General features: G+C 69.3%; 108 protein-coding genes (1 of these 108 cut by a window edge). 54 read left to right on the forward strand and 54 right to left on the reverse strand.

The annotated features are described in order from the left end of the window. A protein-coding gene (locus ACOCMH_RS10870; RefSeq protein ID WP_427306981.1) for a DMT family transporter crosses the window boundary here: on the forward strand, positions 1-214 show its 3' end. The gene continues 656 nt to the left of window position 1, outside the view; 214 of the gene's 870 nt are visible here — the last part of the coding sequence; the start codon falls outside the window, past its left edge; it ends in the stop codon at positions 212-214. Positions 215-404: 190 nt separating this feature from the next. Here ACOCMH_RS10870 and ACOCMH_RS10875 read toward each other — a convergent pair whose 3' ends face one another. Further along, complete coding sequence (locus ACOCMH_RS10875; RefSeq protein WP_042881786.1) at positions 405-548, reverse strand: entericidin A/B family lipoprotein; 144 nt, start codon at positions 546-548, stop codon at positions 405-407. A gap of 313 nt (positions 549-861) precedes the next feature. Between ACOCMH_RS10875 and ACOCMH_RS10880 the strand changes: the two genes are divergently transcribed. From ACOCMH_RS10880 to ACOCMH_RS10895, 4 genes are all read left to right on the forward strand, one after another. Next, positions 862-1,134, forward strand: a complete 273-nt coding sequence (locus ACOCMH_RS10880) for a DUF2188 domain-containing protein (RefSeq protein ID WP_427306982.1) — start codon at positions 862-864, stop codon at positions 1,132-1,134. Between the two features lie 219 nt (positions 1,135-1,353). After that, positions 1,354-1,551 (forward strand): hypothetical protein, encoded by a 198-nt coding sequence (locus ACOCMH_RS10885; RefSeq protein WP_427306983.1) that lies wholly within the window; start codon positions 1,354-1,356, stop codon positions 1,549-1,551. 155 nt (positions 1,552-1,706) lie between these two features. Further along, entirely contained in the window at positions 1,707-2,045 is a 339-nt protein-coding gene (locus tag ACOCMH_RS10890) for a hypothetical protein (RefSeq protein ID WP_427306984.1), read from the forward strand. A 172-nt stretch (positions 2,046-2,217) separates the two neighbouring features. After that, positions 2,218-4,521, forward strand: a complete 2,304-nt coding sequence (locus tag ACOCMH_RS10895) for a VTT domain-containing protein (protein WP_427306985.1) — start codon at positions 2,218-2,220, stop codon at positions 4,519-4,521. Here the strand turns inward: ACOCMH_RS10895 and ACOCMH_RS10900 are convergent. The 3 genes from ACOCMH_RS10900 to ACOCMH_RS10910 form a co-directional block, all read right to left on the reverse strand. Continuing rightward, on the reverse strand, positions 4,503-4,985 hold the full coding sequence (locus ACOCMH_RS10900) for a DUF1579 domain-containing protein (RefSeq protein WP_427306986.1): 483 nt from the start codon (positions 4,983-4,985) through the stop codon (positions 4,503-4,505). The genes ACOCMH_RS10895 and ACOCMH_RS10900 overlap by 19 nt on opposite strands. Positions 4,986-5,139: 154 nt before the next feature. Continuing rightward, on the reverse strand, positions 5,140-5,496 hold the full coding sequence (locus ACOCMH_RS10905; RefSeq protein WP_427306987.1) for a DUF2880 domain-containing protein: 357 nt from the start codon (positions 5,494-5,496) through the stop codon (positions 5,140-5,142). A gap of 113 nt (positions 5,497-5,609) precedes the next feature. Further along, entirely contained in the window at positions 5,610-6,347 is a 738-nt protein-coding gene (locus tag ACOCMH_RS10910; protein WP_427306988.1) for a GntR family transcriptional regulator, read from the reverse strand. Positions 6,348-6,504: 157 nt separating this feature from the next. Between ACOCMH_RS10910 and ACOCMH_RS10915 the strand changes: the two genes are divergently transcribed. The 6 genes from ACOCMH_RS10915 to ACOCMH_RS10940 all read left to right on the forward strand — a co-directional run bounded on the left by ACOCMH_RS10915 (position 6,505) and on the right by ACOCMH_RS10940 (position 14,017). Continuing rightward, complete coding sequence (locus tag ACOCMH_RS10915; RefSeq protein WP_427306989.1) at positions 6,505-8,694, forward strand: acetate--CoA ligase family protein; 2,190 nt, start codon at positions 6,505-6,507, stop codon at positions 8,692-8,694. Next, positions 8,691-10,004 carry a DUF1254 domain-containing protein gene (locus tag ACOCMH_RS10920; RefSeq protein WP_427306990.1) on the forward strand — a complete coding sequence of 438 codons (1,314 nt, stop codon included), beginning with the start codon at positions 8,691-8,693 and terminating at the stop codon, positions 10,002-10,004. Before ACOCMH_RS10915 ends, ACOCMH_RS10920 begins: the two co-directional genes overlap by 4 nt. Before the next feature lie 12 nt (positions 10,005-10,016). Continuing rightward, complete coding sequence (locus ACOCMH_RS10925) at positions 10,017-11,333, forward strand: DUF1254 domain-containing protein (RefSeq protein WP_427306991.1); 1,317 nt, start codon at positions 10,017-10,019, stop codon at positions 11,331-11,333. After that, positions 11,330-12,310 carry a Bug family tripartite tricarboxylate transporter substrate binding protein gene (locus ACOCMH_RS10930; RefSeq protein WP_427306992.1) on the forward strand — a complete coding sequence of 327 codons (981 nt, stop codon included), beginning with the start codon at positions 11,330-11,332 and terminating at the stop codon, positions 12,308-12,310. The genes ACOCMH_RS10925 and ACOCMH_RS10930 overlap by 4 nt, the downstream gene beginning before the upstream one ends. Before the next feature lie 67 nt (positions 12,311-12,377). Continuing rightward, positions 12,378-13,400, forward strand: a complete 1,023-nt coding sequence (locus ACOCMH_RS10935) for a Bug family tripartite tricarboxylate transporter substrate binding protein (protein ID WP_427306993.1) — start codon at positions 12,378-12,380, stop codon at positions 13,398-13,400. Between the two features lie 125 nt (positions 13,401-13,525). Beyond that, complete coding sequence (locus tag ACOCMH_RS10940; RefSeq protein WP_427306994.1) at positions 13,526-14,017, forward strand: flavodoxin family protein; 492 nt, start codon at positions 13,526-13,528, stop codon at positions 14,015-14,017. Between the two features lie 38 nt (positions 14,018-14,055). Here ACOCMH_RS10940 and ACOCMH_RS10945 read toward each other — a convergent pair whose 3' ends face one another. The 11 genes from ACOCMH_RS10945 to ACOCMH_RS10995 all read right to left on the reverse strand — a co-directional run bounded on the left by ACOCMH_RS10945 (position 14,056) and on the right by ACOCMH_RS10995 (position 24,514). Then, the gene (locus ACOCMH_RS10945) at positions 14,056-14,391 is read right to left on the reverse strand and encodes a cupin domain-containing protein (RefSeq protein WP_427306995.1); all 336 of its coding nucleotides are present in this window, start codon (positions 14,389-14,391) and stop codon (positions 14,056-14,058) included. Beyond that, a complete protein-coding gene (locus ACOCMH_RS10950) occupies positions 14,388-15,365 on the reverse strand; it encodes a quinone oxidoreductase family protein (RefSeq protein WP_427306996.1) in 978 nt (325 codons plus the stop codon). The genes ACOCMH_RS10945 and ACOCMH_RS10950 overlap by 4 nt, the downstream gene beginning before the upstream one ends. A 68-nt stretch (positions 15,366-15,433) precedes the next feature. Continuing rightward, positions 15,434-16,318 (reverse strand): 3-keto-5-aminohexanoate cleavage protein, encoded by an 885-nt coding sequence (locus tag ACOCMH_RS10955; protein ID WP_427306997.1) that lies wholly within the window; start codon positions 16,316-16,318, stop codon positions 15,434-15,436. Between the two features lie 61 nt (positions 16,319-16,379). Then, positions 16,380-17,159 (reverse strand): SDR family NAD(P)-dependent oxidoreductase, encoded by a 780-nt coding sequence (locus tag ACOCMH_RS10960; protein WP_427306998.1) that lies wholly within the window; start codon positions 17,157-17,159, stop codon positions 16,380-16,382. A 42-nt stretch (positions 17,160-17,201) separates the two neighbouring features. Beyond that, positions 17,202-18,143: a dioxygenase gene (locus tag ACOCMH_RS10965; protein ID WP_427306999.1), complete on the reverse strand. Its 942-nt coding sequence runs from the start codon at positions 18,141-18,143 to the stop codon at positions 17,202-17,204. Positions 18,144-18,217: 74 nt separating this feature from the next. Beyond that, positions 18,218-19,300 (reverse strand): porin, encoded by a 1,083-nt coding sequence (locus ACOCMH_RS10970; RefSeq protein ID WP_427307000.1) that lies wholly within the window; start codon positions 19,298-19,300, stop codon positions 18,218-18,220. Between the two features lie 504 nt (positions 19,301-19,804). Next, on the reverse strand, positions 19,805-20,293 hold the full coding sequence (locus tag ACOCMH_RS10975; protein WP_427307001.1) for a RidA family protein: 489 nt from the start codon (positions 20,291-20,293) through the stop codon (positions 19,805-19,807). A gap of 61 nt (positions 20,294-20,354) precedes the next feature. Then, positions 20,355-21,704 (reverse strand): amidohydrolase family protein, encoded by a 1,350-nt coding sequence (locus ACOCMH_RS10980; protein WP_427307002.1) that lies wholly within the window; start codon positions 21,702-21,704, stop codon positions 20,355-20,357. 38 nt (positions 21,705-21,742) lie between these two features. After that, on the reverse strand, positions 21,743-22,744 hold the full coding sequence (locus tag ACOCMH_RS10985) for a Bug family tripartite tricarboxylate transporter substrate binding protein (RefSeq protein ID WP_427307003.1): 1,002 nt from the start codon (positions 22,742-22,744) through the stop codon (positions 21,743-21,745). Next, positions 22,741-23,829 carry an amidohydrolase family protein gene (locus ACOCMH_RS10990; protein WP_427307004.1) on the reverse strand — a complete coding sequence of 363 codons (1,089 nt, stop codon included), beginning with the start codon at positions 23,827-23,829 and terminating at the stop codon, positions 22,741-22,743. The genes ACOCMH_RS10985 and ACOCMH_RS10990 overlap by 4 nt, the downstream gene beginning before the upstream one ends. A 55-nt stretch (positions 23,830-23,884) precedes the next feature. Then, positions 23,885-24,514, reverse strand: a complete 630-nt coding sequence (locus ACOCMH_RS10995; RefSeq protein WP_427307005.1) for a nuclear transport factor 2 family protein — start codon at positions 24,512-24,514, stop codon at positions 23,885-23,887. Between the two features lie 275 nt (positions 24,515-24,789). Between ACOCMH_RS10995 and ACOCMH_RS11000 the strand changes: the two genes are divergently transcribed. After that, positions 24,790-25,692: a LysR family transcriptional regulator gene (locus ACOCMH_RS11000; RefSeq protein WP_427307006.1), complete on the forward strand. Its 903-nt coding sequence runs from the start codon at positions 24,790-24,792 to the stop codon at positions 25,690-25,692. Positions 25,693-25,741: 49 nt separating this feature from the next. On the opposite strand, the gene ACOCMH_RS11005 is transcribed toward ACOCMH_RS11000, so the two are convergent. From ACOCMH_RS11005 to ACOCMH_RS11025, 5 genes are all read right to left on the reverse strand, one after another. After that, a complete protein-coding gene (locus ACOCMH_RS11005; protein WP_427307007.1) occupies positions 25,742-26,701 on the reverse strand; it encodes a Csu type fimbrial protein in 960 nt (319 codons plus the stop codon). Continuing rightward, complete coding sequence (locus ACOCMH_RS11010) at positions 26,698-29,094, reverse strand: fimbria/pilus outer membrane usher protein (RefSeq protein ID WP_427307008.1); 2,397 nt, start codon at positions 29,092-29,094, stop codon at positions 26,698-26,700. Before ACOCMH_RS11010 ends, ACOCMH_RS11005 begins: the two co-directional genes overlap by 4 nt. Before the next feature lie 14 nt (positions 29,095-29,108). Next, entirely contained in the window at positions 29,109-29,897 is a 789-nt protein-coding gene (locus tag ACOCMH_RS11015; RefSeq protein ID WP_427307009.1) for a fimbrial biogenesis chaperone, read from the reverse strand. 13 nt (positions 29,898-29,910) lie between these two features. Then, positions 29,911-30,357, reverse strand: coding sequence for a Csu type fimbrial protein (locus ACOCMH_RS11020; RefSeq protein WP_427308434.1), 447 nt, complete (start codon positions 30,355-30,357; stop codon positions 29,911-29,913). Between the two features lie 151 nt (positions 30,358-30,508). Continuing rightward, a complete protein-coding gene (locus ACOCMH_RS11025) occupies positions 30,509-30,760 on the reverse strand; it encodes a hypothetical protein (protein ID WP_427307010.1) in 252 nt (83 codons plus the stop codon). 155 nt (positions 30,761-30,915) lie between these two features. On the opposite strand from ACOCMH_RS11025, the gene ACOCMH_RS11030 reads away from it, so the two are divergent. Continuing rightward, positions 30,916-31,188 (forward strand): hypothetical protein, encoded by a 273-nt coding sequence (locus ACOCMH_RS11030; protein WP_116358270.1) that lies wholly within the window; start codon positions 30,916-30,918, stop codon positions 31,186-31,188. A 59-nt stretch (positions 31,189-31,247) separates the two neighbouring features. Continuing rightward, complete coding sequence (locus tag ACOCMH_RS11035; RefSeq protein WP_427307011.1) at positions 31,248-32,072, forward strand: SDR family NAD(P)-dependent oxidoreductase; 825 nt, start codon at positions 31,248-31,250, stop codon at positions 32,070-32,072. Positions 32,073-32,079: 7 nt separating this feature from the next. Here the strand turns inward: ACOCMH_RS11035 and ACOCMH_RS11040 are convergent, their stop codons facing one another. Beyond that, positions 32,080-32,895, reverse strand: a complete 816-nt coding sequence (locus ACOCMH_RS11040) for a BON domain-containing protein (RefSeq protein ID WP_427307012.1) — start codon at positions 32,893-32,895, stop codon at positions 32,080-32,082. Positions 32,896-33,079: 184 nt separating this feature from the next. Next, positions 33,080-33,283, reverse strand: a complete 204-nt coding sequence (locus tag ACOCMH_RS11045) for a hypothetical protein (protein ID WP_174077803.1) — start codon at positions 33,281-33,283, stop codon at positions 33,080-33,082. 402 nt (positions 33,284-33,685) lie between these two features. Between ACOCMH_RS11045 and flhC the strand changes: the two genes are divergently transcribed. The 3 genes from flhC to ACOCMH_RS11060 all read left to right on the forward strand — a co-directional run bounded on the left by flhC (position 33,686) and on the right by ACOCMH_RS11060 (position 36,117). Beyond that, entirely contained in the window at positions 33,686-34,303 is a 618-nt protein-coding gene (gene flhC / locus ACOCMH_RS11050; RefSeq protein WP_427307013.1) for a flagellar transcriptional regulator FlhC, read from the forward strand. 113 nt (positions 34,304-34,416) lie between these two features. Then, positions 34,417-34,803 carry a hypothetical protein gene (locus ACOCMH_RS11055; RefSeq protein ID WP_427307014.1) on the forward strand — a complete coding sequence of 129 codons (387 nt, stop codon included), beginning with the start codon at positions 34,417-34,419 and terminating at the stop codon, positions 34,801-34,803. 435 nt (positions 34,804-35,238) lie between these two features. After that, the gene (locus ACOCMH_RS11060; RefSeq protein WP_427307015.1) at positions 35,239-36,117 is read left to right on the forward strand and encodes a lipid A biosynthesis lauroyl acyltransferase; all 879 of its coding nucleotides are present in this window, start codon (positions 35,239-35,241) and stop codon (positions 36,115-36,117) included. A 6-nt stretch (positions 36,118-36,123) separates the two neighbouring features. On the opposite strand, the gene ACOCMH_RS11065 is transcribed toward ACOCMH_RS11060, so the two are convergent. Then, a complete protein-coding gene (locus ACOCMH_RS11065) occupies positions 36,124-36,960 on the reverse strand; it encodes an IclR family transcriptional regulator (protein ID WP_427307016.1) in 837 nt (278 codons plus the stop codon). 108 nt (positions 36,961-37,068) lie between these two features. On the opposite strand from ACOCMH_RS11065, the gene ACOCMH_RS11070 reads away from it, so the two are divergent. The 4 genes from ACOCMH_RS11070 (at position 37,069) to ACOCMH_RS11085 (ending at position 41,295) form a co-directional block, all read left to right on the forward strand. After that, the gene (locus tag ACOCMH_RS11070; RefSeq protein ID WP_427307017.1) at positions 37,069-37,839 is read left to right on the forward strand and encodes an enoyl-CoA hydratase/isomerase family protein; all 771 of its coding nucleotides are present in this window, start codon (positions 37,069-37,071) and stop codon (positions 37,837-37,839) included. Positions 37,840-37,852: 13 nt separating this feature from the next. Then, complete coding sequence (locus tag ACOCMH_RS11075; RefSeq protein ID WP_427307018.1) at positions 37,853-39,043, forward strand: CaiB/BaiF CoA transferase family protein; 1,191 nt, start codon at positions 37,853-37,855, stop codon at positions 39,041-39,043. Positions 39,044-39,063: 20 nt separating this feature from the next. Continuing rightward, positions 39,064-40,230: an acyl-CoA dehydrogenase family protein gene (locus tag ACOCMH_RS11080; protein ID WP_427307019.1), complete on the forward strand. Its 1,167-nt coding sequence runs from the start codon at positions 39,064-39,066 to the stop codon at positions 40,228-40,230. A gap of 66 nt (positions 40,231-40,296) precedes the next feature. Continuing rightward, on the forward strand, positions 40,297-41,295 hold the full coding sequence (locus ACOCMH_RS11085) for a Bug family tripartite tricarboxylate transporter substrate binding protein (protein WP_427307020.1): 999 nt from the start codon (positions 40,297-40,299) through the stop codon (positions 41,293-41,295). A gap of 4 nt (positions 41,296-41,299) precedes the next feature. Here ACOCMH_RS11085 and ACOCMH_RS11090 read toward each other — a convergent pair whose 3' ends face one another. Beyond that, positions 41,300-42,199 carry a LysR family transcriptional regulator gene (locus tag ACOCMH_RS11090; protein ID WP_427307021.1) on the reverse strand — a complete coding sequence of 300 codons (900 nt, stop codon included), beginning with the start codon at positions 42,197-42,199 and terminating at the stop codon, positions 41,300-41,302. Between the two features lie 134 nt (positions 42,200-42,333). Between ACOCMH_RS11090 and ACOCMH_RS11095 the strand changes: the two genes are divergently transcribed. The 4 genes from ACOCMH_RS11095 (at position 42,334) to ACOCMH_RS11110 (ending at position 47,344) form a co-directional block, all read left to right on the forward strand. Further along, positions 42,334-43,887 (forward strand): acyl-CoA synthetase, encoded by a 1,554-nt coding sequence (locus tag ACOCMH_RS11095; protein WP_427307022.1) that lies wholly within the window; start codon positions 42,334-42,336, stop codon positions 43,885-43,887. A 27-nt stretch (positions 43,888-43,914) separates the two neighbouring features. After that, positions 43,915-45,096: an acyl-CoA dehydrogenase family protein gene (locus ACOCMH_RS11100; protein WP_427307023.1), complete on the forward strand. Its 1,182-nt coding sequence runs from the start codon at positions 43,915-43,917 to the stop codon at positions 45,094-45,096. A 75-nt stretch (positions 45,097-45,171) separates the two neighbouring features. After that, positions 45,172-46,164, forward strand: a complete 993-nt coding sequence (locus ACOCMH_RS11105) for a tripartite tricarboxylate transporter substrate binding protein (protein WP_427307024.1) — start codon at positions 45,172-45,174, stop codon at positions 46,162-46,164. Positions 46,165-46,243: 79 nt separating this feature from the next. Beyond that, positions 46,244-47,344 carry a CaiB/BaiF CoA transferase family protein gene (locus ACOCMH_RS11110; RefSeq protein ID WP_427307025.1) on the forward strand — a complete coding sequence of 367 codons (1,101 nt, stop codon included), beginning with the start codon at positions 46,244-46,246 and terminating at the stop codon, positions 47,342-47,344. A gap of 51 nt (positions 47,345-47,395) precedes the next feature. On the opposite strand, the gene ACOCMH_RS11115 is transcribed toward ACOCMH_RS11110, so the two are convergent. Next, the gene (locus ACOCMH_RS11115; RefSeq protein WP_427307026.1) at positions 47,396-48,919 is read right to left on the reverse strand and encodes an amidase; all 1,524 of its coding nucleotides are present in this window, start codon (positions 48,917-48,919) and stop codon (positions 47,396-47,398) included. Positions 48,920-48,997: 78 nt separating this feature from the next. Continuing rightward, positions 48,998-49,993: a Bug family tripartite tricarboxylate transporter substrate binding protein gene (locus ACOCMH_RS11120; RefSeq protein ID WP_427307027.1), complete on the reverse strand. Its 996-nt coding sequence runs from the start codon at positions 49,991-49,993 to the stop codon at positions 48,998-49,000. A gap of 171 nt (positions 49,994-50,164) precedes the next feature. On the opposite strand from ACOCMH_RS11120, the gene ACOCMH_RS11125 reads away from it, so the two are divergent. The 5 genes from ACOCMH_RS11125 (at position 50,165) to ACOCMH_RS11145 (ending at position 55,223) form a co-directional block, all read left to right on the forward strand. Continuing rightward, positions 50,165-51,088 (forward strand): LysR substrate-binding domain-containing protein, encoded by a 924-nt coding sequence (locus tag ACOCMH_RS11125; RefSeq protein ID WP_427308435.1) that lies wholly within the window; start codon positions 50,165-50,167, stop codon positions 51,086-51,088. A 141-nt stretch (positions 51,089-51,229) separates the two neighbouring features. Continuing rightward, positions 51,230-52,471 (forward strand): NAD(P)/FAD-dependent oxidoreductase, encoded by a 1,242-nt coding sequence (locus tag ACOCMH_RS11130; RefSeq protein WP_427307028.1) that lies wholly within the window; start codon positions 51,230-51,232, stop codon positions 52,469-52,471. A 312-nt stretch (positions 52,472-52,783) separates the two neighbouring features. Next, positions 52,784-53,248 carry a tripartite tricarboxylate transporter TctB family protein gene (locus tag ACOCMH_RS11135; RefSeq protein WP_427307029.1) on the forward strand — a complete coding sequence of 155 codons (465 nt, stop codon included), beginning with the start codon at positions 52,784-52,786 and terminating at the stop codon, positions 53,246-53,248. A 12-nt stretch (positions 53,249-53,260) separates the two neighbouring features. After that, positions 53,261-54,763, forward strand: a complete 1,503-nt coding sequence (locus tag ACOCMH_RS11140; protein WP_171513090.1) for a tripartite tricarboxylate transporter permease — start codon at positions 53,261-53,263, stop codon at positions 54,761-54,763. Between the two features lie 124 nt (positions 54,764-54,887). Beyond that, positions 54,888-55,223 (forward strand): helix-turn-helix transcriptional regulator, encoded by a 336-nt coding sequence (locus tag ACOCMH_RS11145; protein ID WP_427307030.1) that lies wholly within the window; start codon positions 54,888-54,890, stop codon positions 55,221-55,223. A gap of 115 nt (positions 55,224-55,338) precedes the next feature. Here ACOCMH_RS11145 and ACOCMH_RS11150 read toward each other — a convergent pair whose 3' ends face one another. Next, positions 55,339-56,046 carry a DUF899 family protein gene (locus tag ACOCMH_RS11150; RefSeq protein ID WP_427307031.1) on the reverse strand — a complete coding sequence of 236 codons (708 nt, stop codon included), beginning with the start codon at positions 56,044-56,046 and terminating at the stop codon, positions 55,339-55,341. Positions 56,047-56,841: 795 nt separating this feature from the next. Between ACOCMH_RS11150 and ACOCMH_RS11155 the strand changes: the two genes are divergently transcribed. Both ACOCMH_RS11155 and ACOCMH_RS11160 read left to right on the forward strand, forming a co-directional pair. Then, positions 56,842-57,327 carry a DUF883 family protein gene (locus tag ACOCMH_RS11155; protein WP_427307032.1) on the forward strand — a complete coding sequence of 162 codons (486 nt, stop codon included), beginning with the start codon at positions 56,842-56,844 and terminating at the stop codon, positions 57,325-57,327. Between the two features lie 184 nt (positions 57,328-57,511). After that, positions 57,512-58,201, forward strand: coding sequence for a phosphatase PAP2 family protein (locus tag ACOCMH_RS11160; protein ID WP_427307033.1), 690 nt, complete (start codon positions 57,512-57,514; stop codon positions 58,199-58,201). Here ACOCMH_RS11160 and ACOCMH_RS11165 read toward each other — a convergent pair. Beyond that, complete coding sequence (locus ACOCMH_RS11165) at positions 58,194-59,165, reverse strand: GlxA family transcriptional regulator (RefSeq protein WP_427307034.1); 972 nt, start codon at positions 59,163-59,165, stop codon at positions 58,194-58,196. The two genes, ACOCMH_RS11160 and ACOCMH_RS11165, sit on opposite strands and share 8 nt — an antisense overlap. A 207-nt stretch (positions 59,166-59,372) precedes the next feature. Here ACOCMH_RS11165 and ACOCMH_RS11170 point away from each other — a divergent pair, with 207 nt between their 5' ends. Next, positions 59,373-59,981, forward strand: coding sequence for a cysteine hydrolase family protein (locus tag ACOCMH_RS11170; RefSeq protein WP_427307035.1), 609 nt, complete (start codon positions 59,373-59,375; stop codon positions 59,979-59,981). A gap of 37 nt (positions 59,982-60,018) precedes the next feature. On the opposite strand, the gene ACOCMH_RS11175 is transcribed toward ACOCMH_RS11170, so the two are convergent. Beyond that, positions 60,019-61,398: a serine hydrolase domain-containing protein gene (locus ACOCMH_RS11175; protein ID WP_427307036.1), complete on the reverse strand. Its 1,380-nt coding sequence runs from the start codon at positions 61,396-61,398 to the stop codon at positions 60,019-60,021. A gap of 226 nt (positions 61,399-61,624) precedes the next feature. Here ACOCMH_RS11175 and ACOCMH_RS11180 point away from each other — a divergent pair, with 226 nt between their 5' ends. Then, entirely contained in the window at positions 61,625-62,539 is a 915-nt protein-coding gene (locus ACOCMH_RS11180; protein ID WP_427307037.1) for a YihY/virulence factor BrkB family protein, read from the forward strand. 32 nt (positions 62,540-62,571) lie between these two features. Here the strand turns inward: ACOCMH_RS11180 and ACOCMH_RS11185 are convergent, their stop codons facing one another. From ACOCMH_RS11185 to ACOCMH_RS11200, 4 genes are read right to left on the reverse strand one after another with little or no spacing between them, the layout of a single operon-like run. Then, positions 62,572-63,525, reverse strand: coding sequence for a CobW family GTP-binding protein (locus ACOCMH_RS11185; protein ID WP_427307038.1), 954 nt, complete (start codon positions 63,523-63,525; stop codon positions 62,572-62,574). Then, complete coding sequence (locus tag ACOCMH_RS11190) at positions 63,522-65,186, reverse strand: amidohydrolase (protein ID WP_427307039.1); 1,665 nt, start codon at positions 65,184-65,186, stop codon at positions 63,522-63,524. The genes ACOCMH_RS11185 and ACOCMH_RS11190 overlap by 4 nt, the downstream gene beginning before the upstream one ends. 11 nt (positions 65,187-65,197) lie before the next feature. After that, positions 65,198-66,580, reverse strand: coding sequence for a sodium:solute symporter family protein (locus ACOCMH_RS11195; protein ID WP_427307040.1), 1,383 nt, complete (start codon positions 66,578-66,580; stop codon positions 65,198-65,200). A gap of 14 nt (positions 66,581-66,594) precedes the next feature. Next, positions 66,595-66,801: a DUF3311 domain-containing protein gene (locus tag ACOCMH_RS11200; RefSeq protein ID WP_171513082.1), complete on the reverse strand. Its 207-nt coding sequence runs from the start codon at positions 66,799-66,801 to the stop codon at positions 66,595-66,597. Positions 66,802-66,946: 145 nt separating this feature from the next. On the opposite strand from ACOCMH_RS11200, the gene ACOCMH_RS11205 reads away from it, so the two are divergent. Together ACOCMH_RS11205 and ACOCMH_RS11210 are read left to right on the forward strand one after the other, a co-directional pair. Further along, positions 66,947-67,882, forward strand: a complete 936-nt coding sequence (locus ACOCMH_RS11205; RefSeq protein ID WP_427307041.1) for a LysR family transcriptional regulator — start codon at positions 66,947-66,949, stop codon at positions 67,880-67,882. A 73-nt stretch (positions 67,883-67,955) separates the two neighbouring features. Continuing rightward, the gene (locus tag ACOCMH_RS11210) at positions 67,956-68,993 is read left to right on the forward strand and encodes a substrate-binding domain-containing protein (protein WP_427308437.1); all 1,038 of its coding nucleotides are present in this window, start codon (positions 67,956-67,958) and stop codon (positions 68,991-68,993) included. Here ACOCMH_RS11210 and ACOCMH_RS11215 read toward each other — a convergent pair. Genes ACOCMH_RS11215 through ACOCMH_RS11225 form a run of 3 tightly spaced genes read right to left on the reverse strand, consistent with a single transcriptional unit; the run spans position 68,990 to position 72,517 of the window. Beyond that, positions 68,990-69,697, reverse strand: coding sequence for a sulfite exporter TauE/SafE family protein (locus ACOCMH_RS11215; RefSeq protein ID WP_427308439.1), 708 nt, complete (start codon positions 69,695-69,697; stop codon positions 68,990-68,992). The two genes, ACOCMH_RS11210 and ACOCMH_RS11215, sit on opposite strands and share 4 nt — an antisense overlap. Before the next feature lie 2 nt (positions 69,698-69,699). Beyond that, positions 69,700-71,148, reverse strand: coding sequence for an amidohydrolase family protein (locus tag ACOCMH_RS11220; RefSeq protein WP_427307042.1), 1,449 nt, complete (start codon positions 71,146-71,148; stop codon positions 69,700-69,702). Between the two features lie 19 nt (positions 71,149-71,167). Beyond that, positions 71,168-72,517 (reverse strand): uracil-xanthine permease family protein, encoded by a 1,350-nt coding sequence (locus tag ACOCMH_RS11225; protein ID WP_427307043.1) that lies wholly within the window; start codon positions 72,515-72,517, stop codon positions 71,168-71,170. 316 nt (positions 72,518-72,833) lie between these two features. Here ACOCMH_RS11225 and ACOCMH_RS11230 point away from each other — a divergent pair, with 316 nt between their 5' ends. From ACOCMH_RS11230 to ACOCMH_RS11255, 6 genes are all read left to right on the forward strand, one after another. Beyond that, on the forward strand, positions 72,834-74,105 hold the full coding sequence (locus ACOCMH_RS11230; protein ID WP_427307044.1) for a molybdopterin-dependent oxidoreductase: 1,272 nt from the start codon (positions 72,834-72,836) through the stop codon (positions 74,103-74,105). Between the two features lie 10 nt (positions 74,106-74,115). After that, positions 74,116-74,772, forward strand: coding sequence for a c-type cytochrome (locus tag ACOCMH_RS11235; protein ID WP_427307045.1), 657 nt, complete (start codon positions 74,116-74,118; stop codon positions 74,770-74,772). Positions 74,773-74,867: 95 nt separating this feature from the next. Next, the gene (locus tag ACOCMH_RS11240) at positions 74,868-75,254 is read left to right on the forward strand and encodes an ArsR/SmtB family transcription factor (RefSeq protein ID WP_427307046.1); all 387 of its coding nucleotides are present in this window, start codon (positions 74,868-74,870) and stop codon (positions 75,252-75,254) included. Continuing rightward, positions 75,244-75,729: an SRPBCC family protein gene (locus ACOCMH_RS11245; protein WP_427307047.1), complete on the forward strand. Its 486-nt coding sequence runs from the start codon at positions 75,244-75,246 to the stop codon at positions 75,727-75,729. Before ACOCMH_RS11240 ends, ACOCMH_RS11245 begins: the two co-directional genes overlap by 11 nt. A gap of 335 nt (positions 75,730-76,064) precedes the next feature. Then, complete coding sequence (locus ACOCMH_RS11250) at positions 76,065-77,234, forward strand: MFS transporter (RefSeq protein ID WP_427307048.1); 1,170 nt, start codon at positions 76,065-76,067, stop codon at positions 77,232-77,234. A 175-nt stretch (positions 77,235-77,409) separates the two neighbouring features. Continuing rightward, positions 77,410-79,422, forward strand: a complete 2,013-nt coding sequence (locus ACOCMH_RS11255; protein ID WP_427307049.1) for an alkaline phosphatase D family protein — start codon at positions 77,410-77,412, stop codon at positions 79,420-79,422. Positions 79,423-79,453: 31 nt separating this feature from the next. On the opposite strand, the gene ACOCMH_RS11260 is transcribed toward ACOCMH_RS11255, so the two are convergent. Next, positions 79,454-80,383, reverse strand: a complete 930-nt coding sequence (locus ACOCMH_RS11260) for a 2-hydroxyacid dehydrogenase (RefSeq protein ID WP_427307050.1) — start codon at positions 80,381-80,383, stop codon at positions 79,454-79,456. 2 nt (positions 80,384-80,385) lie between these two features. Continuing rightward, positions 80,386-81,156 carry a class II aldolase/adducin family protein gene (locus ACOCMH_RS11265; protein WP_427307051.1) on the reverse strand — a complete coding sequence of 257 codons (771 nt, stop codon included), beginning with the start codon at positions 81,154-81,156 and terminating at the stop codon, positions 80,386-80,388. Positions 81,157-81,301: 145 nt separating this feature from the next. On the opposite strand from ACOCMH_RS11265, the gene ACOCMH_RS11270 reads away from it, so the two are divergent. Continuing rightward, positions 81,302-81,982, forward strand: coding sequence for a Crp/Fnr family transcriptional regulator (locus ACOCMH_RS11270; protein WP_427307052.1), 681 nt, complete (start codon positions 81,302-81,304; stop codon positions 81,980-81,982). Between the two features lie 140 nt (positions 81,983-82,122). After that, positions 82,123-82,521 carry a hypothetical protein gene (locus ACOCMH_RS11275; protein ID WP_427307053.1) on the forward strand — a complete coding sequence of 133 codons (399 nt, stop codon included), beginning with the start codon at positions 82,123-82,125 and terminating at the stop codon, positions 82,519-82,521. 193 nt (positions 82,522-82,714) lie between these two features. Here the strand turns inward: ACOCMH_RS11275 and ACOCMH_RS11280 are convergent, their stop codons facing one another. Together ACOCMH_RS11280 and psrA are read right to left on the reverse strand one after the other, a co-directional pair. Next, positions 82,715-84,019: an MFS transporter gene (locus ACOCMH_RS11280; protein ID WP_427307054.1), complete on the reverse strand. Its 1,305-nt coding sequence runs from the start codon at positions 84,017-84,019 to the stop codon at positions 82,715-82,717. Between the two features lie 76 nt (positions 84,020-84,095). Beyond that, positions 84,096-85,187: an iron-containing alcohol dehydrogenase PsrA gene (psrA, locus tag ACOCMH_RS11285; protein WP_427307055.1), complete on the reverse strand. Its 1,092-nt coding sequence runs from the start codon at positions 85,185-85,187 to the stop codon at positions 84,096-84,098. 246 nt (positions 85,188-85,433) lie between these two features. Here psrA and ACOCMH_RS11290 point away from each other — a divergent pair, with 246 nt between their 5' ends. Then, positions 85,434-86,306, forward strand: coding sequence for a LysR substrate-binding domain-containing protein (locus ACOCMH_RS11290; protein WP_427307056.1), 873 nt, complete (start codon positions 85,434-85,436; stop codon positions 86,304-86,306). Here the strand turns inward: ACOCMH_RS11290 and ACOCMH_RS11295 are convergent. From ACOCMH_RS11295 to pedF, 3 genes are all read right to left on the reverse strand, one after another. Further along, positions 86,225-87,220, reverse strand: coding sequence for a YihY/virulence factor BrkB family protein (locus ACOCMH_RS11295; RefSeq protein ID WP_427307057.1), 996 nt, complete (start codon positions 87,218-87,220; stop codon positions 86,225-86,227). The genes ACOCMH_RS11290 and ACOCMH_RS11295 overlap by 82 nt on opposite strands. 225 nt (positions 87,221-87,445) lie before the next feature. Then, positions 87,446-88,351, reverse strand: coding sequence for a substrate-binding periplasmic protein (locus ACOCMH_RS11300; protein ID WP_427307058.1), 906 nt, complete (start codon positions 88,349-88,351; stop codon positions 87,446-87,448). Positions 88,352-88,427: 76 nt separating this feature from the next. Next, positions 88,428-88,907 carry a cytochrome c-550 PedF gene (gene pedF, locus ACOCMH_RS11305; RefSeq protein ID WP_427307059.1) on the reverse strand — a complete coding sequence of 160 codons (480 nt, stop codon included), beginning with the start codon at positions 88,905-88,907 and terminating at the stop codon, positions 88,428-88,430. Positions 88,908-89,180: 273 nt separating this feature from the next. Here pedF and ACOCMH_RS11310 point away from each other — a divergent pair, with 273 nt between their 5' ends. After that, the gene (locus ACOCMH_RS11310; protein ID WP_427307060.1) at positions 89,181-91,187 is read left to right on the forward strand and encodes a sigma-54-dependent Fis family transcriptional regulator; all 2,007 of its coding nucleotides are present in this window, start codon (positions 89,181-89,183) and stop codon (positions 91,185-91,187) included. 25 nt (positions 91,188-91,212) lie between these two features. On the opposite strand, the gene ACOCMH_RS11315 is transcribed toward ACOCMH_RS11310, so the two are convergent. Then, positions 91,213-92,175, reverse strand: coding sequence for an MBL fold metallo-hydrolase (locus ACOCMH_RS11315; protein WP_427307061.1), 963 nt, complete (start codon positions 92,173-92,175; stop codon positions 91,213-91,215). Next, positions 92,175-93,113, reverse strand: coding sequence for an alpha/beta fold hydrolase (locus tag ACOCMH_RS11320; RefSeq protein ID WP_427307062.1), 939 nt, complete (start codon positions 93,111-93,113; stop codon positions 92,175-92,177). Before ACOCMH_RS11320 ends, ACOCMH_RS11315 begins: the two co-directional genes overlap by 1 nt. A gap of 84 nt (positions 93,114-93,197) precedes the next feature. Here ACOCMH_RS11320 and pqqA point away from each other — a divergent pair, with 84 nt between their 5' ends. From pqqA to pqqE, 5 genes are all read left to right on the forward strand, one after another. Beyond that, a complete protein-coding gene (pqqA, locus tag ACOCMH_RS11325; protein WP_012355514.1) occupies positions 93,198-93,272 on the forward strand; it encodes a pyrroloquinoline quinone precursor peptide PqqA in 75 nt (24 codons plus the stop codon). Positions 93,273-93,351: 79 nt separating this feature from the next. Then, positions 93,352-94,269 carry a pyrroloquinoline quinone biosynthesis protein PqqB gene (pqqB, locus tag ACOCMH_RS11330; RefSeq protein ID WP_427307063.1) on the forward strand — a complete coding sequence of 306 codons (918 nt, stop codon included), beginning with the start codon at positions 93,352-93,354 and terminating at the stop codon, positions 94,267-94,269. Beyond that, complete coding sequence (pqqC, locus tag ACOCMH_RS11335; protein WP_427307064.1) at positions 94,266-94,958, forward strand: pyrroloquinoline-quinone synthase PqqC; 693 nt, start codon at positions 94,266-94,268, stop codon at positions 94,956-94,958. Before pqqB ends, pqqC begins: the two co-directional genes overlap by 4 nt. Then, positions 94,955-95,227 (forward strand): pyrroloquinoline quinone biosynthesis peptide chaperone PqqD, encoded by a 273-nt coding sequence (gene pqqD, locus ACOCMH_RS11340; RefSeq protein ID WP_171513049.1) that lies wholly within the window; start codon positions 94,955-94,957, stop codon positions 95,225-95,227. Before pqqC ends, pqqD begins: the two co-directional genes overlap by 4 nt. Further along, positions 95,199-96,359: a pyrroloquinoline quinone biosynthesis protein PqqE gene (gene pqqE / locus ACOCMH_RS11345; protein WP_427307065.1), complete on the forward strand. Its 1,161-nt coding sequence runs from the start codon at positions 95,199-95,201 to the stop codon at positions 96,357-96,359. The genes pqqD and pqqE overlap by 29 nt, the downstream gene beginning before the upstream one ends. A 116-nt stretch (positions 96,360-96,475) precedes the next feature. On the opposite strand, the gene ACOCMH_RS11350 is transcribed toward pqqE, so the two are convergent. The 9 genes from ACOCMH_RS11350 to ACOCMH_RS11390 all read right to left on the reverse strand — a co-directional run bounded on the left by ACOCMH_RS11350 (position 96,476) and on the right by ACOCMH_RS11390 (position 105,410). After that, a complete protein-coding gene (locus tag ACOCMH_RS11350) occupies positions 96,476-96,799 on the reverse strand; it encodes a c-type cytochrome (RefSeq protein ID WP_427307066.1) in 324 nt (107 codons plus the stop codon). A 97-nt stretch (positions 96,800-96,896) separates the two neighbouring features. Further along, complete coding sequence (locus tag ACOCMH_RS11355; protein ID WP_427307067.1) at positions 96,897-98,648, reverse strand: PQQ-dependent methanol/ethanol family dehydrogenase; 1,752 nt, start codon at positions 98,646-98,648, stop codon at positions 96,897-96,899. A gap of 195 nt (positions 98,649-98,843) precedes the next feature. Further along, positions 98,844-99,815, reverse strand: a complete 972-nt coding sequence (locus ACOCMH_RS11360) for a quinoprotein relay system zinc metallohydrolase 1 (RefSeq protein ID WP_427307068.1) — start codon at positions 99,813-99,815, stop codon at positions 98,844-98,846. Further along, on the reverse strand, positions 99,812-100,603 hold the full coding sequence (locus ACOCMH_RS11365; RefSeq protein WP_427307069.1) for a quinoprotein dehydrogenase-associated SoxYZ-like carrier: 792 nt from the start codon (positions 100,601-100,603) through the stop codon (positions 99,812-99,814). The genes ACOCMH_RS11360 and ACOCMH_RS11365 overlap by 4 nt, the downstream gene beginning before the upstream one ends. Then, positions 100,600-101,448 (reverse strand): ABC transporter permease, encoded by an 849-nt coding sequence (locus ACOCMH_RS11370; protein WP_427307070.1) that lies wholly within the window; start codon positions 101,446-101,448, stop codon positions 100,600-100,602. The genes ACOCMH_RS11365 and ACOCMH_RS11370 overlap by 4 nt, the downstream gene beginning before the upstream one ends. A 9-nt stretch (positions 101,449-101,457) precedes the next feature. Continuing rightward, positions 101,458-102,636, reverse strand: a complete 1,179-nt coding sequence (locus tag ACOCMH_RS11375; RefSeq protein ID WP_427307071.1) for a branched-chain amino acid ABC transporter substrate-binding protein — start codon at positions 102,634-102,636, stop codon at positions 101,458-101,460. After that, a complete protein-coding gene (locus ACOCMH_RS11380; RefSeq protein ID WP_427307072.1) occupies positions 102,629-103,648 on the reverse strand; it encodes a PQQ-dependent catabolism-associated beta-propeller protein in 1,020 nt (339 codons plus the stop codon). The genes ACOCMH_RS11375 and ACOCMH_RS11380 overlap by 8 nt, the downstream gene beginning before the upstream one ends. After that, the gene (locus ACOCMH_RS11385) at positions 103,645-104,430 is read right to left on the reverse strand and encodes an ABC transporter ATP-binding protein (RefSeq protein ID WP_427307073.1); all 786 of its coding nucleotides are present in this window, start codon (positions 104,428-104,430) and stop codon (positions 103,645-103,647) included. Before ACOCMH_RS11385 ends, ACOCMH_RS11380 begins: the two co-directional genes overlap by 4 nt. After that, positions 104,427-105,410 carry a tripartite tricarboxylate transporter substrate binding protein gene (locus ACOCMH_RS11390; protein WP_427307074.1) on the reverse strand — a complete coding sequence of 328 codons (984 nt, stop codon included), beginning with the start codon at positions 105,408-105,410 and terminating at the stop codon, positions 104,427-104,429. The genes ACOCMH_RS11385 and ACOCMH_RS11390 overlap by 4 nt, the downstream gene beginning before the upstream one ends. Positions 105,411-105,780: 370 nt before the next feature. Between ACOCMH_RS11390 and ACOCMH_RS11395 the strand changes: the two genes are divergently transcribed. The 3 genes from ACOCMH_RS11395 (at position 105,781) to ACOCMH_RS11405 (ending at position 109,161) form a co-directional block, all read left to right on the forward strand. Next, positions 105,781-108,234: a TonB-dependent receptor gene (locus tag ACOCMH_RS11395; protein WP_427307075.1), complete on the forward strand. Its 2,454-nt coding sequence runs from the start codon at positions 105,781-105,783 to the stop codon at positions 108,232-108,234. 109 nt (positions 108,235-108,343) lie between these two features. Further along, the gene (locus tag ACOCMH_RS11400; protein WP_062802722.1) at positions 108,344-108,538 is read left to right on the forward strand and encodes a hypothetical protein; all 195 of its coding nucleotides are present in this window, start codon (positions 108,344-108,346) and stop codon (positions 108,536-108,538) included. Positions 108,539-108,633: 95 nt separating this feature from the next. Then, positions 108,634-109,161 (forward strand): hypothetical protein, encoded by a 528-nt coding sequence (locus ACOCMH_RS11405; RefSeq protein WP_427307076.1) that lies wholly within the window; start codon positions 108,634-108,636, stop codon positions 109,159-109,161. The last annotated feature ends 55 nt before the right edge of the window (positions 109,162-109,216 follow it).

Here is a 109,216-nt window from a genome sequence, read left to right on the forward strand (position 1 = left end):
CTCGGGACTCGGCTATGTGATCTGGTACACCGCGGTGCCGCGCCTGCGCGCGCCGACCGCGGCCACCGTGCAACTGAGCGTGCCGGTCATCGCCGCGGTGGGCGGCATCGCGTTGCTGGGTGAAGCCCTGAGCTTGCGGCTGGCGCTGAGCGCGGCAGCGGTGCTGGGCGGCATCGCGCTGGTGATCTTCGGCAAGCAGGCCGAGCCCGCCTAGCTGCGCCGCGCGGCGGTCCGCACCGTGGCCGACTGCGCGCGGCAACGGCGGTGTCGGGCACAGCGCGCATTCGGAGTGCCGCGGGCCAGCTGGCGCCGCAACTGCACCGAAGCGGCGCACGCATGAACAAAAACGGCCCGCGCGTGGGGCGCGGGCCGTCCCGACTGGCCACCGTGTGGCCGCCAGCGGCTTACATCTTCTGCTTGGTGTTTTCCGCCGCGCCCTGCACCTTCTCGCCGCCGCGCTCGATGTCCTTGCCTGCGCCTGCCATGGTGTTGCAACCCGTGACCAGCAGCATGCCAGCGAGGGCAAACAGTGCGTATAGCTTTCTCATGATGATCTCCTTGCTTCGTGTGGATGCGGCATGCGCCGCCTGGATGGAAGAGCTCGGAATGGCTTGACCGGGCAGCCTGTTGCCCAACCGGCAATTGGATCGTAGCAATCCGCGGCAGGACGAAAAGTCGGCATTCGTCCTACCGCGATGTCAGCAGAACGCGCGACATGGCGGGACGGCGCGCCGCACGAGGACGGTGCGGCGTGCCGGGTGCGGGCTGGTCCCGAATATGCTTGTAGGACAGCGCCCGATAGCCCGCCGGCGCGGGATCACTTAAAACCTAGAGTCACTGCCAGCCATCACGGAGAACACCATGACGTCACGCAGCATCCACGTGCTTCCCGCCACGACCGGCGACACCGAATACGCCAGCGCGGGGGAATGGGCGCTAACGATCGAGGGCCTGGAGAGCGGCCCCGACGGCGCGGCACTGCACTTCCCGACGCAGGAAGCCGCCATCGCCGCCGGCTGGATGCGTGCCCGCGAAGACGGCGTCTCGCTGTGCATCCATGGTCGTGACGGACTGGTGCGTGAACGCAGGATCTACTGCCGCGAAACCCGCGGCGATACCCGCCTCGGACGCTAGCGCTACCCCGGCTGGCCGGCCCATCGAGGTGCCGGCTGCCTTGCCATCCTTGCCATCCTTGCCTTGCGTGCCCGCTGACACGATGGCCGCAACGACTCATTGCGCCTGATGCATTGCGTCGCATCAAAGTTTCTGCGCATCTTCTGCTGAAAACCACGGGTTCACCGCCAATACTGGAGTTAGGCCGCCGGCCGACGACCAGGACAACCGAGACCCGTGATGCGCTTTCTTCTCCGATACCGTCCGCTGGACATCTATCCCGACCCGCTCGACGCCAGGGTGGCGGAGCTGCATGATCTTGCCGAAGACATCGAGGTTCGACACGCCCGCAAGTGGCGCCAGCATGGCTCCATGCTGACCCGACATGACGGCGCGCCCGCTGCGTTTCCCACCGGCGACCCAAAAACGCGGCACTGATGCGCCGTGGCGAAGGCAATGCCTGCCATGGGACGAATGTGAACAAGTGTCATATCGGGTTGGCAAGACCATGACCCCTGCTAAAGAATGGTTATCCGCAGGCAAGGAACCCGATCGGCGGGTTCGCTGCCGCGCCATTTTTCTGACGCAGCGACATGAATCGAACCACCCGGGAATGCGTGACGGCGTTGATGTCCAGCCTGCGTGCCAATGGGCCCATGCCCCGGCACCGGCTTGCCGCAGCCAGCCGCCTGAGCGCCGCGGAACTGACCCGCGCGCTCAAATCCGCCCGTCAGATGGGCGTCGTGGCCTATGAAGGCGAGCCGGAGTTGCCGCCCGAGGCCGATACGCTCCTCATGCTGACCGGCCGGCCCTTGCCGCCTCCACGGCGCGTCACGCCTGCGCCGCGCGAAAACACCCCGCACTTTGAGCCACTGCTCGATGTCTGGGGCATCGCCCGCCCCGCCGGCCTGCGGCGCGGACACGCGTCCTGACCTGCCTCTCGCTCTCCCGGCACCCCGGCTCGCCCGCGTGCCGATCTTACAAAGGCAGGTAAGCCGCACACGCACAAGCCAGGCCCGGCAACCGCACCGGCCGGCTCTTGCGCAGGGTACGGAACTTGCGCGACGCTTCGGGCTATGGCTTTCGCTTCCCTGAGCGCGCGCAATGAGGCAATACGATTCGCCCGGCACCGCGGCGCCCCCCGCGCCCGCGACGTCGCCACCACCGCATGATCCAACCTCGCCGCCCGGCTTCGAGCTCAAGCCCGGGCGCAACTGCTGGCGCGTCGAACCGTGCCGGCGCTTTGCCATGCTGGTCGACGCCGACGCCTATTTCCGTGCGCTGCGCGAGGCCTTGCCGCTGGCCGAGCACACCATCTTCATCCTCGGCTGGGACATCGACAGCCGCATGGAACTGGTCCCCGCCGGCGCGCAGGACGGGCTGCCGGCCGGGCTGCGCGACTTTCTGTGCGCGCTGGCCGACCGTCGCCCTAACCTGCGCATCTACATCCTGAGCTGGGACTACGCCATGGTGATGGCGATGGAGCGCGAGTGGCTGCCTTCGACCCGCGCGCACTGGCAGGCGCACCGGCACCTGTCGTTCCTGCTGGACGGCAATCACCCACCGGGCGCATCGCATCACCAGAAGGTGGTGGTGCTCGACAATAAGGTGGCCTTTGTCGGGGGGCTGGACCTGACGCTGCGCCGCTGGGACGACAACCAGCACGCGCCCGGCGCGCCGCTGCGCATGGCCGAGGGCCGGCCCTACGCCCCCTTCCATGATGTGCAGTGCGCGCTCGATGGCAACGCGGCGGCGGCACTGGGCGAGCTGTGCGCGCAGCGCTGGCTGCGCGCCAGCGGCAGCCAGCCGCGGCCGGTGGCGGCAACCGCGTCCGATCCGTGGCCGCCCAGTTTGGCGCCCGAGCTGACCGACGTGCGGGTGGGTATCGCCCGCACCATGCCCATGTGCGAGGACGAGCCCGGTGTCAGCGAGATCCGCCTGCTGCTGCGCGACGCCATCGCCTCAGCCCGGCACAGCATCTACATGGAGAACCAGTACTTCAGCTCAGGCGAGATCGCCAAGGCGCTGGCCGCCCGGCTGGGACACAAGGACGGCCCGGATATCGTGCTGGTGTCGCGCCGCAACGAAAGCGGCTGGCTCGAGGCACACAGCATGGGTGTGCTGCGCGCACGCCTTTACCGGCAACTGCGCGCGGCCGACAAGTTCGATCGCTTCCGCCTGTACTGCCCGACGATTCCCAACCTGCTGCCCGACTGCGTCAACGTCCACAGCAAGGTGACGGTGATCGACGACGACTTCCTCACCATCGGCTCCTCCAACCTCAGCAACCGTTCGCTGGGGCTCGACACCGAGTGCAATATCGTGGTGGTCTCCGGCGGCGAGCCGCGCATCCAGGCGGCCATAGCCGCCATGCGCGCGCGGCTGCTGGGCGAACACCTGGAGGTGGCGCCCGCGGCGTTCCAGGCCGAAGTGGCCGCCACGCGCAGCGTGCTCGGCGCCATCCGGCGCCTGCAACGCAGCGACGGGCGCTCGCTGGAGGACTATGTGCCGCCGCTGCCCGACTATGTCGATGCCGCGTTACCAGCCGCCAACCTGCTGGACCCGATCGAGCCGATCGACAGCGACCAGGTGCTGGCCGAGTTCGTCAGCCACGAGGCGCGCCCGCGCGTGCTGGGCCGCGTGGGAGTGATGGTGATGCTGGCACTGCTGGTGGCGGGGCTTTTCTTCGCGTGGCGCTATACGCCGCTGCGCGAGTGGGCGGATTTCCGTGCCCTGCTGGGCGCCATCGAGCGGGTGGACGAGATGCCGCTGGCCCCGCTGGCCATGATGGGGGTCTATCTGGCCGGGGCGGTGACGCTGCTGCCCGTGACGCTGCTGATCCTGGTCACGGTGGTGGTGTTCGGCCCGCTCTACGGCGCCGTGCTGGCCCTGTGCGGCACGGCGCTGAGCACCGGCACGGGCTACCTGGCCGGCCGGCTGCTGGGGCGCAATGCCGTGCGCCGCTTTGGCGGCAGGCGGCTGAACCGCGTCAGCCACCAGCTGCGCAAGCACGGCATCATCGCCATGGTGGTGCTGCGGCTGGTGCCGATCGCACCCTTCTCGCTGGTCAACCTGCTGGTGGGCGCCTCGCGCATCAGCCTGCGCGATTGCCTGATCGGCACGGCGCTGGGGATGTTGCCAGGCATCGTGGTCAGTGCCTTGCTGGTGGACAGGGTCGCCGCGGCGGCGAACGACCCCGGGCTGCTCACCTTCGCACTGCTGGCACTGGTGCTGCTGGTGCCCGCATCGCTGCTGCTGTTGCTGCGGCGCCGGCGCCGGCGCAATGCGGCGCGGCGGCGCCGCGGCCGCCACGACGATCTGCCCGGCCCGAACTCACGCTCGTCGCGCCCCTCGCGCCTGTCGCGGCTGGCCGGGAACGCCAGTGAAGCTCAGGACTGGCGGCGGTAACTGGCCTTCACGATCTGCGTCCACTCGCCGTTTTCTCCCTGCATGTAGGAAGTCAGTTCGCGGTGGTCGTTGTCGCGGAACGTGATCACGTCGCGGTACTGCACCATGCGGCCATTGCCCGAGCAATCCGGCCCTTCGGCACGCAGCGTCAGCTGCTGGCCGCCTTCGTCGAGGTCACCCTCGTAGACCCACAGGTGGGTCATCATCGAGCCGATAAAGGTGCCGACAAAGTGCTTGCGCGCCGGATCGTAGCCCAGCGTCATGACCGTCGTGGCGGGACCGCAGCCGGGCATGTCGCCTTGTGACACACACTGTACCCAGACCTCGCCGATACCGCTGACCCGTTCCGGCATTTGCCAGGTCTGCACCGGCTGGTCCGGCCCCATCGCGGCCTCGCCCTGCGCCATCCAGTTGCCGACCAGGCGTTGCAGCCAGCGATGTTCCTTTTGTGCTTCGATTTGCATTTTTCGGTCTCCAGTAAGGGGTACGGCCTGGATTCGGCGCAAGTACCGCGATGGCCACGAGCATTTGTGGATGCTGTACACATAGACTAGCAAATGAAATGGACAGCGTCCACATTAAATTGCAGCGATGCGCGCGGACGGGACCGGCGGACGATTATTGCGGCAGCCGCAGCTTGGGCACGGTGAAGCGGTTGCCCTGCGCGCGGCGTACGTCGCACTGGACCTTGGCTTCGCGCACGGCGCCGTCCTGCGCCCTGTATTCGACATCGGCCACCACGCTGTAGTTGTCCTTGTCGATCTGGCGCGAGGTGGCGCCTACCCACTTGAAGCTGCCGGGATTGGGCAGGGCTGCCTTGACCGCATGCTTGCACGCGGCCTCGGGCGCGCCCTCCTTGCCGGGCGGCCGGGACGCTTCCTGCCGGGCCGCGGCCAGTGCGGCCGGCGCGCCCGCCGCGGACAACGCCACCGCCAGCGCGGTGGACAGCAAACGTGGAGAAAGCGGCGAAAGCATCCTGGACTCCTGCGACTGGGACGGCGCCGGACGGACCACGCTGGCGCCGACGCCGATGCAGTTCAGGCTGCGGCGCGCGTGCAGAAGTTCCCTTGCCGCCACAGCCAGCGGCCCTAACGCCGCACGCAGGCCTTGTAGGTGAACTTGTCGCCTCGGAACAGGAATTCCGAAAACGCCAGGGGGCGGTCGTCGATGTCGTGAGGCGTGAAGCGGATCCGCAGCAGCGGCTGGCCCGGCTCGACCTTCAGCCGGCGCGCGGCTTCGGCAGTGGCGGGAATCGCCGCGCTTTCCGTGTGCAGGTACTTGAGGCGATAGCCCAGGCGCGCCTCGACGATCATCAGCGCATCGTGGTTTTCCAGGTCGTGCTCGAGGATCGCGCGCATCAGCGGCTCGGGCGCCATGGTCACGCCCACTGCCACCGGCGTGCCGGCCACGGACTTGAGCGTGGTCACGCTCAGCAGCCTGGTGCCGGGCGGCACCCGCAGCGCATCGGCGGCGATGGCCGGCGCGGTAACCAGCCGCGTCGACAGCAGCTTGCCGTGCGCTTCGTGGCCGCGGGCGCGCATGTAGTCATAGAAGCCGGTCAGCGGCCCCAGGTCGGCCTGCCCCGCGGGGCGGCTGACAAAGCTGCCCTTGCCGTGGACTGTTTCTATGAGCCCCTCCGCCAGCAGCGATGCCAGCGACTGGCGCACGGTGATGCGGCTGACGCCGAACTCCGCCATCAGCTCGGCCTCGGACGGCAGCTTGATGCCCGGTGTCCATTGGTTGTTGACGATGCGCTGGCGCAGCGCGCCTTCGATCTGCTTGAAGCGGGGCAGTGAGCTGGTTGTCACGAGATTCGGCGGATTCATGGGATGGCCCATGCGGGCATCTACTTATCATAACAACGTTGACTCATCATAACATGTCATGACAACATGAGCCGGCACAACACGACAAGAGGCGCGGCGCCAGCCCGCAAGGGGCACTACGTGACGGCGCACGCAAACGGAAATACGGAGACCACCGATGCCAGACCTGAGCGCACTGCTGCAACCGCGCACCATCGCCGTGATCGGCGCTTCGACCCAGCCCGACAAGGTGGGCGGCATGCCGGTGCGGCTGCTGAGCGAACTGGGCTACGCCGGACGCATCGTCCCGGTCCATGCCACGGCCAGCGAAGTGCAGGGGCTGGCCGCGGTGCCCACGCTGGACGCGCTCGACACGCCGGCCGACCTCGCCATCGTGGCGCTGCCGGTCCGTGCCAGCCTCGACGCCATGCGCCAGCTGGCGCGCAACGGCACGCGCGCCGCGGTGTTCTTCACCTCGGGCTTTGCCGAGACCGGCGGCGACGGCATCGCGCTGCAGGCGGAACTGGCGGCGCTGGCGCAGGCCCATGGCATCACGCTGGTGGGACCCAACTGCCTCGGCGCGATGAACCTGCGCGAGCGCGTGTTCGCCACCTTCTCGCCGATCCCGCTGAGCGGGCTGCCGCCGCTCGGCGATGTCGGCTTGGTCAGCCAGAGCGGCGCCTTTGGTGCCTATGCCTTCGCGCTGGCGCGCGAGGCCGCGCTGGGCCTGAGCCACTGGGTCACCACCGGCAATGAAGCCGGCCTGCACGTGGCGGACGTGATCGAATGGATGGCCAGTGACGATGCCACGCGCGTGATCCTCGCCTACCTGGAAGGCTGCCGCGACGGCAACCGCCTGCGCCATGCGCTGGCGGCCGCGCGGGCAGCGGGCAAGCCGGTGGTGGTGACCAAGGTGGGGACCACCGCAGCCGGCGCGCGTTCCGCGCAATCGCATACCGCCAGCCTGGCCGGCGAAGACGCGGTTTACCAGGCGGTGTTCGACGAGTACGGCGTGTTCCGCGCCGATACGCTCGATGACTTCTTCCGGCTTGGCTACGTGCTGTCGCGCGGGCGCAGGCCGACGCAGTGGCAGCCTTCGGCGAAGGAACCGACCCATGCGGTCACGCCGGTCGCGCTGGTGACGGTGTCCGGCGGCGTCGGCATCATGATGGCCGACCAGGCCGAGGCGCTGGACCTGCCGCTGCCGCCGATGCCGCAAACGGCGGCGGCGGCGCTGCGCAGCGCGATCCCGTTCGCCAGCACCGCCAATCCCATCGACGTCACCGGCCATGTGGTGGCGCAGCCGGAGGTATTGCTGGACGCCATCGCCGCCGCGGCACAAAGCCCGGATTACGGCAGCGTGGTGGCCTTCCTTGCCGGCGGCGTTGGCGCGCCGCGGATCTGGCCCGGGCTGCAGGAAACCGTCGAGACCCTCTGTCGCAGCGGCAGCGCGGCGCCACTGCTGTTCAGCGGCCTGGTCGATGACGACAAGCGCCGCTGGCTGGAAGCGCGCGGCGCGCTGGTATTCCGCGAACCGGCACAGGCGGTGCAGGCCGTGGCCGTGCTGGCCCGCGCCGCGGCGCAGGCAGCCGCCGCCCGGGCGCCAGCCCCCGCATCGGCCCCTGCCGCGCCCACCCCGCCCGTTCCGGATCTGCCGCCCGGCACCACCGCCCTGTCCGAGTCTGAAGCCATGCAATGGCTCGCCGCGTGCGGCATCCCCACCGCGCCGCACGGGCTGGCGCGCGATGCCGACGAGGCCGCGCGCATCGCCGAGTCCATCGGCTACCCCGTTGCGATCAAGCTGTGCTCGCCCGACATCCTGCACAAGAGCGATGTCGGCGGCGTGGTGCTGAACGTGGTTGACGCGCAGGCGGCCCGCGCAGCCTTCGCGCAGGTGCAGGCCGCCGCGGCCAACCACGGCACCCCCGCGCGCTTTGATGGCGCGCTGGTCGCCGGCATGGTGCGCGGCTGGGGCGAGCTGATGGTAGGCGTGCGGCGCGACCCGGTGTTCGGCCTGGTGGCGCTGGCCGGCATCGGCGGCACCGCGGTGGAGATCTTCCGCCAGACCGCGTTCGGCCTGGCGCCGCTGAGCCACGCCCGCGCGCGCACCATGCTGCGCGCGAGCCGTGCCGAGGCACTGCTGTCCGGCCACCGCGGCCATCCCGCGATCGATGCCGATGCGGTCGCCGAGGTGCTGGTACGCGTCTCGCAAGCCGCAGCCGCGTTGGGCCCACGGCTCGATACGCTCGAGATCAATCCGTTGATCGTCACGGCCGGAGGCGTGGTTGCCGCCGATGCCGTGGTGACCTTGCATGCGGCGGAGCCGGACCGCCACGCAAACGAACCGACCGAGGAGACCACCCGATGAACCAACCCGTTGCGCCCTTCCTTGCCGGCGCCCCCATCGACACCCCGCAGGAAGCCCTGACCGCCGCGGCGGCACTGCCGCTGGTGCTGGCCACCTACCCGCTGTTCGAAAGCCTGCGCACCTGCCGGCTGCAGACCTCGGTGGCGCAGGCCACCGGCTACGGGCGCGCGCCGGTCAACACGCTGTCGGCCAGCACGCAGCCGTGGACGCACCGCGACCGCGACATCGTCACGCCGGCCAATGACCTGCTCTACTTCTGCGCCTGGGTCAACCTCGCCGACGGTCCCGTCACGCTGCATGTGCCCGCGCTGCCCGATACGCGCCGCTACTACGTGGTCGAATTGCTGGACGCCTGGACCAACAACTTCGAGAACCTGGGCCCGCGCAACGTGCCTGCCGCGGGCGCAGACATCGTGCTGGCCGGCCCCGGCCAGCATGCCGACGGCGCGCACGTGGTGCATTGCCCCACCTCGCTGGTCTGGCTGCTGGGCCGCGTGCTGGTGACCGGCCCAGACGACCTGGCGGCCGCCAGCGCCTTCGAGAATGGCTTCCGCCTGTCCGGCGGCACCGCGCGGCAACCCGCCTGCGTGCGCGACTGGCAAGAAAGCGGCGAGCCCGCGCTCGACTTCTTCGCCAACGTCTTCAACGCGCTGCGCGAATATCCGGCCGAGCCTTCCGCGGCCGGCCTGCTGTCGCTGCTGCGCAAGTGCGGCATCCGCGCGGGCGAGCCGGTCGACGTGGGCGCGCTGCGGCCCGCGGTGCAACAGGGCCTGGTGCGCGCGTGGCGCGAAGGCATGGCGCTGATCGAAGCCAACACCCGCAGCCATGCGCGCAGGAGCTGGACCTACAGCCTGCTGCTGGGTCGCTATGGCGACGACTGGATGCAGCGCGCCGTGACCGCGATGAAGGGCCTGGGCGCGCTGCGCGCCGACGAAGCGGTGTACGCCGCCGCCGACTACGATGCCGATGGCGAGCTGCTGCATGGCCGCCACACCTACACGCTACACTTCCCCGCCGGACACCTGCCGCCGGCGCAGGCGTTCTGGTCGGTATCGCTCTACGGCGCCGACCGCTTCTTCACCGACAACGCGATCGGCCGCTATGCGCTGGGCGACCGCAGCCCGGGGCTGCAATACGACAGCGATGGCGGCCTTACGCTGACCATCTCGCACCAGCGCCCCGCCCAGGCACCGGAGAACTGGCTGCCGGCACCGGATGCCCCGTTCTACCTGATCCTGCGCCTGTACCACCCTACCGACGGCTTCATGGCCGGGGAATACGTGATCCCGCCGCTGCGGCGCATCGCCTGAAGGAGCCAGCCCATGGGCATCCACGACACTTCCCTCGACGCGCTAGCGCGCGACGCGGTGCGCTACACGCTGCCGCTGTACGAAATGGCGCGCATGCGTGCCGCCACCTGTCCGCGGCGCGACAGCGCCGGCACCTTTGCCGGGGACGGGCCGGACTCGACGCTGCGCTGGATCAACACCGTCACGCACGTGCGCGCGCTGCTCGGCCCGCAGCACCGGCAGGTCGTCACGCCGAACAACGACACGCTCTACACCAACGCCTGGCTCGACCTGTCGCGCGGCCCGCTGCTGCTGGACGTGCCGGACTGCCACGGCCGCTACTACGTGCTCGGGCTGCTGGACGCCTATACCAATCCGTTCGGCTACATCGGCACCCGCACCACCGGCGCGCAAGGCGGCACCTGGCTGCTGCACGGGCCCGCCTGGCGCGGCGAGGTGCCGGCCGGCGCCACGCCGCTGCCCTGCCCCACCGATGCGGTCTGGATCATCGGCCGCATCCTGGCCGACGGCGAAGCCGACCTGGCGGGCGCGCATGCCTTGCAGGACGGCATCCACCTGCGCAGGCCCGACGGCAACCCTGCCGCGACAGTCATCGACGCCGGCATGCACGCCGGCGAGCGACCGGCCGATCCCGACCGCTACGCCGCCATCGTCAACCGCATGCTGACCGAGAACCCGCCGCCGGCAGCCGAAGTCGGCCTGGTGCGCAGCTTCGCCGAGGTCGGCATCGGCAGCGCGGCGCCGCTGACTCCGGCGCAACGCACGGAGCTGGCGGCGGCACTGGTGCAGGTCGATGCCGAACTGGCCGCGCCCAGGGCTTCCGCGCTGGGCGGCGGCTGGTCCCTGCCGGTGGACATCCGCATTTCGTTCGGCGCGCACTACGCGCTGCGCGCCGAAGTGGCGCGCAACTACATCGGCGCACTCGGCGTCGAGGAAGCCATGTACCTGATGGCCGATTGCGATGCCGACGGCTTGCCGCTGAACGGTACGCATCAGTACGAGCTGGTGTTCCCGGCGCAAGGATTGCCGCAGGTGGGCGCGTTCTGGTCGCTGACCATGTACCGCAAATCGGACTGCATGCTGGCGGAGAACCCGCTGCAACGCTATTCGCTGGGGGACCGCTCGCCGGGCCTGCGCGCCGCGCCGGATGGCAGCCTGCACATCGTGATAGGCGCGCGCGGCCCGGCGGACCCCGCTTGCGCCGGCAACTGGCTGCCCGCCCCGCCCGAACCGTTCTACGTGGCGTTGCGCCTGTACGTCCCCGGCACCGCGCACCTGGAGCGCACCTTCCGCTACCCCGCCATTCGCCGCATCAAGGAACCCTCATGAACCGAACCGTTGTCTTCGCCCGGGCCGTGCTGACGGCCAGCGTCGCCCTGCTGTGCCTGAGCGGCCAGGTGCAGGCGCAGGCGTATCCGGCGCGGCCGGTGAAGCTGGTGTCGCCCTATGGCGCCGGCGGCTCGAACGACATTTCGGCGCGCATCCTCGCCGACGCGCTGGGCAGCAAGCTGGGCCAGCAAGTGGTGGTCGAAAACAAGCCCGGCGCCGGCACGCGGCTGGCCACGGAGCATGTGGCGCACGCCGCGCCGGACGGCTATACGCTGCTGTGGGCGGCCGCGCCCTTCGCCATCAATACCGCCGCGGGCATTGCGCAGCGCTACGACGTGCACAAGGACTTCGTCGCAGTGGGACCGCGCGTGCTGGGGCCCATCTTCCTGATCGTCAATGCCAGCTCGCCGGCGCGCACGGTGGCGGATTTCGTACGCATGGCCAGGGAAAAGCCGGACGGCGTAACGGTGGCTTCGCCCGGCGCGGGCTCGGGTCCGCACCTGACCGCCGAGCTGTTCGGGCAGGTCGGCAAGTTCAAGCTGCTGAGCGTCCACTACCGCGGCGACGCCACCGCCTATACCGAACTGCTGGCAGGCCGCGCCGATGCCACGCTGACCGCCATCACCTCGGCGTTGCCCTTCATCAAGGCCGGCAAGCTGCGCGTGCTGGCGGTGGCCTCCGAACAGCGCACGCCGGTCTATCCCGATGCGCCCACCTTCGCCGAACAGGGCTATCCGGGCATGGTCGGCTACGGCTGGTTCGGACTGGTCGCGCCGGCCGGAACGCCGCCTGCCGTCACCGAGCGGCTGAACCGCGAAGCGTCGGCCGTGCTGGCCGATGCGCAAACCCGCAACAAGCTGCTTGGCCTTGGCCTGGAGCCGCATCCCGAGCGCGGCACCGCGTTCTCGGCCTTCATCGACCAGGAGATCGGCAAGTGGGGCAAGCTGATCCAGGTACGCGGCATCAAGCTGGATTAGCGGACGCGTGCAAGACTTCCCCGCAAGACCACCGGTGACATCCCACCAGAAAGGAGACCACGCCATCATGATGACCGCTGTCCGTTCTTCGCCGCGGCCGCGCCGCGCAATGCTGCAGGCCGCGCTGCGCTGGCTCAGCGTCGCGGCGTTCGCCGTCATGCCGGTTGCCGCGGCCGCGCAGGGCACCTACCCGGCCAAGCCCATCCACCTGATCGTCGCCTATCCGCCGGGCGGCCTCACCGATACGCTGGCACGCGCCGTCGGCGACGGCTTGTCGCGCCAGCTGGGCAAGACGGTGGTGGTCGAAAACAAGGGCGGCGCCGGCGGCATCATCGGCACCGACTACGTCGCCAAGGCGGCGCCCGACGGCTATACCCTGCTGATGACGATTCCGGGCCCGATTACGTCCAACCTGGCGCTGTACAAGAAGCTGCCCTACGATCCCCGCACCGACCTGCGCCCGGTCTCCGACATAGCCACCGCGCGCACCGTGCTGGCCGTCCACAGCAGCGTGCCCGCGAAGACCGTGGCCGAGCTGCTGGCCTATGCCAAGGCCTCGCCCGGCAAGCTGCGCATGGGCTCCTGGGGCGCAGGCACGCAGCCGCATACCATCCAGACCTATTTCGCCAGGCAATACCAGGTCGACATGCTGCACGTGCCCTACCGCGGCGAAGGACCGATGGTGACCGACCTGCTGGCCGGCCAGGTCAACGTGACGGTGGGATCGGTGACGGCGCTCAAGCAGCATTTCGCCACCGGCAAGCTGCGCCCGCTCGCGGTCACCGGCATGCGGCGCGCGCAGGCGCTGCCGGAAGTGCCGACCTTTACCGAAGCCGGCTATGCCGATGAGCCGTTCCGGCTGACCGGCCCGCTCACGCTGATGGCGCCGGCGAAGACCCCGCAGGAGATCATCGACCGCCTCGGCCGCGAGACCGCCAGCCTGGTCGCCAGCGCCGACATGCAGCGGCGCATCGTGGACATGGGCGCGGAGCCCCTCGGCACCACGCCGGCGCAGGCAGAGGCGGCCTACAAGGCCTACCTGCCCGTGGTGCTGAGGCTGACCGCGGATACCGGCGTGACGCTCGACTGAAGCGGCATGGAAGGATGGCATGTTTGCCAGCCGGATTCTACGACACCCGTCGTCGCCCCCCGCGCGGATGGCGTGCTACAGTGCCCCGACGTGCGGCACCCGGCCGCGCCCGCCCACCTGCACGGATGAAAACGCTGCTGATCGTCTATCACACCATGACCGGAGGCACGCGGCAGATGGCCGCGGCCGCGGCCGATGCGGCCCGCGGGCAGCCCGGCGTCGCGGTCGTGCTCAAGACCGCCGCCGAAGCCGGGCCCGACGATGTGCTGGCCGCGGATGGCTACCTGTTCGCCACGCCGGAAAACCTGGCGGCGATGGCGGGCATGATGAAGGACTTCTTCGACCGCTGCTATTACGCCGCGCTGGACCGCATCAACGGCAGACCCTACGCCGCCATGATCTGCGCCGGCAGCGATGGCCAGAACGCATTGCGCCAGCTCGAGCGCATCGCCACCGGCTGGCGCCTGAACCGCGTTGCGCCCGGGCTGATCGTCTGCACGCATGCACAGACGCCGGAGCGGATCCTCGCCCCAAAGCAGATCGACGCGCCCGACCTGGCGCGTTGTGCCGAGCTTGGCGAGGGGCTGGCGGCAGGGCTGGGCCTTGGCGTGTTCTGATACGGCTTCCCGTCATTCGGCCGCGCGGCCACGTCGCCTCAGACATGGGGCATCGCCAGCAACAGCAGCGCCGGGCGGTTGCCGGTGTTCTCCACCTTGCGCGCTTCGCCCGGTGCCAGCCTGATCGAGTCATATTGCCCCAGCACCACCCGCTCGCCGGAGGCGCTGATGGTGACCGCCCCCTCCAGCACGACGTAGTGCTTTTCCACCATGGCCGCATCCTGGGTCGTACTTCCGCCGGGCAAGATCACCGACACGCCAAGCCACAGGTCCGACGAGGCACCGGCTTCGTGGCCCTGCAGCCGCAGGCACCGCATGCCGTCGTGGCCGGGCGGATAGTAGGCCGGGGCGGCGTCGAAACGCGTGACGTTCATGGCTTGAGCACCACGCGTCCCGGCGCACCCTGCAACACCAGGCGATAGGCCTGCTTGGCGCGGTCCAGCGTGAAGACGTGGTCCGGATCCACGGCGAACGGCTTGAGCCGGCCGTCCTCGAACATCGGCGCCAGCGTATCGAGAATCGCGGCGCTGGCTGCGCTGTCCAGTGCCAGCGTATCGATGCCGACATAGGTGTGCTGGCCGCGGTAGAAGGCAAAGATATCGAACGGCACCGGCCGCTCGATGGTCGAAATGAAGATTTGCGTCGCGCCCGTTGCCATGGCCTGGTTGGCCTGGGCGAAATAGGGGCTGCCCACCGTGTTGTAGACGATATCGGCGCCGTGCCCGCCGGTCTCGTCGCGCACCACGGCGGCAATGTCCTGCGCCGACGCATCGATCATGCGCACCGGGGCGCTCGCATGCCCGCGATAGGGCTGCGCGGTGCGCTCCACGGCGAAGACGCGGGCCCCCAACGCAGTCGCGATCTGCGCGGTGGCCTGGCCCACCTTGCCATTGCCGCCGCCGATCAGCACGACGCTGCCCGGCTGGGGCAGGCCCGCCCGGCGCAGCCCCTCAAACGCCGTAATGAACGGCACGCCGACCGCGCCGGCCTCCAGCAGCGATACCGCCTCCGGCTTCTCGCGCACCGACTGCACCGGCACCTTCAGGTACCTGCCATGCGTGCCGTCGCGGCGGATGCCGAGTTCCCCGCCGCTGCCCCAGACGGCCTTGCCGACCAGCTCCGGCGGCCCGTCGATCACGATCCCGGCAAAGTCGCGGCCGGGCACGCGGGGCCAGACGGCGTGCGGCATCAGGCCGAGTGTCGCCTTGACGTCGCTGGGATTGACCCCGGCGCTGGCGACCTCGACCACGCATTCGCCTGGCGCGGCCCTGGGCGGTTCTTGCGCCACGCATTGCAGTTCCAGTGCGTCGATGTCGGCAGCCCTCTGGCTGACAAGAATGGTGTTCATCTATCGGTTCCTTTCTAATAAGGTTCGGTGCCGCGCGGCCTGCGCGGCGCCCGGCTGCCGGGGCCTGCTCAAGGCTCCCTCAGGCCGAGGGTCCGGCGCGCTTCGCTCGCGCTGGCGACCTCTCCGCCCAGCGACTTCACGATGTCCCGCGCCTTGGCGACCAGGGCGGCGTTATCGGGCGTGAGCACGCCTTTCTCCAGGTAGAGGTTGTCCTCCATCCCCACGCGCACATGGCCGCCCGCCAGCCACGCCTGCGCCACCACCGGGAACTCCGTGCGGCCGATGCCGAACGCCGACCAGTGCGCGCCCGCCGGCAGCATGTTGCGCGCGTAGAAGATCGTCTCGGGGGTCGGCGCGAAGCCGTACTTCACGCCCAGCACGAAGGTCCAGAGGCCCGGCCCTTCCAGCACCGACTCGCGCATCAGGTCCAGCGCCAGGTTCAGGTCGCCCGAGTCGAAGATCTCGAGTTCCGGCATGACCCCCGCCTCGCGAATCACCTTTGCCATCTTGCGCACATTGGCGGGCGTACTGATGACCACGTCGGCGCCCGAGTTCATGGTGTTGAGATCGAGCGAACAAAGGTCTGGCCGCAGCGCCGCGATGTGGGCCACGCGCTTCAGGGGATGCAGCAAGGTGGTGCCGGCGGCCGCGACGCGCGGCTCGTCTTCGCTCGGCACGAAGCGGCCGCCGGGGCCCGTGGTCAGGTTGATGATCAGCTGCCGGTTGCGCTTGCGGATGCGGTCGATCACATCGGCGTAGTACTCGGTCAGCATCGAAGGCCGTCCCGTCTCGGGATCGCGCACGTGGATGTGCGCGGCCGCGGCGCCCGCTTCGGCTGCGTCCAGTGCCGCCGTGGCGATTTCTTCGGGCGTCACCGGAAGTCCGGGGTGCTGCTCGCGGGTCACGATATTGCCGGTCACGGCACAGGTGATGAGGGTCTTGCGCGAATGCATGGCGTATGGCTTTGAAGTTTCAGGCAACAGACTGGCGGAGCGCCGCCGATGGCCGCGGCGTTCAGCCCAGGCGTCGGCCGCCGTCGACCACGATGGTGGTGCCGGTGGCGAAATCCAGTGACGTGGCGCAGGCCGCGATCGCGTCGGCGACACCCGCCGCCGAGCCGATCCGCCGCAGCGGCGTCGATCGCGCGGCGCGCTCGTTGAAGGCGGTGTCCCGTCCGGGTACGAAGTCGGTATCGACCACGCCCGGCGACACATTGAGCACGCGGATCTCGGGGGCCAGCGCGCGGCCCAGCGACTTCGCCATGGTGTCCAGTCCGGCCTTGGCTGCGCAATAAGCCACGTTGCTGCCCTGCCCGGTCTCGCCCGCGATCGAGCCGACGTTGACGACCAGGCCGGCGCCACTGGCCTTCAGCCAGGGCGCGAAGGCACGTATCGCGGCGAACTGCCCGCGCCAGTTGATGGCAAAGATGCGGTCGATCAGCTCGTCGCTCAGCGCGTCGAGGTCGGCATGCGCAACCGCCTGCGTGAACCCGGCGCTGTTGACCAGCATGTCGATGCGGCCGTAGCGCGCCTGGATCGCCTCGGCCAGCTGCCGCAGCGAGGCGCTGTCACCGACATCCGCCGCGGCGCCCATATGGCTGTCGCCGGGCAGCGCGGCCGCGGTGGCCGCGGCAGCCTGCAGGCTGCGGCCGGCCACCGCGACCCTGGCACCCAGCCCTGCCAGCTTGCGCGCAGTGGCGGCACCGATGCCGCCGGTGCCGCCGAGAATGGCGGCAACCCGGCCGGCGAGAGGCAAGGACTGGCCTTGCGGGAATGGAATCTCAGACTGTGTCATGGAAGCCCTGCGGGAATGGAAGCTGGAGCCGGATGGCGGCGCTCAGTCGATCGGCGGCGTGGGGAACACCTGGTCACCCGGTTCCAGCACGAAATCGAAGTGGAAGGTGTAGAACGGCGCGCGGATTTCGCCCCATGGGCTCTGGCCGCTGTCGATCCGCTCGAAGCGCCCGACGAGGCTCTGGTGCACGCCGAACGTGACGTCGGAGCGCAGATGGGCATCGTCGTCGGCGAACACCTGCGTGACCAGCGTGCGGTAGCCCGGCGCGGCCACGATGAAATGGAGATGCGCGGGCCGGTACGGATGACGCTGCTGCGCGGCAAGCAGGGTCCCCACCGGTCCCGCGGTGGGCACGGGATAGCCGGCGGGGCGCACCGTGCGGAAGCCGTAGCGGCCGTCGCCGTCTGCATGAAACACCCCGCGCAGGTTGCGGTCCGGCTGGGTCGGATCCTGGTTGTCATAGAGGCCCACCGGAGAAGCCTGCCAGACCTCGACCAGCGCACCACCCAACGCAGTGCCATCGCTGGCACGCACCTGCCCGGACACGAACAGCGGCACTCCCGGCGCCTGGTCCTGGACGATGCAGTCGCCGCTGCGGTAGTGCGGCGCGCCGCCGCGATAGAACGGGCCGAGCAATGCGCCCGGCGTGCTGCCGGCCGCGGTGCCGTTGTTGATCAACGTCACCAGCGTGGACAGGCCCAGTACATCGGCGGCCAGCACGACCTCGTTGTTGACGGCATTGGTCGCCTGCCCCAGCGCCACGAGGTAGCGCAGCGCAAACTCGAATTCCTGGTCGGTGGGGCGGACCTCGCGCAGGAAGTCGTGCAAATGGACTACCAGCGCGTCCAGCACCTGCCTGAGCCTGGGGTCCGTGGTCTGCGCCATGGCTTGCAGCACCACGTCGGTGACGGAGTGCTCGTCGCCGATCAGCGCGGCGGCCGTTCCCGGCGAACGGGCAATGGAAGGGGCTGTCAATGCTTTCATGTGTGGACCTGCTTGCTTGTCAAGGTGAGGGCTGGCGACGCGCGGTTCCCTGCGCGCGCCGCTGCCCTCGGGCTTCAGAAGACGTGCTTGATGCCGACCATGGCGCCGAGCTGCGACGCGCCTCGGGGCGGGGTCGCCGAGCCGTCGATGGCCACGGCCAGCTGGCCGTTGTTGTCGAGGTAGCCGGCGGTGGCGTAGACCGAAGTCCGCTTCGAAAAGGCGTAGCTGCCGCGCACCGCATAGAGCATTGCCCGGTTGCTGCTGTGCCGGTAGCGCAGCGTGTAGACCTGGCCCGCCAGGGTGAAGGCAGGCGTGATGTCGTAGGCCGCGCCCACGTACCACAGGTCGCTGCGCGGCGTGCTGCTGGCATCGTTGTCGCGGCGGATGACGCCGGCGCCAAGCTTGGCCCGGTCGAGGATGGCATAGCCCGTCATCGCCAGCCGCTTGTCGGCCATGCTGCTTGAGGTCAGGCCGGCAAAGGCCCCGGTGCCCCCGCGGATTTCGTCATAGGCCGCGGCCACGCCCCACCAGTTGGTCTGGTACTGCAGCAGCGCGGACCACTGGCGGCAGGCGCGGTGGTCGGCCGGGTTCTCCCCCGCGCAATTGGTGCCGGCGGGGCTGGGCCCGGCATTGACGGTATCGCGGCCGAAGCTGTAGGTCGCGCCAACCGTCAGGCCGCCGAACGTCCCCTTGTACGAGACGGCGTTGTCGGCGCGCCCGAACGTCATGTAGTTGTCCAGGCTGGCGGAGCCGAACACGTTCGGGCCGAGGATGTCCGAGTCCAGGTAGGACCAGAACAGCATCGAGTTCTGGCGCCCGAAGGCCACCTGGCCCCACGGCCCGTTCAGGCCCACCCATGCCTGGCGGCCGAAGAGCCGGCCACCCATGGTGGAAGTGCCGCTGTCGATCAGAAAGCCTGATTCCAGCGCGAACACGCCCTTCCAGCCGTTGCCAAGGTCTTCCGTGCCACGCAACCCCCAGCGTGACGGCACCATGCCAGTGTTGCCCATCAGCCGGACCACGGCGTCGTTACCGGGACCAACGTGATTGACGTACTCGATCCCCGTATCGACGACGCCGTACAGCGTCACGGACTGGGCTGCGGCCATGGCGGGCAGCATTGCCGCTGCGGCCGCCATGCATGTGATCTTGTTCATTACTGCGTCTCCTCCCCTTCTTCTCATTGTCAAAGACCTGTGCCCCGGATCGACGGTCGCCTGCGACCTGTCTTCCCTGCCTGTGCGGCGCCCCTGTTCCGAAGCGTCCGTACCTGGATTTCAGTCGAATCCCGCCCATTGATCAAACGATTAAATTTAATAGATTGAGAAGAAAACCTCATTCAACAGATTGGCCCGGAGATAGGCGAAAACAGCGGAGCGCAGAGGCCCGGAGCACGGCACCGCGCGCCCCGCGTTGTGGCCGTGGCGGGCAATGGATGCGCCGGGGAACGGTGCGGGACGCGCGCGGCGAAAGGCACGAAAGGGGAGAAAGCGGCCGGCACGTGTCGGCTGAGGACGCGTGAAGCCGGCGCCGGGCATGACGCATGCCGAATGGCGATGACGCGGCGGTCGGAAACAACGACCAGCCGCCCCGGCTAGCGGGGCGGCGACGGAGCAACGGTCAGGCCGCTATCGGGGCGGGCCTGCGATGTGCGGCCTGCGTCAGCGCGGCAAGCACCGGGTCTGTTTCGAACACTTGTCGCCGATCACGGCAATCGCCTGGATCTCGACCTGCATCCCGGGCACTGCCAGGTTCGATACGGTGATCTGCGCGCTGGCCGGGAAATTCCGCTCAGGAAACATCTCGCTGCGGATTTTCGAGAACGCCGCGCCGTTGCGTGCGTCGGTGAGATAGACGGTCATGCTGACTACGTCCTTCAGGCTGCCGCCGGCACGCTTGAGGGTCTGGTCGATCAGCGCAAAGACGGTGCGGGCCTGCGCATCGAAGTCGCCCTTGATGTCCTTGCCGTTCAGGTCGGTGATGGTAGTCTCGCCCGCCAGCCAGACGGTGCGCCCGCCTTCGGTGACGACCGCGGGCGAGTAGGAGCGCCCCCTGATGCGCTCGCCCTGCTCCATGTAATCGGCCGCCTGGGCCGTACCTGCCAGCATGCAGGCGGCGAAGAGCGCTGCCGTGGCTCTCGATCGTTTCATTGGTCTCTCTCCTGTTCTTCGGCGCGGCGGCGTGCCGCGCCTGCTTGCAATGTCGTGGCGATCAGGCCGCCTGCCCGAAGCGCGCCCTGAGCTCCCGGATCGACGCCGCTGCCGCGCGGACAATTTCATCGACGTCGACGCCGCAGTGGCGGCCGTTGCGCAGCAACACCTTGCCGTCGACCATGACGGTATCGACATTGGACGGCTGGGCCGAATACACGAGCGTGTGGAGCGGATCGATCATCGGTGCGACATTGGCGTCGGTGGTGCGCACCAGGATGATGTCGGCGCGTTTGCCCGGCGTCAGCGAACCGATGCGGTGATCCAGGCCGAGATCGCGGGCGCCGTCGATCGTGGCCAGTTCGAGCAGGCGGCGCGGCGGCAGCGGAATCTTGCTGCCGAAGCGCTGCTTGTGCGACCACAGCAGCGCCCGCATGCAGCTGAAGTAGTCCGCATTGGCCGATGCGGCGGAACTGTCCACCGACAGGCTCTGCGGCACCTGGTGGTCAAGCAGCTCCTGGAACTGGATCTCGCCGCGCGTTGCCTGGGCGTAGTGCATCTCGATCACGGGTGAGCACGAAAAGCTCGTGCCTGCCGCGGCCAGCATGCCCGCCTCTTCCGGCGAGATGCCTTGCGGGTGGACCAGCTGCAGGTCCGCCCCCAGCAAACCATGCCGCGCCAGTACCGAGACCACGCCCGGGCGCGCATGCATGGTGATGGGCAGGCCAAGCGCGCGGATGGCCGCCATCTCCGCCTTGAGCAGCTCGACCGGCACCGCGCCGCGCGGATTTGCCACCGGCGTGCGCACGGCCGCGCCGAGCGTTAGCAGCGCGGCGTCCGGCGTGCCTTCGCGCTGCACCCGCGCCAGGTCATCGAGGTTCATGGGCTGGTCGAGCGCGAGGTCCTGGCCCCAGCCGTAGGAAAAGCGCCCGCGCACGCCCATGCCGTGCATGGCGCGCAATTCGGCATCCGCATGGGCCGGGCTGCGCGTATTGTGCGACCAGTTGTTCACCGTGGTGATGCCGGATGCGATCCCTTCGGCCAGGCCAAGGCGAACCGAATGGTACGAATCCTCCGGCGAGAAGTACGGACCCATGCGCAAGGTCACCGGGAAGTATCCCTGGTGCGGGTCGTCGCCCCGCACCAGCGCACGCAGTGAACTGTTCCACAGGTGCCAGTGGGTATCGACCAGCCCCGGCATGACGATCATGCCGCCGCCGTCGATTTCGGTGGCGCCAGGCCTGTGCAGGCCCGTGCCGATCTCCACGATCTCGCCATCGGCGACCAGCACGTCGCTATCCGGCAGTTCGCCCAGCGCGGGGTCCATGGTGACCACATGACCACCACGGATGATGAACGCCGCGCCAGGCTGGTTGGGCCCTGCGGTGTACCTGTTGTTGTTATGCGGCATCGAGGACTCCGGCTCCCTGTCTGGTCTCGGGGTGGCAGTTATTCGGCCTTGGCGCCGGTCAGGCGGATCAGCTTCTCTTTCTGGCGGCGGTCGGCCTGGATAGACCGGGCGAAGGCTTCGGGCGTGGAAAACACCGGATCGAAGCCACGCGCGGTCACGTAGCGCTCGCGGAAGGTCGCGTCCGCGGTCACGGCCGCGACGTCCTGCGCGATCGTGCGCACTACCGATGCGGGCGTGCGCCCGGTGGCGAACAGCCCGAACCAGGACTCATGCGGATCGATGTCGCCAAAGCCGGCTTCGGCGAGCGTCGGCACCTCGGGCAGCTCCGGCAGGCGCTCGCGGCGGGCAATCGCCAGCGCCTTCAGCTTGCCGGCGCGCAGGTAGCCTTGTGCCGCCGGCACGCCCGCGAGCGTCAGTTGCACCTCGCCGGACAGCACCGCGGTCACCGCCGGCGTGATGCCCTTGTAGGGGATCTGCGTCATCTTCACGCCGCGACGGGCCTTGACCCCCTCGAAGAACAAGTGCGGCAGGCTGCCCGAGCCATAACTGGCATAGCTGAGCAAATCCGGCCTGGCGCGCGCAAGCGCCACCAGCTCGTTCAGGTTCGACGCGGCCACGGACGGATTGGCAACGACCATCTGCGGCAGGCTGACCAGTTGCGAGATCGGGATCAGCTCGCGCGTCGGATCGTAGGGCAGCTTGTCGAAGAGAAACGGGTTGCTGGTAATGGTGGCTTCACTGGTCAGCAGCAAGGTATGGCCATCGGGCGGCGCCTTGGTCACGGCCACCGCGCCGATGATGGTCGACGCTCCCGGCTTGTTCTCGACGATCACCGGCTTGCCCCATTTCTGCTGCAACCGCTCGGCCAGCACGCGCGCCATCGCGTCGATGCCGCCGCCCGGCGCGTAAGGCACCACGATCCGTACGTTCTGCGTCGGATACGACTGCGCCCCCGCGCATACCGGCAGCACGCACAGCACTGCCCAACACCATCTGATCCACTTTGCTTTCATGGTGGCCTCGCCCTTGATTGGTTTCATTGGCCGCGCGCCGCGGCCAGCTGCTGGCGCAGTTCCGGCATCACCCGGAACGCGTTGTCGCGCAGCACGGCCTGCAGTTCCTGCGCCGTCAGTCCGGAGGTCTGCAGCCCGGCAACGATCTTCGCCGGCTCCACCCAGGGGTAGTCCGATCCGAACACGATCTGCGTCGGTGGCACGACCAGCTTGAGAATGCCCATGTGGATCGCATCGGCCGCGGCAGCCGTGTCATAGAAAAAGCGCCGGAACTGGTACAGCCGCGAGTCGGGAGGCGCTTCGCGCGCCAGCGAGGCGGTGGTCTCGCCGACCAGGTAGCGTTGTGCCCAGATGCTGCCGCCGCCATGCGACCAGATGTACCTGACATCGGGCGTCGCCTTGGCCGTACCGCCATGCACCAGGCTGACCATGGCGCGCGCGAGGTCCGAACCCAGTTCGACAAAGGTCGGCAGGATGCCCGGCTGGAACTCCCACGAGCAACACCCCGGCGCGGTGGCATGGATGTAGACCACCGCCTTGCGCCGGTTCAGTTCGGCCCAGACTGGCGCAAAGGCCTTGTCGCCCAGCCATTGGTCGTCATAGCTGGACAACAGCCCGACGCCGTCGGCACCGAGCGTGTCGAACGCGTACTCGATCTCCTTCAGTGCGGCATCGACGTCGGGCAGCGGCAGCACCGCGAACTGGCCGTAGCGTCCCTTGTGGTCGGCTTTCATCCGGGCCGCGAACTCGTTCATCTCGCGCGCGGCAGCGCGCGTCTCGCGCGGATCGCCGAACCAGACCCCGGGCTGCGTCACCGACAGATAGGCTTTTTCGACCATGCCGCGGTCCATCGCCTCCAGGTCCCTGGCGATCGACCAGCTCTTGAACTGGTCAAAGCCCAGCACCGGCTTGATGGCATGCTTGGATTCGACCAGCCTGACCCACGCCGGCGAGAAATAGTGGTGATGGAAGTCGATACGGCCAGCGCCCGCGGCCGGCGCCTGTGCCAGGCTCAGGCCCGGGGGCAACAGCGCCGCGGCGCCAAGCGTGCCGAGCGCACCGATAAAGTGGCGCCGCGAACGGCAGGCGTCATGGTGGCAATGGGTGTGCAAGATCTCGGTCTCCGGTTCTGGCTGAGGCGCTCGGGTGCCGGTGGCACGCTCGCGCTTATTGGTGGCCGAACAGCGCGTACGACGGATCCGCCTTGCCCGCTTTCGGCAGGACTTCGTAGCGCTTCTTGACGTCCTCAGCCGGGACGTAGCTGATGCGCCGGTAATCCGTTACCGTATGGCGGCTGTCGAGGGCCCATTTGCCTGCGCGGCGCGACCACGTGTCGAGGTAGCGCGAGTGCATCCAGCGCTCTTCATACTGGTCCTCGCGGCCCTCCTGCCTGACCAGCAAGGTCGCGGTTCCGGTCGATTCGCTCACGGCGCGGTCCCCATCCACCTCGATCAGGATGTTGCTGATGCGGTGATTGCTGCCAAGCATGTCGGTGTGGGCCTTGATCAGCCAGTCGACGTAGGCGGACCAGGACGGAAAGGCCCGCTTGCCGAACTGCATGCGGGCATCCGGGTGCGCGAGCGACAACAGCAGGTCGCGGTCCAGCCGGTCCAGCGCGCGCGGGTATTTGTAGATCAGCTCGGTAATGGCCTGCTTGCTGAGCAACGCGTCGAGCTGGGCGGCGGAGGCCGGCTGCGTGGTCTGCGCGTGCGCGGGTGCGCTGATCGCGCCCGCGGCGAGGCAGGCTGAGGCGGCCATCACCGCAATGAGCATCCGGCGGCGTAAGGTGTATTGCATTTAGCGTCTCCCGAGTGGCTTCCAGAAGGCGCGGCACGTGCTTGTGCGTGCCGTCTTCCCGCTGTATGGCATGCATTTCATCGGATCCCATGCCATTGAGCAAGCGATTAAATTTAATGGATTAATAGAAAATACTCGCCATTCGCAGCAGAGCGCCGCCGGCCGGGAAATCGGCATATGAACCCGTCGCCACCTGTGCGGGAGCCGGCTACAAAGGCCGCGGCTTAAGATATGCTGTGTCCATGATGGATCTCGCCCATTCATGAGGAAAACAGATGAACGTCACCCTGCGGCAATTGCGTGCCTTCGTGGAAGTGGCGCGCAGTGGCGGCTTCACCGCGGCCGCGCCCAAGCTCCATTTGACCCAATCGGCCACCAGCCTGCAGATCCGGGAACTTGAAGCGCAGCTCGGGCTGCAGCTGATCGACCGCTCGACGCGGCGGTTCGCGCTGACGGACGCGGGCAACGAGTTCCTGCTGAGCGCGGCGCGCATCGTCGCGGACGTCGAGCAGTCAGTAGCCGATACGCGTGAACTGGTGCACAAGCGGCGTGGGCGCATTACGGTGGCGACCACCCCGCTGCTGGCCTCCACGCTGTTGCCGCAATGCATCGCGCAGTTCCTCGACGCCTACCCGGCAATCACGGTACGGATTGCCGACCTGCCCCCGGAGCAGATCGCGCGCCGGGTTCTGAGCGGCGATGCGGATTTTGGCTTTGGCGTCTTTCCGGAAGCCGATGCGCAGTTCGACCGCACCTCCATGCTGCGGCATCCGCTCGGCGTGATGGTGCCCAGCACCTGGCCGCTGGCGGCACGGCGCCGCGAACCGGCGTGGTCGGACCTGCAAGGCCTGCCATTGATTGCCATGTCGCATGCGAGCGGCATGCGCGCGCTGATCGACCAGCACATGCGCGGGGCTGGCGTACAGGTGAACCCGCGCTTCGAGGTCGAGTACCTGGGCACAGCGGTGGGCCTGGCTGAAGCCGGCCTCGGGGTCGCCGTAGTGCCCGCCTATGTGGGCAAGCTGATGGGATCGCGGCGGGTGCGTTTCCGGCCCTTGCGCAATCCGGTGGTGCAGCGCCAGATTGAAGTCATCGTCAGGGCGGGCCGCTCACTGTCTCCCAGCGCGGCTGAGTTCCGCGACTACCTGGCGGCGCGTTGCCGGACCTTGGACGGCTGAGCCTGGGCGCGGCCATCGAAGGGCGTTGGCTGAATCGGCCGGGCTGGCCCTAGTAGGTGATCGTCACGGTGATCGTATCGGCATAGGCGCCCGCCACCGGCGTCGCCTGCGCCGGCACGCGGCCATAGACGGTGTAGGCCTGGCTGAGCCCGGTGCCGGTGCCGCTCTGCGTGGAGGTGCCGCCGGTGCCGTCACCCCACGGCAAGGCATAGGCGGCGTCCCGGTAAAGCTGGTAGGCCACCTGCTCGGTCCCGCCGGTGCGCTGCAGCCGCCGGCTGGCCACGCTGGCACCGGCCGACGTGCCCGCGCCCAGCGCAATGGTGTAGTTGCTGCCGTTGGTGCAGCGCGCGGTCAGCGTACCCGTGCCGGTGCGCGCGGCGGTCAGCGCGCCTGTAGTGCCGAAGTCCAGGTCGGTCGCCGTGATCACGCAATCCGGGATCACCGTCGCGCTGACCGTAAACGGAAACCGCGTCACCGGCGACGTGACCGTGGTGCAACTGGGCGCCACCAGCGCATAGCCGGCGTAGTTCATCTCGGTATGCGCACCGCCGAAGCTGGATTGGTAAGTCCCCGCGCTGAGCGTGGTCTGCCCGGCGGCGATGCGCCCGTAGACGTTCACCGTGGCGCTGCCCGCGCCCAGCAGCATCGGGATATCGACCTGGACGATGCTGGTCGAGGTGGCCGTGCGCGTGCCCCACGTCGGCGACATGGTGCTGGACGGCGACAGGTTGAAGTTCAGCAGCGCGGTGCCGTTGGCCAGCGTGCGCGGCGCATAGCCCGTGCCGGAGCCGCCGGCGCCGATGCTCAGGCATACCCGCGCGTTGGACAGGACGAAGCCGGTGCAGGAAATCGAGATCGTGCTGGTGGCATTGACCTCCGCGGCGACCACCGGGCTGATATTGCCGAAGTTGAGCGCCGCCGCGGTGGCGGTGCAGGTTTGCGCGAGAGCGGTGCCGCCACAGGCGAGCATGGGTGGCAGCAGCCATGCCGCCCTCATCGCCGCCTTCATCGCTGCGCTCCGCGGCACGTGATGCGGCCCAGCGACGGGATCGGGCCCGCCGGCGCGGCGGGATAGGCAAAACTGGCGGTGCAGCGCCGCTGCGGCTCGCCGGCGACCAGGTGGTTGTGCGCCGCCAGGTTGTCGAAGAACACCATGCCGTCGTAGCCGACCACCGAGGTGGCGCCCGACTCCACGTGCATGACCGGCGTGCCCGCGGCGACGGGCTCCCCGGCGTCCGTCACCAGCGACAGTTGCGCGCCGCGGAAGCGTTCCACCCGGAAGCGCGCCAGCGCGCCGGCGTGCCATGACGGCACCACGTACTGCGACGGCTTGTCGAGGCGCGCGTCGGCAGGCAGCACCAGCGGGTCGATGGCAATGCGGTTGGCCTGGTAGGGCATCAGGTCTGGCACCAGGTAGTGGCCGTTGCCATCGGTGGCGCCGATGCGGCGGTTTTCCACCAGCACCGGCACGCCGGACATGCCGGTGGACACCAGCGCGAAGCTCTCGTTGATTCGCCGCGCGGGCAGAACGGCGCCGTCCATCACCACCACCGAACCGGTCACGTCGATGGCGCCGGTGACGTCGCGCTCGTTCGACTGGGCCGCCGCGAACATTTCGCCATAGCGGCCGCGGTAGCGCGCCTGCGCCAGGTAGCGGCGCGCGCCGTCGGTCTGGCTGGCCTGCGCCTGCCAGCCCCAGCCGCCCTCGTAGGGCGTGCTTTGCGATGCGCTGGCGTACAGGCTGGCCTTGCCGCCATCCACGCCCGCCGCGACGCTGGCGGAGGTATCGTGCCCCAGCACGGCTGTCAGCGTCACCAGTGCGCCGGACCCGCCACTGCCGGCAAAATCCTTGTACGCGCTGAGATTGACCGAGTAGCGGCCCCCAAGCTGTGCGGTGTATGCCACCGAACCGATCTTCGAGCCGCCTAGCTGCGCATCGTCGAACTGCACGTAGCTGAGCGCCAGGCTGCCGTTGCGCGCCATCGGCCACGACAGCGTGGCGCGGTACAGGCCATCCGGATACGGCGCGCCGCTGCGCGCGGCCAGGTCCTGGTAGTTGGCCGCCGTGCGTATGCCCTGCAGGTCCACGGTGATGGCCGGCGTGCGCAGCTGGTAGCCGAGCGAGAACAGCGCGCCGCGTTCGCGCCCCGCGCCCAGCGACGCCGCCGCGCTGAACACGCCGAAGCCGCCGGCGCTGGCCAGCACGCCCCCGCCAACGGTGTAAGTGCCGGGCATGGCTTCGGCATGGCCTTCCAGCGTCAGGGTCTCGCTGAGCCCGTGGCGCACCGAGGCGCTGCCGGCCGGCTGCCGCCCGTAGCCCGCCGAGCGCAGGCCATAGTCCTCGCGCAAGAAGCCGGCCTCCACCGAGAAGTCGGTCAGGCCGGCCGCGAGCAGGCGCGTATCGATATACAGCGGGATGGTGGTCGAGATATCGCGCCCGAGCGCGTCGCGCACCACGATCACCGCCTGGCCGGCGCCGTTGACGGCGGGCGTGTTGTTCAGCACGAACGGTCCGGACGGCACCTCGCCGCTGTACTGGCGCACATTGTTGACGTAGAGGTCGACCGCGCTGGGCACCGCCGCCGACGCACCCAGCAGCGGCACCGGATACGTCACCAGGTCCGGCCGCACCGTGAAGTTGCGGCGGTACTGCAGCCCGCCCAGCCGCAGGGCGCGCGACCAGTTCAGCGCGCCAGAGATGGCGTCACCCACCTGCACGGAAGAGAGCGTCGCGGCATTGGTGTAGGTCCACGCGGTATCAAGCCGGACATAGCGGTCCTGCGCCTCGCTCCAGGTGGCCACGCCGCTGTTGGACAGCACGCCCTGGCCGTGGAACACGCGCTGTTCGCTGTAGAGCCCCAGATGGCGCCCGCGGCCAGTCTCGCCGTAGAGGTCGTAGCTGAACACCAGCCCGGTGCCGCCGGAAAGCCGCGCCTCGGGCCGCGCCAGCGTGCCGACGATGGCCGGCGCCAGCAGCGCATCGGGCGCGTCGAGCGCGGCTTCCTGGCTGGACTGGCGGTAGCTGACGCGCAGCCCCGGGATGGCGTCGAGCCAGACCAGGCCATGGCGGTCAAGGGGCAGCACCTCCGCGCGCAGGCCGATCTGGCGCAGTTCCTCAGGCGTGGTGGCGAGCATGCCGTCGCGCAGTTCGAAGCGCGCCACCAATCCGCGCGGCACGCCGTTCAGGGTCACGGCAAGGTAGACCACCTGTGTCCCCGGCCCCGCCACGGCAATGTCCGGGCCCGGACCCGGGCCCGGGACCTGGAGCGGCGCGGCGAGCCGCGGCGCATCGGGCGCGGGCGGCTGTGCCAGCCCGTGGGGCGACGCCAGCAGCAGGCATGCGCCCTGCCAGGCGACGCGGCGCCAGCCGCGCGCCGCCGCCGGCACGGGCCTGCCGGCCATGCGCATGATTTCCCTCACGAACCGCCGCGCCGCGCATCTCCACCTGTATCCAGCGGCAGTTGCACCGGATCGCCATTGACGACGGCGCGCACGGTGATGGCACCCGGCCGGCCCGGCGCGCGCGTGGCCAGCCGCTGTATCTGCGCGGTCAGCGCGCTGTCCAGCCGCCATGAGCGCCCGCTGTTGCGCAGCGCATAGCCCAGCAACCCGGGCGCCAGCGTCACGGCGTGGCCGTCGGCCGTGCTCAGCTGCACCTGGCTGATCTGCGCGTGCATGCGCCCGGTGTTGCGGGCCGACAGCACCCACGTGTCCTGGTCGCGCACCAGCGCAAATTGCAGCGGCGGGCGGGGGGCATTGGCGGGCGTGCCGGCGAACACCGGCACGGAATAGCGCAATTGCACCCGCACACCGGTGGTGGCCGGTGCGTCAGCCGCGCCGGTCGCGTCGGGCAGTTCGTCGATCAGCAGCCGGTAAGTGGTTTCGCCATCGGCCGCCGTGGTGCCTGGCCGCACGATGCGCACCAGCTGTTCGTCGCCCGCGGCAATGCGCACCAGCGGCGGACTGGCCACGGCTTCGGTGGTGGCTTCCAGCACGTCGTCGCCATCGCGCTGCTGCCACCGGAACACGCGCACCTGGGCATGGATCGGGGTATCGCCGCGGTTGCGCAGCGTCAGTGCCGCGGCGCCGGGGCCGGCGGGCAGGTCGGCGCGGATGGGGGTGATCTGCAGCGACGCCGCGGACACGGCGCCAGCCGGCACGCCCAGCGCGAGTGCCGCGGCAAGCCACCAGGCCCGCGCTGGCAAACGGGGCGCCATCCTAGAAGGTGATGGTGGCTGTGACGGTGGAGGTATAGGCGCCGGCCGCCGGCGTAGTCTGCGGCGGCACGCGGCCGTACACCGGGATGGTCTGCGCGGTGCCGTTGCCGGTGCCGCTGATGGTATCGGTGGCCGGCGTGTTGCCCCACACCTGCCCGCGCGCCGAATCCCGGTACAGCTGATAGCGCACCGTGGCGGCGGCCGGCCCGATCAGCAGGCGGCTGGCAATGGTGGAACCCGTAGCGCTGCCGGCGTCCAGTCCAACGGTGTAGGCGGCGCCGCTGGTGCAGGTGACGGTCAGATTGCTGGACTGGTCGATGTTCGCGGCCAGCACGCCCTGCGAGCCGAAATCCAGGTCGGTCGCGCTGATGGCGCAGTCATTGGCGAGCGTCAGACGTACCTGGAAGGTAGTGGTCTTGGTCGCCGCGCCCAGGCCCAGCGGGAGCATGGCACTGAGGGCGCACGCAACGCCGCGCAGGATAGCGGTGTGTCGCATGTGGAGTTCTCGGTGTTCTTCTTATGCGGAAGTCTAGGTACGCCGAGTGCATTGCTGCAAACATGTTTCACAAATGTTACATTTTTGGTGAATTTAAAGCAGATTAAAAAAAGACTTCAAGCATCGTCAAGGGTCGACCCGCAGGCGTCGTGGTCAGGCCGCCAACCGCCTGGATGCGATAGGGCGAACGCAATGCACAGTTGACATGAAGGGTGGAGGCCTGGATCACCGTGCAGGCCTCCACCACTTGCAGCCGTACCCGGAACTGCTCCGCCGTGGCAGCCTTGGCGGCGGCGGCGTTTGCCGCTCCCAGCCACGCCGCCGCCATCAGTACCGTGTGAATGAACCTGTTCATCGCCCCGCCCCGTTAACTTCACCGGACCCTATATCGGCATCGGCTGGCCACTTTGAAGTATCGCGTCAATAAATCATGGTGGCACGCCGGGCGTGACGCAAGGCTCGGGAACGGGACTTGCACTTCCTTCACAGACTCGTTGCCAAGCCCTAGCCATGGAAGACCCCGAAATCACCGCTTCAGAAGCCCGGCGCGATCCGCTTGCCGGCACGGCGCGCGGCCTGATGCGCGTGGTCGATGCGCTCACGCAGACCGCCCTGGTGGTCGCCACCGCCACCCTGGCATGGGTGCTGTGGCGACGCTCCGATGCCTACGCCTGGTTCGGCGGGCTCGGCCCCGGCACCGCGGTGACGCTGGCGGTGCTGGTCACGCTGGTGGCGCTGCTGGGCGTATGGATGGGCGTGCGCACCTGGCGGCGCGTGGGGTGAGGCGTCGCTAAACCTTACAACGGCCCAGTAAAAACGGCCCACAACCCCAAGGAGATTCGGTGGCTGACACTGCGCTTCGCCATACCCGCCCGCTTGCCGTCGTCACCGGCGCGTCCTCCGGCATCGGCTACGAACTGGCTCGTTGCTGCGTGCGCCGCGGCTTTGACGTGGTGATTGCCGCCGACGAACCGCAAATCGACATCGCAGCAAAGCAGCTACGCAACGAAGGCACCGAGGTGACAGCGCTGATGGCAGACCTGTCGACGCCCGGCGGCGTGGAGCAGGTCTGCGCCGCGCTGGGCGGCCGCCGCGTCGACGTGCTGTGCGCCAACGCCGGCCGCGGCCTCGGCCATGCCTTCCTGGACCAGGACTTCACGGAAATCCAGCGCGTGGTGGAGACCAACGTGACCGGCACCTTGCACCTGCTGCACCGGGTTGGCCACATCATGCGCGCGCAGCGCGAGGGGCGCGTCCTGATCACGGGCTCGATCGCCGGCTTCGTCCCGGGCACCTGCCAGGCCGTGTACAACGCGACCAAGGCCTTCCTCGACTCCTTTTCCTATGCGCTGCGGCATGAACTGCAGGACAGCGGCGTGTCTGTCACCTGCCTGATGCCGGGTGCCACGGAAACCGATTTCTTCGAACGCGCGGATCTGCTCGATACCCGGCTCGGCCAGCAGAAAAAGGCCGATCCCGCCGAGGTGGCGCGGATCGGCTTCGATGCCATGATGCGCGGCGAGGGCGAGGTGGTGCCGGGCTGGCAGAACAAGCTGCGCGCCGCCATTGCCATGGTCACGCCCGCGGACGTGCTGGCCGAGCGTCACCGCCGCCTGGCCGAGCCGCAGCCCGCCGAGGCGCCGGCGGGCGCGCCGCCGGCGCCATAGCGCTGCGTCAGCCCACGCGCGTGGTGCCGCCAGTCGTGTCGCGGCCGGCACCAGGCCCGCCGCTGCCGGTTTCCATGCCGCCGCCATAGCTGCTGGCGCTGGACCCGGTGGCGCTGCCGGAACTGCTGACGCCGCTGACATGCCCCTGGCCGGACTGCCCGGGCTGCGCGGACTGCGCCCCAGACTGCGCGCCTTCCGTGATGCCCGACACGCCGAACGCGCCTGGCGCCCCCAGGCGCACCGCGTTATGGATCTCCTGCACGCCAAAGACATCGTCAACGATGTCCTCGATACAGTACTTCTGGCGCCGGTCGCGCACGTTGCCGGTCAGGCGCACCACGCCGCCCTGCACTTCGACTTCCACGTCGCGCACATCCACATGGCGCGCATGCGCAAGCCGTTCGCAGATGTCTTCGCGGATGCGCTCGTCGCTGCGCTGGTAGCCCTTGGGCCCGACACGGTCGCGCCCGCGGGGCGCCGTGCGCGCGGCCCCGGCGCGGCTGTCGCCCCATTCGTCGCGGACCTCGCTGCCGCGGCGCCAGGCTTCGTCTTCTTCCCACGGCGGGCGCTGGTCGGATGATTCCCAGACCCGCTGCGCCGGGCTGGCGCGGCCGCCGTAGTAGCCGGGCTCGCGCGCGCCGCTGTCATGCCGCTGGCGCCCTTCGTAGCGGCCCTCGCCGTAGTCGCGCGCGGGGCCGCCGCGCTGGCCATAGCGCCCCTCACCGTAGCCGCGCGGGTCGTCGCCGCGGCTGCGGCGCGGTTCATCGGCGTCGCGATCCTCGCGCCACCAGGAGCCGCCGCCTTCATTTCGGAATGGATGCATCGCTGTCTCCAGGAGGTTGAAGTTCCCGCGCGGCCTTGCCGGCCGCGCAGCCGTCAGCGGGGCGCAACCTCCATACCATTGGCCGGCATGGCCGTCGGCACGCATGGCGCGGGCCCCGCACCAAAGCAAAAGCGGGCGCCATCGGTCGAGGCGCCCACCGTTGTGAGGCAATCGGGTTGCCGCGTCAGGCGGCCAGGGGGGTGAGGCCGTGCGGGGCATCGTCCTCGTCTTCGTCCACAATCAGCACGACACCGCGCCGTTTGGCCGCGGCCATGCCGATGTTGACAGCGACGTCGCGGTCGTCGCAGTGAACCAGGCCCTTGCGCGCGCTTTCGACCGTCAGCTCCCAGCCTTGCGCGGTCTGCCTGATCAGGAAGTTTGCAGCCATGGGTTGCTCCCTGTCATTGGTGTTCTTGCAGCGTAGCGCATGGGCAGAGCCGTTAAATCGGCGTCTGTCCGATACCGTGTGGGCGCTTCTCCTACAGCCCGCGCATGGCGCCACGGCGCCATCCCGGCGCACCGGGCGGGCACTGACAAAATGCGCCAACAGTGATCACGACAATCCGGATCAGTCGATCGTGGAAATGCGATTGTTGACCAAGATCACGGATATAGCGGGGGCCCCGATCCAAGAATCTTCCCCTATTACGAAAAACCCGACCCCGGGCATCGATGCGGACCGCACCGCACCGTGACACGCCCGGCCAGGACCATCGGAGACAGGGACGGACCGCGCCCATGGTCACACGACTTTGCCGGTCCCCGGCTCCATTCCTGCCACGAGGAGACCATGGACATACGCCCTCTCGCCGCCCTCAGCGGCCCCGCTGCGCCGGCTTCGCGCCGGTTGCCCGCACCCGCTGCCCGGAGCGTGGTGCATGACATGGAGCAGACCCGGCTGGCCATCGAGATGATCGGGCTGGGCGCGCGGCTGCAGGTGCTGGAAGCAGAGGTATCGCTGCCGCGCGTGCGGCTGGTCCGCCTGTACAAGGAGCTTTGCGGGGTGTCGCCGCCCAAGGGCATGCTGCCGTTCTCGACCGACTGGTTCGTGACCTGGCGCCCCAACGCCCATGCTTCGATGCTGCTCGGCGCCTACCGCTTCATGACCCGTGCCGGCCACCTGAACGGGATTCGCGCCACCCTGGCCAGCTTCCGCATGTATCGCGAGCATCTGTGCGTCACGGGCGAGGCCCCGCAACTCAGCTTCACCCGCGCCTGGATGCTGGTTCGCTTCTATGAGCGCGGCATGCTGCAACTGGCGCGCTGCCAATGCTGCCGCGGCGAGTTCGTGGTGCGCGCCCACGATGGGCGCCAGCGCTACACCTGCGGGCTGTGCCTGCCGCCGGCGCGCGCGGGCAAGGGCCGCAAACCCGGGCCGACTGGCCACGGCGTGACGGCTGGCGCATGAGCACCCGGCCTGCCTTCTCTCCATTGTCTGCTGGCGCACAGTCCGGCCTCTCCCGCCCTTCCATCATGAATACACCCGAACACCCCGCCCCCGGCGCTCCCGGAGCCTCGCCCATGTTCAAGATCCCCATGCTCGGCAAGATGCTGGGCAGCTCAGCGCCCGACCCCGGCGGCCAGGCTCGCGGCACCGCGCCGCCGGCTGCGCCCGGCACTCCGTCCGGCGCTGCGCGCCAGGGCATGCCGGAACAGCTGGCGCAGAACCTCAAGACCCAGGGCGACGCCATGATCCAGTACGGCGCGCGGCTGCTGGTGATGCGCGAAATGCTGTGCGCCATGGCCGTGGCGCTGCCGCCCGATGCGCGGGCGAGTGCACAGCGGCAGTTCCGGCAGCGCATCGACCAGTTGCTGTCGCTGACCGATGACCATGTGCTGCCGGCCGAATTCCACACCGCGCTGCTGGCGGAGGTCAACTATTACCTCAACGAACTGAGGCAACGCTGACGGCACCGCGGCCGGCGCGACGCCTGGCCCGCGTTTTCGCCGGCGGGCGCGCCGCGCCGGCGGATATCCCACTCCGCGTTTTCCGCTGCGGCCCGGGTAGCCGGTTTGATACGGGTCGTAACGGCCATGCCAGGGCCGCTGCCATCGTGCTACAGTGCGCCCTCAGCACAAGGCTGCGCAGCGGCGCATAGCGCACCCCAGGACGCCCGGACCGCGGGCGCCGCACGGGATGGCGCTCCCGCATTTCCGTCCGGCTTTGTCACCCCGACGCGCACACGGTGCGCACCAGGCGCCGGGCATGTGCCGGGAGCCGGCCATCGCTCTTCGCGCCTTGCCGCGCGCTTGCCGTTCGCCACCCGCGTGGCGCCGAACCATCGCCGCGCAGCCGCCTGCCCGGGCCCGTCCCGAGCGCCGCTGCCGACTTCCAGGATCTTCATGACGCACCGGCTCCAGGCTGCGCTGACCATCGCCGCCTTCAAGCTCTTTGCCGCCTTGCCGTACGGCGTAACCGCCCGCCTGGGCGACGCCATCGGCAAGCTGCTGTACCGCATCCCCAGCCGCCGCCGCCGCATCGTCCATACCAACCTGGCGCTGTGCTTCCCGGACATGGACCCAGCCCGGCGCGAGCAGCTGGCGCGGGACCACTTCGGCCATGTCCTGCGCAGCTACCTGGAGCGCGGTGTGCAGTGGTTCGGCAGTGCCAAGCGCCTCGGCAAGCTGGTCGAGCTGGATTCGCGCATCGACCTCGCCTCGTGCGCCGAGCATCCGACCATCTTCATGGGGTTTCATTTCGTCGGCATCGAGGCCGGCTGCATGTTCTATTCGATGCGCCACCCGGTGGCGTCGCTGTATACGCGCATGTCCAGCCCGCTGCTGGAGCAGATCTCGCGTACCCAGCGCGGGCGCTTTGGCGCCGAGATGATCCCGCGCAACGGCAGCGGCAAGCAGGTGGTGCGCACGCTGCGCGCCGGCTGCCCGGTGATGCTGGCGGCGGACATGGACTTTGGCATCAACGATTCGGTGTTCGTGCCGTTCTTCGGCGTGCCGGCGTGCACGCTGACCTCGGCCTCGCGCCTGGCCAGCCTGACCGGCGCGCGCGTGGTGCCCTTCACCACCGAGGTGCTGCCCAATTACCGCGGCTACCGCCTGCGCGTGTTCGACCCGCTGGAAGGCTTTCCTTCCGGCAGCGTCGAAGAGGATTCGCGCCGCATGAACGCCTTCCTGGAAACGCAGATCGCCACCATGCCGGAGCAGTATTACTGGATCCACCGGCGCTTCAAGCACCGCCCGGAAGGCATGCCGCCGGTGTACTGACACCGGTCAGCCCGCGGCGCGCCGCCAGGCCTGCTGGATCTCGGCCACCAGCCGCACCAGTTGCGCCGCATGGCGCGCATGGTCGCGGCGGCGCTCGGCCTCGTTGAACGGATAGCTGATATTGAGCCCGTACAGCTGCTGGTCCGGGCCTGAGAACGCCGCGCCCACGGCCAGCAGGTGCCCCGGCTGGTAGGCGGCGGTGCAATGGCCATGGCGCTGCGCCTGCGCGATGCCGCGCAGCACACGCGCCTGCATGGCGGGCCAGGCCGCGCCCTGGCGCGCGGCGATGCCGGCGAGCAGGTCGTTGCGCACCCCCTCCGGCTGCGCTGCCAGCCATGACAGGCCGATCGCCGTCAGCTCCATCGGCACGCGCGAGCCAGGCACCACGCGCCGCGTGCGCGACACACTGTCGCGGCTGTGCCGGATCGACGCCAGGTACACCATGTCCAGTTTGTCCCCTACCGCCAGCCCCACGTTGACCTTGCCCGCCTCGGCCACCTTGCGCATCAGCGGCAGCGCAATGTCCGGCGCGCGGCTGGACTGGTGGAAGGCATCCGCCAGGCTCAGCACCACCGGCGCCAGCCGGTAGGCGCGCTCGTTGATGTCGTAGCGCAGGAAGCCGGCATCGACCAGGGAGCGCGTCAGCCGGCTGACGGTGGGGCGCGGCAGGCCGGTGCGCGCAGCCAGTTCCGCATTGCTCAGGCTGGTGGTGCCGACGCGGAACGCGCGCAGCAGCACCAGCCCGCGCTCGAGCGACTGGCTGCCCGCGGTATCGCGGGTAAAGCGGCCGGTCTGGTGCGTCAGGCGTCGCGTGGAGGGCTGCGGCGGGATGGTGTCGGACATCGCCCCTCAATTTCGGTAAGTGAAATCCGAGTATAGCGGCGCGGCGGCGCGGCGCGAATACTGTGTGCACCCGGCCCCGAGCCGACCGAACAGAGAGGAGCGCCCCGCATGTCATCCGATGCCGAAATCCAGGTCAGCCGCCAGGGCCACGTGGCCCGCGTGGTCCTGTCCCGCCCGCCGCACAACTTTGTCGATGCCGAGGTGATGCGGCGCCTGGCCGATACCCTGCTGGCGCTGGACGACGACCACGGCTGCCGCGCCATCGTGCTGGAGTCGGGCGTGGGCGCGTTCTGCGCCGGTGCCGACTTCAGCGGCGCCGGCCAGGGCGAAGTCGCCAGCGACCCGGCCGGCTTCTACGTGCACGCGATGAAGCTGTACCGCAACCGCAAGCCCATCGTCGCCGCCGTCTCCGGCGCCGCCATCGGCGCCGGGCTGGGGCTGGCGCTGGTAGCCGATTTCCGCGTGACCTGCGCCGAGGCCCGCTTCAGCGCCAACTTCAACCGGCTCGGCTTCCATCCCGGCTTCGGCCTGAGCGTGACGCTGCCGCGCCTGGTGGGCGAGCAGCAGGCCGCGCTGCTGTTCTATACCGGCCGGCGCATCACCGGGGCCGAAGCGTTCAAGATCGGCCTGGCCGACGAACTGGTGGCCAAGGCCGAGGTCGACGCCCGCGCCATGGCCCTGGCGCAGGAGATCGCCGCATCCGCGCCGCTCGCCGTGGAAACCACGCGCGCCACGCTGCGCGAGGGGCTGGCCGACCGCATTGCCGAGATCAACCAGCGCGAGCTGGCGATCCAGCGCGGCCAGTTCCACAGCGAGGATTTCCGCGAGGGCGTGGCGGCCATGGCCGCGCGCCGCGCCCCGGTATTCCAGCGCCGTTGAAGGAGCGGTCCCGATGAGCGAACAAGACACCCGCACCACGCCGGCCGGCCCGCTGGACGGCATCCGCGTGCTCGACCTGACCGCGGTCGTGCTGGGCCCGCTGGCCACGCAGGTGCTGGCGGACTTCGGCGCCGACGTGATCAAGATCGAAGGGCCCGAGGGCGACCTGATGCGCGCCAACGGCGTCTCGCAGCACGCCGGCATGAGCTCGATCTACCTGGCGCTGAACCGCAACAAGCGCTCGGTCGTGCTCGACCTGAAGACCGCCGACGGCGCCGCGGCGCTGCGCGCGCTGATCGCCGGCGCCGACGTGCTGGTGCACAACATGCGCGTCGCCGCGATCGAGCGGCTGGGCTTTGGCTATGCCGAGGTGGCGCGCCTCAACCCGCGCATCGTCTACTGCATGGCCACCGGCTTTGGCCAGGACGGCCCGCATCGCGACAAACCTGCCTTCGACGACATCATCCAGGCCGGCTGCGGGCTGGTCGCGCTGGGTTCCGCCACCGGCGAGCGCCCGGAATACGTGCCCAGCCTGCTCGCCGACAAGACCACCGGGCTGGCGCTGGCCAATGCCGTGCTGGCTGCGCTGCTGTACCGCGAGCGCCACGGCGTGGGCCAGCTGGTCGAGGTGCCGATGCTGGAGACCATGACCGCCTTCGTAATGACGGAGCACCTGGGCGGCCTGACCTTCGAGCCGCCGCCCGCCGGCGCCGGCTACGCGCGCCTGTTGCAAGGCGGGCGCCGCCCCGCGCCCACCCGCGACGGCTGGATCTGCGCCCTGCCCTACACGGCGCGCCACTGGCAGGCCTTCTTCCGCGCGGTGGGCCGCGACGACCTGGCCGAGCGCTATGACGTGGCCGACCGCGCGCAGCGCAACGCCAATATCCGCGCGCTCTACGGCCACTTGGCCGAACTGACACCCGCGCGCACCACCGGCGCATGGATGCAGCTGTTCGAGTCGCTCGACATCCCCGCCACGCCCATCTATGGGCTGGACGCCCTGGTCGACCACCCGCACCTGCGCGCCGTCGGCCTGTTCCAGCAAACGCAGCATCCCACCGAGGGGCCCTTGCGCGAAGTGCGCCCGGCCGCGCGCTTCTCGGCCACGCCGCTGTCGCTGCGCCGCCATGCGCCGGCGCTGGGCGAGCACACCGCCGAGGTGCTGCAGGAACTGGGCCTCGCGCCGGATGCGCGCCAGTCATGACCAATCAGGAGGAGACACGCATGAACTTTGCACTCGACGAAGAACACCGGATGCTGAAGGACCTGGTCGCGCGCTTCGTGCGCGAGCAGCTGATCCCGCTGGAACCCACGGTGCTGGCGCGGGAAGCGGCCGGCGGGCAAATGACGCTGCTGCCGGAAGAGCAGGCGCGGCTCGATGCCATGTCGCGCGAGCTGGGCCTGTGGGGCCTGGATGCGCCGACCGAGCTGGGCGGCGCCGACCTGCCCACGGTGGCGATGGTCGGCGTCAACGAAGAACTGGGCAAGACCATCACTCCCTACGACCTGCCGCCCGATTCGCCCAACCTGCGCATGCTGATGCTGACCGCCAGCGAAGCGCAGCGCGAGCGCTATCTGGCGCCATATGCGCGCGGCGAGACCGTGTCGGCCATCGCCATCTCGGAGCCTGGCGCCGGCGGCGATCCGGCCATGATGACCACGCGCGCCGAGCGCGACGGCGACCACTGGGTGCTGAACGGCCGCAAGATCTGGATCAGCCGCGCGGCGCGCGCCGACTGGACCATCGTCATGGCCGTGACCGACAAGGCCCGCGGCGCGCGCGGCGGCATCTCGGCGTTTATCGTCGAGCGCGGCACGCCGGGCCTGCGGGTCGAGCGGCGCATCCCGATGATCGGCGGGGCCTCGACCTATGAAGTGGTACTGGAAGACTGCCGCATTCCGGCCACGCAGTTGCTGGGGGCCGAGGGCCAGGGCTTTGCGCCGATGCAGGCGCGGCTGTCGACGCGCCGGGTGCAGATGGCCGCCTGGTGCATTGGCCGGGCGCAGCGGGCGCTGGACATGATCTGCGAATACGCGCCGCAGCGCCAGACCTTCGGCGCGCCGCTGGCGCAGCGCCAGGCGATCCAGTGGTGGGTGGCCGACGCCGCCACGCGCATCCACGCCTGCCGCCTGATGACCTACGAGGCCGCCAGCCGCATCGACGCCGGCGACGAGGCCCGCACGCAGGTATCGATGATCAAGGTGTTCGCCACCGAGATGGCGTGGGACGTGATCGACCATGCCATGCAGACCTTCGGCGCGATGGGCATGACCAAGGAGCTGCCGCTACAGCAGATGGCCAACGAGACCCGGCTGATGCGCATCTACGAAGGCCCCAGCGAAGTCCATCGCTGGGTGATTGCCCGCGACCTGCTCGGACTGCGCCGCTGAGCCGCGGTTTCTTTTTTCCATGCACCGGCGGGCACACGCCGGGCCTTGTTCTGTCAGGAGACCACCATGCAACAGGCTTTCCGTTCCCGCCGCCGCTTCCTTCTGGCCGCGGCCGTGCTGTCGATGCTCGGCGCGGCCACGCCGCCGGCGGCGCGCGCGGCCGATGCCGATGCCTTTCCGGCGCGGCCGCTCCGCTTTATCGTGCCGTTCCCGTCGGGCAGCGGCACCGATACCACCGCGCGCATGTTCGCCAAGAAGATCGGCGAACTGACCGGCCAGGGCGTGGTGGTGGAGAACAAGCCCGGCGGCAACGGCTTTATCGGCGTGCAGACCGCGCTGAACGCGCCGCCCGACGGCTACACCGTCTTTATCGGCAGCAATTCCACGCTGTCGACCAATGCCGCCACCTTCCGCAAGCTGCCGTATGACCCGCTGACCGACTTCGCGCCAATCACGCTGCTGTCGCGCGGGCCGTGCGTGATCATCGTGCCGGCCGGCTCGCCCTACCGCACGCTGGCCGAGCTGCTGGAAGACGCGCGCAAGCGTCCGGGCGCGCTCAACTACGGCTCGGGCTCGATCTCCTACACGCTCTATTCCGAGTGGCTCAACGAACTGGCCCGGATCAAGACCACGGCGGTGCCGTACAAGGGCGCGGGCGATGCCATCAATGGCGTGATGGCCGCCAATGTCGACTTCGCCGTGGTCGATGCCACCGGCGCGATCGAACTGGCCCGCGGCGGCAAGGTGCGCGCGCTGGCCTACACCGCGCCGGTGCGCTCGCCGCTGCTGCCGGACGTGCCATCCATCGTCGAAGCCGGGCTGCCGGACTTCCTGGCCTACAACTGGGTGGCGGCGGCGGTCTCGGCCAAGACCCCGCCAGCAGTAGTGAAGCGGCTGCAGGACCTGTTCACGCAGGCCGGCAACGCGCCGGATGTGCGCGACTACTACACCCGACAGTCGACCAAATTGATCCTGTCGTCGCCGGCCGAGATGCGCCAGTACCAGAAGGACGAGATCCAGCGCGGGAAGCGGCTCGCGGCGGTGGCGAAGATTCCGCTGCAGTAGCCGCCTACGCCTGGCTGCTGTGCTCGCGCAGCAGCACCGTCAGGCGCTGCGCCAGCGGCGACAGGTAGGCGCCTTCGCGCGTAACCACGCCGATGCGCCGGCGCAGGTCCAGTTCCTCCACCCCCAGCGGCAGCACGCGCAGGCCACGCTGCATGGCGTCGCCGCTGGCATTGGCGATGCTGAGCATCTGCGTGCCCTGCATCAGCGCGAACAGCGAGGTGCTGCCGAAGTCGATCTCGATGCGCGGCTGCGGCTCCGGCAGGCCGCGCTGGCGGAACGCCGCGTCGACCTGCTGGCGCAGCGTGATATGGCCTTCGGGCAGCAGCCATTCCTGCTCGGCCAGGTCAGCCAGGCGCAGCTTGCGCCGCCGCAGCAGCGCGTGGCCCTCGTCGGCGACCACCACCAGCCGGTCGTCGAACAGCGGCTGCACCGCGAAGGTGGCCGCCAGCGCGCCCGACGGCGTGGGCGCCACCGCCATGTCCAGGTCGCCGGCGGCCAGCAAGTCCAGCAGATCACGCGCCAGCCGGCGGCGCAGCCGCAGCCGCGCCACGGGCCGCTCGCGCACCAGCTGCCGGCACGCGCCCAGCATCACATTGCCCGGGATCGACGGCGAATAGCCCACACGCAGGATGCCCTGCTCGCCGGTGCGGATGCCCAGCATCTCCTTGATGCCATCCTCGTACTCCAGCTGGATGCGCCGTGCGCGTTCCAGGAAGCGCGTACCGGCGTAGGTCGCCGTCATGCCGTTGGCGGTACGCTCGAACAGCGGCAGCCCCGCCTGACTTTCCACCCGCTGCACGGCCTTGGTCAGCGCCGGCTGGCTGATCCCCAGCGCCTCGGCGGCCCGGCCGATGCCGCCGTGCGCCGCCACGGCCAGGATGTATTCGATATCCCGCGTCTCCATGTCCTCGCATTCCCGACGGTTATGGCTTTATAGCCAATGCGTCATTGTGGTGATGCCCGCCATCTTACAGACTACAGCGTCAGAGCACACCACCAAGCGTGCGCCAGAATCAATCCAGCCTTCACGGAGACAGCATGGGTTTCGCGTATTTCCTGCGCCGCGCCGCGCGCTATTGGGGCGACCAGCCCGCCATCCTCTACCAGGACCAGGTGGTCACCTATCGCCAGCTGGATGAACGCTCCACGCGGCTGGCCAATGCCCTGCTGGCGCTGGGCCTGCGCCCCGGCGACCGCGTCGCGGTGCAGTCGCGCAACCGGCCCGAACTGGTCGAGCTGGAGTGCGCGCTGTACAAGGCGGGGCTGGTCAAGGCGGCGCTCAACCCGCGCTTCACCGCGGCCGAGGCCAGCGACGTGGTCGAGAACTGCACCCCGCGCGTGCTGATCGCCGGCCCGGGCTACACCGGCCACACCCGCACCACGGCAGGCTTCGGCAGCATCGAGACCTTTATCGCCATCGGCGAGGCCCCGGCCGGCTATGTCGAATACGAGGCGCTGCTGGCCAACGCCGGCACCACGCCGCCCGACATCACCCCCGCCGCCGACGACCTGGCCGTGCTGCACTTCTCGTCGGGCTCCACCGGCAAGATCAAGGCGGCCATGCAGAGCTACGGCAACCGCCTGGCGGCGCTGCGCAAGGTGGTGTCCGGCATGGACCGCCCCGCGCGCCCCGGCGACCGGCTGGCGCTGATCGGCCCGGTCACGCACGCCTCCGGCATGCTGATGCAGCCGTACCTGTATGTGGGCGCGACGCTGGTGCTGTTCGAGAAATTCGAGCCGGCGCACTTCCTGGCCGAGGTCGCGCGGCTGCGCATCACCCATGTCTTCATGGTGCCGGCCATGATCAACATGCTGCTGGCCGAGCCTACGCTGGCGCAGGCCGACCTGTCCAGCCTGAAGACGCTGGCCTACGGCGCCGCGCCGATGGCGCCGGCGCGCATCCGCGAGGCCTGGGAGCGCATCGGCCCGATCCTGTCGCAGGGCTATGGCGCCAGCGAATCGACCTCGGGCGTGACGCGGCTGTCAACCAACGACCATGCCGACGCCATCGCCAACCACCCTGAGCGCCTGGCCTCGTGCGGCCGCGCGCTGGGCGAGACCGAAGTGCGCGTGGTCGACGAGCACGGCAACGAAGTCGCCGTGGGCGAGATCGGCGAACTGGTGATCCGTGGCGAAGACGTGTTCCAGGGCTACTGGAACGAACCCGGCCTGACCAGCGAGACCCTGGTCGACGGCTGGCTGCATACCGGCGACATGGCGCGCGTGGACGAGGCCGGCTACCTGTACCTGGTCGACCGCAAGAAGGACATGATCATTTCCGGCGGCTTCAACGTCTATCCGACCGAGGTCGAGGCCGCGCTGTACCAGCACCCCGACGTGCTGGAAGCGTGCGTCATCAGCGTGCCGGACGAAACCTGGGGCGAAAGCGTCAAGGCCGTGGTAACGCTGCGCCCCGGGCGCGAGGCCACCGCGCAGCAGCTGATCGCGCACTGCCGCGAGCGCATCGCCGACTACAAGTCGCCGCGCACGGTGGACTTTGTCGCCGAGCTGCCCAAGAACGCCAGCGGCAAGCTGGCCCGCAAGGTCGTGCGCGAACGCTACTGGCAAGGCGTCGGGCGCCGCGTCAACTGAACCCGGAACCGGACCGAGGAAACCGCCATGTTCGATCACCTGACCAACCCCGTGCTGCTGGAAACCCGCGCCGGCATCCGCCGCTTTATCGACGAAGAGCTGCGCCCGCTCGAACACGAGCTGGGCCTGGGCTCGGAAGACCCGTGGCCGCGCGAGACCCTGCGCCAGGTCTGGCGCCGCTCCAGCGAGCTGGGCTTCTACGCCGCCTGCCTGCCCACCGCGCTGGGCGGCAAGGGCCTGAACATCCAGGAACAATGCGCGCTCAAGGCCGACCTGGCCGCCAGCGGCTCCACGCTGGCCGCGCACGTGCTGGGCGACCTGGGCGGGCCGCCGCGCGTGGGCAATATGCTGAAGTACGCCACCCCCGACCAGCTCGAGCGGTACTTCAAGCCCGTGATCCGCGGCGAGAAGTCGACCTGCTTCGCGCTGACGGAAACGCATTCCGGCTCCGACGCGCAAAGCATCAGGACCTCGGCCGTGGCCGATGGCGATGAGCTGGTGATCCACGGCGGCAAGCACTACATCAGCGGCGCGCCGTTCGCCGACTTTGCCATCGTCATGTGCGTGACCGACGCCACCGCCACGCCGCCGGCGATCACCGCGGTGCTGGTCGACCTGGACCTGCCCGGCGTGACCGTGACCAACGAGTACGTGCCGATGTCGGGCCAGCATATCGACGGCGACATCCGCTTCGACCATGTGCGCGTGCCGCGCGCCAACGTCTTTGGCGGCGAAGGCAACGGCTTCAAGCTGGGCATGTCGCGCATCAATGTCAACCGCCTGCTGCACTGCCCCAGCATGCTCGGGCTGGCCACCCGGGCCTATGAGTCGTCGCTCGAGTATGCCGGCCAGCGCCGCCAGTTCGGCGGCCCGATCGCGCGCTTCCAGGCGATCCAGCACATGCTGGCCGACATGGCCACGGCGCTGTGGGCCTGCGAAAGCATGATCGCGCATACCGCCGCGCTGGCCGATGCCGGCGCCGACCTGCGCATGAAGGCCGCGGCGTGCAAGCTCTTTGTCTCGGAGCGCTGCTTCGAGGTGGCGGACAAGGCCGTGCAGATCCACGGCAATGTCGGTGTCACGCGCGGGCATCCGGTGGAGCAGACCTTCCGCAAGCTGCGCATGTTCCGCATCTTCACCGGCACCAGCGAGATCCAGCGCAACACCATCGCGCGCGCTATCCTGGAACCGCTGCAGCAGAAAGGCTGACCGTGCCGGCGGCACGGTCGCCGCCGGCATTGGACCCGCCCACAGCACAATACGACAAGATCACGGAGACCAAGCATGAACCGCCGAAACTGGCTTGCCACCGCCGGCGCCGCCGCGCTGGGCAGCCTGCTGCTGCCGGCCCGCGCCGCCAGCGCTTCATCCGCCTACCCCAACCGTCCGATCCGGCTGATCGTTCCCTTCATCGCCGGCAGCACGCCCGACAGCACGGCCCGCACGCTGTCGGCGGAACTGGGCAAGAAGCTGGGCCAGCCGGTGGTGGTCGAGAACATGCCCGGCGCCGGCGGCATCATCGGCGCCGGCGCACTGCGCCGTGCCGCGCCCGATGGCTACACGCTGGGCATCCTGGCCAACTCGCACGTCATCAACGTGCACATGTACCGCAAGATGCCGTATGACCCGGCACGTGACTTCACGCCGATCACGGCCTTGTCCGGCGGACCGTCCGCGCTGGTGGTGCCCATGTCCTCGCCCTACAAGACCGCCGCCGAGCTGGTCGCGGCGATGAAGAAGGCGCCGGGCAAGTTCAACTACGGCTCCGGCGGCAAGGGCAGCATCGCCCATCTGGCGGTGGAAACCATGCTGCACCAGACCGGCTGCGACGCCGTGCATGTGCCCTACAAGGGCGCGCCAGAGATCATCACCTCGATGCTGACCGGGCAAACCCAATTCGGCATGCCGGTGCTGGGCACCGCCACGCAGTACGTGCGCAACAACCAGGTCAGGGTGCTGGCCGTCACCGCCGCGGCCCGTTCCCCCTATTTCCCCGACGTGCCGACCATGGCCGAAGCGCTGCCGCCGGGCTTCGTCATCGACAACTGGAGCGGCCTGTTCGCGCCGGCCAATTTCCCGGCCGAGCTGACGCAGGCGCTGCACGCCGCCGTCAGTGCGCTGCAGGCCGCCGGCGTCTTCGACGCCCAGCTCAAGGCCAACGCCGGCGAACTGCGCCGCAGCGCCTCGCCCGCGCAGTTCGGCACCATGGTGGCCAGCGACAACGCGCGATACGGCGACCTGATGAAGTCGATCGGCATGACGGGCGACCTCGGCTGAGCAGGCCGCCCTGCCCCGCGCCGCCCGCCACCGCGCGCGCGCGGCGCCTGTATTTCCTCCCAGCCTCCAAAGGCCGCGCATGAAGCCAGAATGGTCTTGCCTCAAGGACGTCACCATCATCGACGTCAGCCAGTTGCTGCCCGGCCCGCACGCCTGCAGCCTGCTGCGCCAGCTGGGCGCGGAGGTGATCAAGGTGGAGCAGCCCGGCACCGGCGACACCGCGCGGCAGCTGGGGGCGCATGTGTATGCGCAGTTCAATCGCGGCAAGCGCTCGGTCGCGCTGGACCTGAAGACCGACGCGGGCCGCGCGGCCTTCCTTGACCTGGTGCGCGATGCCGATGCCGTGGTCGAAGGCTTCCGCCCCGGCGTGATGGCGCGCCTGGGGCTGGGCTATGACGTGCTGGCGGCGGTCAATCCCGCCATCGTGCTGTGTTCCATCTCGGGCTTCGGCCAGACCGGCCCGTACGCCAGCCATGCCGGGCACGACCTGAACTACCTGGCGCTGGCCGGATACTGGGCCACGCCCGTGCAGGTGCATGACCAGGTCTCGCGTCCGCGCGTGCGCGTGTCGGACTACGCCGCCTCCGGCTACGCGGCGTTGTCGCTGGCCGTGGCGATCATGAGCGCCCGCCAGCACGGACAAGGGCAGCACCTGGATGTGTCGATCCACGATGCCATCCTGTCGTGGACCGCGCACGGCGCCTGGACCGCGCGAGAGCATGAGGCGTCTCCACAAGCATCGCCGACCGTGATGCCGGAAAACGACCTCTTCGAAACCCGCGACGGCCGCCACCTGGCGATGGGCATCCTGGAGAACAAGTTCTGGGACAACCTGTGCGCAGCGCTGGGCGACGCCTTTCCTGCCTTGCGCGATCCACGCTTCGCCACGCGCGCCGGGCGCGGCGGGCACAAGCTGGAAGTCAATGACCTGATGGCGGCGGTGTTCCGCACGCGCGACCTTGCGGACTGGGAGGCCTTCTTCGCCCCGCTCGATATGCCGTTCTCGCCGGTGCTGGGGGCCAATGCGCTGTTTGAAGACCCGCATGTGCAGGCGCGGAAGGTGGTGCGGCGGGTGCCGGCGGAAGGCGGGATTGCGGTGAATTTCCCGGTCAGGTTTTCGTTGGGGTTGCCGGAAGGGGAGGATTTTGTGGCTGAGGTGGGGGCGCACAATCCGCGGTAGTGGGGCGGCTTGGCACCATCGGTCCGCATGCCTGTCCGTGACGTGGTCTCCCTATACAGCTGAAATGCCGCCTGCGTGCCCCCCTGCACCATTACCCGGCGGCGCCGTGACAATGGAGCGCAGCGCAGGCGTGGCTGGCACGATCCTGGCCAGATCCGGCACCGGCCGCCTCAATTCAGGCGACGCGGCAAACGCCGTCTCCATCGCCTGCGCCGCAGCCAGGGTCTCCAGATCCCCTCGGAAGCGCCCGGTCACCTGCAGCCCGAACGGCATGCCCGCTTCATCCGTACCACATGGCAGCGAGATAGCCGGATGCGTGGTCAGCGTCACGACATAGGTCAATGCCAGCCAGCGATAGTAGTTCTCCTGCTTCTCCCCATTGATGATGTCGGCATACAGGCTAGTCCATGCAAACGGCGAAACCGGCGTGGTCGGCGACAGGATCAGGTCGTATTCCTGGTAGGCCTGCTGGAAGCGTTGCAGGATCCGGTTCTGTTCCGCCTGCGCCCAGGCACTGTCGGCCAGCGACATCTTCGCGCCCATCTCGTAGTTCGCCCGCGTATTGGGTCCGAGTGCGTCGGGGTCGCGCTGGTAGGCGTCATGCAGGCCCGCGACGAAGCTTTCCGCGCGCAGCACGTCGAAGCAGCGGTGCACATCGCCCAGATCAAAGCTGACTTCGTCGCAACGCTTGAACAGGTGGCGCATTGCGGCGATCTTGCCTCGGAACAAGCGGCGGATACCGTTGTCCACGGCGCAGCAGCCGAAGTCCTCGGTATAGCCGACGCGCAGCGTCGACAGGTCCACATGCGGCGGAAGGCGGAAGGACGCAGGGTTCACCGCGTAGCTCAGCGGATCGGTCACCGACACACCCGCCGATGCGGCCAACTGCAGGCAGGTATCGGCAACCGTGCGCCCCATCGGGCCGACCACCGAGATCGGCGTCCAACCCAGCAGCTTGCGTGAATTGGGTACGATGCCGGGCGATGGCCGGAAGCCCACCACGCCGCACTTCGCCGCCGGAATGCGCAGCGAGCCGCCGGTGTCCGAGCCCGTGCACACCGGCAGGAAATCCGCTGCCAGCGCCGCCGCCGAGCCGCCCGACGAGCCGCCCGCGTTGAGGTTGGGGTTGAACGGATTGCCGGTCGCGCCCCAGACCGCATTGCGCGAGTTGGCGCCGGCACCCATCTCGGGAATGTTGGTCTTGCCCACCACGATGGCGCCGGCTGCGCGCAGCCGCGCCACCAGCACGTTGTCCGCCGCCGGAACGTGGTTGCGGAACAGCGGCGAGCCATAGGTGGTCAGCAAGCCCTCGGTGGCCTCCAGATCCTTGACCCCGAGCGGCAACCCGTGCAGCAGGCCGAGCGGTTCGTTGCGCAGCACGGCTTGCTCGGCCGCGCGTGCCTCCTGGCGGGCGCGCGCGAAGCAGGTCGCCGTGATGGCGTTGATGGCCGGGTTGTAGGCCTCGATGCGGGCGATGCAAGCCTCCAGCAGTGCTACCGGTGAGATGTCGCGGGTGCCGATCAGCCGGCGGAGTTCGACCGCGGAAAGCGAGGTCAGTTCGTCTGGCACGTTCATGGATCAGGACGTCGGTGGTCATGCCTGCCGCCGCGGCGGGCGACAGGGTATCGGAAGAGACAGGGAGCGGTAACCAGCTCAGTCCAGCTTGATATGCGCACGCTGCGCGATGGCGCGCATCTGCGGGATTTCCTTGTCGATCATGGTGGCGACCTGGCTGCCAGGCGCGTAGAACGGTTCGATGCCGCTCTCGGCCAGCTGCTTGCGCGTGGCCGGATCGGCGATGGCGTCGGCCAGCGCCTTTTCCAGCTTCGCCTTGACCTCGGCCGGCACGCCGCGCGGCGCGACCAGTGCAATCCAGGTGCTGGTATCCATGCCGGGGTAGCCGCTTTCCGCCACGGTGGGCACATTTGGCAGCAGCGCCGAGCGCTTCGCCGTGGTGACCGCGATCGCCTTGATCTTGCCTGACTTGAGTTGCGGGATCGCCGCGGCCACGGTGTCCACGCTGAACGGGATCTGCCCGCCCATCAGGTCGGTCATGGCCGGCGCGCTGCCCTTGTACGGCACATGCAGCAGCCTGGTGCCGGTAAGGTTGAGCAGTTCCTCGCCGGCAAAGTGGGCGGTGGTGCCGGCGCCGAACGACGCGTAGGAGTACTTGCCCGGCGCCGCCTTCGCCGCGGCCACGAACTCCTTGAGGTTGTTCACCGGCACGTCGCGGTTGGCGAGCAGGATCAGCCCCGTCGAACCGATCAGGCCGATCGGCTCGAAGTTCTTCTGCGGGTCGTACGGCAGCTTGGCGTAGACGGCGGGATTGACCGTGAACGTCGTTCCCGAGGTGGCCATCAGTGTGTAGCCGTCCGGCGCCGACTTGGCCACGTAACTGGCCGCGACGATGGTGGCGGCGCCGGGCCGGTTTTCGACCACCACGGGCTGGCCGAGCCCTTCCCCGAGCTTGCGCGCGATGGTGCGGCCGACCATGTCGGTGGCGCCGCCTGGCGGAAACGGCAGGACCAGCTGGATCGGCCTGGACGGATAGCCGCCCTGCGCGGCGACAGTGGCTGGTGCCAGCGAGGCGACGGCGCAGACGCTGCAGGCTGCAAGCAGGTACAAGGGGCGCGGGACGGGGGATCGCATGGGGATGCTCCGGCAGAGAAGGAATCGGCGCAGCGCAGCAAGGCTGTGGGACGCCGCATAAATCTATCGTACGATCGATCCGGAGTGAAATCGTAGCAATGTTTCGAAAGATTGATTGCCGAAAACGCAATCGATAGAATGGTCCTGCCGCCTTCCAGCCCCTACCCGACCATGTCCTACCGCATCCTGCAGGAAACCGCCGTGCGCTACTTCCTTGAAGTGGTGCGCACCGGATCGGTCAAGGACGCCGCCATCAAGCTCAATGTGGCCCCCTCGGCGGTCAGCCGGCAGATCGCCAAGCTCGAAAGCGAGCTCGATACGCTGCTGTTCGACCGGCGCGCACGCGGCCTGGTCCCCAACGCCGCAGGCGAGCTGCTGGCGGCGCACGCCAAGCGCGCCCAGCAGGAGATCGACCGCGTCACCGGCGATATCCAGGCATTGCGCGGCCTGCGCGTGGGCCAGGTGCGGCTGGCCAGCGTGGAAGGCCTGACGCACGATTTCATCCCCGCGCTGGCGGCCAGCTTTCGGGAACAGTACGGTGGCATCCGCTTCGACCTCGACGTGTGTCCGCAAGGCGACATCGCCAGGCGCATCCGCGACGGCGAGGCCGACATCGGCATTACGCTGAGCGGCTTGCCCGAGCTGGATATCGAGGTGGAATTGCGCCATCCCGCGCCCGTGCTCGCGGTCATGGCCCCCAGCCATCCGCTGGCCGGACAGCGCCAGCTTTCGCTGTCGCAGGTCATCGGCTACCCGCTGGCGCTGCCGCCCAAGGACAGTTCGCTGCGGCAATTGCTGGATACCAGCTGCAGCCGGCAGGGCCTGAGCTACCAGACCGTGTTTTCCAGCAATCACCTGGATTCGCTGGTCGGCTTCGCCGCGGCCGGGGGCGGGGTCATCAGCTTCTATGGCGAGCTGTCGGTGCGGCGGCGGCTGAAGGCCGGCATCGTTACCGCCGTGCCGCTGCGCGATCGGGAAATGAACGAGCGCTATATCGAGATCCAGACGCTGGCCCGGCGCAACCTGCCACCGGCGGGCCGCGCCTTCGTCCAGCACCTGGTGCAGGCCATCACGCGCATCGATGCGGAAAAGTGATCCGCAGGAAAACGCGATTCGATTGCCGAACCAGCAATCGACCATTCGGATAATTGCTCCCGATGCCAGTCGCGCCAGGCACCCCGGCGTTGCAGAATCGAGGCATCGGATCAACGCTGCAAGAAAGAAAGGCCCTACCGCATGAGCAAAGACATCCTGGTACTCGGCGCCGGCATGGTCGGAGTCTGCACGGCGCTGGCGCTGCGCCAGCGCGGCCACGCGGTGGTGCTGGTGGATCGGCAGGCTCCTGGCCGTGAAACCTCCTATGGCAATGCCGGCATCATCCAGCGCGAGGCGGTGCAGCCTTATGCCTTCCCGCGCGAGTGGACCGCCGTGCTGCGGGTGATGGCGCGCCAGGGCAACGACGTCCATTACCATCCGCGGGCGCTCGCCGGGTTGTTGCCTGCGCTGGCCCGCTACTGGCACGAATCGGCACCCGGCCGCTATTCGGTGACGGTCGCTGCATATAGCGCGCTGATCCGCCACTGCCTTACCGAGCACGAACGCCTGATCGCGCTGGCGGGCGCGCAGGACCTGGTCAGCAAGCAGGGATGGCTGCAGGCTTACCGCACCAGCGCGGCGTTCGAGCGCGAGGCGGCAAAGGCTGCCGCGGTCTCGCGCGAACATGCCCTTGATTGCCGGATCCTGGATCGCGCCGCCCTCGCCGCCGCGGAGCCGGCCCTGCACGGGTCGCTGGCCGGCGCCATCCATTGGCGCGATCCGTGGACCGTCGCCGACCCCGGCGAACTGGTTCACCGCTACGCCGCCTGCTACGAGAACGCCGGCGGCATCTTCAGCCTCGGCGACGCCACCACGCTGAAACCTGCCGGCAGCGGATGGAGCGTGTCGACAAACGACGGCATGGTAACGGCGCAGCATGCGGTCATTGCGCTGGGCCCGTGGGCGCCGTCGCTAACCCGGCCGCTCGGCTATCGGATTCCGCTGTTCGTGAAGCGAGGCTACCACCGCCACTACGCAGCCCCGGCGATGCCCAGGTTGCCGCTCCTCGATACCGAGAACGGTCTCTTGCTGGCGCCAATGAAGCGCGGCCTGCGCCTCACTACCGGCGCGGAATTCGCCCGCCACGATGCGCCGCCCACGCCGGTGCAGCTGTTGCGCGCCGAGCGTTATGCCAGCGAACTGGTGGAACTCGGCACACCCGTCGAGGACACGCCATGGCTGGGCGCCAGACCCTGCGTGGCCGACATGCGCCCGGTGGTGGGCAAAGCCCCGCGCCATCCGGGCCTGTGGTTTCACTTCGGACATGCGCACCAAGGCTTTACCCTTGGCCCCGCCACGGCGCGGCTGCTCGCCGAACTGATCGACGGCGAGGCGCCTTATGTGGATGCCCGCCCGTACGATCCGGCCCGCTTTGGCAACTGACGTTGCAGATTGCCCCCTGTTCATCGCCGCGAATGGCGAGGAACTGCTCAGCCGGCTTGGTGAAGCAGAAAGCGACGTCATCACGTCACGGACGGCGCTCGAAGCCGCCTCTGCCATGTGGAAGCTAGGCGCCGGCCTGTGCTGAGGCCGACTGCGTGACACGACCCTCGGTGAATACCCCAACGTCCATACAACTGAAAGGCGGCTGAAAGTTCGGACTTCTACCGTTTGAGCGTTTCATCGCGTACGTCCGGGTAGAGGTGGAGCGCTTGAGGCAGCGTGCGCTGAAGCACAAAACAACAGAGGAGAATCATGTTTCGCATACGTAGCCAAAAGGACTTCGCCTCCGGCCTGATGTTCATCCTGGTCGGATTCGGCTTTTCCTGGGTCGCGCGCGGTTATTCCATGGGAACCGCCGCAAAGATGGGACCGGGATACTTCCCGTTCTGGCTCGGCATCGTGCTCGCCCTGCTGGGCGTGCTGGTGCTGTGGGGCTCGCTGTCTTCCAGGATGGAACAGGACAGCCTGGCCCGCTGGGACATCAAGACGCTGTTGTGGATCCTCGGAGCGGTGGTGCTGTTCGGCCTGCTGCTCAAGCCGCTGGGCATGGTGCTGTCGGTGCTGGTGCTGGTGCTGGTGTCGTCGATGGCCAGCCACGAGTTCAGCTGGAAGGGTGCGGTTCTCAACGCGATCATCCTGGTGCTGATCAGCATGGGCGCGTTCGTGTACGGCATCAACCTGCAGATGCCGGTGTGGCCGGCTTTCCTGGCAAGCTAAGGAGCCGCCAACATGGAACTACTCACCAACCTGGGTCTCGGCTTCTCCACCGCCCTGACCTTCCAGAACCTCGCGTACGCCTTCCTCGGCTGCGTGCTGGGTACCCTGATCGGCGTGCTGCCGGGCCTGGGGCCGCTGGCCACCATCGCCATGCTGCTGCCGGTGACCTACACGCTGCCGCCGGTCGCCGCGCTGATCATGCTTGCCGGCATCTACTACGGCGCCCAGTATGGTGGCTCGACCACCGCCATCCTGGTGAACCTGCCCGGTGAATCGTCGTCGGTGGTGACCACCATCGATGGCTACCAGATGGCCAGGCGAGGACGAGCGGGGGTGGCATTGGCCACAGCCGGCCTGGGCTCGTTCTTCGCCGGCTGCGTCGCCACGCTGATCCTGGCCGCGTTTGCCGCGCCGCTGTCGGAACTGGCGTTCAAGTTCGGCCCCGCCGAGTATTTCTCGCTGATGGTGCTGGGCCTGATCGGCGCCGTGGTGCTGGCATCGGGTTCGCTGGTCAAGGCAATCGCCATGATCGTGCTGGGCCTGCTGCTGGGCCTGGTCGGCACCGACGTCAACTCGGGCGCCGCGCGCTTCTCGTTCGACGTGCCGGAACTGACCGATGGCTTGAACTTCGTCTCGGTGGCAATGGGTGTGTTCGGCTTTGCTGAAATCATCGCCAACCTGGAGCAGAAGGAACACCGCGAGACCTTCACCGACCACATCACCAACCTGTTCCCGACCAAGGAAGATTTCAAGCGCATGATCCCCGCGGTGCTGCGTGGCACCCTGCTGGGTTCGGCGCTGGGCATCCTGCCAGGCGGTGGTGCAGCACTGGCCTCGTTTGCTGCGTATTCGCTGGAGAAGAAGACCTCCAAGTACGCGCATGAATTCGGCAAGGGCGCGATCGAAGGCGTGGCGGGTCCGGAGTCGGCCAACAACGCCGCGGCGCAGACCTCGTTCATCCCGCTGCTGACGCTGGGCATTCCGCCCAATGCGGTGATGGCGCTGATGGTCGGTGCGATGACCATCCACAACATCCAGCCGGGTCCGCAGGTGATGACCAGCAATCCGGCGCTGTTCTGGGGCCTGATCGCCTCGATGTGGATCGGCAACCTGATGCTGATCGTGCTGAACCTGCCGCTGATCGGCATCTGGGTGAAGCTGCTGAAGGTGCCCTACCGCTACCTGTACCCTGCCATCCTGGTGTTCTGCTGCATCGGCGTGTACTCGGTCCAGAACACCACCTTCGACGTGTTCCAGACCGCGGCCTTTGGCGTGATCGGCTACCTGTTCATCAAGCTGCGCTGCGAACCGGCACCGATGCTGCTCGGCTTCGTGCTGGGGCCGATGATGGAAGAGAACTTCCGCCGCTCGCTGCTGCTGTCGCGTGGTGCCTTCAGCGTGTTCGTGACGCGGCCGCTGTCGATGGGCCTGCTGATCGCCGCCGCGGTACTGGTTGCGGTCGTGGCGATGCCCTCCATCAAGTCCAAGCGAGAGGAAGCCTTCCAGGAGGAATAGCTTCCAGTAATGTCGAGCCTCATTCGGGACAAGCTACATTGGGGGGTGCGGTTGCCTCCCAATTGCCTCCCAATATCAAAAGGATTGCATTCATTCCAGCACGCAGGCATGTAGGCGCATCTGCATGAAAGCCCCGAATCTCAAGCGCGTCTTGTCGCGTTTGTATATTCTCAAGATCGTCCAGGCGAACCCCGCGACGGTGCTTACCTTGGCGGACCGTCTGCGCGAACGGGGCATTGAAGAGAATATTCGATCATTGCGCCCCATTTTGCGCAGCCTTATGATGGCGCGCGCCATTACGGCGCAACTCGTCGAAGGCAGTGGACGGGTTTACCGTATTACTGACGAGGGACGAGAGGAACTCGAGGTCTATCTATCCCACCTTGACGTCTTGCAGAAGGATAGCCAACCAGCGGAATATCAAAGCGACAAGGACCCCGTCTCGGACAACCGGGAATAGTTTCAGCGGCCACGCCACCCGGCCGGCAACGGATGGCGCGAACCGCCTGGGTGCGTACCCGGCGTAGCTTCGATTCCGGTTATGTATCGACCCACCCGCATGCCGAACGCCCCGCCTAATCCTTCCCCCCGTACTCCAGTTCCGGATACCAATTCCCCCTCCCCTCCGGCGTCGTATCCAGCAACGTCCACAACGGGTCCAGATCCGGCGCCCCGCGTGGATCCTGCCCCGGATCCGCCGTCAGCGCATACATCTCGCTACTCCAGAAATGCCGGATCTTCCCATCGCGTCGCGTAAAGACCGTATAGCCCGGAACATCCGCATCCTCGGCGCTGACATAATCGCGCGTGAAATCGCCGTCAATGTCCGCATAGACCTTCAGCTTGCTCCAGCCTCGCGCCTGCTTCGCCGCGACCAGGCGCTCGACAGGCGAGCGCGCGACCATCGCCAGCGCGACGCGCTGCTCGATATCCGGAACCTTGTGGTCCCATGACCCCATGATCGATGTGCACATTGGACAAGGCCGCTCCCGCTGCGGTCCGAACATATAGCTGTAGACGACAAGCGTGTCCTTGTCGGCGAACAGTTCATCGAGCGTGACGGGCCCATGTTCTCCCTGGAAGGTATAGCGCTTTGTCACCTCGCCGCCGGGCGGCAAGGCGCGCCGCAGTTCAGCGACGCGTTCAATATGCCGGCGCAGTTCGATTTCCTCGGCCAGCAACGCATTGCGCGCCTCGCGGTACGCCGCGCTTTCATTCGGAAAGTGAACAGGATTCTGGCGTGCCAGTTCGGGTGATGGGACAAGCTTTGTTGGGGTGTTCATGTCGGTCCTCCTGAAGGTCGGGTGCCGTGCGCGGCCCGCGCCATGCAGCAACGGCCGATTCGCCCGGCATGTCCATTCGTTGCGTCGCAGGAAGAATTGTTCCGGCGCGATGGCGAGGTCTTGCCTGGCTCCTGAAACTAAGACGGCGGTTCACAGCTGTCTGTGAACCGCCGTCTATCCGGGCCTTGTGGCCGGCCGGCGCTACGTGGTGCCTGGTTTACCTAGCTGGTCACGTGTATTGTCGAAGCCGCATGTGAGAAAAGGGAATCGCAGGGCTACTGCTGCATACACCATGGCGGCGGACGTCGGACATCCACCTGGCCCGGCTGGCGCGGTGGCTTGCGGAGATCGTCCTCATGCCTCGGCGGCAACTGCTCCTCACTGTCCCGGGAGGGATCTGCCGGCGGCACCTCCGGTACATTCGGCCCTTCACCCGGCCGTGGAATTTGATGTTCCATGATGCCTCCTGCTTGCAAAATGCGGCACCCATAAAGACGCAACGACCATGCCAAGGCAAGCGGTAGTAGCGTGGCGCGATTTTGTGCGCGCGGACCATCCCGGGGGCGCGCGTTGCCGGGTGCGTACGGACCGACGGCGCAATCTCAGCGCGCAAATCTGCCTGACTTTGTAATGCGGCACGCGGTGAGGGTATCGCCGGGCTGCCCTGGCGCCACGTCAGCCATGGCCCACCGGGGGATGGCGGCAGCGGCCATCGCGGGCACGAAAGGTGCACCGCCCTACCTTGGCGGGCGGGGCAGACCCTGTGCGCCCGATACTTCAATGCGGAGGCGGACCATGGAACAGACGGAAACGAAAAGCACACCGGGCACCGGATCGGAAACCAGCCAGCAACCGGCGCGGGGATTCTCAAACTTCTCCGGCCCGGATTCCGGCAGCGGCGGGTCGTCCCGGGTGACGTCCGCGTCGACGGGATCGACAGGAGCGACGCGATCGACGGCATCGCAGGATCTCGCCAGCGAACTGGACAAGCTGCTCGATCGCATTCCCATGCTGTCCGGCGAGAACCTTGAAAAGGCCAAGGCGGAATTCGTCGAGCTGGCCGCAAAGTCGGGCAATGCCGCAACGGAACTGGCGGCTAAATCGGCGGAGGTCGCCAAGCGCGTGAGCGGGCGTGTCAAGAGCGAATGGGAGACCGGGCTTGAGCGTACCGAAACTTTCGTACACGCCAATCCCATCCGTGCGCTGGGAATCGCGCTCGGGGTCGGCGTGGTGTTGGGCGCGCGGCTGTTTGGCGGCTCGCGCCGGCACGACGGCATGTAATTCGGCAGTTGCGGAAGTGGCGTGCCAGGACGGTTGCCCTGGCACGCTTGTTTTTGTGGGCGCGCCGCTTGTGTGTGCCAGCCAACCGAAGCGAGACCCGCCCTATTGGCGAGCGGTGCGCCAACCCTATACTCTGCCGATATAGGAGATAAGTGACTACCAGTCACCATGCAGGGCCACAGGGATGAACGCTTTCGATAGCAGCATCATTCAATTCCTGAACCAGTTCTCTTTCCGCTGGCCCTTCGTCGACCACGCGGTGCTGGCCATGACCCAGTTCTACATGCTGCGCGGCTTGCCCATGATCGCGTTGCTATGGTGGCTCTGGTTCCGCGACGGCGTGGACAAGCAGCGCGACCGCGAAATCGTGGTCGCGACGGTCGTAGCCGCTTTTTGCGCGTTATTGCTGGGGCGCTTCCTCGCGTCCGGCCTACCGTTCCGGCTTCGTCCCATGGCCAATCCTGAGGTAGGACTGCGCTTCCTGCTCGCCGCCGACGACGGCATGCGCACGTGGAGTTCTTTCCCCAGCGACCACGCGATGCTGTGGTGCGCCGTGGCCACCGGTGTGCTGGTCGCATCCCGGTGGCTTGGCCTGCTGGCGCTGGCCTATGCCGTGCTGATGATCTCCATGTCCCGCGTTATTGTCGGGCTGCATTATCCGACCGACGTCATCGCCGGCGCCCTGCTGGGCGTGCTGACATGCCTGATACTGACCCGTCCCTGGTCCCGCGAGCGGATCGCGGCGCCCTTCTTGTTCCTGTGCGAGCGCTACCGGGGCTTGTTCCATGTCGGCATGTTCGTGCTCAGCTTCGGGCTGATCACCAATTTCGACGAGATCCGCACGGTGGCTTCGTCGCTGATGAAGGTCAGCTGAAGCCGTTGCGCGGCACCGCGGTGCCGAACTGCTTGCGGTAGGCCGATGGCGACACGGCCAGCGCCTGGGTGAAGTGCTGGCGCAGGGAAACGGCCGAGCCGAACCCGACCAGCGCGGCCACCAGGTCAACGCCCTTGTCGGTCGTCTCCAGCAAGCGCCGCGCCGCCGTCAGCCGGTGGTTCAGCAGCCACTGCGTCACCGTGGTGCCGGTCTTGGCCTTGAAGCGCCGCGTGAAATTGCGCCGGCTCATGCCGGCCTTTTGGGCCAGCGCATCCAGCGTCAGCGGCTCGGCCAGGTGCGCGATGGCCCAGTCCAGCGTCATGCCGAGCCGGTCAGCGCCCTCCGCCTGCGGCAGCGGGTGCTCGATGTACTGCGCCTGGCCGCCGTGCCGGTGCGGGGCCACCACCATGCGGCGCGCCACCCGGTTGGCCACTTCGGCGCCATGGTCGCGCCGCACCAGGTGCAGGCAGCAGTCCAGCGCGGCGGCGGTGCCGGCCGAGGTCAGGATCTCGCCATCGTCGATATAGAGCGAATCGCGGTCGAGCCGCACCCGCGGGTAGCGCTGCGCAAAATCGTCGGCCCAGGCCCAGTGCGTGGCCGCGGTGCGGCCGTCCAGCAGGCCCGCCTCGGCCACCACGAAGGTACCCAGGCATAGTCCCACGATGCGCGCCCCGCGCGCGCTGGCCGAGCGCAGCGCATCGCGCAGCGCTGGCGGGGCCGGCTCGGCCGGATCCCGCCACGCCGGCATGATCACGGTGTCGGCCTGCTCCAGCGTCGACAGGTCATGTTCGACCTCGATCCGGAACCCGGACATGGTGGCAATCAGCCCGGGGGTTTCGCCGCAGATCAGCAGCCGGTAGCGCGGCACGCCGAGCCGGTCGAGGTCGTCGCCAAAGACGATGCAGGGCACGGACAGGTGGAAAGGGCTGATGCCTTCGAAGGCAATCACCGCGACGGTGTGCATCGCAATCTCGCTGGCTGGGGACGTCGGTCGGCGGGCCGGAACGGCTTGGCCCAGGTTGGCCCGATTCTATCGAATGTTGTCCATCGGGCCACTTTCGGCGATGCCGCCGGCGCCGGACACTACCTCCCATGCCGCGCTTGCGGCGAACGCGGCGGCCGCCATGCCAGCGGCGCCGACCTTCCCCTTCCATCTCGACGAGGACCCACCATGCCCCATCCGACCCTGCGCACGATCGCCGGCACCCCCGCGCCCACCGCCATCGACGCCGCCAGCACCGCCGTGCTGGTGATCGATTTCCAGAACGAATACTTCAGCGGCAGGCTGCCGATTCCTGACGGGCCGGCCGCCCTCGCCAACGCGCGGCGCCTGGTCGAGCACGCCGACGCTGCCGGCATGCCCGTGTTCCACATCCAGCATGTCACGCCGGCGGGCAGCCCGGTCTTTGCGGAACACGGCCCGACCGTGGCGTTCCACGGCGAGCTGCAGCCGGCTCCGCATCACACCGTGCTGCAAAAGACTTCGGTCAGCGTGTTCCCGACCACCGACCTCGACCGGCGCCTCAAGGCGGCCGGCATCAAGACCCTGGTCATTACCGGCCTGATGACCCACGCCTGCGTCACCGGCGCGGCGCGCGACGCGGTGCCGCTGGGATACAGCGTGATCGTGGCGGCGGACGCCTGCGCCACGCGCGACCTGGATACCGCGGCCGGCACGGTGCCGCACCAGGACCTGCACCGCGCCGCGCTGGCCGCGCTCGACGACACCTTCGGCGATATCCTGACGACCGCTCAGGTGCTGAAGCTGCCGGTGGCCTGAGCCACCGCGAGCTTTTGCCGGGCGGTCCCGGCGTGGGTCAGTGGCTGGCGGCGCGCAGGATGGCGTGCGCCGCCGCCACCATGGCCTGGGAGGACTCCAGTGCGCGCGCCGCCGGATCGTCGCGCTTGCGCACGCCGGCGGCGCTGGTTGCGCGCGCGGCGCCGTCGGGGCTGGCGGAAAACTTCACCACGGTCAGCCCCCTGGCGGGGTTGATGTAGATCTTCTGGCCGAAGCGGCCGCTGGCCTCGACGCTGCCGTCGCCGTCGTTGCGCTGGAACCAGTAGTTGCGGTAGCCGTAGCCGTCGCGTCCTGCCGTGGTGTTGCCGCGCGCGAAGCGGGCCTGGTTGCTTGCCGGCTGCAGCGCGATCCGCACCGCCTGCGGCGATATGCCAACCGTGGCATCGCCGGCCGCGGCGCGGCGCACCGCCTCGGCAAAGCGGGCGGCATCGCGCAGCGTGGAATTCATGCCGCCGCTGGCCATTTCGGTGCCCTGGCGATCGACCTGGGTATAGGCATCGTCATCGGCAAGGCGCGACCAGAGCCGCTCCGTCACCATCTGCGCCCAGCTCTGGCCGGTGATGCGGCGCAGGGCCCACGCCACCGCCTCCGGCGAGCCGTTCTGGTAGTACCAGACCCCGCCCTCCGCGCCCGCGACTGCGGGGCCGGTGGCGTGCACGACCTTGAGGAAGTCATAGATGGTGTCGGGCGCATCCGCCTTGCGCGGCACGATCCCCACCGCGCCGAACAGTCCCAGGTCCGGTGGCAGCGCCTGGGGGTAGCCCACCGGCACCTCCATGTCCAGGTTCTGCTGCACCGTGGCCTCGCCGAACGGGTTGCCGGCCAGTTCCGGCACATACTGCGCCAGCCGGGCGTGCGGATCGAGCTTGCCTTCCTCGACCAGCATGGCCGCCAGCAGGCCGGTCACGGACTTGGTCATCGAGGCCCAGATATGCGGCTGGTGCGGGCCAAAGCCGGCGAGGTAGCGCTCATACACCACCTTGCCCTGGTGCAGCACGATAAAGCCGTCGGTGTGCGTATCGCGCAGGTAGTCCGCCAGCCGCACCGTCTGGCCCGCGACGGTAAAGCTGACCGCGTCCAGTTCCGGCGCCGCCTGCCCTGGCAGTGCCAGCGGCTGGCTCGCATGCCGGATGCCCACGGTCGGCGACATCTCGCGCGCATGACGGAAGGCCCAGCGCATATAGGGCGGGCGCAGCCCGCTGCCGCGACTGACCTGCTTGTCTGGCGGCGGCGGAAACCCCTGCATGACTTCGCTCTCCGCCACCGCCGCGGACTCGCCCGCTCCCTGCGCCTGCGCCATGCCCGCCGGCGCCGCCATCAACGCCACCAGCGGCGCCAGTGCCCACCACGCCCGACTGCGTCGGAACCCCGTCCTGTGCGAATGCGCTTGCGCCTGCATGCTGTCTCCATGGCTGTCGAAGCGGCTGCACGCGCGGTGCGCCGCCTTCTGATGATCCGATGCAAGCCTGCGAGGGCAGGCTGCCGCGCCATGTTGCATGGCCTGCGGACATGGCCACAATCCCCTGTTCGGAATAGAGCCATAACCGGTGGGAATGTCATGGAGAAGCGGTAGCGCGGGATGGATCGGCGCGGCCCGCGCATAATGTCATCACCCGCTACTTCCGATGCCTGCCATGCAGCTTCCCGACGCCCGCGTCAGCGACCTGCTGCGCCGCCCCCGGCGCTTTGCCTGGCATACGCTGCGCCAGTTCCGCGCCAACCAGGGCCTGCTGCTGGCCGGCGCGGTGGCCTATTACGCGCTGCTATCGATCGTGCCGCTGCTGATCCTGATGGTGATCGCGCTGTCGCACGTGATTGAGCCCGCGTTGCTGCTGTCGACGCTGGCGCGCTACCTCGAGTGGGTGGTGCCAGGGCAATCGCGGGCGCTGGTCACCGAGCTGGCCGCCTTCCTGCGCAATCGCGGCACCATCGGCTGGGTGCTGCTGGGCACCATGCTGTTCTTCAGCTCGCTCGCCTTTACGGTGCTGGAGAACGCCATGTCGGTGATCTTCGAGCACCGCGTGGCGATCCGGCGCCGCCATTTCCTGGTATCGGCGCTGCTGCCCTATTGCTACATCGCCGTGCTCAGCGTGGGCCTGCTGCTGGTCACCGTGGTCTCGGGCGCGCTGCTGGCGATCGCCGAGCGGCACGTGGAGGTGCTGGGCCACGACTGGTCGCTGGACCGCCTCTCCACCGGGCTGCTCTACCTGCTCGGCTTTATCGGCGAGGTGCTGATGCTGACTTCGATCTACATGGTGATGCCGGTCGGCCGGCTGTCTCTGCGGCATGCGCTCAGCGGCGCGGTGGTCGCCGCGGTGCTGTGGGAGATCTCGCGCCACGTGCTGGTGTGGTACTTCGCCACGCTGTCGCAGGTGGGGCGGGTCTATGGCTCGCTGACCACGGCCATCGTGGTGCTGCTCAGCCTGGAAATCGCCGCGACCTTGCTGCTGTTTGGGGCGCAGGTGATCGCGGAATTCGAGCGCGGTGTCTGGCACAAGCTGCGTGGCGGCAGCGGCGACCCCAAGGAGTTCCATACGTGAGCGCGCCGCACAGCGGTGCGGCCTGGTGCGGCTCAGGCCAGCGCTGCTTCCATGCAGGCACGCAGGCGCGTTTCCGCCACCGCATCGAAGGCGCCGACGAAAACCAGGGCGGAGCCGTCGAAATCGGCGTGCCCCGCCGGCCCCAGCCGCATCTTGCCGCCGACGAGGTGGACCTCATGCAGCCGCGGGTCCGCGGCAAGCCGGACCAGTCCCTTGGCGCGCAGCAGGCGCACCGGCAGGGTCGCCAGCGCCTGGCGCAGGCGCACCTTGTCGAAGCTGCGCGCGGTCTGGTAAGCGACGCTGCGAATGCCGGCGTGGCCCGCACCGGCAGCCCCGCGCTGCCAGCCCGGCGCGCCCGCCAGCGCCGCGCCGCGCCGCGCGGGCACCACGCCCGCATCGAGGAACACCGCCAGCGGCAGTTCGCCAGCGCGCGCCGTCAGCACGGTGGCGTGCGGCGCCAGGACGGCTGCCGTGGCCCCGGCCCGTGCCACGGCCTCGGTGCCGGCCAGGTCGGCCTTGGTCAGCGCCAGCACCGACGCGCCTTCGACCTGCCGCCGCACCATGTCGCCGACCAGCGGGTCGCGCAGGCCCTGGTGCAGGCCGGTCGCGTCGACCGCGACCAGCACCGCATTGAGCCGGAAGGCCGGGTCCAGCAGGCCGACCTGCGCGATACGCCGTGGGTCCGAAACACCGCTGGCCTCGATCACCAGCAAGTCCGGCCGCTGCGCCCGCGCGGCGATGGCCACCAGCGCCTCGGCCAGCCGGCCGCCGATCGAGCAGCAGATGCAGCCGTTCTCCAGCTCGATCACATCGTCGCTGCGCGCGCGCACCAGCGCGGCATCGATATTGACCGCGCCGAAGTCATTGACCAGCACCGCGATGCGGCACCCGTGCGCATGGGCGAGCAGGCGGTTGAGCAAGGTGGTCTTGCCCGCGCCGAGGTAGCCGCCCACCACCACCAGCGGGATCGGCGCGCGCGCGTTCATCGTGCCGGCGCCGCAAAGACGCGCCCGCCCAGCACCGTGCCCCAGACGCGCACGTCCTTCAGGCGCTCGGGCGCCACGACGGTGGGATCGTCCTCCAGCACTGCAAAGTCGGCCAGCTTGCCGGGCGCGATGCTGCCGATGCAACGCTCCAGCTTCAGCGTATAGGCCGCGCCCATGGTGATGGCGTAGAGCGCGTCGGCCAGCGTCAGGCGTTCGGCTTCGCCCAGCACGCGCCCGGAAGCGGTCTGGCGCTGCATTGCGCACCATGCCGTGAAGAGCGGGTTCAGCGGCGTGATCGGGGCATCGGAATGGATCGCGAATGGAATTCCCAGCCGCCGCGCGCTGCCGGCCGGGTTCATGCGGGCGGCCCGCGCTGGCCCCACGGTCTGGCCGGCATGCGCATCGCCCCAGTAGTACAGGTGGTTCGAGAAGAAGTTGATGCACAGGCCCAGGCGTGCCGCGCGCGCCAGTTGCGCCTGGTCTGCCAGCTGGCAATGCTGCAGCGTATGGCGATGGTCCGCGCGCGGATGGCGCGCCAGCATCGCTTCCAGCACGTCGAGCACCACTTCGGTGGCCTCGTCGCCGTTGGTGTGGATATGCAGCGGCAGGCCGGCCAGATGGAACGGTGTGAATGCATCGAGCAGCTGCTCCGGCGGGATCAGCCACAGGCCATTGGGCTGCCCGCCGGCGTAGCCGGGCGCGCGCAGGCGCGCGGTAAAGCCCTGGATCGAGCCGTCGACGATGAACTTGACGGGGCCGAAATGCAGCTTGTCGGTGCCCGCGGACGCGGCGGCATGCACCCGCGCCGGCCCGCCCTGCGCATTGCGCTGCGGGGAAAACGCCGGGACGATGCGCAGCGGGAAACCGGGTTCGGCCGTGACCGCGCGCAGCGTCTCCAGCCCCTTGGGCGACAGGTCGTTGACCAGGTCGGTGGCCGTGGTCACGCCCGCCAGCTGCGCCACGCGGCCGAAGCGGCGCACCGCCTCGGCGTTCTCGGCAGCGGCCAGCGACAAGCCGCTGCCCAGCACGCGCTGCACCGGGAACATCGCCGCGAACTCCTGCAGCTCGCCAGTGGGCAGGCCCTGCGCGTCCTTGTGCACGCCGTCGATCTCGGTGTCGGCGTCGATGCCGGCCTGCGCCAGCATCGCGGAATTGACGTTCATCAGGTGCACGCTGGCATGCATCACCACGATCGGGCGCGTCGCCGACACGCGGTCCAGCTCGCGCACCGACAGCCGGCTGGCGCCGAAGTAGATCGGGTCGAAGCCCCACGCCAGCAGCGGCGCCTCGGCGTCGCGCATCTGGCTGGCCGCGCTGGCGAGGCGATCGATCACCTGCTCCAGCGTGCGCAGGCCGCGCCACAGCCTGCCGTCGGGGTCGCGGCGGTCGAAATAGCCGACGTAGACCGCATCCCACATCGCGCCCTCCATCAGGTGGCAGTGGCCTTCCACCAGCCCCGGCATCAGCACCTTGTCGCGGAAGGTGTCGACCTGCACCGCAGCGGGCCAGGCGGCCATCTCGGCGGGGCCGCCGACGGCCATGATCTTGCCGTCGCGCACCGCGACATGGGTCGCTTCGGGCCGCGCGGCTTCCATCGTCAGGATCTTGCGCGCCACAAATACCTGCGTGCGCGCCGTGTCGTCTTGTGTCATCGATTGCATGAGTAGTTCATTCAGGCGGCCTGCACGCGGGACAGCCGCGGCGCGTAATGCACCAGCGCAGTCACCAGCAGGTTCACGGCCAGGCTGACCAGGCCAAGGTTGATGCCGCCGAAATCGGCCTGCTGCACATACAGCGCGATCGCCAGCAACTGCCCGGTGACGATGCCCAGCGCAATCGCCAGCGGCCGCACCTTGAGCGAGAACAGGATCACCAGCACGCCGGGGAAGAACTGCGTCACGCCGTAGTAGGTGGTGTTGATCAGCGTCAGCATCAGGTTGGGCGTGGCCAGCGTCATGGCGATCGACAGCACCAGGTAGATCACGATCACCACCTTGGCGCCCTGCTTCTGGCGCGCTTCAGGCAGGCCCGGAAGCAGGTTGCGCGTGACGATGGGGCCGATCGCCAGGCAGATGCCGGCCAGCACCAGCAGGCCCGACAGCGCCGCGCCCGCGGCAACCAGGCCCAGCAGCCAGCCCGGCAGCAGCCGCACCGCCGCCGCGAAGAAGGCCTCGTTGGGCGACGCCAGCTGCAGGTTCTGGCTGATGGCGTAGTACGACGCCAGCACCAGGAAGGGATACATCAGCATGTACAGCGGCATCGCCACCTGCGTGCGCCGAATGGTGTTGGCGCTCTTGGCGGTAAAGAAGTTCTGCACCGCGAACGGCATCACGTAGAAGCCCAGCGCCTGGAACAGCATGGTGCTCATCGAGAAGCGCAGCTGGGTCTCGCTCATCTGGTTGCTGACTTGCAGGCTGGCGGCGTGGAACACATCGCCCACGCCCGCCTTCAAGCCCACCGCCACGCCGGTGGCGACGATCGCCACCACCATCAGGATGTCCTTGAGAATGGCGATATAGGCCGAGGCGCGCACGCCGGAGATGGCGATGTAGCTGAAGGCCAGCGCCGCCGAGATCATCACCAGGTAGACCGGATCGAAATCCCAGCCCAGCCCCTTGAGCGCCGCCACCAGCCCGGTGAACTGCAGCTGACCCCACGGCAGCAGGAACAGGATCGACGAGCCCGCCACGATCAGCTCGAGCGCGCGGCTGCCGTAGTGGCCCTTGAACAGGTCCGGCAGCGTGATGGCGTTGTAGCGCGCCCCGGCCTGCCATATCTTCGGCCCCAGGAAGTACCCGAGCGGATAGGCCAGCAGGATATAGCCGAGGAACCAGATGCCATAGGTGGGCCCCTTGGCATAGATGCCGCCCGGGAAACCCACCATGGTGCCGATGCTGTAGATCTCGCCCGCCGCGAGGAAGAACACCAGGAACGCGCCGAACTGCCGCGACGCGACGAAGAAGTCGTGCATGCTCTGCGCGCCATGCCCCTTGCCCGAGCGGACGGCGAGATAGAGCGAGAACACGATGAAGCCGAGGAATACCGCTGTGGTCATGGCCGGCTCCCGGGTCAGGCTTCATGCGCCGCGTCGGCAGCGTGGCGGTCGAACAGCAGCCAGCACGCCAACATGCAGCCCGAGGTCAGCACGAACCACGCAAAGATCCACGCGTAGATGAAGGGCACGCCGAGCACGAAGCGCTCCACCGATGCCACCCACGGCAGCATCCCGATCACGCCGATATACGGCAGGCCTAGGCCGATCAACAGCTTGAGCATGTCTTGTCTCCGATGTCCGATGGACGGTTGGCGGTATCCCGCGGCGGGGTCCGCTCTGTTGTTCCGCTCATCATAGGGAGCGGCAAGGTATGATTCAAATGCAAATGTTGAACCGATCCCATAACCAACGCGCATGGTTTGCCGCATGGACACCCAGAAACTTCTGCACCTGCTCGCGGTGGTCGAGCACGGCACCTTTTCCGAAGCGGCCCGCGCGGTGCACCTGACGCAGCCGGCGCTGAGCCGCAGCATCCGCGCGCTGGAAGACGAGCTGAAGGCGCCGCTGTTCGACCGCGGCGCGCGACGCGCGACGCTGACCGTGTTCGGCGAACTGGTGGCCGAGCGCGCGCGCCGCATGCGGCTGGAAGAGCGCCAGCTGCGGCGCGACCTGGAGCTGCTGCGCGGGGGCGAGGAAGGGTCGCTTGCGATCGGCGTGGCGCCCGCGCCAGCGGCGCTGCTGCTGACGCCGTTCCTGATCCACATGGCGCAGGCCCATCCGCGCATCAAGGTGCGCACCGAGACCGGCGCGACCAGCGCCTTGCTGGAGGCGCTGCGCAACGAGACCATCGATGCCATCGTCGGCGATGCCTATGTGCTGCGCGCGGCCGACGATGTCGAGGTGGAGCCGCTGGGGGAACTGCCCGCGGGGCTGGTCTGCCGCGCCGGCCACCCGATCCTGCGCAAGCGCCGCATCGACATCGACACCATCCGCGCCTATCCGGTGGCCACCACCACGCTCAGCACCGTCGTCAGCCGCCAGCTGGCCGAGCTGTGGGGTCCGGGCGCCGCGCCGGACAAGCTCTTCACCCTGCATTGCGACAACCTCGACATGCTGCGCAGCGTGACGCTGGCGAGCGATACGCTGCTGTTCGGCGTGCTGTCGATCACACGGCAGGAGCGCGCCGCCGGGCTGATGGCCGAAGTGCCGATGCCGCCCGATGCGCGCCGCTGTGGGCGCTATGGCATGGCGCGCATGGCGGCGCGCTCGCTGTCGCCGGCGCTGGAGGTGCTGTACCGCTTTACGCGCGACCACTGGAAGGCGCTGTCGTTTGAGGCCGGCGGCGGCAACGGGCGCCGCTGAGCGTTTCCCATGCCGGCCGCTGTGGCAGGGCCGCTGTTGTATGCTCCGCCCTGAGCCATTGCCCATGTCCCGCATGACCGAAGCCACGCCTGACCGCCCCCGCCGCATCACCATCCACGACGTCGCCCGCGCCGCCGGCGTGTCGCTGACCACGGTGTCGCACGCGCTCAATGACCGCGGCGTGCTGGACCCGGCCACGCGCGCGCGCGTCAAGCGCGTGGCCGCGGAACTGGGCTACCGGCCCAGCGTGCGCGCGCAGCGGCTGCAGTCGGGCCGGGCCAACTGCATTGCGCTGCTGTCGTCGATGCCGTTCGCGGTGGCGGGCGGCACCTCGCGCCTGGGTTTCATGATGGAGGTGGCCGCGATCGCGGCCGAGGCGGCCATGGCCCGCGGCCTGGGCGTGGTGCTGGTGCCGCCGCTGGAAGGTGCCGGTGGCCTGCTCGACACGCTCGATATCGACGGTGCCATCGTGATCGAGCCGATCGCCGGCGACCCGCATATCGCGCGCCTGCGCCAGCGCGGCGTCAGCATCGTGTCGATCGGGCGCGAGCCGCTGACCGACACGCCGGTGCCCTGCGTCGACTTGCAGTCTGCCGAGACCGCGCGCCTACTGCTGGCGCACCTGCACGGCCACGGGCGCCGGCACATCGGCCTGATGATCGGCGCGGCGCCGCGGCAGTCGTATGTGGAAACGGAACGCGCCTACCGTGAGTTCACGCAAGCGCTGGGCCTGCCCTGCCATATCGTCAAGGCAGCCGAGGAACATGGCGAAGCCGCAGGCGCCGACGCCTGCGCGCAACTGCTGGCGCAGATGCCGGGGCTGGATGCGCTGTGCGCGCCGGTGGATGCCTTCGCGGTCGGCGCCATGGCGCACCTGCAAGGGCTGGGCAAGCGCGTGCCCGACGACGTGATGGTGGTGACGCGCTACGACGGCATCCGCGCGCGCAGCGCCCAGCCGCCGCTCACCGCGGTCAACCTGCACCTGGAGCGGGTGGCGTCGCTGGCGGTGGAACTGCTGTTCGCGCACCTGTCGGGCGAGCGCAGCCGCAACGTGATTGCAGGACCGGCGCCCGAACTGGTGGTGCGGGCGTCGTCGACGCCGAACGCCTAGCCGCGCAGCAGCACCACCGCCCCGGACACCAGCGCGAATACCAGCACGCCGATGCGCAGCATGCGCTGGTTGATGCGCTTGTGCACCAGGTGGCTGGCCACCATGCCGACACCCAGCACCGGCAGCAGCCCCGCGGCATAGAACACCTGCTCCATGCCCAACCGGCCGCCCAGCGCCAGCACCACCAGCGAGATCACCTCGCCCACCAGGAAGCACAGCGCCACCGTGGCGCGCAGCGTGGCCACCGGCGCGTGCTGGTACGCCAGCGCCAGCGGCGGGCCGCCGACGCCGGTGGCGGTCTCGGTTACGCCGGTGATCAGGCCGGTGGAAGCAAAGGTCAGCCGCCCCGGCGTAAAGGCCGGCGCCAGCAGCGATACCACCGCCGCGGCAATGGTGCTGCCGCCGACCAGCGCGTTGAGCCACGCCATCGGCATCGCCACCAGCACCCACAGTCCGCCAAAGGTGCCGGCCACGCGCCCGGCGCTGATCCAGCCCGCGCCGCGCAGGTCGATGGCATGGCGCTCGCGCCAGGCCACGTAGGCATTGAGCGGCAACATCGCCAGCAGCAGTGCGCCGGGCAGCATCGCCGGCGCGGCCAGCGCCAGCACCGGCACCACGATCAGCGCGAAGCCCATGCCGGTGGCACCCTGGATCAACGCGCCGGTAAACACCGCGACGCCGACGCTGAACAAGGTCATGTCCATGCTCATGCCGCCTCCGTGCCGGCGTGGCGCGCGCGATGCACGTCCGCGGCGTCATGCAGCTTGCGGATTGGCGCGCCGGCGACGGTGTGCTCGGCCATCGCATGGATGTCGCGCATCAGCGCGCGCGCGTCCCAGTCGGTGGGCCAGCCCTGCCACAGGCGCAGGCTGCCGTCGACAAAGACCGCGCGGATCTGGTCGCGGTTGGCCAGCCGCACCAGTTCCCAGGTCAGGTCCCAGGACGGCGTCAGTTCCGGCACGTCCAGGTCGACCAGCAGGAAGTCGGCGCGCTTGCCCGCGGCAATCTCGCCGGTCAGCGCGCCGAGGCCCGCCACGTCGGCCGCGTCGTGCGTGGCCATGTCGACCCAGCGCCAGCCCGCGCCGCAGGACGAATCGCCGACGCCGATGCCGAAGGCAAAGCGCTGCGCGGCCTCGGCATAGTCCAGCAGGCGGAAGCCGTCGCTGCGGGTGCCATCGGTGCCCAGGCCCAGGCGCACGCCGAAGGTGGCCATGGTCTCGGCAGGCGCCACGGCGTTGCCCTTCCAGGCGCTGGCCACGGGGTTGTAAGCGACGGCGGCGCCGCTGTCGGCGAGCAGGCGGATTTCCTGCGGCGTCACCAGCGTGGCGTGCGCCAGCAAGGCCGCCGGGCCCAGCGCGCCGTTCGCGGCGAGATGCTCGATCGGCCGGCGCCCGCACGCATTGAGAGAGCGCTCCACCGCCACCAGGTGCTCGTTGGCATGGGTCTGGAAGATGCGGCCGGACTCGGCGCACAGCTGGTAGACGTGATGCAGCATCGCGTCCGAGGCTACCTCGGGGATCGAGATCGCCAGCGACGGCGCCACCAGCGTATCGCTGGCGTAGCGGTCCAGGTGCGCGGCGGCGCGGCGCAGGATCGGCGCGGCGTCGAGCGTTTCAGCGCCCGGCTTGTCGTTGCAGATCAGGCCCAGCACGCAGCGCACGCCGGCATCGCCGACCGCGCGCGCCACCGCATCCAGACCGGCCTCGCTGCGGGTGCCGGCATCGACTACGGTGGTAAAGCCGCCGCGCAGCGCTTCCAGCGCCGCCAGCTTGGACGACAGGTAGAGGTGCTCCGCCTTCAGGCTGCCCTCCAGCGGCACCCACACGCGCCGGAAGATCTCCGACGGCTCGCCGAACACCAGCGACTTGCCGAACGACTGCGTCAGGTGGTGGTGCGTGTCGATCATGCCCGGCATCAGCAGCATGCGCGGCAGCGGCAAGCTCTCCAGTTCCGGGAAGCGCGCGGCGACGTCCGCGGCGGGGCCGACCGCGGTAAAGCGGCCGCCCTCCACCACCATGGCGTGGCCGCGTACCGCGCCCTGGCGCAGCAGGGTCCATTCCGGCAGCAGGATGCGCGGACGCTGGAAGCTGTCCGGCGCCAGGGGCGGGTTCATCTCGCCGGGCCAGGCCGGCGTCGAGGCATAAGGTTGAGTCATGGCAATGCAGTCAGCGGGGTCAGTGCGTGGCCGCGGCATCGTCGCGCGCGATGGCGCCCGCGGCCGCGGTCCGCAGACCCGTATGGAAAAACAGGAAATTGAGCAGCGCCGCGGTGATGGCGCCCATCGCCACGCCATTGCCCACCAGGATGCGCAGGTTGGCCGGCAGGCCGCCATAGATGCCGGGCACCAGGATCGGCAGCAGGCCCACGGCCAGTGCCACCGCCACGACGTACATGTTGGCGTGGTCGCGCAGGTCCACCTTGCGCAGCATGTCGATGCCCATGGTGCCGACGATGCAGAACACCACCAGGCCGGTGCCGCCGACCACGGCTTCGGGTATCGCGCTGATCAGCGACGACACCGGCACCAGCAGCCCGAACGCCACCAGGATCGCGCCCGACATCGCCGTGACAAAGCGCGAGCGCACGCCGGTGGCCCGCACGATGCCGATGTTCTCGCCGCTGGTGATGATCAGCGAGGTGCCGAACATCCCGCCCAGCAGCGAGGTCAGCGCATCGCCGCGAATGGTGCGCGGCACGTCGCGCTGCTGGTCCACCGGACGGCCCACGGCATCGCTGATCGCCAGGGTCTGGCCGGTGGCCTCGACCATCGAGATCACGGCGAACACCATCAGCGGGATCGCGGCGACCACGTCGAAGGTCGGCCAGCCGAACGGGAACGGCGTCGGCAACGCCAGCACCGGCGACAGCGACACCTGGCCGAGGTGGAACGCACCGGCCAGCCCCGCCACCAGCGCACCGCCCAGCAGCCCGAGCAGGATCGCCAGCTGCGCCAGCATGCCGGTGAGCCAGCGCGAAGCGGCCACGGTGCAGGCGACGGTGGCAAAGGCGAGCAGCAGGTTGAGCGGATCCACCGCGCTGCCCGCGGCGGGGTGGCCGGCCACCAGCCGGCCCGACACCTGCGCCAGGTTGATCGCCACCAGCAGCAGCATGGTGCCCACCACCACTGGCGGGAAGTAGCGCAGGCAGCGCCGGAACACCGGCAGCACCAGGAAGTAGAACACCCCGGTCAGGATCACCGCGCCGGCCGCGGTCTGCACATCGGTCTGCTGCGCGATCAGGATAAACAGCACGATCGGCGCGCCGCCAGGCAGCATCACGAACGGCAGGCGCGCGCCGATGCCGCGCTGCCCGAGCGACTGCAGCAGCGTGCCGAGGCCGCAGATCACAAAGGTTGCGCTCAGCAGCTGCACCGCCAGCGCGGGCGGGAAGTTCAGCGCCTTGCTCATCAGGAAGACCGACGCGATCGGCGACGCGGCCATGACCAGGACGTGTTGAAGCCCGAAGACGAACAGGCGCCGCCATGGCAGCCGTTCATCCACCGGCGCGGGGGCGGGGTGGGACATGCTTTTGCTCCTCCTTTGGTGTGTCGGGCGTTTTGCCGTCGGCCGCACGGGCCAACGGCTGCGTCTGTGCGCAGTTCGCCCCAAATGTTATCGATTTCCGCTAACAAAAACGTTTTGGTAAGTGTAGGGAAAGGGCATCGGCCATGCAAGGGGTTTTGCTGGCGAGGTGGCTGGCGTCTTCCCCTATATCGAATAAATCGATAACCCCTAGCAGCAAAAGCCGTTTCACAAGTTGACGAGGTCACGTCAAAGTAGCCGGCATAGCGCCTTGCGCGCCACAACATGCCCCCAAGCACGCCCCTAAAGGAGACGCCCCATGCGAGACAAGAACCGTCCGGCGCAATCTGCCGACCCAGACCGGCCGCTACCGGCCCGGCGCCGCCTGGTGCAAGGCGCGGGCCTGCTGGCGCTGGGCGCGTCACCGCTCGGCGCGCTGGCCGCGCAGGCTGCGCGCGCGACCGACGGCGTCACGTTGGCCGACGGGCCGCGCCCGCTGGTGCGCTATCCGGGCAAACGCCCGCTGGTGCGCGTCAGCACCCGCCCGCCGCACCTGGAGACGCCGTTCTCCGCCTTCAACGAGGGGCCGATCACCGCCAACGACGCGTTCTTCGTGCGCTACCACCTGGCCAACATTCCGCTGTCGGTCGATCTCGCCACCTTCCGCCTGAGCGTCGGCGGCCACGTCGGCAAGCCGCTGAAGCTGTCGCTCGATGAACTGAAGCGGCTGGCGGAGCCGGTGGAGGTGGTCGCGGTGAACCAGTGCTCCGGCAACAGCCGCGGCTTCTCCGAGCCGCGCGTGTTCGGCGCGCAGCTGGCCAACGGCGCGATGGGCAATGCGCGCTGGACCGGCGTGCCGCTGCGCAAGGTGCTGGAACATGCGGGCGTCAAGGCCGGCGCCAAGGTGGTCACGTTCAACGGGCTCGATACGCCGGTGTTGCCGAGCACGCCGGACTTCCGCAAGTCGCTCGATATCGCCCACGCGATGAACGGCGAGCCGCTGCTGGCCTGGGGCATGAACGGTGCAGACCTGCCGCTGCTCAACGGCTATCCGCTCAAGCTGGTGGTGCCGGGCTACTTCGGCACCTACTGGATCAAGCACCTGTCCGAGATCGAGGTGCTGGACCATCCGTTCGAGGGCCATGACGCGTTCTTCATGACCAAGGGCTACCGCGTGCCGGACAATGATTGCCAGTGCGTGGCCCCCGGCACGCCCGCGGCGAAGACGCGGCCGATCTCCAAGCTGGCCGTGCGCAGCTTCATCACCAGCGTCGAGAGCGGCGGTCGGCTGCCGGCCGGCCGCGCCGTCGAACTGAAAGGCATTGCCTTCGACGGCGGCTCCGGCATCCGCACGGTCGAGGTTTCCGTCGATGGCGGGCAGAACTGGCAGGCCGCGCAGCTCGGCGAAGACCTGGGCCGCTTCTCCTTCCGCGCATGGCACTTGCCGGTCAAGTTCGCCCGCAAGGGACCGGCGGTGCTGATGGTGCGCGCGACCAGCAACGACGGCGAGACCCAGCCGGCCAAGGCCAACTGGAACCCCGCCGGCTACCGCCGCAATGTCATCGAAGCCACGCCGGTCACCATCGCCTGAGGAACGCGCCATGAAAGCAACCATCGCCCCCGCGCTGCTGGCGCTCGCCATGCTCGGTGCCGGCCACGCCGGTGCCGCGCCACAGGACATCAAGCTGCCGGCGGAGAACGTCAAGCTCAAGCCGGCGAAGCTGCCGGGCTACGGCATCGCCATGCAGAAATGCGCGATCTGCCATTCGGCCGACTACGTCTCGTACCAGCCGCCCGGACTGAGCCTGGCGCAGTGGACCGCCGAGATGAAGAAAATGCAGCAGGCCTACGGCGCGCCGATCGACGATGCCGAGGTCGAGCAACTGGGCGCCTATCTTGCCGTGGCCTATGGCTCGGCCAAGGCGAAAGATCCGGAGATCGTGGCGATCGCGCAGAAGGCCGGCAAGCCCGCTGCCTCCGAAGCCGCGGCGGCGCCCGCCGCCACCGCGGTCGACGTACAGGGCCTGCTGGCAAAGAACGCCTGCCTGAGCTGCCACAGCGTGACGCAGAAGGTCGTGGGCCCGGCGTATCACGAGGTTGCCGCGCGCTACAAGGGCGACCCGCAGGCGCAGGCCAGGCTGGAAGCCAGCATCCGCGGCGGCAGCAGCGGCAAGTGGGGATCGGTGCCGATGCCGCCCTTTGCCGCGTTGAAAGCCGATGAAGTCAAGGCCCTCGCGGCGTACGTGCGACAGCAATAGACCCGCCCCGCTTTCGCCAGCGACGCCCCGGCTTGCTCCGGGGCGTTGTGCATTTTGCCCTTGCAAGTTCCGGCCGCCTTCCTATACTTAGCCGCATGGCTAACCATTGTGTCGAGTTTGCAGACGTGTCTCAGGCTGTCGATCTTTCCCCGCTGTCCGGCGTGTTCTACGCGCTGGCGGACCCGACCCGCCGCGCCATTGTCAGCACGCTCGGGCGCGGGCCGGAAACGGTGTCGGCGCTCGCGGCACCGTTCGCGATGGCACTGCCCTCGTTCATGAAGCACCTGCAGGTGCTGGAGCGCAGCGGGTTGATCCGTTCGCGCAAGACGGGGCGCGTGCGCACCTGCGAACTGGTGCCGCAACCGCTGTCCGACGCGCAGCAATGGCTGGCCGACCAGCGCGCCCTGTGGGAGGCCCGTACCGACCGCCTGGCGGCCTTTGTCGAAGCACTTCACCAAGAGGAACAGTCCGATGCCGAATGAAAACGCCGCCAGCCCGGAAAGCCAGGACCTGGTCATCTCGCGCCTGCTCAAGGCCCCGCGTGCCAAGGTCTGGCGCGCATGGAGCGATCCGCAGCTGCTCAAGCAATGGTGGTGCCCCAAACCCTGGACCACCGAGGTCCGGGCCTTCGACATGCGCCCCGGCGGCGCCTTCCATACCTTCATGCAGGGCCCCGACGGCGGCACCAGCGACAACCCGGGTTGTTTCCTCGAGATCGTGCCGATGGAGAAGATCGTCTCCACCTCGGCCTTGGTCGCCGGGTACCGGCCCGGCACGCCGTGGCTGTCGATGACCGCGGTCATCACCATGGCCGATGAGGGCGACGGCACCCGCTACATTGCGCGCGTGATGCATCCGGACGAGGCCACGCGCAAGCAGCATGAGGAGATGGGATTCTATGAGGGCTGGGGGATCTGCATCACGCAGCTGGAGGAATTTGCGCAGCAGTTGGAATAGGCTTGGCCCTCTGCATGCTGCCGGTGTTCTCCCCTCTCCCGCTTTGCGGGAGAGGGGAGAACACCGGCAGCACTGGCCGAGTCTATCGACCACCCTGCGCTTCAATATCGATGCCGCAACCTCACGCTCACCGGCTTCGCATCATCGCTGCTGCCCGGATCGATCACGGACGTAGTTTGGCGCGGCGACGCCTGCGCTCTCCCCCGGTCCCCCTTGCCCGTTCGTCGCGACTATCGTAAGGTGGCGGCTCCTGGGATAACCGAAGCCACGCCTCGAAACCCGCCGATCCACGGCCGCAGCGCATGCCGCGGCCGTCCAACCGACGGGAGCCCATCTTGGACAGGCGCGTCTATCTGCTGACGGCAACGGTATTCCTGGCCGGCATCGCCGAGAACATCTGCATCGGCATCCTGCCCTCGCTCAGCGCTGACCTGGGCGTCTCGGTGGCGACCGCCGGACAGCTCACCACCGTTTTCTCCGCCATCTTTGCCATCACCGCCTTGCTGGCCTCCGCGCTGCTGACCCGCGGCGACCGCAAGACGCTGCTGCTGGCTGCGCTCGGCGTGTTCGCGCTCAGCAACAGCGTGGCCGCGGCCAGCCCCGGCTACGCCGTGCTGTTCGGCGCGCGCGTGCTGATGGCCGCCAGCTGCGCGCTGGTGATCCAGCTGGCGGTGATGCTGGCCACCGCGCTGGCGACGCCCGCCAGCCGCGGGCGCGCCATCGGCCTGGTTTTCGTCGGCATCAGCGGCTCGCTGGTGCTGGGCGTGCCGGCCGGCATGGTGCTGGACCAGTGGGCGGGCTGGCGTGCGGTGTTCGGCACGCTCGCGGTACTGTCGCTGCTCCCGGCGGCGCTGCTGTGGCGCGGCCTGCCGCGCTCGCCGTTGCGGCGCACGGCCTCGCTGCGCGCGACCTGGCAGGCGCTGGCCGATGCGCGCGGGCTGTGCGCGCAGCTGGTGTCGGTGGCGATGATCGGCGGGCATTTCACGCTGTTTGCCTACCTCAGCCCTTACCTGCAGGCCGTGCTTGGCGCCGACGCGCGCGGGCTGACGGCGTGCTACGCCGCGTTCGGCGTGGCGGGCGTGGCCGGGGCCTGGCTGGGCGGCTGGTGTTCGGACCGCCTCGGCGCGGCGCGCGCGCTGCTGGCGTGTCCGGCGGCGTTCTGCGTGTCGATGGCGGTGCTGCCGCCGGCTGCGGTCTCGCCGTGGCTGCTGCTGCCGGCGCTGATGGTGTGGGGCGCGCTCAGCTGGTCGATCTCGCCCATCGTGCAGAACTTCCTGGTGCGGCAGGCGCCCGCTGGCGCCGATCTCCAGGTCGGCATCAACGTCGCCGCGATGCATGTGGGCGTGGCCGTGGGCGCTGGCCTGGGCGGCGTGATGGTGGCGCGCGGCGCGCTGACGCATGCGCCGTGGCTTGGCAGCGCCATGGTTGCGCTGGCATTGGTGCTGGCACTGGCGGCAGTGCGCGGGCCCCGGTGGCGCGCTGCGTTGCAAGGGCCGAGGGGATAGCACAACAGCCGACTTCCTCCTATATCCATGTCGGAGCCACACCGACAGCGGGCCCCCGGTCCAGCCACTAGTATCCATTCAGAAAAACAGCACGCCCCACGACAGCCGGTGCCGCAAGCGGCATCCGGGCGCGGCTGCGCGCTGCATGGACGACAGCAACAACAGGAGGAGCGCCATGGACCGCCGCCAGTTTCTCAAGTGGGGGAGTTTCCTGACCGTTACCGTTGCCACCGGCGGGCTCAGCGCCTGCGGCGGAGGCGGCGATGACCCGGAGCCGGATACCGGCAACCCCGAGAACTTCAATTTCGTGCATGGCGTGGCGTCGGGCGACCCCCGCCCCGACAGCGTGATCGTGTGGACGCGCGTGGAAGGCAGCAACGGCAAGCGGCCGGTGGTGGTGCGGCTGCAGGTGTCGACGCAGCAGGATTTCGCGCCGCCGACACTGTTGGTGAATCAACCGCTGATGGCCCTGCCGGACTGGGACTACACCATCCGCAACAAGGTCACGGGCCTGAGCCCGGGCACGCGCTACTACTACCGTTTCCTGCTCGGCAACCGCCCCAGCACCACGGGTCGCACGCGTACCGCGGCCGCGGCCGGCACGCCGCTGGCGGAGCTGCGCTTTGCCTTTGTCAGCTGCCAGGACTGGAATGCCAACCACTGGGCCGGCATGGAGGAACTGGTGCAGCAGGACCTGGACTTCATCGTCCATGTCGGCGACTACATCTACGAAGCGGTGCCGGGCGGCTCGCGCGCGGGCAATGTGGAGGACCGCCACACCGCGCTGCAGTTGCCCAACGGCACCGCGCTCTCCGACGGCAGCATCTACGCCACCACGCTGGACGACTACCGCTACCTGTACCGCAGCTACCGCAACGATGCGCGCCTGCAGGCGCTGCATGCCGCGTTCCCGATGATCGCGATCTGGGATGACCACGAGTTCTCGGACAATTGCTGGCAGGACCGCCAGACCTACACCATCACTGACGACCAGACGCCGCGCACCGCGCGCCGGCGCGCCGCCAGCCAGGCCTGGTTCGAGTTCATGCCGGCCGACGTCACGCTGGACCTGAACAACCCGTCGTTCCAGAACATCCAGATCTACCGCTCGTTCACCTTCGGCAATCTCGCCACGCTGCTGATGACCGACGAGCGCCTGTACCGCGCCGACCACGTCATCCCCGAGACCTCGGTGGGCCGCTCGATCGGCAGCCTGTACTTCGTGCCGCAGGCCACGCTGGCCGCGGCCGAGGCGCAGAAGATCGCGGCCGCCGGCAACGTGCTGACGCCGGTGTCGATGCTGGGCGACAACCAGCGCGCCTGGTGGCAGGACCGCATCGGCGCCGACGCCACCACCTGGAAACTGTGGGGCAACCAGTTGTCGCTGCTGCGCATGCAGGTCGACGTGACCCAGGCGGTGGCGCGGCTGATCGCGCGGGCGCTGGTGCTGGCCAACAGTACGCTGTCCTCGCTCGAAACCGCCATCGCCAACGCGCTGGCCGACGACCTGCGCGCGGCAAAGACGGCCGGCACCTATGTCAACCTGGCCTTCACGGCGCTGCGCAACGTCCTGTCGCAGGTGGGCATCGACAGTGCCAACTTCGACGCCAGCATCAAGCCGCTGATCGAAAGCCGGCTGCCGGCGATTGCGCTGCTCGACCGCTTTATCCTCAATGCCGACCAGTGGGATGGCTTCAACGCGGAGCGCAAGAACCTGATGGCGTTCCTGAAGACCAACGGCATCCGCAACGTGGTGGGGTTAAGCGGGGACATCCACGCCTTCTTCGGCGGTCAGGTCATGGACGACTACGATGCCGCGACGCCGGCGCCCGTGATGGTGGACCTGGTCACCGCCGGGCTGTCCAGCAACACGCTGCTCAGTTCATTCCGCACCGTAGTCGACAGCGACCCGGCCTTTGCCGCGTTGCGCGAGCTGATCTACAGCAACGTGGGCGGCACCCTCGTGAATACCTTCGATGCCACGCTGCGCGCCTTCAATCCGTGGCTGCGGCACGTCGACACCAACGCCGAGGGCTACGCACTGGTCACGCTGACGCCGCAGAAGCTGAGCTGCACCTTCCACACCATGAAGCCGCTGGCGGGCGGCTCGGGGCCGGCACAGCCGGCCACGGCCAGCACGCGGTTGCTGGAGGTGGCCGCGGGCACTGCGGATGTGACCGTGACCTAGCCGCGCCGCGGCCGGGCCCCGGTGGCCGGCTTCAGTAGCCGGCCTGCCGGTCCACCCGGTTCAGCAGCGGGCGTCCGTCGCGCGCGCGCCGCAGGTTTTCGATGCATTGCCGGGCCACCAGCGGGTACGACGGATCGGCCGCGATATGCGGCGTGGCTTCGATGCGCGGATGGTTCCAGACCGGGTCGTCCGGTGCCGGCGGTTCCTTGGCAAACACGTCCAGCGCGGCCCCGGCCAGGTGGCCTTCGTCGATCAGCGCGACCAGGTCGGGCTCGACCACGTGCTCGCCCCGGCCAACGTTGATGACATAGGCGCCCTTGGGCAGCCGCGACAAGGCCCGCCGGTCGAGCAGGCCCTCGGTGCGCGGCGTCAGCGGCAGCGTGCAGACCAGGATGTCGCTTTGCGCCAGCATGGCTTGCAGGCCGTCGTCGCCGGTGAAGTCGGTCACCCCCGGCAGATGCTTGGCGGCGCGGCTCCAGCCGCTGACCGGATAGCCGATGGCGGCAAACATGCGCGCCACCTCGCTGCCGATCTCGCCCAGCCCCAGCACGCCCACGCGGCATTGCGCGGCATCGCGCCCCGGATGGCGCTTCCATTCGCCGCGGCGCTGCTGCTCGGCGTAGAGGCCCAGCGCGCGGGTATGGCGCAGCGCCATCGCCAGCACGAAGCGGGCGATGCCGGCCTGCTGGCCGGGATCGACGATACGCGTGACCGGCACGTGCGCGGGCAGGTCGGGGGCGGCCAGCAGCTTGTCGACCCCGGCGGTGGCGGCGCAGACCAGCCGCAGGTTCGGATAGGCCGGCACCACGCCGGGCTTCAGGCCCCACGCGATGAGGGCCTCGACCTGTTCCGCGACAGCGGCCTCGCGGCCGTTCCACACGGTGATATCCGGCGCCGCTTCGCGCAGCAGCGCGGTGATGGGAACCGCCATGAACGACGGCAGGTGAACGAGGATGGCCATGGTCAGTTGCGGTAGTCGGGGTTGATGCGGTCGAGACGGCGCAGCAGGCCCGGCCAGGCCAGGTTGGAGCCCTTGCCCTTGGTGGCCTGGCGCGCTTGCTGGCCCATGTTGGCGCTGGCAGCTTCCGGCACCAGCGTCAGCGGCGTGCCGCCGCTTTGCGCGAGGATCTGGATCCGGCACGCCGACTCCAGCGTGTACATGGTCAGGAACGCATCCGGCACCGTGCGTCCGCAGGTGAGCAGGCCGTGGTTGCGCAGGATCATCTGCTTGCAGCGGCCCAGGTCCGCCACCAGCCGCGCCTTCTCGTCCTCGCGCAGCGCCACGCCCTCATAGTCGTGATAGGCCAGCCCGGTCAGCGCGAACATCGCCTGCTGCGAAATCGGCAGCAGGCCGTCCTGCTGCGCGGACACGGCGACGCCGTGCGAAGTATGCGTGTGCATCACGCAGCCGACCTCCGGGCGCGCCTCATGCACGGCGCTGTGGATGATGAAGCCGGCCGGGTTGACGTCATACGGCGTTTCCAGCACGGGCTGCCCGTCGTGATCGACCTTCACCAGGCTCGATGCCGTGATCTCGTCGAACATCATGCCGTACGGATTGATCAGGAACTGGTCCGGCGCATCAGGCACGCGTGCCGAAATATGCGTGAAGATCAGGTCGTCCCAGCCAAAGTGGGCCACCAGCCGGTACGCGGCCGCCAGGTCCACGCGCATCTGCCATTCTGCGTCGGAGACGCGGTCTTTTACGGATTCGACGAGTTGGACTTGCGCCATGTGCGGCCTCCCGGGGGCATGTGGGTCATTGATGCGCAGCATTGTCCCGGCGCCCCGCGCCAAAATCTGTTAAGTGTTGGACAATCTCGGCTCCGGCAAGGAGAGCAATGTGAAGGGTCAGGCGAAGGGTCGGCACAAGGATGCCTTGAAAGCGGTCGAACCCGCGCGCACGCTGCCGCGCGGCGTGCTGGCCAGCGGCTGGCTGCGCACCGCGCCGCCACGCGTACTGGATGCCGTGGCGCATGCCGCACGCCGCCAGCGCTTTGGCGACGGCGAGATGATCTTCGCGCGCGGCGATCCGCCCACGTATTTCTGCATGGTGGTGTCCGGGCGCGTGCGCATGAGCCGGGTCAGCAGCGGCGGGCGCGAGTCGGTGTACGCGGTGATCGGGCGCGGACGCTGGTTCGGCGAGATCTCGCTGCTCGACGGCAAGCCGCGCACGCATGACGCCTTTGCCGTTGGCAACACCGAGCTGCTGGTGCTGGGGCAGCGCGATTTCCATCGCATCCTGGCGACCCATGCGGAAGGCATGCAGCTGATCGTGCAGCAGATCTGCGCGCGGCTGCGGGTGGCCTTCGACCATGCCCAAAGCGCGGCGCAGGCGCCGATCGACGCGCGCATGGCGGCACGCCTGCTGGAACTGGCCGATCGCACCGACCAGGTCGTGCGCATCAGCGCGGAGGACCTCGGCGACATGGTCAACCGCTCGCGCCAGACCGTCGCCAAGTACCTGCAGGCGTGGGAAGACGCGGGCCTGATCCGCCGCGAGTACCGGCAGATCGAACTGCTCGATGCCGCGGCGCTCAAGCGCCTGGCCCGGCGCTGACCGACGCGCGCGCATTTAACCGGTGCTGGCCTGGATGGCAAGACTGGTTAACGACCGTTGCAAAAACAAACAGAATGTCAGGTGCCCCGGCGCTACAGTGGCCTTTCCCTTGCCTGTAGGCGTTTCTTGGAGGTACACGAATGAAGCAACATCTGGCGAAATCCCTGGTCCTGGCTGGCGCGATGATCGCGTCTTACCCGCTGTTCGCGCAGCAGTCCCAGCCCTTGCAGCCGGGCCAGCCGATGACGCAGCCGATGCAGCCGATGCAGTCCGCCCAGCCGATTCAGTCCGCTCAGCCCGTGCAAGCCATGCCCGCGGCAGCGCCGTCCGCGCAGATGGCCCCGGCAGCCCCGGCCGCTGGCGGCAGCTATGCGCAGGCCCCCGTGCCGCCGGCCCAGCCCGGCATGGCCCCCGCGCCCGCCGATCCGTCGCTGGCAGGCGGCGCGGTGTCGGCCGCTGACTCCGCCAGCATGAGCCTGGCGCCCGATGCGCTCGGCACGCGCCTGGGCCAGCGCAGCGCGTTCCTCGACGGCGCCTGAGCGCCACCGGCGCGGGCCCGCGGCGCGCGGGCCGCGCGCCCGCACGCATCACGTCCCCCTCTTCCGGCAGGCGCCCTCCGCCTCAGTCTTGCGCGGCCGCTTCGCCCTGCTGCCGCGGCCATTCCAGGAACGCGCGCAAGTGCAGCGGCTTGTCCGCATCGCGCGCGGCCGGCGCCTGGCCGGCCCGCGGAGTTCAGCGGCGGATGAAGGCGGCGATCACGGCGCTGATGATGCAGCTGGTCGCCACGATCGGGAACACCAGCGAGGTATTGCCCGAGTGGTCCAGCATGCGGCCGATCAGCGGCTCGCCCAGCCCGGCGAGCAGGTAGGAGAAGAAATTCAGGATGCCGGTGGCGGTCCCCGCGCGCTTCGCCCCGACCAGGTCCGGGCACAGCGCCCAGAACGACGACGCCGGGCCGTAGACGAAGAAGCCGGCCAGGAACAGCGCGACGATGGCACCCATGCCGGTGGGCAGCCTGAACATGACCATCGAGGCCACGGCGCCCAGCACCATGTAGAGCATGATCGCCTTGCTGCGGCTGGAGCCGAACAGCCGGTCAGAGATCCAGCCATTGGACAGTGCGCCGAGCGCCATGCCGACCGGCAGCGCCACCGAGATCCAGGCCGGGTCGATCAGCGTGTCGGCATGCTTCCAGTCCTTGCCCAGGAAGTGCACCGGCACCCAGACGATCAGGCCGTAGCGCGCCGCATTCTGGAACCCGATCGACAGCCCCGCGATGATCAGGCGCGGATTGCGCAGCACCGCCTTGTAGCGCGACCATGAGCTTTCGTCGGCGTCAGTCTCGATGGCGGTGGCCTGGTCGGCGTCGTCGCGATGGGCCACGCCCGTGTCCGGTGACTTGAAGCCAAGCTCTTCCGGACGCTCGCGCACGACCAGGTAGAAGGTGATGCCGCCCAGCAGCATCAGCAGCACCGGCAGGCGGAAGATCCAGCGCCAGTCCAGGTGCAGGATGTTCACCACCACGATCGAGGTCACGAACGACAGCACCGAGGCGCAGCCGGCCGCGAACACATAGAAGCCGTAGACCTTGCCGCGCTCGCCGGCGCCCCACCAGTTCGACAGCAGCCGGCTGCCGGGCGCCCAGCCCAGCGCCTGGAAGTAGCCGTTGATGCCCCATGGAATCGCCAGGCTCTTGAAGCCCACGGCGAAACTCACTACCCAGTTGGCCGCGCATGACAGGATCGCGCCGGCGGTCATCACGCGGCGCCCGCCGAATTTGTCGCCGAGGTTGCCGTTGATGGCCTGGCCGATGGCGTAGCACCACAGCAGGCAGGTGGAGGCCCACCCCAGCACTTCCTTGGACAGGCCGAATTCATGCTGGATGCCGGGAATGGCGAAGCCGAAGGTCTGCCGCCCGGTGTAGAAGAAGAAATAGCAGAACATGGCGGCCAGCAGCATGCGCCACTGCGCACGCCGGAACGATTGCTCGGCCGGGGCGACGAACGCCCCCACCTGGATGCGGTCGGCTGTTTCCATGGTTGTCTCCTTTTGTATTGTCGGCCCGTCGATCGGGCTCGTGTGGCCGGGTAAACCTGTGGCCGGGGGGAAAGCGCTAGGCCGGCACGGCGCCGATAAAGTTCTTGCCGCGGGCGCCGTCCAGCGCACGCGCGATCATGGCGCCGGCCTCATCGTCACTGACGCCGTAGTCCGCAAACTCGGTCTTCACGCCCAGCCCTTGCAGCAAGGCACGCAGGCGCTGCTGCCCGCCCGCCAGCGACGGCCCGAACAGCCGCTGCAGCGTGCGGTCGCGGTCGGGGCGGCGCGCCCACGCCTTTTCCAGCACCAGCGGCAACGTGAACGAGCAGGCAATGCCGTGTGGCAGGCCGTGGCGCAGCGTCATTTCGTACGAGATCGAATGCGCCAGCGCGGTCTTGGTGTTGGAGAACGCCAGTCCGGCCTTGAGTGCGGCCAGTGCCATGCGTTCGCGCAGCGACAAGTCGTCCAGGTTCCGGACCAGCTGCGGCAGCGTGTCGAAGATGTCCTCGACCGCCGACACCGCGAAGGTGTCGGAAACCGGGTTGGCGTTGACGTTCCAGATCGATTCGAGCGCGTGGGACAGCGCATCGAGGCCGGTGGCGATGGTGGTGCCGCGCGGCACCGACAGCATCAGTGCGGCATCGACGATGGCCGCTTCGGGCCAGGTCTCGGGCAGGTGCAGCGAGTACTTCTTCTGGTTCGCCGCATCCCAGAGGGTGGCCCACGGCGTGACTTCGCTGCCGGTGCCGGCGGTGGTCGGCACCGCGATCAGCGGCTTGACCCGCGCCGGCGTGAACGACTTCCCGGTCGCCAGCAGGCTGACCAGCGAGTCGAACCGGCCTGAGCGGGTGCCGACCATCAGCGCCTTGGCGGTATCGATGGCGCTGCCACCGCCGACCGCGACGATGGCCTCGCAGCGGTCGGCGTGTTCCCAGAAGCGGTTGTACAGGCCGGCCAGCTGCGCCACATCCGGGTTGGGCTGCACGTCTTCGACCAGCCCGGCCAGGTCCGCGCCCAGCAGGGCCTCCAGCCGTGCCACCAGTCCCAGCGCGCGCGCTTCCGGAAAGGTCACGACCAGCGCGCGCCGGCCGTGCAGCAAGGCCGGCAATTGGTCGAGCGCGCCGGCCCCGCAATGGATCGACACGGGGTTGTGGTAAGCATGGATCATGGGGTCTCCTCGGTTCTGGCTCGGTTTGCGCTGGCGGCGGCTGGTGCCGCGCGCCTGGTTGCCAGCAGTGTGGGAGACGCCAAACCCCCGGTCCAATCGCATCTTTGACGCCCGGCTGCGCCAAAACCGATGGATTGCCGCGGCGCTGCGCCCGCCTCGGGGAAACCCTGTACGCATCGGCCAGCGGCTGTGGGAGACTCGCCGGACACGCCGCCCAGAACGGCGCCCAGCCCCTATCGAGACCCCATGTTCCACCAGTACTACAAGTCGATCCGCTGCTTCCACGCGGTGGCCCGCACGGGCGGCTTCACCGCCGCGGCGCAATACCTGCATATCGGGCAGCCCACCGTGACCGACCAGGTCAAGGCGCTGGAGACGCGTTTCGGCGTGGAGCTGTTCCTGCGCAGCGGGCGCACCGTGCGCCTGACCGATACCGGCGAGCGGCTCTATGCGATTACACAGGGGCTGTTCGGACAGGAAGAAGAGGCCATGCAGTTCCTGCACAGCGCGCACAAGCTCAAGACCGGACTGGTGCGGGTGGGCGCGGTGTCACCGCCGATCGCGCTGGGGCTGGCGCGCAGTTTCCGCTGCGTGCACGCGGCGCTGGAACTGACCGTCACCATCGGCTCGGAAGCCTCGGTGCTGCGCGGGCTGCAGGATTTCGACATCGACGTCGGCATCCTCGCCGAGGCCGACCCGGTCGCCGGACTGCATATCGCGCCCTATCGCAGGGAGCGCATCGTCGCGGTGATGCCGGCGGGCCATCCGCTGGCCGCGCGCGCGACCGTCACGCTGCGCGACCTCGCTGGCGAACCCGTGATCCTGCGCGAGCCGGGCTCGAAGACGCGCGACCGCGTCGAACGCGCCTGCGCGCAGCATGGGGTGGCGCTGCACGGCGTGATGGAGATCAACAGCCGCGAGGCCATCCTGCATGCCGTGGCCAACGGCATGGGGCTCAGCTTCGTCACGCAGATCGAATGCATCCCGCTGCCGGGGCTGCAAGTGGTGCCAGTGGACGAGCCGCTGCTGTCGATCGACTATTCCCTGTGCTGCCTGGCGGTGCGCAAGGAGCGGCCGTTGATCTCGGCGCTGTTCGCGGTGGCGCTGGGCGGCGGCTGAGCGGCAGACTCCTTGCGCTTGGTCTCGGCCTCGGCCTCGTGCCGGCGCGAGCCGTAGCGGCGCGCGTACTGCCACGTGAACTCCGCGCCCAGCAGGAAGATCTGCGCGGAGTAGTACACCCACAGCAGCAGCACCACCAGCGAGCCGGCGGCGCCGTAGCCGTTGGCCACGCCGCTCTTGCCGATATACAGGCCGATCAGGAACTTGCCCAGCGTGAACAGCAGCGCGGTCACCGCAGCGCCCAGCCACACGTCCGGCCAGCGCACCTTGGCGCGCGGCATGATCTTGTAGATCATGGCGAACACCACCGTGATCAGCACCAGGCTGACCACGGTGTCGAGCGCATGGCCGATCACCTCCTCGGCGCCGAACAGCGGCCCCCACAAGCGGTTGAGCGCGGAGATGCCCGCGCTCAGCAGCAGCGACACCACCAGCAGGAAGCCGATGCCCAGGATCATGCCGAACGACAGCAGCCGCGCGCGCAGCAAGGCGAAGATGCCGGAGCTCTTGCGCCGCTCGGGCACTTCCCAGATCCGGTCCAGCGCGGACTGCAGCTCGGCGAACACCGTGGTCGCGCCCACCAGCAGCACCACCACGCCCACCACCGCCGTCAGCGCGCTGGCCGCGGGCTTGCTGACCGCCAGCAGCATGGCTTCCACGGTCTTGGCGCCCTCCGGGCCGAGCAGCCCCTGCAGCTGCGCCACCACCTCGCCACGTGCCGCGTCGTGGCCAAACACCACGCCGGCCACCGAGATCACGATCAGCAGCAGCGGCGCGATCGAGAACACCGTGTAATAGGCCAGCGCCGCGCCCATGCTGGGCGCGTAGTCGTCCACCCAGGCGTTGACGGTATCCCGCAGCAGCCCGTAGAGCGCGCGGGGCGAGGACAGCAGGACCGACGGAAGGGAAGGCATCGCTGGACCCGAAGTCACGATAATGCCCTTCCCCCGCAATTCCCGTTCCTGCCCGCGGCAATGTGCTGCGGCGATGGCAAGGGCGCCGCCGGAACGCCGCAAAGCCGCGCTACGCCTGGGCTGGCGGCCCATGCACGGGCCCGTCTCGCCGCGCTGCGACGCCGGCTCGCATGCATTCTTTACAACGCTCCGCCAGTCAGCCAGGGCGGCGCCGGCCCGCCCTGCTCACGGCGCCTGCATCGAGACGCCGTAGCCGCCAAAGATGCGCGCCAGCTCGCCGTTGCCGCGCAGGGTGTCCAGCGCCGTCTGCAGGGCTTCGGCCAGCTCGCGTTCGCCGGCCTTGACCGCCATGCCGACGGCCCAGCCGCGCGGCGGCAGCAGCGGCGCGTTGATGTCGGTGGCGGCATAGCGGCTGGCAGCGTGACCGCCCGCCTTGAGCGCGCTTTCGTACTGCGCGCGCGTCACCAGCGCCGCGGCGATCTCGCCGGCGAACAGGGCATCCAGCGCGGTGGCGGCTTCGGGATAGATCTTGACCCGATCCCGCAGCGCACCGCCGCCCGCTGACAGCAGCGCATTGGCCCCGGCCGAACCCGCGGCCGCGCCGGTGGGCTGGCCGGCCAGGTCTTCCAGGCCGCGCACGTCGGGGACTCGCTCGCGGTCCTGCACCAGCACGAAGGTCTCGCGGTAGTAAGGGGCGATGATCAGCGCCTTGTCGTTGGCGCGCATGAAGGCGCGGTCGACCGGCACGTGCAGCATGACGTCGGCCGGCCCGTAGCCCAGGTAATGGCCGCGCCAGACCATCGCGCGCAGGTCGTCCGACATGTTCTCGTCGGCATCGAACGGCATCAGTGCCACCGACAGGCCCAGCGCCTTGCCCAGCGCCTGCGCCAGCGCCACGTCGATGCCGGCGTACTGGCTGCCGGCCATCGATGAGAACGGCGGCAGGCCCTTGTACACCGCCACCTTCAGCGTGCCGGCCTGGCGGATCCGGGCTAGGTCGGCGTGCGCCGGCGACGGACCGAGCAGCGCGGCGGCCGTCAGCAGTAGCGGGCCGAGCCAGCGCAGGACACGCGGCGGCGCCGCGAGGGAGGACAAGGTAAGCCGCGGGCCGCGGCCAGGGCTGGCAGGCATTGGCATCTCTCCAGTCAATCGAAGGGGCCCGGCCGCCGGGTGCCGGCAGCGGGGCATGGATGGCGCCGGTCGGCGCTTACTCGTGGCGCGATTCCAGGTAGGTCTTGATGGCCCAGACTGCTTCCTGGCTCAGCACGCCGTCGAACGGCGGCATGTAGACGCGGCCGTCGCGGGTGCGGCCCTTGCGCACGGTGGTGGTGTAGAACTGCGAGATCTCGCTCAGGCACGCCTGCTTCTTCCTGGGATCCGCGAGGGCGGCACAGTCGCTGTCCAGCTTGCGCAGGTCGGGCGCAATCCCGCCCGATACCGCCTCCAGCCCGTGGCAGCGCGCGCAGTTCTGGTTGTAGGCCGACGAGCCGATGCGCAGCGCCTCTTTGTGCGCATCGCCGCTACGGTAGGGATTGTCCGGACGCCATTCGTCGCCCAGCTGTGGTAACGCTTTGGTATCGACGGCCTGGGGCGTGACATCGCCGTGGGCCAGCACCGGGCCGGTGGAAAAAGCGGTCAGGGACGCGCAAAGCGAGAGCAAGGCGAGCAGGCGGCGCTGCGTTTTCATGGATGTCTCCTACAGTGATGAGGCTGGCTTTGGTTTGCCCCATTTCCGCAAGAGCCATACCAACGCGGCGGCACGGCAAAATGCCGGGTTCGGCGGGGACTTTAGCGAGGCTTTAGCGGCCCCGCGGCACCCGGGCCACGCCGCGGTGTCCCGGAATGCCACACCCTGGCAAGTGTTTTGCTTCAACACGCAACACTGTCGAGCGCGCACCTGGCGCGGCCGGCAGCGACCCGCGCACAGATCGCGGGCGGACTTTCCACAGGAGACCGAGACATGACCATCCAGCCGGATCCGGCCCGCGCGCAAGCGGACGCCCCGGGTGACGCCGGGCAGCACGACCGCGCCGAACTGATCGCCCAGGCCCACCAGCGCTCGGAGTCTTACGGCCTGCGCCCCTACGAATCGCCGGACTTCTGCCCGGTGCTGCAGAGCGAGCTGAAGACCCGGATCGAACGCAGCCAGTCGCTGTTCACCTATGCGCTGCCGGTGATGGAGACGCTCCACGACCAGATCGTCGACACCCAGAGCATGATCATCCTGACCGACGCCGATGGCCTGATCCTGCACGCCATGGGCGACGATGACTTCCTGGCCCGTGCCGACAAGATCTCGCTGCGTCCAGGCTCGGAGTGGTCGGAGGCGCGCCGCGGCACCAACGCCATCGGCACCGCGCTGGCCGAGAACCAGGCCACGCTGGTCCACGGCGCCGACCATTACCTGGAGGCCAACCAGTTCCTGACCTGCTCGTGCATGCCGATCCTGGACCCTTACGGCAAGACCGTGGGGGCGCTGGACGTGACCGGCGACCAGCGCAGCTTCCACAAGCACACCATGGCGCTGGTGCGGATGTCGGCGCAGATGATCGAGAACCAGCTGTTCGGCAATGCCTTCCGCGACATGGTGTGCATCCGCTTCCATTCGCGCGCCGAGTTCCTCGGCACGCTGGTCGAGGGCATCGTCTCGTTCACGCCCGGCGGGCGCTTCCTGTCGGCCAACCGCAGCGGCCAGTTCCAGCTTGGCCTGTCCAACGGCGCGCTGCAGGCGCATACCTTCTCGTCGCTGTTCGGGCTGTCGATGTCGCAGCTGTTCGACGCGGCGCGGGCGGCCCATGCCGGCATCGTGCAGCTGCACTTGCCCAGCGGCGTCAAGGTCAGCGCGCGCGTGGAATGGAAGTCGCCGGCCGCGGCGCTTCCCGGCGGCAGCGAGGCCCGCCACGCGGGCACGCACGGCGCCGCGGCCATGCCGCGCAGCCTGTCGGCGGGCCCGGCGCCCTCGCCCGGGCTGGATGCGCTGGACACGGGGGACGCCCAGATCCGCGCCGTGATCGGCAAGCTGCGCAAGGTCATCGGCAAGGACATCCCGGTGATGGTGCTGGGCGAAACCGGCACCGGCAAGGAACTGATGGCGCGCGCCATCCACGCCGACAGTGCGCGCCGCGCCGGCCCCTTCATCGCGGTGAACTGCGCCTCGATCCCGGAAAACCTGATCGAGTCGGAGCTGTTCGGCTACGAGGAAGGCGCCTTCACCGGCGCCCGCAAGAAAGGCGGCATCGGCAAGATGCTGCTGGCCAATGACGGCACGCTGTTTCTCGACGAAATCGGCGACATGCCGCTGCACCTGCAGGGCCGCCTGCTGCGCGCGCTGCAGGAGCGCGCGGTGTCGCCGCTGGGCAGCAGCAAGGTGATCCACATCGATGTCTCGGTGGTGTGCGCCACCAACCGCAACCTGCGCGAGCTGGTCGCCAACGGCCAGTTCCGCGAAGACCTGTACTACCGTCTCAACGGACTGGTGGTGCGGCTGCCGGCCCTGCGCGAGCGCAGCGACCTCGACGTGGTCGCCGCCAGGCTGCTGTGCCAGGACCACGGCGGCAACGCGGCGGACGAGCCGCCCCGGATCAGCGACGCGGTGATGGCGCTGTTCCGCCGCTACCACTGGCCCGGCAATATCCGCCAGCTGGGCAACCTGCTGCGCACCGCGCGGCTGATGGCCGAAGGCGAAGCCGAGATCACCGCGGACCACCTGCCCGACGACTTCCTTGACGACCTGCGAGAGCCGGCGGCTGGCATGGCCGCGGCGACCGCGCCGGCCCTTCCGCCCGGCGCCATGTTGCCGGGCGCGCAGCCGACGCGGCTGGCCGAGGTCGAGGCGATGGCGATCGTGGCCACGGTCAAGGCCCACAACGGCAATATCTCGGCGGCGGCGAAGGCGCTGGGGATCTCGCGCAACACCGTCTACCGCAAGATGGAAGAGGCGCGCGGGTTGCCGCACCAGGCCGGCTGAGCTTGCGGTGCACTGGCCGCCGCCGTCAGCCTGGCGGCCCGCCCTGCATCCACAAGTCTTCCAGCTGGCGCCAGGCGCGCTGCACGTTGAGCGGGTGGCGCGCCTGGAAATGGCGCCACTGCCGGAACGCATCCGCCGCCACGGCATCCACGGCATGCGAGGCATCGCGGCCCGCGGCGAGGGCGGCGCCGATGCCATCGGCCAGCGCATCGAGATAAGCCAGCGTCGGCACCAGCGTCTGCGCGGGCGTGCCGGCCGCGGTGGCGACGACGGTGTCTGCCGGCAGCGCGCCCAGTTGACGCAGCGCCTGGCGCCAACCCTGCAGCGAAGCTTCCTGCATCTCCGGCACCCGTTCGCGGTACGCCAGGCCCCCTGCGCATAGCAGTCGCAACTGCGGCGCATACAGCACGGTATCCGACGCACTGTGCGCCGGCGCGTGCACCTGCACCTGCCACGCGGTCTCACCGGTCTGCAGCCAGCCGCCGGCCCGCAGCGCCGGCTCAGGCAACACGATGGCGGTGCCGCGCATGGCAGCGCGGCCGAGCTGCGCTGTCAAACGGTCCAGGCAGTCCGCGCACCGTTGCCGCATCAACGCGGCGGTGGCGGCGGACGCCAGGAACGCCGGCCGCGGCCGCAGCCCGGCAAAGGCGGCGTTGGCCAGCACATGTTCCGGATGGGCGTGGGTGTTGACCACCCAGCGCACCGGCTGCGGCGTCAGCGCCCTGATGGCGCCAAGCAGCGCGTTGCCCCACGCCGCGTGCGGCCCGGGATCGACCACCAGCACGCCCGCGCGCGTGACATGGACCAGGCTGGGCACCACCGTGCCGGCGTTGGCGCGCAGGGCTTCGGCATTGTGGGCGCGGGCGACGTAGACGCCTGGCTGCAACCGGGACAGCGTCACACGCCCACCTGCGGCAGCGGCAGGCGGCCAGGCATCGAGCGCCAGCGCCAGCGTGGCTCCCAGAAAACCGCGCCGCGTGGCCGCCATCAACGCTGCCAGGCGCAGGCACGGATGGCGGCCGCCAGCGCGTCGCGCATGGCGCCCTCGGCCAGGTGCCCGCCGTCCACCCATTGCAGCCGCGCCGCCGGCATGGCCTGCTGCAGCCGCCAGGCATTGGCGGGCCGGCAGACCGCGTCGGCACGGCCATGCAGCAGCGTCACCGGCATGCCATGCGTGGCGATGTCGCGTGCCGCGCGCAGCACGGCCGGCTTGCCCAGCCCGGCGCGGTGGCGCAGGTAGTGCGCCTGGATGCGGTACTTGCGCACCGTGGCCAGTCGCTCGCGCGCCGCCGGCTTGTGTCCCTGCGCGACCCCGCGCAGGCCGAGCCGTTCCAGTTCGAGCCGGCGCCACGCCGCCGCGGTGTCCTGTTTTTGAACAGCCGTCCCACTTTGGAGCAGTCGTGACACGGTGAGCAGCCGCGCGCGCGCTTCGGGCAGCCGCTCGCCCGCCGGCGCAATGCGACGCAGCATGCCGGCGCCGCCAGCGCGCGGCGCGAACAACCCGAGCACGTCGTCGCGCCCGGTCAGGAAGGCGCCCCGCAACACCAGCGCCGCCACCGCATGCGGGCAGCGCGCGGCGTAGGCCAGCGCCAGCGCCGCGCCCCACGATCCCCCCGCCACGCCCCAGCGCGCGATGCCCAGCGCGCGGCGCAACTGTTCGAGGTCGGCCAGCAGCGCGCCGACGTTATTGCGGCGCAGGCCGCCCGCCGGCGTCGAGCGGCCGGCGCCGCGCTGGTCGGGCATCACCACGCGGTGCCGTTGCGGATCGAACCATGCCGCCATCGACGCCGCACAGCCGCTGCCGGGCCCGCCATGCAGCACCAGCCAGGGCTCGCCCTGTGGCGGCCCGTCAAGCAACACGTGCAGGCGCTGGACGTCCGGGGTGCGCAGGTAGAAGGCGGTGCGGGTCAGGGTCATGTCGGGCATGGTTGTTGCCTTTCAGGGCATCGCGGCAGCGACGCTGCCATGCCGCGACGATATTCACTAACCATGCCACCCAAGGAGACCACCATGACCTGGACCACGCCCGCCTACACCGAGCTGCGGCTCGGCTTTGAAATCACGATGTATATCGCCAACCGCTGACCGGCCGCGGCTGCCGCAGGGGCGCCGGTGCCGGCGCCTGCGCGCTGAAGCCGCGAGCCAATCCTCGAGCGCTCGCGCCATGACCACCATCCGGGTATTGGGCTCGGCCGCCGGCGGCGGCTTCCCGCAATGGAACTGCAATTGCCGCAACTGCGACGGCGTGCGCCGCGGCACCGTGCGCGCCACGCCGCGCACGCAATCGTCGATCGCGCTGAGCGGCGACGGCCCGCAAGCCATCCTGGTCAATGCCTCGCCCGACATCCTGCAGCAGTTGCGCCAGACACCCGCACTGCAACCCGGCCGCACCGCGCGCGACACCGCGATTGCCGCGGTGCTGCTGATGGACGCGCAGATCGACCACGTCACCGGCCTGCTGATGCTGCGCGAACACCGCCAGGCGCTGCCGCTCTATGCCACCGCCAGCGTGCTCGAAGACCTGGCCGAGGCGTTCCCGCTGAGCCGCATCCTGGCGCACTACTGCGGCCTGCAGCAGCATGCGCTGCCCTGCGACGGCACGGCGTTCTCGGTGCCGCCGCTGGACGGCGTGGCCCTGACCGCGATACCGCTGCAAAGCAAGGCGCCGCCCTACTCGCCCAAGCGACACGCGCCGCGCCCCGGCGACAACATCGGCCTGCGCATCGAGGACCGCCGCAGTGGCCGCAGCGCCTTCTACGCACCCGGCCTGGGCCAGGTCGACGACCACGTCTTCGCGCAGCTGCGCAGCGCCGACGTGGTGCTGGTCGACGGCACCTTCTGGCGCGACGACGAAATGCAGGCACTGGGCTTCTCCGGGCGCAGCGCCGCCGACATGGGCCACCTGGCCTTGTCCGGGCCGGGCGGGATGATCGAGGTGCTGGACCGGCTGCCCGCCAGCCGCAAGGTTCTCATCCACATCAACAATACCAATCCGGTGCTGGCGCAAGACTCGCCCGAGCATGCCGAGCTGGCCCGGCACGGCATCGAACTGGCCTACGACGGCATGGAAATCACGCTATGACAGCCACCGTTGCATGGAGTCCGGCCGAGTTCGAGGCGCGCCTGCGCGCGCGCGAGCATGGCTACCACATCCACCATCCGTTCAACCGGCGCATGGCGGCGGGCGAATGTAGCCCCGAGCAGATTCGCGCCTGGGTGGCCAACCGCTTCTACTACCAGGCCAGCATTCCGCTGAAGGATGCCGCGATCCTGTCCAACTGCCCGGACCGTGCCACGCGCCGCGAATGGGTAGTGCGCATCCTCGACCATGATGGCACCGACAACCGCCCCGGCGGCATCGAGGCCTGGCTGCGGCTTGGCGAGGCCGTCGGCCTGGAGCGCGACGCGCTGCTGAGCCACCGGCAGGTGCTGCCGGGGGTGCGCTTCGCCGTCGACGCCTATGTCAACTTCGCGCGCCGCGCGCCGTGGCAGGAGGCGGTGTGTTCGTCGCTGACCGAGATGTTCGCGCCGAAGATCCACCAGGAGCGGCTGACCGGCTGGCCAGCGCACTATCCGTGGATCGAGGCCGGCGGGCTGGACTATTTCCGCTCGCGCATCCCGCTCGCGCAGCGCGACGTCGACCACGGCCTGCGCGTGACGCTGGACTACTTCCGCAGCGCCGCGCAACAGCAACGCGCCCTTGACATCCTGCAGTTCAAGCTCGACGTGCTGTGGTCGATGCTCGACGCGATCCAGCACGCCAACCCATGACAGCCAGCACGCAAGACCTCGCCACCCCGACCCTGCACCGGACCTTCCGCCTGCAGTGGGAAGCATCGCAGCAGAGCTGGGTGCTGCTGTATCCGGAAGGGATGGTCACCCTCAACGACAGCGCCGCGGCCATCCTGCAGCGCTGCGACGGCAGCCATACCCTCGACATGCTGATCGACGACCTGCAAGCCGCGTTTGGCGTGCAGGGCATCGCGCCGGAGGTCCACGCCTTTGTCAAACATGCCACCGAACGCGGCTGGCTGGTCTGAGCCGGCGCCGCCCGGCCCGCCGCTGTGGCTGCTGGCGGAGCTGACCTACCGTTGCCCGCTGCACTGCGCGTTCTGCTCCAATCCGGTCGACTATGCCCGCCATGCCGAGGAACTCGACACCGCGCAGTGGTGCGACGTATTCAGCCAGGCGCGCGCGCTGGGCGCGGTGCAGCTGGGCCTGTCCGGCGGCGAGCCGCTGCTGCGCAAGGACCTCGAGGCGCTGGTGCGCCATGCGCATGGCCTCGGCTTCTACACCAACCTGATCACCTCCGGCGTAGGGCTGACCGATGCCCGCCTGGCCGCGCTGCGCGAGGCGGGCCTGGACCATATCCAGCTGTCGTTCCAGGACTCGACGCGCGAACTCAATGACTTCCTGTCCAGCACCCGCACGTTCGAACTGAAGCAACGCGTGGCCAGGCTGATCAAGGCGCACGGCTACCCGATGGTGATGAACTGCGTGCTGCACCGGCACAACCTGCCGCACGTCGGCACCATCATCGAGCTGGCCCTGCAGCTGGGCGCCGAATACCTGGAGCTGGCCAATACGCAGTACTACGGCTGGGCCTGGGAAAACCGGCTGGCGCTGATGCCGACCCACGAACAGCTGCGCGACGCCGAGGCCGTGGTGCAGCAGTACCGCGCGCGCATCGGCAGGCAGTGCCAGATCCTGTTCGTAGTGCCGGATTATTTCGAGGCGCGGCCCAAGAAATGCATGAACGGCTGGGGCACCACCTTCCTGGGCGTGGCGCCGGACGGCACCGCGCTGCCATGCCACGCGGCCCGCATGCTGCCTGACCTGGCGCTACCCAGCGTCAAGGCCGAAACGCTGCGCGACATCTGGCACGACAGCGACGCGTTCCGCCGCTTTCGCGGCACACAATGGATGCCGCAGCCGTGCCGCTCCTGCGAGCACAGCGAAGCCGATCTCGGCGGCTGCCGCTGCCAGGCCTTCCTGGTTACCGGCGATGCCGCCGCGACCGACCCCGTTTGCGCGCATGCGCCCGCGCACGGCAGGATCGCGGAAATCGTGCTGGAGGGGCGCCTGGCGGCAGCGCAGGCGCGCGAGTATCCGCTAGTGTTCCGTAGCGACGGCAACTCATTGCGGTTAAGCGGGGCACGCAGGGACGATTGAGCCGGGGGCATCAGCGTCTTTGGCGCCGCCGCCGCAGGCGGGCCCTGCGCCGGCCCCCGACGCCGGCGCCGGCCCCGCGTCCGACGCAGCGGCCGCCGCCAACGCACCGTCCCGGCTCAGCCGACGCCCAGCACCCACTCCGCCAGCTTCTTCGCATCGTCCTCTCCCAGGTTGCCATGCGCCGGCATGGGAATCCGGCCCCACGCGCCCTTGCCGCCCTCCCGGATCTTTTTCGCCAGCGTGGCGGCCGCCTGGCCGTCGCCCTTGTAGCGGGCCGCTACCTCGGCAAAGCCAGGGCCCACCAGTTTCGACTGCATGCCATGGCAGGAAAAGCAGCCGCTCTTGTCGGCCAGCGCCTGCATCTCCGCCGCCGTGGCGGCCAGCGCCGCGCCCGGCAGCATCGCGCCAGCCGCCGCCAGCGCCATCCATTCTTTCTTCATACCTGTATCCCGATCGGATGCTGTTGCTATGGTGCCCGGCGCACGCACGCATCGATGATGCGATGGCGCGCGCCGGGTTGTGTCACCGCGTTCCCGTTCAGCTCTTGTGCAGCTTGAACACCCATACCGAGCCGCCCTGCTCCAGGAAATTCACGCGCTTGGCCACCTCGCCGCCCCACAGCGGCACCGCGCCGCCCCAACCCGACACCACGGCCACGAACTGTTCGCCGTTCTCTTCCCACGTGACCGGCGGCGCGACCACGCCGCTGCCGGTCTGGAACTGCCACAGCTCCTTGCCGGTCCTGGCGTCGGCGGCCTTCAGGTAGCCTTCCGGCGTGCCCCAGAACACCAGCCCGCCGGCGGTGGTCATCGCGCCGCCCCACAGCGGCGCGCTGTTCTTGACCTCCCAGACGATCTTGCCGGTCTTCGGGTTGATCGCGCGCAGCGAGCCGATGTAGTCCTCGTTCAGCGGCTGGATGGTGAAGCCCGCGCCCAGGAACGCGGCGCCCTTCTTGTAGCTGATGGGCTCGTTCCAGATGTCCATGCCCCACTCGTTGGCCGGCACGTAGAACAGGCCGGTCTGCGGGCTGTAGGCCATCGGCTGCTGGTTCTTGCCGCCCAGGAAACCCGGCGCCGCGAACACCGACTTGCCCTTCTTCTCGCCGTTGCTGGCGGCGGGGTCGCCGGGGCGGCCCTCGGCGATGTAGTTGGGGCGGCCGCTCTTCAGGTCGATGCCGGTGGCCCAGGTGATCTTCTTGACGAAGGGGAAGGCGTTGACCAGCTTGCCGTTGCGCGCGTCGTTGACGTAGAAGAAGCCATTGCGGTCGGCCTTGCCGCCCATGCGCTTGCCGTCCAGGTCGAAGGTGACGAACTCATTCACGCCGTCGAAGTCCCAGCCGTCGTTCGGCGTGTTCTGGTAGTGCCAGACGATCTTGCCGGTGGCGGGGTCGAGCGCCACGGTCGAGGCGGAATAGAGGTTGTCGCCCTTGCGGATGTGGCTGTTCCACGGGCCGGGATTGCCGGTGCCGAAGTAGGCCAGGCCGGTCGCCGGATCATAGGTGCCGCCCAGCCACGTGGCCGCGCCGCCGGTCTTCCAGGTCTCGCCGGGCCAACTGGCGTTCAGGGTGCCGGTCATGCCGATCTCGGTCTTGTTGCCGTCCTTGTCGTACTTGTAGCCCATGTGGCCTTCGACCACCGGCCGCGACCACACCAGCTGCCCGGTCTTCGCGTCGCGCGCCTCGACGCGGCCGACCACGCCGAACTCGCCGCCCGAGATGCCGGTCAGCACCAGGCCCTTGGCCACCAGCGGCGCGGCCGTGTACGAATAGCCGGCCGCGTAGTCTTCCAGCTTCTCTTTCCACACCACCTTGCCGCTGGTCTGGTCCAGCGCCACCAGCTGCGCGTCGAGCGTGCCGAAGATGACCAGGTTGTCGTACAGCGCCGCGCCGCGGTTGACCACGTCGCAGCACGGCATGATGCCTTCGGGCAGGCGATGCTCGTATTTCCACAGCTTGCGCCCGGTCTTCGCATCGAGCGCGTAGATGCGCGAGTATGAGGCGGTGACGAACATCTTGCCGTCATGGATCAGCGGCTGCGCTTCCTGCCCGCGCTGTTTCTCGCCGCCGAACGAGAACGACCACGCCGGCACCAGCTGGCCCACGTTCTTCGTATTGATGCGCGTCAGCGTGGAATAGCGCTGGCCCTGCGGGCCCATGCCCCACGACAGCACGTCGCCGGGGCTCTTCGCGTCGTTCTCGATCATGGCGTCGCTCACCGCTGCCTGCGCGGCAACGCTTGCCGCGGCGGCCGCGATTGCCGCGACCGCCAGACCTACTCGTAACGTCCTCATTGCCATCTCCTCTCTTGTTTTGGATTTCGCTGGTGCGCCACTGCGCCACACACCAGCACGCAAATGGCAAATCCCATGCCAGTGGGCTGGCGGCCTGAAGCGGCGCCGCGCGGGCCGGCACCCTGGCCGCGGCCCGCGCCAGCGTGCAACACTGCGTTGCAGCTGCGCCAGAATTGAACAGCCGCCGCCGGCCCTTCATTGGCCCAGCGCGGCTTCCTCGTGCGCCGGGTAGAGATGGGTCACGTTGCGCAGGTACTCCGCCGGCATCGCGCCCCAATGCGCAAAGGGCTCGGGCACGGGCATGGCCATAACCTCGGCCAGGTCGCGCCCCTGCACCGCGGCCTCGCGCAGGCGCGTATCGAGCCATTGCAGGTAGGCGCGCGTCTGCGCGATGGCTTCCGCACCGCCCAGCGCGGGCCCGTGGCTGGGAACCAGCACGCGCGCCCCGCTCTGCTCCATCAATGCCTGCAGCCGGGCGAGGCTGTCGAGCCAGCGGCCGATGTGCGCGTGCGGCGTGGTCGGAATGCGCTGGCGGAACACCAGCCCGCCGGCAAAGACGACGCCGGCGCCGCGGTCCAGCAGCACCAGGTCCGCGTCGGTATGGCCTTCCAGGCGGATCAGCTCCAGCGTGCGGCGGCCGAGCCTGCGCGGGCCCGGCGCCAGCGCGTGCACCGGCGGCGCGGGCTCGGTGCCGCGCATCCAGTCGCCGCACAGGCGGTAGAGGTTGTCGGCATAGGCGGCGGCTTCGCGTCGCGCCCCGTCGATGGTGCCGGGCAGCGCGCTGGCGCCCACGTCGGCATAGGCCTGGTTGCCGAAGAAATAATCGGGATGCTGGTTCAGGTTCAACACCAGCCGTACCGGCGCGCCGGTGACCGCGGCGATGGCGCGGCGCTGCTGCGCGCCATACTCGCGCGACGGGCCGGTGTTGATCACCACCACGCCGTCGCCGGTGTCGATGAAAGCGGTATTGATGATGTTGCAGCCGTTGGCCGGAGCGAAGTCGGCATTGGCGCCTTCCAGCAGCCATACGCCGGCGGCGATCTCGCGCGGGGCCAGGCGGTAGTCGGGCGGCTGCGCGGGGGCCGCGGGGGCTGGGTCTGCCACAGGGGCCGCGCAAGCCGCCGTCGCGGCCAGCCACAGCAGCACTGACGGCAACGCCCGCTTCATGGCGACACCCGCGCCGCGATGCGGTTGCCGTTGTTGTCGTGGCCGGCCACGGTCATGCCGGGCACCACCGCGTCGCGCAGGTCGAACGAGAAGATCGGGTTCTCGGCCACGGGCTCGTGCAAGGCCAGCCGCAACAGCGGCTGCCGGGCGGCGTCGGCCAGCACCAGGGTCTCGATATGGAACGCGGGGATGCCGGCTACCAGGCCGGTGTCCATCGGATGCATCACGCGCAGCCGCACCCGTGCGCCGGCATCGCCCAGGCCGGGGAACACGCGCGCTTCGACCCGGTTGAGGGTGCGGCTCCAGCTGCCGTCGCTGCGGCTGGCGCCCGGCACGGTGCAGCCACCGCCGCCGGCGTCGACCCAGGCGCTGCCGACATGCCAGGTGCCGTCGCGGGTGCGCGCCGCGACCCGCACCGGCGAGGCCTGCTCCAGCTTGAAGCGGAACGACAGCGACGGCCGCGCGCGCAGCGGCTCGAACACCAGCACCGCGCGGATCGGGTTGCGGTCCACCGCCACCACGATGCGGTCGACCTCGCCCAGCGCCGACGCGTCAAAGGCAATCGGCACGCGCATGGGGTCTTCCGCAAAGGCCGGCCCGGTGACCTTGACCCGGCTGTCGAACACCACCGGGCCGTGCTCCAGCAGCTCCTTGTGGATCCACGCCCATTGCGGCGACTGCAGCGGATCGCTGCGCGCGAGCACGGCATCCGTGACGGCTGCGGCCGGGCTGGCAAGGCCCAGCCATGCCAGCGCCAGCAGCGCCATGCCTTGCCGGCGGCCCGTCATGCCGGTTGCCCGCGGCGCGCCATGCCGCGCTGCGGATCGTAGCCCCACAGCGCCAGCATGAAGCACACCACCGCGCTGCCCGCGACGATGGCCAGGCTGTGCAGCGCAAGCTGCCCGTACAGCGCAAAGCGGATCGCCTCGACCGCATGCGTGAACGGGTTCAGGCGCGCCAGCTGGTACACCGCCTCGGCGCCCGCTTCCTGCAGCCGCCACAGCGGGTACAGCGCCGAGCTGATGAAGAACATCGGGAAGATGACGAAGTTCATGGTGCCGGCAAAATTTTCCAGCTGGCGCACATGGACCGAAAGCAGCAGCCCGAGCGCGCCCAGCATCAGCGCGGCCAGCGTCATCGCGCCCAGGCCGGCCAGCAGGTGCAGCGGCACGAAGCGGATGCCGAAGGCCGCCGCCACCAGCAGGAACGCCGCCATCTGCAGCAGCGACAGCACCGTGCCCGCCGCCAGCTTGCAGCCCAGCAGCCAGCCGCGCGGCAGCGGCGCGGTCAGCAGCAGCCGCATCACGCCCATCTCGCGGTCGTACACCATGGCCAGCGACGACTGCATGCCGTTGAACAGCGCGATCATGCCCAGCAGCCCGGGCGCGACATAGACCTGGTATTCGATATAGGTGTCGTACGGCGGCGCGATGGCGACCCCCAGCGCGTTCTGGAAGCCCGCGGCGAACACCAGCAGCCACAGCAGCGGGCGCACCAGTGACGACAGCAGGCGGCCGGGCTGGCGCAGGTACTTGCGCAGCTCGCGCCCGCAAACCGCGCGCAGTGCGCGCCAGCGATGGCTCTGGGCCGCAGGCATGGTGGCAGGCAAGGTGTCAGGCAAGGTGTCAGGCATGGGCGGGGGTCATGTGGGGGCGCGGCATGCCGTGTCGGGTTCGTCCGCGCCCAGGGTGTCGAGGTTGTTCTTCGGATGCAACACGCCTTCGGCCGGCGCCGTGCCGACCACGCCGTCCGGGTGGGCCAGCAGCAGCGGCTGGCGCAGCTGGCGGTCCCAGCGCCGGAACGACAGCGGCGGGCCCTTGAAGCCGTCCACCACCACCTGCCCCGTGGCCAGCGCCTGCGCCTGCGCGGCAAAGCCCGCGGGCTGCCGCACCACGCTCTCGGCAATGGCCTTGACCGCAACCCAGGCGGCCCAGTCGTAGCCGGTCATCGCCCGGCCCGCGGCCCGGATGAAGCGCCGGTTGAGCTGCGGCCCGCCGTTGCGCTCCCAGGCCCAGTGCCAGGCCTGCGCGCCCAGGCCGCTCGCGCCCACCACCGGGCGCGGCAGCTGCGTGGCGTAGGGCAGGCCGCGCGCGAACTCGCCGTCGGCGTCGGCCACCACCACCACGTCGTAGTCCACGCCGCCGCTCAGCAACCTGACATTGGCCTGGTCGCGCTCGCGCGGATCGTTGGACAGCCGGAAGGCGCGCTGGCCGGCCCACGCGATGCCGAAGCGCCGCGCCGCGCCCACCAGCGCGTCGCGCTGCGCGGCGTCGGCCGGGGACGGCCCGCTCAGCAGCAAGGCGCGGCGCCACTTGCGCGCGGCCAGGTACTGCATCAACGCGTCGGCGCGCATGCGCTGGCTCGGCAGCGTATGCAGCAGGACCGGCGCGCAGCCGGCGCCGCGCAGCGTATCGTCGTCGGCCGAGACATTGAACAGCAGCGCCTCGCCCGGCTTGACCGCGCCTGCCGCGGCCCGCACCGAAGCCGGCGGCAGGTCCAGCAGGATAAAGCGCGTGCCCTGGCGCGCCAGCGCCGCGACCAGCGTGGCCACCTCGGCTTCGGTGCGGGCCTGCTGCCCCTCGATCCTGAGCGACTGGCCCGCGGCCTCCAGCGCAACGCGCGCTTCCGCCGCCGCTACCTGGGCGCCATCGAGCGCGCGGCCCTGCGGCTGGTCGGGATAGCGCTGCGCCAGGCGCCGCGGCGCGTAGCGGGCATCATCGGCCAGCGACACCACCGCCACGCGCACCGCCGCCGCGTGCAGCGGCGCCGGCAGCGCCAATGCGAGCGCGCATGCCAGCATGGCCAGCGCGCGCTCAGTCATCGATCGCCACCGAATGCGGCACGCGGCCCGCCTTGAGCGTGGCCACCGCCTTGCGGCTGGCGGTGTCGACCACGCTGACGTCGTCGGACAGCCCGTTGGCGACGTAGAGCCGGGCGTCGTCGCGGCTCAGCGCCAGCCCCCAGGCGCGCCGGCCCACCAGCACGTAGTCCTGCACGCGGCGCGACGCCACCTCCACCACCGCGACATGGTTGGCGCGGCCCAGCCCGATATAGGCATGCGTGCCGTCGCCGCGCGCCGCCATCCCGACCGGCGTCACGTCTTCGGCGCGCATGCCGCGCGGCGCGAAGGCAATGGTCTGGACCACCTCCAGCGTATCGGTGCGGATCACGCTGACGCTGGCCGACAACTCGTTGGACACCCACAGCTCCTTGCCGCCGCGCACCAGCAGCAGCCGCCGCGGCCGGTTGCCGACGCGGATATTGCGCACCACCTTGCGCGCGGCCACGTCGACCACATGGACCAGGTTGGCGACCTCGGAGGCCACATACACCTGCCGTCCGTCCGCGCTGACCCTGACGCCTTCGGGCTCCTCGCCCACCCCGACCGCGAACACGCGCTTGCCGGAGCCGGTGTCATAGGCCGACAGCAGCGCGTCCTCTTCGTTCGAGACATAGAGGGTGCGGCCATCGGGGCTGAGGTCGAACAGCTCCGGATCGTCGCCGACCGGCAGCGACGCCACGGTCTTGCGGGTGGCCACGTCGACCACGTCGACGCGGTGGTCGTCGCTGCAGGCCACGTACAGGCGCGCGCGGTCGGGCGACAGCTGCAGGTGGCGGGGGCGCCTGCACTGGCGCCATGCCGCCAGCTGCTGGCCGCTGCGGGCATCGTAGACGGTCAGCGCATCGTCTTTTTCGCTGGAGACAAAGACCTGCCGGGTCGCGGCGCGCGCGGCGCCACCCTGCGCGCCCTCGGCCAGGCCGGCGGCGACCAGCAACGCGGTGGCCAGCAGCCAGGCGCCCGCAAACCAGACAGGGGATGGCATCGGCTTCATGCGGGTATCTCCGTTTGCGCCGTCGCGGCGGCGCGGACTGGCGGCGTCATGGCAAGGAAGGCGGCTTCGAGCGTGGTGGCGGCGGTGGCGCCCAGCAGCGCGGCCGGGGTGCCGTCGAAGCGCACCGCGCCGCGGTCCAGCACGATCACGCGATCGGCCTGCTCCACCTCCTGCACCAGGTGGGTGGCCCAGAGCACGCCGGCCCCGGCATCCCGCGCCAGCCGCCGCGCCTCGGCCAGCAATTGCACCCGCGAGGCCGGGTCCAGTCCCACTGTGGGCTCGTCCAGCAGCAGCATCGCCGGTTCGTGCAGCAGCGCGCGCGCCAGCTCGACCTTGCGCCGGCTGCCGCCCGACAGCTCGCGCACCGGGGCCTGCGCGCGCGTCGCCAGGCCGAAGGCCTGCAGCAGGCGCGCGCTGCGCTGCGCCGCCACGCGGCGCGGCACGCCATGCAGGTCGGCATGGAAGCGCAGGTTGGCCAGCACCGGCAGATCCAGGTCGATGGCCGGCTGCTGGAACACGATGCCCAGCTGCGCCAGCGCGCGCGCGGGCTCGCGCCGCATGTCGCGGCCCATCACCGTGACCTGCCCGGCATCGGCGACGAACAGGCCGCTGAGGATCTGGAACAGCGTGGTCTTGCCCGCGCCGTTGGGTCCCAGCAGCGCCACGAACTCGCCGCGCCGCACGCACAGCGAGACCCCGTCCAGCGCCACGCGGGCGCCGAATGCCTTGCGCACGGCGTCGCACGCGAGCGCCGGCGTCGCCAGGGATGGCATTGCGCTCATAGCTGCGCCTTCGCCCGCGCCGTGCCCGCGCGCTCGGCAAAGATGCGTTCGGTCTCCCACGCCTGGCGCAGGAAGGCTTCATATTGCGCGGTGCCCAGGTAAGTCAGTTCCTGGTCGTAGCGGGCCAGCTCGGCAAGATGGCGCGGCTGCTGCATGGCAACACGGAAGGCGTCGTGCAGGCGCCGGACAATGGCGGCATCGGTGCCGCGCGGCACACCGATGCCGTAAGGCGAATTGTGGACCGCATCGGCGAAGCCCAGCTCGGCCACGGTCGGCACGTCGGGCCAGCGCGCCGAACGCTGCGCGCTGAACACCGCCAGCAGGCGCAGCTTGCCGGCCTCGACGAACGGCGCGAAGCCGGTGGAATTGACGCCCGCCATCAGCGAGCCGTTGGCCACCGCCAGCATCTGGTCGGCGGTGCCGTGGTACGGCACGTGGATATAGCGCACGCCGCTGCGGCCGAGCACGTCTTCCATCGCCAGGTGGGCAGTGGTGCCGATGCCGGTGGAGCCCACCGTCAGCTGGCCCGGATGCGCGCGGCCCCACGCAATCAGGTCGCGCAGCGAGCGCCAGGGGCTGCCGGCGGGCACCACGATGCCGAAGGTATAGCCGGAGATCATCAGCACCGGCTGGATGTCGCGCAGCGGCTGCCAGGCAGTCTTCTGCTGATGCGGGAACCGGTACACCGTCAGCGGCAGCTGGGCGATGGTGTAGCCGTCGGGCCGCGCCGCGGCCAGCAAGCCGCCCACCAGCGTGCCGCCGGCGCCGGGGCGGTTCTCCACCACGATCGGCTGCCCCAGTTCGCGCCCGGCCAGCTCGGCCAGGATGCGCATCGAGATATCGGTGGCGCCGCCGGCCGGCCACGGCACCACCAGCGTGACCGGGCGCGACGGGTACGCAGGCGCGCCCTCGGCCCGCGCATTGGCCGCCGGCCCCAGGCCAAGACAGATCGACAGCAGGCAGGCAAGGCAACGGAACATGGCGCAGGCACCGACGGGGTTGGGATGGGGAGGGACAGAGCAAGGCCGATACCAGCTGCGGCGCAGCACGGCACCGCGCAGGTGGCCGCGCGTTGCGTGGCCGCGGCGCGCGCCACTGCAGACCGGCGCGCCATGGCGCTGCGTGGTGCGGTGCGCCGCGCACCACTGTGTCGTGGCGGAACACTGGCCCGCTGGCGTCAACGCTCGACTGTCCCGTTTTGTGACAGGCGAGCCGGCGCCGTGGCCCGGCGCGGCGTCGCTGCCGGGGCCGCAGCCGGCCCGGCCGCGGCACGGTACGAAAACTGCTGGGGGCCTGCGCACAGGCGCGACCCGATGCAGGTACGCGCCGCCTATCCGGAGGAGACTGAGCATGCCAGCCATCCCGCGCCCTGCGCCGCCAGGCCAGCGGCGACCCCCGCCCCCATGCGACGCCGCGGCACGCCTGCGCCGCCGCGCGGGCCCGCGTGCCGCCATGCTGGCCGTGGCTATCGCGCTGCTGTTCCAGCGCGCCGCTGTGGCGCAACCGGACAGCGCTGTGCCAAACCAGGACAGCGCCATGCTGCCCGAAGTGCTGGTGGTGGCAGCCGCGCCGCTGCCCGGCATCGGCGTGGCCAGCGACCTGGTGCCCTACACCGTGCAGACCGTGCGTGGCGACGACCTCGGCGGCGCGCGCGCCGGCAACCTGGCCGATTACCTGAACCGCAACCTCGCCGGCGTCAATGTCAACGACATCCAGGGCAGCCCGTTCCAGGCCGACATCACCTACCGCGGCTTCCGCGCGTCATCGATTCCCGGCGTGCCGCAGGGCCTGTCGGTGTACCTGGACGGGATCCGCGTCAACGAACCCTTCGGCGACGTGGTCAGCTGGGACATGATTCCCGAGGCGGCGCTGGCGAGCGCGTCGCTGGTGTCCAGCGCCAACCCCGCCTACGGCCTCAACACCCTCGGCGGCGCGCTGGCCATGACCACGCGTTCGGGGCTGGACTCGCCCGGCTTCACCGCCGATCTTTCCTACGGCAGCCGGGCCCGCAAGCGCGCCGACCTGTCCGGCGGCGTGCGCAGCGACAGCGGCTGGCATGCGTTCGCGGCCGGCACGCTGTTCCAGGAGCACGGCTGGCGCGACCACTCCGAGGGCAGGCTCGGCAACGTCTTCGCCAAGGCCGGCTACGCCGGCGCAACCAATAGCTGGGATGTCTCCGTGCTGCACGGACGCAGCACCCTGACCGGCAACGGCCTGGTGCCCGGCTATCGCGCCGCCGACGGCGGCACGCAGCCCGAGCTCTACCAGGCCAACCGGCGCGCCGTCTACACCTACCCCGACCAGACCCGCAACCAGCTCACGCAGGCCGCGCTCAACGGCCGCCACTGGTTTGACGACAACACCAGCGCCGCCGCGCTGGCCTATGTGCGCAACAGCCGCCGCGACACCGCCAACGGCGACGTGAACCCCGGCTACGAAGCCTATGCCGAAGACTGCGAGGCTGGCTTCAACGCCGACGGCAGTCCGCGCGGCGACGGCTGCGGCATGACCCGCGCGGACGGCGCGGCGCTGCACCCGGCGGTGCTCAACACCAGCCATATGCGGCAGCAGACCGTGGGCATGGCGCTGAGCGTGGCGCGCGAGACCGAGCGCCACGTGCTCAATGCCGGCGTGACGCTGGACCGTAGCCGCCTGACCTATGCGCAATACGCACAGCTCGCCGCCTTTACCGACGACCGCGGCGTGGTGGCCGATCCCGCCGAGGCCAACGCGCTGTTCTCGGGCGTCAGCGGCAACGCGCGCACGCTGGGGGTGTACCTGTCCGACACCTGGTCGCTGACGCCCACCACCTTCCTGACCGCCTCGGCCCGGTGGAACCACGTCACCGTCAGCAATACGCTGCGCAACAGCGATGGCAGCGAACAGCCACGCGAGCGCTTTACCTATCGCCGCCTCAACCCGGCGCTGGGGCTGGCGCAAAAGCTGAGCGGCGGCGTCACGGTGTTCGGCGGCTATGCGCAGAACAACCGCGTGCCGACCGTGCTCGAACTCGGCTGCGCCGACCCGGAACGGCCCTGCCGGCTGCCGGCGGGCCTTCAGGCCGATCCTTATCTGAAGCAGGTGGTGTCCCACTCCTACGAGGCCGGCGTGCGCTGGCACCTGCGGCAGGACACCGAGGTCACGGCCTCGCTCTATCGCATCGACAACCACGACGACATCCTGTTCCTGCGCGCGCCGAACACGCAGCTCGGCTACTTCGCCAACTTCGACCGCACCCGCAACCAGGGCCTCGACCTCACCGCCCGCCATCGCCTGGGCGAGGTCACGCTGCGGCTCGCCTACAGCTACCTGCAGGCGACCTACCAGTCCGCCGGCCAGCTTGCCGCCGGCGAACGCACCATCGACATCCGCCCGGGCATGCGCATGGCCGGCCTGCCCCGCCATACGCTCAAGCTGGGCGTGGACTGGCGGGCGTTGGCCGGCCTGACGCTTGGCGCCGACCTGGTGGCGGTGTCGGGCACCGTCTCCAGCGGCAACGAGGACGGCCTGCGCAGCGACCCGCAGCCAGGCACCCCGCCAAAGACCGCCGACTGGCATACGCCGGGCTATGCCACCATCAACCTGCGCGCGGCGTACCAGGTGACCAAGCGGTTCGAGATCTACGCGCGCGTCGCCAACCTGCTGGACCGCCGCTATGAGACCTACGGCCAGATCGCCAACGATGTGTTTCCCGGGGGCAGCCTGGTGCGGCCGCACGTGGCCCCCGGCGATGCCGCCAGCGCGCTGTTCGTGGCGCCGGGGGCGCCGCGCAGCTTCTGGCTGGGCGTGGTGTTCCGGATGTAGCCGTCACCGGCGCTGCGGTCTTCACGATTCCTTACAGACAGCGGCGCTGGGACAATCTATTCTCCTGTCGCAAACGGAATCCCCTCATCCCCACAACAAGGAGAATGCAATGAAATCCGTACTGGCCCTTCTGGTCGCGTGCAGCGCCCTGCTCGGCGGCTGCGTGGTCGCCCCTTATGACACCTACGGCGGCGGCCCGCAGGGTTGCCCGCCGGGACAAGCCAAGAAAGGCAACTGCCGCGTCGACGCGTACGGCAACGAATCGTTCTGCCCGCCGGGCCAGGCCAAGAAGGGCCGCTGCTAAGCCGGCCCGGCCGCGCTGCCGGCCGGTGTTGCAGGAACCCGCCCGCGAGCCGGACAATGGCCATTGCGGACCTTCTCCGTCCGCAGGAGCGCGCCATGCCATCCCGGTCCCTATCCCCGCGCCGCCTCGGCGGCCTGTGCGTTGCCGTGGCCCTGTTGGGCGCCTGCGCCACCCTGCAGCCGGAACAGACCGGCAGGCAGATGATCGGCAGCCCCGAAAGTGCCGTACGCCAAACTTTCGGACCACCCACCGAGACCCACCGCCTTGCCGACGGCACCACCCGCTGGCTGTGGTCGCGGCAGCCCTTCGGCCATGAGGTCTACGCCGCCGATTTCGATGGCGCGGGCAGGCTGACCCGCTACCGACAGATGCTCACCGAAGCGGAAATCTATCGCGCCCAGGTCGGCGTCTGGACCAAGCAGGACGTGCAGCAGCATTTCGGGCTGCCGCGCGAGCCGGTGCAGTATTACCCACTGATGCAGCGCGAAGCCTGGTCATGGCGCATGTATAAGGACGGCCTGCAGACGGCGCACTTCAGCTGCTACTTCGACAATGCCGGCGTGCTGCGCCAGACCATGATCATCGTCGATCCGCTCGGCGGCGACGCGCGCCGCGCGCGCTGACGCCGCGGCCGGTGCCAATGCCGGCAGCAGGGGCTCCCCGGCCCCGGCACCGTTT

The organism is Cupriavidus sp. H39 (genome assembly GCF_050271075.1).
GTDB lineage: Bacteria > Pseudomonadota > Gammaproteobacteria > Burkholderiales > Burkholderiaceae > Cupriavidus > Cupriavidus necator_B.

What these genes read in the sequence shown, in the direction of transcription:
- pqqD (WP_171513049.1), top strand. Translation starts at nt 94,955, where the DNA reads ATGACAGCCAGCACGCAAGACCTCGCCACCCCGACCCTGCACCGGACC.
- ACOCMH_RS11140 (WP_171513090.1), top strand. Translation starts at nt 53,261, where the DNA reads ATGGAACTACTCACCAACCTGGGTCTCGGCTTCTCCACCGCCCTGACC.
- ACOCMH_RS11105 (WP_427307024.1), top strand. Translation starts at nt 45,172, where the DNA reads ATGAACCGCCGAAACTGGCTTGCCACCGCCGGCGCCGCCGCGCTGGGC.
- ACOCMH_RS10940 (WP_427306994.1), top strand. Translation starts at nt 13,526, where the DNA reads ATGAAAACGCTGCTGATCGTCTATCACACCATGACCGGAGGCACGCGG.
- ACOCMH_RS11235 (WP_427307045.1), top strand. Translation starts at nt 74,116, where the DNA reads ATGAAAGCAACCATCGCCCCCGCGCTGCTGGCGCTCGCCATGCTCGGT.
- flhC (WP_427307013.1), top strand. Translation starts at nt 33,686, where the DNA reads ATGGACATACGCCCTCTCGCCGCCCTCAGCGGCCCCGCTGCGCCGGCT.
- ACOCMH_RS11380 (WP_427307072.1), bottom strand. Translation starts at nt 103,648, where the DNA reads ATGAAGCCGATGCCATCCCCTGTCTGGTTTGCGGGCGCCTGGCTGCTG.
- ACOCMH_RS11030 (WP_116358270.1), top strand. Translation starts at nt 30,916, where the DNA reads ATGGAAGACCCCGAAATCACCGCTTCAGAAGCCCGGCGCGATCCGCTT.
- ACOCMH_RS10980 (WP_427307002.1), bottom strand. Translation starts at nt 21,704, where the DNA reads ATGCCGCATAACAACAACAGGTACACCGCAGGGCCCAACCAGCCTGGC.
- ACOCMH_RS11375 (WP_427307071.1), bottom strand. Translation starts at nt 102,636, where the DNA reads ATGACTGAGCGCGCGCTGGCCATGCTGGCATGCGCGCTCGCATTGGCG.
- ACOCMH_RS11185 (WP_427307038.1), bottom strand. Translation starts at nt 63,525, where the DNA reads ATGAACGCGCGCGCGCCGATCCCGCTGGTGGTGGTGGGCGGCTACCTC.
- ACOCMH_RS11100 (WP_427307023.1), top strand. Translation starts at nt 43,915, where the DNA reads ATGTTCGATCACCTGACCAACCCCGTGCTGCTGGAAACCCGCGCCGGC.
- ACOCMH_RS11400 (WP_062802722.1), top strand. Translation starts at nt 108,344, where the DNA reads ATGAAATCCGTACTGGCCCTTCTGGTCGCGTGCAGCGCCCTGCTCGGC.
- ACOCMH_RS11360 (WP_427307068.1), bottom strand. Translation starts at nt 99,815, where the DNA reads ATGAAGCGGGCGTTGCCGTCAGTGCTGCTGTGGCTGGCCGCGACGGCG.
- ACOCMH_RS11255 (WP_427307049.1), top strand. Translation starts at nt 77,410, where the DNA reads ATGGACCGCCGCCAGTTTCTCAAGTGGGGGAGTTTCCTGACCGTTACC.
- ACOCMH_RS11120 (WP_427307027.1), bottom strand. Translation starts at nt 49,993, where the DNA reads ATGCGATCCCCCGTCCCGCGCCCCTTGTACCTGCTTGCAGCCTGCAGC.
- ACOCMH_RS11385 (WP_427307073.1), bottom strand. Translation starts at nt 104,430, where the DNA reads ATGAGCGCAATGCCATCCCTGGCGACGCCGGCGCTCGCGTGCGACGCC.
- ACOCMH_RS10965 (WP_427306999.1), bottom strand. Translation starts at nt 18,143, where the DNA reads ATGAAAGCATTGACAGCCCCTTCCATTGCCCGTTCGCCGGGAACGGCC.
- ACOCMH_RS11085 (WP_427307020.1), top strand. Translation starts at nt 40,297, where the DNA reads ATGCAACAGGCTTTCCGTTCCCGCCGCCGCTTCCTTCTGGCCGCGGCC.
- ACOCMH_RS11190 (WP_427307039.1), bottom strand. Translation starts at nt 65,186, where the DNA reads ATGCAATCGATGACACAAGACGACACGGCGCGCACGCAGGTATTTGTG.
- ACOCMH_RS11155 (WP_427307032.1), top strand. Translation starts at nt 56,842, where the DNA reads ATGGAACAGACGGAAACGAAAAGCACACCGGGCACCGGATCGGAAACC.
- pqqE (WP_427307065.1), top strand. Translation starts at nt 95,199, where the DNA reads ATGCCACCGAACGCGGCTGGCTGGTCTGAGCCGGCGCCGCCCGGCCCG.
- ACOCMH_RS11355 (WP_427307067.1), bottom strand. Translation starts at nt 98,648, where the DNA reads ATGAGGACGTTACGAGTAGGTCTGGCGGTCGCGGCAATCGCGGCCGCC.
- ACOCMH_RS11025 (WP_427307010.1), bottom strand. Translation starts at nt 30,760, where the DNA reads ATGAACAGGTTCATTCACACGGTACTGATGGCGGCGGCGTGGCTGGGA.
- ACOCMH_RS10920 (WP_427306990.1), top strand. Translation starts at nt 8,691, where the DNA reads ATGAACCAACCCGTTGCGCCCTTCCTTGCCGGCGCCCCCATCGACACC.
- ACOCMH_RS10950 (WP_427306996.1), bottom strand. Translation starts at nt 15,365, where the DNA reads ATGAACACCATTCTTGTCAGCCAGAGGGCTGCCGACATCGACGCACTG.
- ACOCMH_RS11005 (WP_427307007.1), bottom strand. Translation starts at nt 26,701, where the DNA reads ATGAAGGCGGCGATGAGGGCGGCATGGCTGCTGCCACCCATGCTCGCC.
- ACOCMH_RS11405 (WP_427307076.1), top strand. Translation starts at nt 108,634, where the DNA reads ATGCCATCCCGGTCCCTATCCCCGCGCCGCCTCGGCGGCCTGTGCGTT.
- ACOCMH_RS11390 (WP_427307074.1), bottom strand. Translation starts at nt 105,410, where the DNA reads ATGTTCCGTTGCCTTGCCTGCCTGCTGTCGATCTGTCTTGGCCTGGGG.
- ACOCMH_RS10905 (WP_427306987.1), bottom strand. Translation starts at nt 5,496, where the DNA reads ATGCTTTCGCCGCTTTCTCCACGTTTGCTGTCCACCGCGCTGGCGGTG.
- pqqB (WP_427307063.1), top strand. Translation starts at nt 93,352, where the DNA reads ATGACCACCATCCGGGTATTGGGCTCGGCCGCCGGCGGCGGCTTCCCG.
- ACOCMH_RS11130 (WP_427307028.1), top strand. Translation starts at nt 51,230, where the DNA reads ATGAGCAAAGACATCCTGGTACTCGGCGCCGGCATGGTCGGAGTCTGC.
- ACOCMH_RS11230 (WP_427307044.1), top strand. Translation starts at nt 72,834, where the DNA reads ATGCGAGACAAGAACCGTCCGGCGCAATCTGCCGACCCAGACCGGCCG.
- ACOCMH_RS11290 (WP_427307056.1), top strand. Translation starts at nt 85,434, where the DNA reads ATGTTCCACCAGTACTACAAGTCGATCCGCTGCTTCCACGCGGTGGCC.
- ACOCMH_RS11395 (WP_427307075.1), top strand. Translation starts at nt 105,781, where the DNA reads ATGCCAGCCATCCCGCGCCCTGCGCCGCCAGGCCAGCGGCGACCCCCG.
- ACOCMH_RS10900 (WP_427306986.1), bottom strand. Translation starts at nt 4,985, where the DNA reads ATGCAAATCGAAGCACAAAAGGAACATCGCTGGCTGCAACGCCTGGTC.
- ACOCMH_RS11000 (WP_427307006.1), top strand. Translation starts at nt 24,790, where the DNA reads ATGAACGTCACCCTGCGGCAATTGCGTGCCTTCGTGGAAGTGGCGCGC.
- ACOCMH_RS11220 (WP_427307042.1), bottom strand. Translation starts at nt 71,148, where the DNA reads ATGACTCAACCTTATGCCTCGACGCCGGCCTGGCCCGGCGAGATGAAC.
- ACOCMH_RS11315 (WP_427307061.1), bottom strand. Translation starts at nt 92,175, where the DNA reads ATGGCGGCCACGCGGCGCGGTTTTCTGGGAGCCACGCTGGCGCTGGCG.
- ACOCMH_RS11245 (WP_427307047.1), top strand. Translation starts at nt 75,244, where the DNA reads ATGCCGAATGAAAACGCCGCCAGCCCGGAAAGCCAGGACCTGGTCATC.
- ACOCMH_RS11180 (WP_427307037.1), top strand. Translation starts at nt 61,625, where the DNA reads ATGCCTGCCATGCAGCTTCCCGACGCCCGCGTCAGCGACCTGCTGCGC.
- ACOCMH_RS11095 (WP_427307022.1), top strand. Translation starts at nt 42,334, where the DNA reads ATGGGTTTCGCGTATTTCCTGCGCCGCGCCGCGCGCTATTGGGGCGAC.
- ACOCMH_RS11370 (WP_427307070.1), bottom strand. Translation starts at nt 101,448, where the DNA reads ATGCCTGACACCTTGCCTGACACCTTGCCTGCCACCATGCCTGCGGCC.
- ACOCMH_RS11195 (WP_427307040.1), bottom strand. Translation starts at nt 66,580, where the DNA reads ATGACCACAGCGGTATTCCTCGGCTTCATCGTGTTCTCGCTCTATCTC.
- ACOCMH_RS10935 (WP_427306993.1), top strand. Translation starts at nt 12,378, where the DNA reads ATGATGACCGCTGTCCGTTCTTCGCCGCGGCCGCGCCGCGCAATGCTG.
- ACOCMH_RS11295 (WP_427307057.1), bottom strand. Translation starts at nt 87,220, where the DNA reads ATGCCTTCCCTTCCGTCGGTCCTGCTGTCCTCGCCCCGCGCGCTCTAC.
- ACOCMH_RS11065 (WP_427307016.1), bottom strand. Translation starts at nt 36,960, where the DNA reads ATGTCCGACACCATCCCGCCGCAGCCCTCCACGCGACGCCTGACGCAC.
- ACOCMH_RS11300 (WP_427307058.1), bottom strand. Translation starts at nt 88,351, where the DNA reads ATGCCTGCCAGCCCTGGCCGCGGCCCGCGGCTTACCTTGTCCTCCCTC.
- ACOCMH_RS11055 (WP_427307014.1), top strand. Translation starts at nt 34,417, where the DNA reads ATGTTCAAGATCCCCATGCTCGGCAAGATGCTGGGCAGCTCAGCGCCC.
- ACOCMH_RS11350 (WP_427307066.1), bottom strand. Translation starts at nt 96,799, where the DNA reads ATGAAGAAAGAATGGATGGCGCTGGCGGCGGCTGGCGCGATGCTGCCG.
- ACOCMH_RS11110 (WP_427307025.1), top strand. Translation starts at nt 46,244, where the DNA reads ATGAAGCCAGAATGGTCTTGCCTCAAGGACGTCACCATCATCGACGTC.
- ACOCMH_RS11115 (WP_427307026.1), bottom strand. Translation starts at nt 48,919, where the DNA reads ATGAACGTGCCAGACGAACTGACCTCGCTTTCCGCGGTCGAACTCCGC.
- ACOCMH_RS11075 (WP_427307018.1), top strand. Translation starts at nt 37,853, where the DNA reads ATGAGCGAACAAGACACCCGCACCACGCCGGCCGGCCCGCTGGACGGC.
- ACOCMH_RS11020 (WP_427308434.1), bottom strand. Translation starts at nt 30,357, where the DNA reads ATGCTCCCGCTGGGCCTGGGCGCGGCGACCAAGACCACTACCTTCCAG.
- pedF (WP_427307059.1), bottom strand. Translation starts at nt 88,907, where the DNA reads ATGAAAACGCAGCGCCGCCTGCTCGCCTTGCTCTCGCTTTGCGCGTCC.
- ACOCMH_RS11165 (WP_427307034.1), bottom strand. Translation starts at nt 59,165, where the DNA reads ATGCACACCGTCGCGGTGATTGCCTTCGAAGGCATCAGCCCTTTCCAC.
- ACOCMH_RS10930 (WP_427306992.1), top strand. Translation starts at nt 11,330, where the DNA reads ATGAACCGAACCGTTGTCTTCGCCCGGGCCGTGCTGACGGCCAGCGTC.
- ACOCMH_RS11205 (WP_427307041.1), top strand. Translation starts at nt 66,947, where the DNA reads ATGGACACCCAGAAACTTCTGCACCTGCTCGCGGTGGTCGAGCACGGC.
- ACOCMH_RS10875 (WP_042881786.1), bottom strand. Translation starts at nt 548, where the DNA reads ATGAGAAAGCTATACGCACTGTTTGCCCTCGCTGGCATGCTGCTGGTC.
- ACOCMH_RS11210 (WP_427308437.1), top strand. Translation starts at nt 67,956, where the DNA reads ATGACCGAAGCCACGCCTGACCGCCCCCGCCGCATCACCATCCACGAC.
- ACOCMH_RS10995 (WP_427307005.1), bottom strand. Translation starts at nt 24,514, where the DNA reads ATGCAATACACCTTACGCCGCCGGATGCTCATTGCGGTGATGGCCGCC.
- ACOCMH_RS10925 (WP_427306991.1), top strand. Translation starts at nt 10,017, where the DNA reads ATGGGCATCCACGACACTTCCCTCGACGCGCTAGCGCGCGACGCGGTG.
- ACOCMH_RS10960 (WP_427306998.1), bottom strand. Translation starts at nt 17,159, where the DNA reads ATGACACAGTCTGAGATTCCATTCCCGCAAGGCCAGTCCTTGCCTCTC.
- ACOCMH_RS11125 (WP_427308435.1), top strand. Translation starts at nt 50,165, where the DNA reads ATGTCCTACCGCATCCTGCAGGAAACCGCCGTGCGCTACTTCCTTGAA.
- ACOCMH_RS10985 (WP_427307003.1), bottom strand. Translation starts at nt 22,744, where the DNA reads ATGAAACCAATCAAGGGCGAGGCCACCATGAAAGCAAAGTGGATCAGA.
- ACOCMH_RS10880 (WP_427306982.1), top strand. Translation starts at nt 862, where the DNA reads ATGACGTCACGCAGCATCCACGTGCTTCCCGCCACGACCGGCGACACC.
- ACOCMH_RS10970 (WP_427307000.1), bottom strand. Translation starts at nt 19,300, where the DNA reads ATGAACAAGATCACATGCATGGCGGCCGCAGCGGCAATGCTGCCCGCC.
- ACOCMH_RS11080 (WP_427307019.1), top strand. Translation starts at nt 39,064, where the DNA reads ATGAACTTTGCACTCGACGAAGAACACCGGATGCTGAAGGACCTGGTC.
- ACOCMH_RS11040 (WP_427307012.1), bottom strand. Translation starts at nt 32,895, where the DNA reads ATGCATCCATTCCGAAATGAAGGCGGCGGCTCCTGGTGGCGCGAGGAT.
- ACOCMH_RS10945 (WP_427306995.1), bottom strand. Translation starts at nt 14,391, where the DNA reads ATGAACGTCACGCGTTTCGACGCCGCCCCGGCCTACTATCCGCCCGGC.
- ACOCMH_RS10895 (WP_427306985.1), top strand. Translation starts at nt 2,218, where the DNA reads ATGAGGCAATACGATTCGCCCGGCACCGCGGCGCCCCCCGCGCCCGCG.
- ACOCMH_RS10915 (WP_427306989.1), top strand. Translation starts at nt 6,505, where the DNA reads ATGCCAGACCTGAGCGCACTGCTGCAACCGCGCACCATCGCCGTGATC.
- ACOCMH_RS11160 (WP_427307033.1), top strand. Translation starts at nt 57,512, where the DNA reads ATGAACGCTTTCGATAGCAGCATCATTCAATTCCTGAACCAGTTCTCT.
- ACOCMH_RS10890 (WP_427306984.1), top strand. Translation starts at nt 1,707, where the DNA reads ATGAATCGAACCACCCGGGAATGCGTGACGGCGTTGATGTCCAGCCTG.
- ACOCMH_RS11060 (WP_427307015.1), top strand. Translation starts at nt 35,239, where the DNA reads ATGACGCACCGGCTCCAGGCTGCGCTGACCATCGCCGCCTTCAAGCTC.
- ACOCMH_RS11070 (WP_427307017.1), top strand. Translation starts at nt 37,069, where the DNA reads ATGTCATCCGATGCCGAAATCCAGGTCAGCCGCCAGGGCCACGTGGCC.
- ACOCMH_RS11135 (WP_427307029.1), top strand. Translation starts at nt 52,784, where the DNA reads ATGTTTCGCATACGTAGCCAAAAGGACTTCGCCTCCGGCCTGATGTTC.
- ACOCMH_RS11240 (WP_427307046.1), top strand. Translation starts at nt 74,868, where the DNA reads ATGGCTAACCATTGTGTCGAGTTTGCAGACGTGTCTCAGGCTGTCGAT.
- ACOCMH_RS11010 (WP_427307008.1), bottom strand. Translation starts at nt 29,094, where the DNA reads ATGGCCGGCAGGCCCGTGCCGGCGGCGGCGCGCGGCTGGCGCCGCGTC.
- ACOCMH_RS11260 (WP_427307050.1), bottom strand. Translation starts at nt 80,383, where the DNA reads ATGGCCATCCTCGTTCACCTGCCGTCGTTCATGGCGGTTCCCATCACC.
- ACOCMH_RS11145 (WP_427307030.1), top strand. Translation starts at nt 54,888, where the DNA reads ATGAAAGCCCCGAATCTCAAGCGCGTCTTGTCGCGTTTGTATATTCTC.
- ACOCMH_RS11365 (WP_427307069.1), bottom strand. Translation starts at nt 100,603, where the DNA reads ATGACGGGCCGCCGGCAAGGCATGGCGCTGCTGGCGCTGGCATGGCTG.
- ACOCMH_RS11090 (WP_427307021.1), bottom strand. Translation starts at nt 42,199, where the DNA reads ATGGAGACGCGGGATATCGAATACATCCTGGCCGTGGCGGCGCACGGC.
- ACOCMH_RS10910 (WP_427306988.1), bottom strand. Translation starts at nt 6,347, where the DNA reads ATGAATCCGCCGAATCTCGTGACAACCAGCTCACTGCCCCGCTTCAAG.
- psrA (WP_427307055.1), bottom strand. Translation starts at nt 85,187, where the DNA reads ATGATCCATGCTTACCACAACCCCGTGTCGATCCATTGCGGGGCCGGC.
- ACOCMH_RS10975 (WP_427307001.1), bottom strand. Translation starts at nt 20,293, where the DNA reads ATGAAACGATCGAGAGCCACGGCAGCGCTCTTCGCCGCCTGCATGCTG.
- ACOCMH_RS11265 (WP_427307051.1), bottom strand. Translation starts at nt 81,156, where the DNA reads ATGGCGCAAGTCCAACTCGTCGAATCCGTAAAAGACCGCGTCTCCGAC.
- ACOCMH_RS11170 (WP_427307035.1), top strand. Translation starts at nt 59,373, where the DNA reads ATGCCCCATCCGACCCTGCGCACGATCGCCGGCACCCCCGCGCCCACC.
- ACOCMH_RS11045 (WP_174077803.1), bottom strand. Translation starts at nt 33,283, where the DNA reads ATGGCTGCAAACTTCCTGATCAGGCAGACCGCGCAAGGCTGGGAGCTG.
- ACOCMH_RS10885 (WP_427306983.1), top strand. Translation starts at nt 1,354, where the DNA reads ATGCGCTTTCTTCTCCGATACCGTCCGCTGGACATCTATCCCGACCCG.
- ACOCMH_RS10955 (WP_427306997.1), bottom strand. Translation starts at nt 16,318, where the DNA reads ATGCATTCGCGCAAGACCCTCATCACCTGTGCCGTGACCGGCAATATC.
- ACOCMH_RS11275 (WP_427307053.1), top strand. Translation starts at nt 82,123, where the DNA reads ATGAAGCAACATCTGGCGAAATCCCTGGTCCTGGCTGGCGCGATGATC.
- ACOCMH_RS11175 (WP_427307036.1), bottom strand. Translation starts at nt 61,398, where the DNA reads ATGCAGGCGCAAGCGCATTCGCACAGGACGGGGTTCCGACGCAGTCGG.
- ACOCMH_RS11200 (WP_171513082.1), bottom strand. Translation starts at nt 66,801, where the DNA reads ATGCTCAAGCTGTTGATCGGCCTAGGCCTGCCGTATATCGGCGTGATC.
- ACOCMH_RS11215 (WP_427308439.1), bottom strand. Translation starts at nt 69,697, where the DNA reads ATGGACATGACCTTGTTCAGCGTCGGCGTCGCGGTGTTTACCGGCGCG.
- ACOCMH_RS11225 (WP_427307043.1), bottom strand. Translation starts at nt 72,517, where the DNA reads ATGTCCCACCCCGCCCCCGCGCCGGTGGATGAACGGCTGCCATGGCGG.
- ACOCMH_RS11320 (WP_427307062.1), bottom strand. Translation starts at nt 93,113, where the DNA reads ATGCCCGACATGACCCTGACCCGCACCGCCTTCTACCTGCGCACCCCG.
- pqqC (WP_427307064.1), top strand. Translation starts at nt 94,266, where the DNA reads ATGACAGCCACCGTTGCATGGAGTCCGGCCGAGTTCGAGGCGCGCCTG.
- ACOCMH_RS11150 (WP_427307031.1), bottom strand. Translation starts at nt 56,046, where the DNA reads ATGAACACCCCAACAAAGCTTGTCCCATCACCCGAACTGGCACGCCAG.
- ACOCMH_RS11310 (WP_427307060.1), top strand. Translation starts at nt 89,181, where the DNA reads ATGACCATCCAGCCGGATCCGGCCCGCGCGCAAGCGGACGCCCCGGGT.
- ACOCMH_RS11280 (WP_427307054.1), bottom strand. Translation starts at nt 84,019, where the DNA reads ATGGAAACAGCCGACCGCATCCAGGTGGGGGCGTTCGTCGCCCCGGCC.